Raw genomic sequence first — 104,577 nt, 5'->3', positions numbered from 1 at the left:
CATAGCGACATCCTAGCTTTTGTCGAGTCCTGCATGAACCTGCCTTCCCACCAGCTGTCGATGACGGTCCTGATGACCCCTGACACGGCCAATTTCTCCGGTAACGTCCACGGCGGCACCATCCTCAAGCTGCTCGACCAGGTGGCCTATGCCTGCGCCAGCCGCTATGCCGGGCGCTACGTGGTCACGATGAGCGTGGACCAGGTCACCTTCCGCCAGCCGATCCACGTCGGCGAACTGGTGACCTTCCTGGCCTCGGTGAACTATGCCGGCCGCAGCTCGATGGAGATCGGGATCAAGGTGATCGCCGAGGACATCCGCTCGCAGGCGGTGCGCCACGTGAACAGCTGCTTCTTCACGATGGTGGCCGTGGACGACGACCGCAAGCCGGTGGCGGTGCCGCAGCTGGAGCCGGCGACGGAAGACGAACACCGCCGCTTCGAGCAGGCCAAGGCCCGCAAGGCCGCCCGGCTGGAGCTCGAACGCCGCCACGCCGAGCGCACCGCCGCACGCACCTAGCGCACATTTCGTGCGCTGGCGTACGGCGGGGCCGCGCCTGCTTCGGCTACCATCGACGCTCGACCATTCACGGGAACGACGATGAAAACCTCCCTGCTTGCACCGATGCTGTCCCTGCTGATGCTGTCCGGGTCCCCGTCCCAGGCCGCGGACCCGGCCGAGGCCGGCGCCAAACCGCTGGCCACGATTCCCGCGCTCGACGTCAAGCGCTACATGGGCACCTGGTACGAGATCGCGAAGTTCCCGAACGACTTCCAGAAAAAGTGCGTCGGCTACACCACCGCCACGTACAGCCTGCGCGAGGATGGCAGGGTGGACGTGCTCAACCGCTGCCGGCGCGCCGACGGCAGTACCGACGACGCCAAGGCCCTGGCGCGCCAGGTAGGCGGCGCCACCTCGCCCAAGCTGGAAGTGCGCTTCGCCCCGGCCATCGTGTCCTGGCTGCCGATGGTATGGGGCGACTACTGGGTGATCGACCTCGACCCGGACTACCAGTTGGCCGCCGTCAGCGAACCGAAACGCGAATACCTGTGGATCCTGTCGCGCACGCCGAAGGTCGACCCGGCCATCTACGATGCCCTGCTGGGCCGGCTGCGGGCCCAGGGCCTGGACATGAACCGGCTGGTGCCCACCAGGCAGGGCGAATGAAGGCTTCAGCCCCATTTCAATCGAGCACTACCGCTGGGCCAAGCCTTGTGCTAGAATGCGAGCCCTTGGCCTGGTAGCTCAGTTGGTAGAGCAGAGGATTGAAAATCCTTGTGTCGGTGGTTCGATTCCGCCCCGGGCCACCAAGAACAGTGTCAAGAAAAGCGCCAACCCATGCAGGTTGGCGTTTTTTTTTGCATTTTTCATCCAGCATGTCCGCTCCATCCCTGAGCACGCGAACGATGCGACGCGGCGGAGCGCGCTTCCAGGACGCTGTCGAATGCGTATCGCGCATCGCCGAATATCCAGCACTGATAAACTTGAATTTTGTTTAACAAAGCGGGGGCATTCGGCCCTGCTCAATTTGCATGCAGCATTTGCCTATAGTTCATGGCCATCAAAAGTCCGCTGCTTAAGCCAGCGCCGGAAAGCACGCACAGTGCGTTTGCCATCGCCGGCCACCCGGTACACGCGATGCTGGTGTCGTTCCCGGTCGCCTTCACACTGGGCGGACTCGCCAGCGACCTGGCTTTCTGGTGGACCGGGGATCCTTTCTGGGCGCGCCTCTCTGTCTGGATCATCGGCGCCTCGTTCGTCATGGGCAGCCTCGCGGGCCTGGCCGGCACGATGGATTTCATGATGGTGCACAAGATACGCCGGCATGTGGCGGCCTGGAGCCACTTCATTGCCGCGGTCATGCTGCTCTCGCTGATCGCTGCGAACTGGTGGTATCGCGTCAGCGACTACGAAGCGGCGGTGCTGCCCTGGGGGCTGTTCATGTCGGCGGTCAGTGCAGTTTCATTGAGCGTGGTTGGCTGGTTTGGCGGCAAGCTCGTGTTCCACCACAGCATAGGTAGCGACAATGAATGACATGCGCCTGCTTCTCAGAACGGCTTTTGGACCACCAGGGCAAGGATGGCGGGAATGAGCAGCATCGGCGCCAGCAACAGCATGCGATAGAACCAGGTCGAGTGCACGCGACCTTGCTCCTTGAGTTGCTCCATCAGATTCCCGCAATAGACATGGAAGAACACCATTGCCAGAACCAGGCTCAGTTTGACGGGCAGCCAGCCGCCGGAAAACCCGCGCGCGAATAGCAACCAGCCCCCGAACAGGATGGTGAGCAATCCCGAGGGAGTCATGACGAAAGCGTAGAGCGTGTGCTGAATCTTGAGCGAGCGCTGCCTGCCCTCCTCGTCTTGCGCAGAAGCCTGCTGAGCCAGCAGTTGAGGAAAATAGAGCAGTGTGCCAGACCACAGCAACAGAAAGGCGATATGCAAGCTAAGCACGAGCAACATAAGCGTTGGTTCCTTAAAGCAGTACCGTGGAAAGCGGTCAGCGTAAGCCCGCCATGACGTGGTTCGTGCCATGGATATTATTCTTCTTAACATAGAATCGGCGCCATGCATGATGTCTCATTAATCAATCGTCAACATCGAACCTGCCTGGCAGCGGCGCTGACGCTGCTGACGGGATGCGGGGGCGTACAGTCTTCCCTTGCACCCAAGGGCCCGGCTGCAGCGGAAATCGCGCACCTCAGCTGGATCATGTTCATCGGCGCTGCGTTGATCCTCCTGCTCGTGATGGTGCTGGCCTGGTATGCAATGTACCGGGCCCCGGACAAACGCGTGCCGGTCACGCCAAATAAACTGATCATGGCTGGCGGCCTCGCGTTCCCGGCGATTACATTGACCGCCCTGCTGGTCTATGGCGTGTGGTCCATGGGGTCGATACGCGGCGCTCCCCAGCCTGAACTGACCATCGACGTGACGGGCAAGCAGTGGTGGTGGGAAGTGCAGTACCAGCGCGACGTGCCCGGCGCAGCCGTCAGCACGGCAAACGAAATCCGCATCCCGGTCGGCGTGCAGGTGCGGCTGAGGCTGCATTCGAACGACGTCATCCATAGCTTCTGGGTGCCCAACCTGGCAGGCAAGATGGATGCGATGCCGGGCCGTGTGAACTCGCTGGTGATCCAGGCGGACAGCGAAGGGGTATTCCGGGGCCAGTGCGCCGAGTTCTGCGGTGCACAGCATGCGCGCATGGCGTTTTTCGTCATTGCCCAGCCGCGTGGCGAATTCGAGGCCTGGATGGCACAGCAGCGCGCGCCAGCCGCGGCGCCAGCCAGCGAACTGGGACGGCGCGGCGCGCAAATCTTCCGCGACAATGCTTGCATGGAATGCCATACAGTACGCGGGAGCGACGGGATTGCCGTCGAAACGCGTCTCGGCCCCGATCTGACCCATATCGCCAACCGGACGCACCTGGCTGGCGGCACGCTGAAGAATAATCGCGACAACCTCAAACGCATCATCGCGGACAGCCAGGGCGTGAAGCCTGGCAGTCACATGCCCTCTTTCCCCGACCTGGGCGCCGACGAACTCGAGGCCCTGGCCGTTTACCTGGAGGGATCACCCTGATGACATCGCCAGCTTCGCCCTCCTCTCCCGCACCTGACCGTGCGTCCCACCTGGCACGCCTGCAGGCCGTCTGGGAGAACCGCCCTGGACTCGGCATGTTTACGGTGGTCAATCACTCGACCATCGGTTTGCGTTTCATCATCACCGGTTTCATTTTCTTCCTGATCGGCGGCGTCCTGGCGATGTGGATACGCAGCCAGCTGACCTTCCCTGGCAACGATCTGCTCGACCATAAGACGTATGCAGAAGCGTTCACCATGCATGGCACCACCATGATGTTCTTTTTCGCGGTGCCCATCATGGAAGGTATCGCGGTCTACCTGCTGCCCAAGATGATCGGCGCGCGCGACCTGATTTATCCGCGCCTGTCGGCATTTGGTTACTGGTGCTATCTCTTCGGCGGCATCCTGCTGTATTCGAGCTTTCTGTTCGACGCGGTGCCGGACGGCGGATGGTTCATGTATGTGCCGCTGAACAGTGCGCAGTTTTCACCAGGCAGCAATGTGGATTTCTGGTTGTTGGGCGTGACCTTTGCCGAGATTTCCGCAGTGGCGGCCGGCGTGGAACTGATCGTCGCAATATTGAAAACCCGCACCTCCGGCATGGCGATCCATCGCATGCCGCTCTACGCCTGGTACATCCTCGTGATGGCCTTCATGATCGTGTTCGGATTTCCTCCATTGATCCTGGCGTCCATTCTGCTGGAAATAGAGCGCGCATTCGGCCTGCCTTTCTACAACACCGCGCTGGGGGGCGACCCCTTGCTGTGGCAGCACTTGTTCTGGATATTCGGCCATCCGGAGGTCTACATCATTTTCCTGCCGGCCGCCGGCCTGGTCACGACAATGCTTCCCACCTTTGCGCGCCACCCCATCGTGGGCTACAACTGGGTCGTCATGGCGGTGATTGCCACTGGCTTCCTCAGTTTCGGTCTCTGGGTGCATCACATGTTTGCGGTCGGTATTCCCTTGCTGTCGCTCGCCTTTTTCTCGGCAGCCAGCATGGCGGTCGCCATCCCGACCGGCATACAGGTGTTTGTCTGGATTGCCACGCTGTGGTGCGGCAGGGCTGTGATGAGTACACCCATGCTGTATATCCTCGGCTTTTTGTTCATCTTCGTGCTGGGCGGCCTGACCGGCGTGATGGTGGCACTCGTGCCTTTCGACTGGCAGGTACATGACACGCATTTCGTTGTCGCCCATTTGCACTACGTTCTGTTTGGCGGCATGGTTTTCCCGCTGTTTGCAGCCTTCTATTACTGGTTGCCCTTGCTGTCCGGGCGTGAACCCTCCCTGCACCTGAGCCGCATTGCGTTCTGGACCATCTTCATTGGCTTCAACGTCACCTTCCTGCCCATGCATCTGACCGGGCTGTGGGGCATGCCGCGCCGCGTGTACACCTACTTGCCGGAACTGGGCTGGGATCTGCTGAATCTCATCTCCACCGTGGGCGGATTCATCTCCGCCATCGGGGTGGCCATCCTGATGGTCGACGTGATCACGCATTTTTTTGCAGGCAAGCCAGCCAAGCCGAATGCCTGGAATGCGGGAACCCTCGAATGGGCGATGCCGACGCCGGTTCCGCCCTACAACTTCGCATCGCAGCCGCATGTCGATAACCGTGAACCCTTATGGAAGGACCCCGATCTGCCGCGGCACATCGAGGAAGGACGCCATTTGCTGGGCCATGCCGACGTCAACCGCCGTGAAACCCTGATGACCAGTATTACGCACGCCAAGCCGCAAGCCGTGGTAATTCTTCCTGGCAATACTGTCGTGCCGCTCATCGCCGCCGGCTTGACCTCCCTGTTCTTTATCGGCTTCCTGGCAAAGCTCTACTGGCTTGCCGCCGTCGGCGCAGCGGCATCGCTGGGCTCCCTGCTGGTATGGGCCTGGCAGAACGGATCGCGGCATGAGCTGGATGACGTGGACGGGGGCAGCCATGGCCTGCTTCCAACACATAACAAGCTTTCCATGACGCCGGGATGGTGGGGTACCCTGTTCGCCCTGTTGGCCGACGGCACACTCTTCATCTCACTACTCTTTGCCTATTTTTACCTGTGGATCGTGTCGCCGCAGTGGCCGCCGGCAGAATATCGCCAGCTCAGCCTGGTCCTGCCGGTTGCCGCGTTCGCAGTACTGCTGCTGGCCGGACTGGCGGCGAGTCTGGCGGAAGTCTGCATCCGGAAGTTGCGCAGCGGGTGGGCGCAGGTGCTGTATGTCACCGCGGCCGTGTCCGGCGCGCTGTTCGTGGTATTACAGGTCTGGGCGCTGCAGGGTAGCGGAGTGTCCGCAAAAGAACATGCGTACGGCGCCTTGATCCATACCATCAGTGGATTCCAGATCGTGCATGTCGCCATTGCGATCATCATGGCCCTGTTTGCCTTGCTGCGGGTGCGGCATGGCTACCTGCATCGCACCAGGCCAGGCGAGGGCAAGGTGGTGTCGCTGTTCTGGCAATACACGATGCTGCAATGGCTGCTGGGTTTCGCGACCATCCATGTATTTCCCTTGGTCATGGGGAGCTAGTCGATGGATTCTTCGACCTTGAAGCGACTGCTCACGCTGGTAGGCGCGCCGCTCATCTGGATGGTGCACTTCGTCGTCTGTTACGTCATCGTGTCGCTCGTATGCGCATCGCAAGCCGATGCATCGCGCTTCATCGGCTTGAATGCCGCGGAGCTGGGTGTGGCCGCTTCCACCTTGCTTGCAGGGGCGCTCATCATCGCTCTCGCCGTCGCCAGCCAGCGCCGCTGGCGTCATCCTCCGGGCCCCGATCCGGACATCAGCCGCTTCTTCGCCATTGCGACCTTGTTGCTGTGTGCAATCTCGCTGCTGTCCATGCTATGGGTCGCGTTTCCAACCTCAATATTGCCAACATGCGTTTCCTGAATCCTCATTTCTGGCGGTATTCCGCTATCGCCCTGTTGCCGACGCAGGCATTCGCCCACCCGGGGGAAGATCACGGTAGCTGGTGGACACTGGACCCGCTCGTCGTCATGCCGATGGCCCTGTTCAGCGCCCTCTATCTCGGTGGACTGCTTTCGCTGCGCCGCAGGAAGCATGCAGGTGTTTCGATGCGGCCCCTGACGCTGTCGAGTGCCGCACTTGGCGCGATCGCGCTGTTCCTTGCGCTGATCTGGCCGTTCGACGCCTTCTCGGAATTCAGCTTTGCAGTCCATATGGCACAGCACATGCTGCTGATCGTGGTGGCCGGTCCGCTGCTGGCCCTGGGGAGAATCGGCATTCCCATCAATGCTGCCATTGCCGCCGCATCGCCTGCCGCAGCCGCCGCGCTTTCCCTTCCACGCAAATGGCTGCGCCTGTTGCTGATGCCTTCCGTCGCCTTCATCCTGCACGGCGCGGTCATCTGGATCTGGCATATACCCCAGCTGTTCGAACTCGCACTGCGTGTCCAGTGGATTCACATACTGGAACATCTGAGCTTCCTGGCTGCCGGCTATTGGTACTGGACAGTATTGATACGCCATAGCGAGAACGAAGGCTACGGATCGGCTGCGCTGTCGGTGCTGTCGACGCTGATGCATACCGGCCTGCTGGGCGCATTGTTCACCTTCGCATCGCGTCCCATGTATGCCACTTACATCGAGGCCCAGGGCAGCGTGGAAATGGCGCTGCAAGACCAGCAGCTGGCAGGGCTGCTGATGTGGATTCCCATGGGCGCCTGTTACCTCATCGGTGGATTGGCATTTGCGGCGGCATGGCTGCGTACCGCGGATGGGCCGAAGGAACGGCGATCGTAGATACACCGGTGTCCGTTGTCGGCGGAACCGGAAGTCCTGTCATTCCTTCCTTTCCTTGAATTCAGCATCGATCACCATGTCATCGGTGCTCCTGGAAGGATTGCGGCCGGCGAATGTGTAGAAGGACGATGCCATTCGATCGAACATGGCCTTTCTCAACCAGGGGAAGGTGAGAAGAAAAGCCAGCGTGAAACCCGTAAACATGGCGGACACGCTGTCGCCCAGCCACAGGAAATTCAGCAGGCACAGTGCGAGTATGCCGGCGATCAGCGGCCGGCGGACAGGTTTGGGCAAGAGGCCGACAATGCGCAGCTTGCCATTACTTATCCAGGGAAATCTTGCAAACAGAACGGCAAGGAGGAGTCCCGCCAGGAACCGGCCCGTGCCGAGATAAGCGGCCAGGACCCCGATCACCAGGAAACCGGTATAGGTCATCGTGGCGGCCAGGGCTGCCAGCAGCAGCAAGGCGACAGCGAGCGTCAACTTGGGCGCACGTGTCACCGCATTGATTAAAAGGCGTAGGATTTGTGTACTCCTGCAGAGGGACGTTAAAAAGGCCAAGGCGAATTTTAACAATACTCGCCTGGATCGAGCTGTTCAAGAACGCTCTTTCGGCGCCCGGGCTTGCCATTTCACCCATCGCCCCTCGCAGCCGCTTCTGCTACCATACTTCCCTGCCTGCGCGCGGAGCACCATCTTCACGCGCCGGCAACAACATCGAGACACCGGTCCATGAAATCGGTGTTTCTGTCTTCGGGTAGCCAACCCACCCCTCCATACGGCGAGGCGGACCCCACAAGGTGACGCCAGCCGCTACACGACGAGTCCCGGCAACATGCCGGAGCTTCGTGCGTGCTCGCCGTTCCCGTGCATGACCTCGACGACGTCCGTCGATGGAGTTGCCTGGACCCAGACATTCTCGATCTTGGAAGCCACATGAAATACGCATCTGTACACCAGTTTTTGCAGCACGTCGCCGACCGCAATCCCGGCCAGCCTGAATTCCTGCAGGCCGTCACCGAAGTCATGGAGAGCCTCTGGCCCTTCATCGAACAGCATCCCAGGTACGCCGAGCAAGGCTTGCTCGACCGCCTGGTCGAGCCGGATCGTGTGGTGATGTTCCGCGTGTCTTGGGTGGACGACCATGGTCAGGTCCAGGTGAATCGCGGCTACCGCATCCAGCACAGCATGGCGATCGGTCCGTACAAGGGTGGCTTGCGCTTCCACCCTTCCGTCAACCTGTCGGTGCTGAAGTTCCTCGCCTTCGAGCAGACCTTCAAGAATGCCTTGACCACCCTGCCCATGGGCGGCGGCAAGGGCGGCTCCGATTTCGATCCCAAGGGTAAGAGCCCTGGCGAAGTCATGCGTTTCTGCCAGGCCTTCGTGAGCGAGCTGTTCCGCCATGTCGGCGCCGACACCGACGTGCCGGCCGGCGACATCGGCGTCGGCGGCCGCGAAGTCGGCTACATGGCCGGCATGATGAAAAAGCTGAGCAATCGCGCCGACTGCGTCTTCACCGGCAAGGGCCTGAGCTTCGGCGGTTCGCTGATGCGGCCGGAAGCCACCGGCTACGGGACCGTGTATTTCGCCGAGGAGATGCTCAAGACGCGCGGCCGTTCCTTCGAGGGCCTGCGGGTGAGCGTCTCCGGCTCGGGCAATGTGGCGCAGTACGCCGTGGAAAAAGCCCTCTCGCTGGGCGCCACGGTCGTCACCGTGTCGGACTCGAGCGGCACGGTGATCGACATGGAAGGCTTCACCCGCGACAAGCTGGCCGTCCTGATGGAGGTGAAGAACCACCTGTATGGCCGCGTCAGCGATTACGCCGAACGCACCGGGACCCGCTTCGAAGCCGGCGTGCGCCCGTGGCACGTACCGGTCGACGTGGCGCTGCCGTGCGCGACCCAGAACGAACTGGATGCCGACGATGCCGCGGTCCTGATCCGCAACGGCGTCCTGTGCGTGGCCGAAGGGGCGAACATGCCCTCGACCATCGAGGCCGCCAAGGCATTCGAAGCGGCCGGCGTGCTGTACGCGCCGGGCAAGGCCAGCAATGCCGGCGGCGTCGCGACCTCGGGGCTGGAAATGAGCCAGAACGCGGCGCGCCTGTCCTGGCCGGCCGCCGAAGTCGATACCCGCCTGCTGCAGATCATGCAGGGCATCCATGCCTCGTGCCTGAAGTACGGCAAACGCGCCGACGGCAGCATCAGCTATGTGGACGGGGCGAACATTGCCGGGTTCGTCAAAGTGGCCGACGCCATGCTGGCCCAAGGGGTGATCTGAGCCGCTTGCCTCCTTAACTGCCTTTCTGGGCCTGCGCCATCTCCAGCGCAGGCAGGGTCACCGTCAGGAAGGACGACACCTGTCCCACCAGCTCGGCGGCTTGCTGGCGTACCTGCCCCATCTGCAGGATCGACAGCTCGGCCTGGCGCACCGCCTGCTGGATCAGCGTGCGGCGCTGCACGAGGGCATCCGACAGGGTCGCGTCCAGCGCGCCGCCGGCGAGGGTCGACACGACGGCGAGCGCAGCCGCATGCAGGGCCAGGTTGGCCGCCGACGCTTCGAGCTCGCGCATGGCGGTATCGCTGTCCGCGATGAGCTGCAGCAGCTGCGCCCGGCTCGCCGCCAGCGCCGGCTTGAACTGGGCCGGCGGCGCCGGGCGGCGGAACAGCTTGTCGAACACGCCGGCCGGCGCCCTGGTGCTCTCCAGCGCCGATTCGAGCAGCGCCGGCACCGCCATCCGGGTGAAGGCCAGCACCAGCTCGGTGATCGGCTGCAGCAGCGCGGCCTGCTCCATCAATGGCCGCTCGGCCCACTCCGTGACCACCGGAAGCTTCACCGGCAGCAGGCGGCGGAACAGCGCCGCCAGGCGCTGCCCATCCTGCTCGAACAATGCCGGGTAGTCCGTGCGCGCGATCGCCAGCGCATCGCGCACCGCCGGATGATCCTCGCTCTCGAACAACACCCTGGCCGCGGCTTTCGGAGGCACCGCTGCCGCCGGCGCCGCGGGCAGGTCGTCGAAGGACAGCGCCCGCGGCGGGCCGCCGGCGGCAGGCGGCGCGGCCGCGGCTTGCTCCTCGGCGCCGAAGTCGAAGGCCTGCGGCACAGGCGCGCGGCCGGCCGGCTCGGCGGAAGGGTCGGCGAGAGGCTCGGGCTCCTCGCCGAAGTCGAATGCCTTGGGCGTCTGCGCTGTCATCGGCTAGCCGGCATCGGGGCGGGAGCGCGTGCTCCTCAGACGGTGCCGCCGAGCTTGCGGATGAAGGTCGCCAGGTTCAGCTTGAAGCCGGCGCCCACGGCCTGGAAGCGCCATTCGCCATCCTTGCGGTACAGCGAGCCGAACTGCAGAGCGGTCTTGTCCGCGTAGTCCTCGTCCAGGTCGTACTCGGCGATCGTCTCGCCGGTCTCGTCGTTGTACACCTTGACGTAGGCGTCGGTGACCATGCCGAAGGTCTGCTTGCGCACCTCGGCATCGTGGATGGTCACGACGATCGGCATCTCCACCACCTCGGCCTCGACCCTGGCCAGGTCGACGGTGATGACTTCGTCGTCGCCATCCTTGTCGCCGGTCCGGTTGTCGCCGGAGTGCACCACCGCGCCGTCCGGGGAGGTGGCGTGGTTGTAATACACGAAGTGGGCGTTGCTGATCATGAGCGGATGGTCGTTCGCATCGCGCCGGCACAGGAATACCGACGCGTCGAGATCGAATGGCTGGCCCTCGACCGCGTTGACCTTCCATCCGAGGCCGATGCGAACGCGCGTCAAGCCCGGCGCGCTTTTTTCGAGGTTGATGCGATGGCCGGTGTGGAGCGTCGTCGACATGGCTTTCCTTTTTCCTTATACGATGAAAACGGTATTCAAGCGCCGCTGGGCGAAAAACGCGCGATCAGCTCGCGTTCCAGTTCCTGCAGCTTCGGCAGCTCGGCCTGGCGGCGCTGCTGGCCTTCTTTCGAAATCTGCTCGAGCTTGTCGAAGGCGGTCACCAGCTGGGTCTGGACGTGCTGGGCGGTTTCCAGGCTGACCAGCGAGCGCTGCTTGGCGCGCGCCACGGTCTCGGTATTTTCCAGCAGCATGTCGGCCTGGGCGCGGAAGGCCGCGTCGGTGGCGTCGTAGGCGGCGTTGGCGACCGCCGCGCTCTGCTTGGCCTCCAGTTGCAGCAGGTAGAGCGAGAACACGTTGCGCCAGGCCGGAATCGACACGTTGACGATGTCCGTGAAGGTGTCGGTCAGCGCCCGCGCATTGTCTTGCGACAGGCGGATCTGCGGCACCATCTGCGTGGCCATCAGCATGGCGCGCTTGAGGTCGTCGATGCGCTTTTCGAGGCGTTCCAGACGGCGCTTGAGCTCGGTAGCCTGCTGGGCCTCGAAGGCATTCGCCGGCGCGGCCTGCTGGGCGACCGCCTGGCGCAGCCGCGCCGCCCATTCCTCGCCCTTCTTCACGTCGGCATCCAGGCCCTGGTAGTAGGCTTCGAGGCCCTTGTACATCTCGTCGAAATCCTGGATGCGCGCCCGGTGCACGTTGGCATGCCGCGTCATTTCCTGGATCAGGGTGTCCATGCGCGATTCGACCACCTGGTACTGCGACAGCATCTTTTCCTTGACCGAGCCGAACATGTTCGACAGGCGCGACACCAGGCCACCCGAGCGCAGCTTGGCCGGGTCGAGGCCCTTGGACGTCGCGATCAGTTCATTCAATTGCGTGCCGAACACGTCCGCATCCGATGCGCGCACGGTGCCGAGCAGCTTGGCCGACACCTTCGCCACGCCCGCTCCCGTGGAACCGCCCAGGCCCTCGATCGCCTTGTCGTCGATACCGGAGAGATCGACGCGCACCAGCGGGGCCGCGCTCGCCTCGGGACGCGCCGCCGGCAGCGTGTTCGCCGTCGCGGAAGGATCCAGCAAGGGCGGAAACGCGGGCGTCGCGGGCGCGGCGGATGCGTTCGCTTCGTCGTCGGAGGAGAACAAGGGTTTCATAGGATTCCTTCAGGGTGGAAGTGACAACATGAATAGCTTACCACTGGACAATCCGGCTGGGCCAGCGCCGGCGCCAGGTCCTCGCTTGTCTACCCGTGTTGGGTCAGTATAACCACTCCACAGCAGGAGTCCCCTCGATGTCGCATGCGCGCGTCGTCGTCCCGAAGTCGTGCGCTTGACGGCCGCATCGATCCGGGAGACGCGATGAATACGCTGAGGAATGGGCAATTCAACGAACTGAAGGGTGCGATTCGAGGAGCCATCCTGCAAGCGGGCGATGCGGGCTACGACGCCGCCGCTATGCCTTCTTGAGCGCGTCCGCCTTGTGCGCCGCCTCGGCGCCGGTCTTGTCGCTGACGACCAGGTATTCGGGATGCTCGCGCGAGGCGGCCACGTGGTGTCCCTTGATCTCGGTGGGCGCCGTCAGCTTCTTCTTGACCGTACCGTATACCGTGCCTTGCGACGATTGCCATTGCACCTTGTCGCCGGCTTTGAACGCGTCTGCCATGCTGGGCTCCCTTGAACGGCAGGCTCAGGCCGACTTGCCCGGCAAGGGCAGCCCTTCCGCCAGCGCCAGCCTTTCCATGGCCGCTTCCAGCACCATGCGCGCACGGCCCGAGGCCAGTTCGAGCTCGCGGTGCAGGCGTGCGTCTTCCTGGTTGCGTGACGCGCATTGCGCGCTGTAGCGCTCGAAACTGCCGACCATCATCAGGATGTCCGACAGGTGGCGCGGGCATTCGCAGGACAGGCGGTTGCCGGCTGCCGTGATGGCCGCCAGCGCCTGGTCGTCGAAACGGCGCGGCGCCACCGCCTCGCCTTCGGACTCGGACGCGGGCAGCCCCTGCCCCACCAGCGCCGAACGGCACAGCAGCACCAGTTCGCCGATCTCGGCCGGCACGCGCGCCACCAGGCAGCCCTGGGCGCGCAGCGCGCGGATGGTGGCGCTGCCGCAGAAGCGGTACAGCACCACGGTCGCTTGCGGACGGGTGATGTCGCGTGCCGCCGCTACCTGCGCCACCGAGGCTTCGTCGAGTTCCGAGGCTTCGATCAGCAGCACGTCGAGCGCCATGCCGTCTCCCAGCGAGGGCACCTGGTCGAGCCGGGCGCAGTGGCGCTGCACCTGCAGCGCGCGTCCGTCGCGGCCGCTGGCGGCGATGCGGCGCACCAGGCTCTCGCCGACCACCAGCACGCGCATCGGACCGCTGACTTCGGCCGCACGCGCCGCGTTCGGGGCGACCATCTCTTCCAGTCGCTCGACCGGCAGGCCGGTCAGCACGCCGATCGGGTGTCCCAGGTCGACCAACTGCTTGAGCAGGCCCAGGCGCCGCACCTGCTCGGCCGTGTAGAGACGCTGGCCGTGCGCCGAGCGCTGGGTATCGGACAGCGCATAGCGCCGCTCCCAGACGCGCAGCGTCTCCACGGGCAAGCCCGCCAGGCGCGCCGCGACCCCGCTGCGGTAGGTGACTTCGCGGCCCTCGCCCCGCTCTTGATGCATTCTGTCGTTCATATGACCCGCCGTTAAACAGTGATCTGATGAGTATCCCGCTACAACTGCGAGACATTGCTAGTTTAACTCAAAATCGTCAAATATAGCTGTTCAATAGCGATTCATAGGCGCTTACCAGGTGAAATCGTCCGGGATCTTGAAGTCCGCGTAGGGATCGTCCTCCTCGGCCTGGGCGGCGGCCTGCTTGACCTGGATCACGCTGGCCGGGTCGCGCTCGGCAATCTTTTCGCCGATCACCTTCGGCACCAGTTCGTAGTTCCCTTTCAAGAACACGATCGCCAGCCGGCCCGCCACCAGGTGCTGCCGTACCTGTTCGGAGACGTAGATGCGCTCGATCTTGGTGCCGTGCGTGAAGTTGTAGGCGATGTCGCCCTTGCCGCTCTTCGCGCGCGGCTGGCGGTTCTGCTCCACCAACTGGGCGATCTGCGCCTTCACCGCCTTCTGCGCGGCCTCGGCATCGCGCTGGGCGTTCAGTTCGCGCGCCCGCTCGGCGTTCTTGCGCTGCATTTCCAGCGCGGCCTCGCGCGCTTCGTTGACCGATTCGGTGCCGGTACGGCGCTCGATCTTTTTCTGCTTGCTCTTGTCCTGGTTGACCTTCTGGACCTTCTTCTTGTCCACCAGGCCGGCTTTCAGCAACTGCTCCTGCAGCGAGACCATCGTTCCACTCCTTCATTGCATGGGGGCCGGCGGCACGGCGCCGCCCGGCGAAGCCGCTAGCATAGCAAACCGCATGATTTATGCATGTGATATGGACAGCGACTGTCAACTCATCCATATTGACCGCTTCACATTGCCTCTTCCGAGCCATGCGCCCATTTGCCCGCCCATCCTGCCCTCGCTGCTGGCCCAGTTCAGTGAAAGCAGCGAGAACCGCGCGGCGGTGGCCGAGCCGATCGCCAACGGAGTGAGCTGCCGGGCGTTTGGCAGCTGACAGGCGCTTGCCGGCCAGCGCCTGTACGTCGGACCAGGTCCCCGTTCGGCACAGCGCAATGCCGCATGCGCCCGGGGGTGCCAGAATCGCCCACTTACAAGCTATCCTGCTCATCCTTACTGGAGCCCCTTCATGTCCTTGCGCCTGCCTGGCCTGTTTTCCTGTGTTGCGCTGTCCTTGCTGTCCGCCTGCGGTGGCGGCGGTTCCTCGCCCCCGCCCGCGCCCCCGACGCCGCAGCCATCCGTGTCGCTGACGCTGTCCGGCGCCCCGCTCAGCCGCGATCTCGCCGCCGGCGACGAAGTCGGCGTGGCGGTGGAAGGCAGCTGGAGCGGCCAGCACCTCGACGGCCCGGTTTACCTGAGCGTGCGCGACAGCGCGGGCCGCTTCACCCAGCCGCAGGCCCAGGCCGCCAGCGGCAACAGCTTCAGCTTCGCCCTGAGCACGCTGCCGGAACTGGCTGCCGGCAACCACGCCGGCAGCATCGAGGTGCGTGCCTGCAAGGACCCGGCCTGCGCCGCCACCTGGCCGGGCACGGCCGCGCTGGCCTATACGCTCAAGGTGGCCGCCGTCGGCGACTGGGAAATGCACCAGCGCGACGCCGCCCACAGCGGCTATGTGCCGATCACGCTCAACCCGGCCCGCTTCGCCAGGGCCTGGGAATGGAAACGCGCCGCCGGCAGCGAACCGATCGGCGGCATCAATCCGGTCGTCGCGGCCGGCGGCAAAGTGTTCGTCACCACCGACGTCTACTTCGGCGAAGGCGTCGTGCAGGCCTTGAACGAGAAGGACGGCAGCGAAGCCTGGCGCCGCTCGCTCGGCCAGGTGCCCGCCTTCGGCCCGCCCTCGGTCAGCGGCGCACGCGTGTACGCCGCCGTCACCGGCCACGAACAGACCGCGCTCTGGTCCTTCGACGCGGCCGGAGGCGAGGTCCGCGCCAAATCGGGCTTCTCGGGCCAATGGCCGCACGTGATGGCCCCGACCGTGTTCCGCGACCAGGTGCTGACCGGCGCCGGCTACTACGGCGGCGAAACCTATGCGTTCTCGGCCACGACCGGCGCGCGCAACTGGGTGCACCAGGCGGGCGGCGCATGGGACATGTGGGCGCCGGCGGCCGACGAGACCTACGTCTACCACCACAACGGCGCCGCGCTCTACCTGATCGAGCGCGCCACCGGCGCCACGGCCGCGAAGATCGACGACCCGATGGGCAACAACAGCGGCTATGCCTACCATGGCGGGCCGCTGCTGGGCAGCAAGCGCAACGCCATCTCCTTCGCGGGCGGCGCCTTCAGCGGACGGGCATCGTCCAACGTGGAACAGTACGACCAGCGCGTGCTGTCGAGCTTCGACCTCGAAGCGCGGCGCTACAACTGGAGCAGCGCCAGCGCCTACCTCACGGTGCCGGCGCTGGCCGAGGGCGTGCTGTACGCCGGCCGCAACCAGCCTGCGGTGCTCGACGCCATGGACGAGGCCAGCGGCAAGGTGCTGTGGAGCTGGTTCCCGCCGGAGTCCAGCGAGACCCTGCACCGCAACATCATCGTGACGCGCAACCTGCTGTTCGCCAGCACCGACCGCGCCGTGTATGCGATCGACCTGGCAACGAAGAAGGTCGTCTGGCGCCATCCCGAGCCCGGCATGCTGGCGCTGTCGGCCGGGCGCACGCTGTACATCGCTACCGGCGCACGCGAAAGCGACGGCCGGCTGGTGGCGATCCGCCTGCAGTAGGGCAGCCGACACATGCTCCGGACGTAGCGGCCAGCATTCAGAAGTTTAGCTAATAAATCATGCGCCGATATTAGATTTTCTAATGATCCGAGGAAGATGGCGCGGGGCGCCGCATCGTGCTCCGGCCTTTTTCACCGCACAGTAGACTGTCCTCCTGGTTCCGATGACGCGTGCCGCTGTCCCGGCGGCGCCCCTGCGCAGAAAGGATGCGACATGACTGCTTCCACCAATGGCGTCTCAAGGTCGGCCTGGATGGACAGCGCCGCGCTGCCCACCTGCCCGCCCCTGTCCGGCGACCTCGATACCGAGGTCTGCGTGATCGGCGCCGGCATCGCCGGCCTCACCACCGCCTACCTGCTCGCCCGGGAAGGGCGCAGCGTCGCGGTGATCGACGCCCTCGGCATCGGCGCCGGCGAGACCGGGCGCACCACCGCCCACCTGTTTCCGCCGGACGAGTGGTACACCTTCATCGAAGACAAGTTCGGCGCCGCCAATGCGGGCCTGGTGGCGGACGGCTATGCGCGCGCCATCGGCCTGGTCGAATCGATCACGGCGCAAGAGAACATCGACTGCGAATTCGAGCGCCTCGACGGCTACCTGTACGCCCTGCCCGGCAACGGCTTCAAGGACCTCGAGAAGGAATACCAGAGCGCGCGGCGCGCCGGCGTGGCGGTGGAATTGCTGCCCGGCGTGCCCGGCCTGCCTTTCGATAGCGGCCCGACCGTGCGCTATGCGAACCAGGCCCAGTTCCACCCGCTCAAATACCTGGGCGGGCTGGCCCGGGCCATCGAGCGCCTGGGCGGCCAGATCTACGGTTCCACGCACGCGCACCGCGTGCGCGGCGACCAGGAGCAGCAGACCGTCTCCACCGACCACGGCGAGATCCGCGCCCGCCACGTGGTGCTGGCCACCCACACGCCCTTCAACGACCGCGTCGTGATGCACACCAAGCAGGCTGGCTACCGCACCTACGTGGTCGGCATGCGGGTTCCGCGCGGCGCGCTGCCGCGCATCCTGCTGTGGGACACCGGCGACCCCTACTACTACGTGCGCCTGGAAACGCCGGATGCGGCCGCGGACCACGACATCCTTGTGGTCGGCGGCGCCGACCACAAGACCGGCCAGGACGACCATCCCGAGCACCGCTACGACGAGATCGAACGCTGGACCCGCGAGCACTTCCCGATGGCGGGGGCGGTCGCCTACCGCTGGTCGGGCGAGGTGATGGAGCCGTCCGACGGCCTGGCCTACCTCGGCCGCAACCCGATGGACGACGACAACGTCTACCTGATCACCGGCGACTCGGGCAACGGCATGACCCACTGCACCATCGGCGCCATGCTCGTCACCGACCTGATCGGCGGCCGCGACAATCCCTGGGCCGCGCTCTACGATCCCTCGCGCAAGCCGGTCCACGGCCTGGCCGACTTCGCGCACGAGCAGGCCAATACCATGGCGCGCTACGGAGAATGGCTGACCGGCGGCGACGTCGACTCGGTCCAGGAAATCGCCGCCGGCGAAGGCGCGGTGGTGCGCGACGGCCTGCGCAAGATCGCGGTCTACCGCGACGCCCAGGGCGGCCTGCATGCGGTGTCGGCCAAGTGCACCCACCTCGGCTGCGCCGTGCACTGGAACTCGGCCGAGCGCTCCTGGGACTGCCCCTGCCACGCCTCGCGCTTCGACATCGAGGGCAATGTGCTGCATGGTCCCGCGCCCGAACCGCTGGAAAAGGTCGAACTGGCCGACCAGAACCCGCCGCCGCGCTCGCCGCGTGCCGGCACGCGCGGCCGCAGCGTGCGCTGAATGCCGGCAGCGGATGCGTAAACGAAGACACCAGCCCGGAGGCTGGTGTCGCATGCGGCCGCGTGGGCCGCATCGGTCTTGCGCGGGAGCGCGCGGATCAGTAGCCGCGGCCGGTGGTGCCGCCGCCGGTGCCGCCGCTGGTGCTGGAGCCGGTGGTGCCGCCAGTGGTGCCACCGGTTGTGCCACCGGTGCCGCCGGTGCTGCCCGAGCCCGTGGTGCCCGTGGTGCCGGTGGTGCCCGAAGTGCCCGACGTGCCCGACGTGCCCGAGGTTCCGGTGGTGCCGCTGCGGCCGGTGGCATCCATGGTGCCGGTAGAACCGCTGGTGCCCATGGTACCGGTCGCACCCGAGGTGCCGGTGGTGCCGGTGCCCATCGAGCCGCTGGTGATGCCGCTGGTGCCCATCGAGCCGCTACCGGTGGTGCCGGTGCTGCTCGAGGAACCGCTGGTACCCATCGAGCTGCCCTAGTCCGAGGAACCGCTGGTGCCCATCGAGCCGCTCGAACCCGAGGAACCACTGGTCCCCATCGAGCCGCTCGAACCCGACGAACCGCTGGTGCCCATCGAGCCGCTCGAACCCGACGAACCGCTGGTGCCCATCGAGCCGCTGGTGCCCGACGAACCGCTGGTCGAGCTGCGGGTTTCCGGTTCGCTCGAACGGCCGGTGCTGGTGCGGCCGGCCTCCACGCCCGAGCTGCCCGAACCGCTCCAGCCGGAGCCCGAGCTACCGCTCTGGTCCGCACCGCTCATGCTGCCCGACGTGCCGCTCTGGCTGTCGCTCATGCTGCCCGAGCTGCTGGTGCCCATCGTCCCGCTGCTGCCCGCGCCGCTGCTGCCCATCGCGCCGCTGCTGCCCGCGCTGCTGCTGCCGGAGCTGCCGTGGTGGGCGCCTTTCTTGCTGCGTTTGTGTTTCGACGTGTCGGTGGTGGCGCCTGCCGACGAGCTGCCGCTGCTCTGGTCGCTCATGCTGCTGCTGCCGCTGGTGCCCGCGCCGCGGGTATTCTGGGTGCCGTCCGACGATTGCGCATGGACGGTCGTGGCGCCGAACATGGCGGCGGCAACGGAAGCGCCCAGCAGGCCTTTCAGTAATTTGTTCAGTTTCATGGTCGATCTCCTCAATTTGTCTTCGGGGCTGAAATGCTCAACAATATCAATAAGATATTGAATTCAGGGCTCCGAGTGTAGAGAGGCCGATTTGCGGGAGGCGCACGGTAGCCTCCCGGAAAATACCGGATGTTACCTAACGCGGCGCGGCGACACCCGCCGCCTGTGCCGACAGCGTGCCGAGCTGGGTGTACAGCGCCAGCACGTTGCTCTTGTCGTCCGGGTAGACGCGGTTCGACAGGAACACATAGAAAGTCCGCGAGTGCGGATCGATCCACAGGATGCACCCGGTGAAGCCGGTATGTCCATACGAACCGACCGGGAACACGCTGCCGCGCGGCCGCTGCGCGTAAGGCGAGTCGATGTCCATGCCCATGCCGCGCAAGGCGAGGCCGGGCGGCGACTGCACGCTGGTCAGGAGGCGCACGCTTTCCCTGCTCAACACGCGTACCCCATCGAGTTCCCCTCCGCCCACCAGCATGCGGGCGAAGCGCGCCACGTCGCGCGCGGTGGAGAACACGCCCGCGGAACCGCCCACGCCGCCCATGCGGCGCACGGTCGGGTCGTGCACGACGCCGGCCAGCAACTGGCCCGGCGCCAGGTCTTCGTGCAGGGACGCGCTCAGCGCATCCGGACCGCGCTGGGTCGGTGCGATGCGCGCCGCCGGCGTGCGCGCCAGCGGCAGGTAGCCGGTGTCGGCCATGCCGAGCGGCGTGAAAATGCGTTGCTGCGCGAAGCGTTCCAGCGGCATGCCGGCGACCCGCTCGACCAGGTGTCCGAGCAGGACGTAATTGATGTCCGAGTAGCGAAACAGGCTCCCCGGCGCATGGGTCGGCGCCTGGGTGCAGGCGAGCGCCAGTGAGGCCTGCTTGCCCTGCCATGCCGGCTTGGCCGGCAGCCCGGCCGGGAGCCCGGACGAATGGGTCAGCAACTGGCGCACCGTGATCGCTTCCTTGCCGCCGTTGGCGCATTCGGGGAAGTAGCGCACCAGCGGCGCTTCGAGGTCGAGCCTGCCCTCCTCGGCCAGCAGCAGCACCGCGGGCGCCGTCGACAGCACCTTGCTCAGCGAGGCGGCATCGAACACCGTATCCCGGTCTACCGGCGCGGCGCCGTCCTCATAGGTATGGCGGCCGTAGGCTTGTTGGTAGAGCGCGCCCCCGCGCTCCAGGTGGAACACGGCGCCGGGCAGCTTGCGCGCGGCGATGCCGTCCAGGATGGCGCGGTCGATCTCGGCCAGCCGCGCGGCATCGAAGCGCGCCGCCGCGCCCATGCGGCTCCCCTGCCCCGGCAACTGGGCGCAGCCGGCGCCCAGCAGGGCGAGGCCGAGAGCGGCAAGGAGGGCGGTGCGGCGGCGTGGCAAGGTCGGGAATCGGGACATGGAGGGAAAGGATGAGTGGCTCGGTCTTTCCGTCCGATCATAAGGACCGGTCCGCCAAGGGTCAATATTTACAACGGGGCAATTTCTATTCAGTCGCGCACCTGAAATGTGACATCGGCGTATGATGAATGGATGATTCCATTCTCGATTCTCGACCTCTCGCCCATCGTCGAAGGCAGCGATGCGGCCACTTCTTTCCACCGTTCACTAGACCTCGCCCAGCACGGCGAGCGCTGGGGCTACCAGCGCTTCTGGCTGGCCGAACACCACGGCATGCCGGGTATCGCCAGCGCGGCCACCGCGGTGCTGATCGGCCACGTGGCGGCCGGCACCAGCACCATCCGCGTCGGCGCCGGCGGCATCATGCTGCCGAACCACTCGCCGCTGGTGATCGCCGAGCAGTTCGGCACGCTCGAGTCGCTGTATCCGGGCCGTATCGACCTCGGCCTGGGCCGCGCGCCGGGCTCGGACCACACCACCGCGCGCGCCCTGCGCCGCAACCTGGCTTCGGACGCCGACGAGTTCCCGCAGGATGTCGTCGAGCTGATGGATTATTTTGCCGGCTCGCCGCGCCGGTCGGTCACCGCGGTGCCGGGCGCGGGCCTGGACGTGCCCGTCTGGATCCTCGGCTCCAGCCTGTTCGGCGCCCAGTTGGCCGCGGCGCTCGGCCTGCCGTATGCGTTCGCCTCGCACTTCGCGCCGCAGATGATGATGCAGGCCATCGAGATCTACCGCTCGACCTTCCGGCCGTCGAAGCAGCTCGATAAGCCCTACGTCATGCTCGGCTTTAACGTGTTCGCCGCCGACACCGACGAAGAAGCGCAAGTGCTGGCGACCTCGATGCAGCAGGCCTTCGTGAACCTGCGCAGCGGCCGCCCGAGCAAGCTGCAGCCGCCGGTGCCGGGCTACCTGGAAAGCCTGGGAACGGCCGAGCGCATGATGCTCGACGGCGTCCTGTCCTGCACCGCGATCGGCTCGCCGGCCACGGTGGAGAGCCAGCTGCGCAGCTTCATCGCGCGCACCAGACCGGACGAGCTGATGATCACCTCGCAGGTCTTCGACCACGCGGCGCGCCTGCGCGCCTACGAGATCACGGCCGGGATCCAGCGCAAGGGCTGATGTCCCGTAGGGTGGGCGGCTCCACCCGGCGAGTGACGTAGCCGGCAGCGCCAGATGCCGCCCGCGCGTTCAAGCAGTCGTCGAACAGCCGCGCTGGCTGCTCGACAGGGAGCTGAACGCGCGGACGGCAAAGCCGTCCACCCTACGAACCGCGGCAACTCAGGCGTCGCCCGTCCCGATCTGCAGCATGTCGATCAGCGCCCGCGTCGAGCGTACCCGGCCCATGCGCGGGAAGATGTGTTTGCATGCGAAGTGGTGCGCCTCGGCCTCCATGCTGGTCATCGCATCCTCCGCGAACACCAGCTTGTAGTTGCGATCAAACGCCGCGCGCGCGGTCGATTCGACGCCGAAATTGGTGGCGATTCCGCCCAGCACCAGGGTATCGATGGCGCGCCGCCGCAGCAACTGGTCCAGCTCGGTGCCGTAGAAGGCGCCCCACTGGCGCTTGGTGACCACGATGTCGCTCGCCTCCACGCCGGCCATCGGCGCCAGTTCGGACGCGTCGTAGGGCGGCGCGGCGGCGCCGGGCGGGCGCATCGGGGCGTCGGCCAGCGGCGACGGCAATTCGCCCACCAGCACCCGCACGTACACGACCATCGCGCCGCGGTTGCGCATTTCCTGCGCCAGCAGCACGCAGTTGCCGACGGCCTGCTCGGCGGTATACGGGGCCAGCGCGCGCCCGACATTGCTGTTTTGCAAATCGATCAACACCAGGGCCGTGCGCGCCAGGTTCAGGGATTGTTCGGTCATGGCATCCTCCTGGGTCCAGAACCTATCCCGGTAGGGATGAGGAAGTTGATGGTGATGCATGGCAAGCGCGGGCAAGGCGCGAGGAGGCCGCATGGCTAGCCATGCAACGACGAGCAACGCAGCACCCGCTTGTCAGGCGCGCCAGCAACGACTCAATCCCTACTGGGACAGGCTCTCAGTATTCACGATTCGCGCCTGCCCCGGCGCACACGGCTACAATGCGCCGAACCCTTCTTTCTGGAGCAAGCATGCAACGTCGCCAGTTCATCCGCCTTTCATCGCTCGCCGCGGGCGCCGCTCTGCTGTCGGGCTGCGCCGCCATCGCGAACCTGAGCACCGGCCCGCTGATCGCGCGCCACGTTCCCAAGGATTACAGCGGCGTGGTCGCCGTGCGCAAGGATGCAAGCGCGCCCCTGGTGGTGCACGCCAGCGGCCTTGCCCTGCGCGAGGAAAAGCAGCCCGTTACCAAGGACACCCGCTTCCTGGTCGGCTCGATGACCAAATGGGTCACCGCCGTGACCGTGCTGCGCCTGGCCGACATGGGCACGCTCGACCTCGATGCGCCGATTTCCCGCCACCTGCCGGAACTGCCGGCGGCGAACGGCGCCGTCACCCTGCGCCAGCTGATGTCGAACCGGAGCGGCATTCCGAACGGCCTGCTTGACGCCCTGCGCAAGGACCGCGCGCTCGAGAAGCTGGAGATCGGGCCGGTCGAGGCCGCCCTGCGCTTCGGCGCCGGCGCCCCCAGCGCGGCCCCGGGGGAGAAATGGGATTACTCGTACACCAACTGGCTCCTGGTCGCGGCGGTGGTCGAACGCGCCCGCAAGGAGCCGTTTACGGAAACCGTGGAAGAACTGGTGCTGGCGCCGAGCGGCGTGAAGGACACCAGTTTCGCCGCCACCGGCTACGAGGACGAAGTCGGCATGGCCGTGGCCTACAATGCCGCGGGCCAGCGCAAGACCTCGCCCGTGCCGCCGATGATCGCGGCCAGCGGCACCCTGTACAGCACGGCGAGCGACCTGGTCGCGATCGCGGACACGGTCTACCGCGGCAAACTGCTGTCCGAAAAAGCGCGCAAGACGCTGTCCACGGTGACGGTGCCGGCGGAAGACTATGCGCTGGGAGGAAAGGTGAAGACGCTCGCCACGAAAGAAGGCGCCCGCTCCCTTGCATGGGAAACGGGCGCCATCGGAGCCTACAAGAGCCTGCTGGCCTACGACCCGGCGGACGGCCGGGCCGTGGTCCTGCTGAACAACACCGACATGCCGCAGTCGGAACAGGGGAAGATCGCTGTAGCTTTAATCGAAGATATGTAGGGTGGACGGCTATGCCGTCCGCGCGTTCAAACAGACTTTGAATAGTCGTCGCGTCTGTTCAAGCGTGATTTGAACGCGCGGGCGGGAAAACAGTCCACTGGACTGTTTTCCCGCGCCCACCCTACGACAGGCCGTGAACCTCCTTACAGCACCGGCTTGCCGTCCACGTCGATCTTGCGGACCTCGCCGATGTTCAGCGCGCGGATGCCCGGCTCGACCTTGCTCAGGTCGCCGACCACCACCCACACCAGGCGGTCCGGGGTGAAGCTGCGCGCGGCCAGCGCATTGGCCTGTTCCGGCGTGAGCGACACCGCCTTCTGGGTGTAGGTGTTGTAGTAGTCGTCCGGCAGGCCGTACTGCACGATGTTGGTGTAGGCGCTGGTGAGCTGGCCGGCCGTCTCGAACCCGCCCGGCAGGCCGAGCGTGTTGTTGTCGACCGCAGCCTTCAGCTCGTCCGCCGTGATCGGCTTGCCGCCGGCGATGTCGCGGTACTCGCGCACCAGTTCCTGCAGCGCTTCACGGGTCTTGTCGGTCTGCACCGGCGAGACGCTCATGAAGGCACGCTGGCCGAGCGACGGCTGCAGCGAGCTGCGCACGCCATAGGACCAGTTCTTCTCCTCGCGCAGGTTCATGTTGATGCGCGAATTGAAGGAGCCGCCGAACAGGTGGTTGACGATTTCCAGCGGCAACGCGTCCGCGTGCTTGCGCGGCACGGCCAGCTGGGCGCCGACGATCACGCTCTGCAGCGCGCCCGGGCGGTCGACCAGGTAGACCACGTTCTTCTCGGGCGCGGCAACCTCGCTCAGCAGCTTCTTCGGCACTTCGCCCGCCTTCCAACCGGCGAAGGCTTTCTCCAGCATCGGCTTGACCTCGGCCAGCGTGGTGTCGCCCACCACCAGCAGGGTGGCGTTGTTCGGCTTGAACCAGGTGGCGTGGTAGTTGGCCAGGTCCTCGCGGGTCATGCGCTTGACCGCCTCTTCGGTGCCGGTGCCGGTGAAGGGCTTGGCGTACGGGTGGCCCTGGCCGTACAGGATGCCCGGCAGGACGCGCATGGCCACCGACTGCGGCACGGTCTTCTCGCGCGCGATCGCGGCCAGCCGGTCCTTCTGCAGGCGCTCGAACTCGTTCTGCGGGAAGGATGGGTTCAGGATCAGATCCGAGTACAAGCTCAGCGCCTGCGGCATGGTGGCCTTGAGCGTGTTCATGTAGACGATGCCGCTGTCCAGGTTGGCGCCGGCGCCGAAGTCCGCACCCAGGCTCTCGAAGGCTTCACCGATCTCCAGCGACTTGCGGGTTTTGGTGCCCTCTTCCAGCATGCGCATGGCCAGGCTGGCCACGCCCGGCTTGTCCGCCGCGTCCGAGGCATAGCCGCTGTCCACCAGCAGCTGGAAGTTCACCACCGGCGCGTCATGGCGCTCCGCCAGCACGACCTTCAGGCCGTTCGACAGGGTGGTCTTCTGCATCTCCGGCAGCTTGAGCGCCATCGGCTTGCCGAGCGCCGGCTCCTTGCTGCGGTCCACGCCCGGCTTGGATGCGGCCAGGCCGGTCGGATACGGATCGATCTGCAGGACGAAGTCGCCGGTGCCGAGCCAGTCGTTCATGGCCTTCTTCACCGATGCCGGGGTGGCGTCCTTGATGCGCTGCAGGTAGACCTTGTAGCAGTCCGGATTGCCGGTGTAGGTCTGGCACGAGGCCAGCAGGTCGCTCTTGCCGCCGAAGCCGCCGACGCGCTCGATCATGCGGGTGTACTGGGCCAGGATGGCGGTCTTGGCCAGGCGCAGTTCGGCCTCGGTCGGGCCGTTCTTCATCAATGCCTGCAGTTCCTCGTCGGCGATGCGCTCCATCTTCGCCACGTCGGCGCCCGGACGCGCGGTCAGGATCATGCCGAACTGGCCGCCGATTTCCGAGCCGCTGTTGCTGCCGAACGCGCTGGTGGCCAGTTGGTCCTTGTACACCAGGCGCTTGTACAGGCGCGAGGTCTTGCCGCCACCGAGCACCAGGCTGGCCAGGTCCAGCTGCGCTTCTTCCGGCGTGTGCGCGCCCGGCACGTTCCAGCTGCGGTAAATGCGCGACTGCGTCACGCGGTCCTGCGCGACCGTGCGGTGGGTGCCGGTGCGCTTGGCGATCCAGGCCTGGTGCTTGGCCAGCGGCGGACCCGGAGGAATGTGGCCGTAGTACTGCTCGACCTTCTGGCGCGCCACTTCCGGGCTGATGTCGCCGGACAGCACCAGCACGGTGTTGTTGGGGCCGTAGTTGGTCTTGAACCAGTCCTGCACGTCGGTCATCGAGGCCGCGTCCAGGTCTTCCATCTTGCCGATCACGGTCCAGGAATACGGGTGGCCGACCGGATAGGTGTTGGTCACCAGCAGTTCGTAGGCCAGGCCGTAGGGCTGGTTCTCGCGCTGGCGCTTCTCGTTCTGCACCACGCCGCGCTGGATGTCGAGCTTCTTCTGGTCGACGGTGCCGAGCAGGTGGCCCATGCGGTCGCTCTCGGCGAACAGCGCATAGTCCAGCATCGAGGTCGGCACGTTCTGGAAGTAATTGGTGCGGTCCTGGTTGGTGGTGCCGTTCAAGTCGGTCGCCCCGATGCCCTGCAGGGCGCTCAGGTAGGTTTTCTTGAAGTTGTCGCTGCCGCTGAACATCAGGTGTTCGAACAGGTGCGCGAAGCCGGTCTTGCCCGGCTTTTCGTTCTTGGACCCGACGTGGTACCAGGTGTTGATCGCCACCACCGGCGTCTTGCGGTCTTCGTGGACCAGCACCGTCAGCCCGTTCTTCAGCGTGAACTTGGTGTACTTGACGTCCGGGATCGGGATGTCGGGCGTGCTGGCCGGGGACTTGGCCGAAGCCGGGGCCGCGCTTGCGGCGGAGACGCCAGTGGCCAGCGCGAGCGCGACGGCCATCTGGAGAGTGCGACGAACGGATGCTGCCATGCTGCTCCTCCAAAGGAAACGGCGGGTTGCCGATCCTGGCATTCTAGGCAGCTTTTGCTATTGCAACAAAGAACTAATTGCGCATGGAGGAGGAATCCATGCGCGGTGCATTGGGCTGTGGGATGTTTACTGCGGCACGATCCGCAGCAGGCTGCCCTTGGCCTCGTCGGTGATCGCATACAGGTGCCCGTCCGGCCCCTGGCGCACGTCGCGCACGCGCTTGCCGATGTCCAGGCGCTCCTGCTTGACCACCTTGCCCTGGGCATCGAAGGCCACGCGCCGGATGTCCTCGGTGGCCAGGCCGCCCGAGAACAGGCTGCCGCGCCAGGCCGGGAAGGCCTGGCCGGTGTACCAGGTGAGGCCCGAGGCCCCGGTGGAGGGCGTCCATACGACCAGCGGATCCACCATGCCCGCGACCACGCGCTTGCCGATCGGTTCACGGGTCTTGTAGTCCTGGCCATAGCTTTGCAGCGGCCAGCCGTAGTTCTTGCCGCCTTCGATCAGGTTGATCTCGTCGCCGCCGCGCGGCCCGTGCTCGCTGGCCCACACGCGGCCCTGCGGGTCGACCGTCATGCCCTGGATGTTACGGTGGCCGATGCTCCACAGTTCCGGCAGGGCGCCCTTCTGCGCCGCCAGCGGGTTGCCCGGCGCCGCCTGGCCCTCGGCGCTCAGGCGCAGGATCGAACCATTGTGGCTACCCACGTTCTGGGCCTGGTCGCGCGCCAGCATGTTGCCCACGCGCGCAGGCGGATTGCCGCCGTCGCCGATGCTCATCAGGATCGTGCCGTCCTTCAGGAACACGATGCGCGAGCCGAAGTGCTGGCCGCCGCTCTTGGTCGGCGAAGCCTTGAAGAGCGTCTTGATGCCGTGCACACGCTTGCCGTCGAAGACGCCCTGCACCAGCACCGTGTGGTTGGCGTCCCCGGTGCCGCTGGCCATGGTCATGTAGATGCGCGGGTTCGGACCTTTATCAAGCGGATGGACGGCGATGTCGAGCAAGCCGCCCTGCCCTTCGGTGAACAGCGCGGGCAGGCCTTCGACCGGGATGTTCTGGATGCGCTTGCCGTCCACCAGGTGCAGCGTGCCCTTCTTGCCGGTGACCAGCATGCGGCCGTCGGCCAGCCAGCTCATGCCCCAGGGCTGCGGCAGGCCGTCCACCACGGTTTCAAGCTTCCAGCCCTTGGCGGCGGGCGGTTCGGCCACCGGTTCGACTTCCTGCGCCACCGCGTTCGAGCACGCCAGCGTGATCAGGGTGGCAACGGACACGGCAATTCCTTGGTAACTCGTCATGAAAATATCTCCCGGGATTGGTCAAAGCATTAACAAAATCGACTTTTTACCGCATTTTCCTGCATTTTCTCTGCACGTTTAACAAAAAAGGCGCGTAGAATTCACGTTTGAGAGAAACTCACCATAAGGATCTCCCACGATGATGCAACGCCGCGCATTCCTGAAGTCCTCCCTCTTCCTCGCAGCACCCACCCTCAGCATCCCGGCACTTGCCAAAACAGCACAAACCGCTTCCGGCGAACGTGTCCTGCGCCTGTATAACACGCATACCGGCGAAAAGCTGAAGTCCGTCTTCTGGGCCGAGGGCGAGTTCATCCCCGATGCGATGAAGGACATCAACAAGGTGCTGCGCGACCATCGCAACAACAAGGTCGCGCAGATGGACCCGGAGCTCCTGCTGCTGCTCACCCAGCTGAACGACAAGCTGGACAACAACCGCGAACTGCATATCATTTCCGGCTACCGCTCGCCGGAGTCGAACGCCAAACTGCACGCCGCCAGCGGCGGCGTCGCCAGGCGCAGCCTGCACATGGATGCCAAGGCGATCGACATCCGCCTGCCGGGCAAGGACCTGAAGATGCTGCACAAGGCGGCCATGTCCCTCAAGGGCGGCGGCGTCGGCTACTACGCCAGCTCGCAGTTCGTCCACATGGACACCGGCCGCGTCCGTTACTGGTGACGCCATGACGCGGCTCCTGGTCCGCGTCGTCCTCGGCCTGGCCGTCCTGGCCGGGCACCAGGCTACCCACGCACAAGCCGCCGGGCAGTCCGCGACCGTCAAGGTGCAATCCACCCGCGACCCGGTCGACAAATCCTACAGAAAAATGATCAAGGGCATGGAACGCTTCGAACGCGAGCGTGCCCTGGCGCCCGCGGCGCCGCTGCGTTTCCAGCTGCTGCCGCGCCTGCCGACCGTCGACATGACGGGCATTACCCTGCGCATCGCGGGCGACACGCTCAGTGTGCCGGTCGACGTGGCGCCCGACAACAGCTTCGTCCTGCCGCGTAACGAGACGGCCTTGCGCGAAGACGCGGCCGTGCTCGCCAACCGCAAGACCACCAGCATGACCTGGCGCGCGCAGATCATCACGCCCGGCCTGCCCGCCGGCACCCGCCGCCTGGGCGACATGCGGCTGGAATGCCTGGTGGGGGTGGAGGCCGGGCTGGTCTCCAACAGCTCTCCGCTGTTCGGCTGGATTTCCAACGCCCTGACCACGCCCGAGCAGGTGTGCAACAGCCCGAACGGCAACTACCTGTTCTTCGCCGAGCGGCCGGTGTTTTCGGTGCGCCTGCGCGCCGCGATTGGGGCCAATGAGCGGGTCGAGACCCTGCCGTTTAACATGCTGTATGCGGGCGGCGAGCTGAGCAAGGCCGACTTGCAGTACTGCGACTGCCAGGTCATGCTCGACCGCACCTTCTATGCGCCGATCTGGGACAAGTCCTGGCCGGACGATACGCTGGTGGAGTTCGAGTACATGGAGGATGCGCCATGAAGCGGGCGCTGTTCGCGGCGCTGCTGCTGGCCGGTTGCGCCACCACGCCGGCGCCGCCCGGCACGCAGGTGCCGGCCGAGCGCCTGCAGCAGGGCGTCGTCCCGGGCACGACCACCAGGGCGCAACTGCTGGCCGCATTCGGCCCGACGAAAAGCGTGGTATTCGACAGCGGCTACGAAGCCTGGGTCTACCAGTCGCCGGCGGGGAATGGACGATTCAGCGAATTCGTCGTCCTCATCAAGCCGGACGGCATCGTCGCCAAGACCCGCACGCGCCCACCGGGCTGAGCATCCTACTCCTGCTCCGCGTTCTCGCCCTTGCCCCCCGGCTCGACGTGCTTGATGCCGCGCCTGGCCAGGCCTTCCCTCAGCAGGAATTCGATCTGCGCGTTCACGCTGCGCAGATCGCGGGCGGCGAGGCGCTGCAACTCCTCCCACAAGGCCGGGTCTATCCGTAGAGGAAACGCTTTTTTGCCAGGACTTGCCATGCTCTTCGGGTGCTAGTTATAGAGTGTGCCCGTGTTGACGATCGGCTGGGTTTCCTTGTCCGAACACAGCACCACGAGCAGGTTGCTGACCATGGCCGCCTTGCGTTCGTCGTCGAGCTCGACGATGCCCCGCTCGGACAATCCCCGCAGCGCCGCTTCCACCATGCTGACGGCGCCATGCACGATCTTGGCGCGGGCGCTGATGATCGCCTCGGCCTGCTGGCGACGCAGCATGACCTGCGCAATCTCGGCAGCATAGGCCAAATGGGTGAGCTTTGCATCGAGCACCTCGACACCCGCCGCTTCGAAACGCGCCTGCAGTTCGTGCTTGAGGGTATCGGCCACCACGTCCATGCCGGCGCGCAACGTGGTCTCGCCTTCCGGCAGGTCCTCGCCTTCGTCGTAGGCATATTGCGAGGCCAGGTGGCGCAGCGCGGCTTCCGCCTGGATCGAGACGTAGCGCTCGAAGTCGTCGACCTCGAACACGGCCTGGGCGGTGTCGCGCACGCGCCAGACGACCGCCGCGCTGATTTCGACCGGGTTGCCGCGCTTGTCGTTGACCTTCAGCGTCGGGGCGTTGAAATTGCGGGCGCGCAGCGACAGGCGCCGCTTCTTATAGAGCGGAAAGGCCCAGCGCAGGCCTTCGCTGCGGTCGGTGCCGATGTACTTGCCGAACAGGGTCAGGATGGCGCTTTCGTTCGGCTGGAGCATGAACAGGCCGCCCAGGCAGACAGCCGAGACCAGGCCTATCACGAAGCTCAGCAGGATGGAGGGGAACTCCCCTGTTCCAAACAGGAAGACGGCAGCCAGGAGCAGGACGACCCCGGCAGCGGCCGCCAGGTAACCATTTACGGATGAGAACGCCTTTTCGTGGCGCGTAGGTGCTGCGTGCATGCTCGACTCCTCCTGGCAAAGCAACATCAAAGTGATATCACTTTAGGATCACCAAAAATTCTTGTCAAGAAACTTTGGCAAGATATGCAAGCTGGATGAGTTCGCGCAAACCGATGCCAACGCGAAGGGCCGTGCCTACATCTGGCGGAAGTGGTGGAGATAGCTGCGGCTGACCGGCAATACCTCGTCGCCGCGTCGCAGGTGCAGGTCGGCCGTCTCGTTGATTCCCCTGACGACTTCGCGCACACAAGCGAGATTGACGATGACGGAACGATGGGTCTGGACGAAGCGTTCCGGGTCCAGTTGCTCGGTCAGTTCGCGGATCGTTTTCCGGATCAGCGCTTCTCCTTCGTCCCAGACGACGCGCGTGTACTTTTCCTCGGCCCGCAGGTAATGCACCTGGTCGACAGGAATCAGCCGCAAGCTGTTGCCGACCGACGCCTTGATCCACTGGAGCTGCCGGGACGGCGCGGCGCGTGGGCCCAGCCGGGCAGCCAGCTGGTCGAGCATGCTTTCCATGGCGGCATTGCCTTGAGCCGGCGCTGCGATCTGGCGCTTGAGGCGCTCCACCGTATCGGCGAGCCGGGCGCCGTCGATCGGCTTGACGAGGTAGTCGATCGCACCCTGCTCGAAGGCCTGGACCGCGTATTGCTCGTACGCGGTGACGAACACGAGGTGGGCCCGCCGGGCCAGCGCGCGCGCCGTGTCGATACCGCCCAGGCCGGGCATGTGGATGTCCAGGAAAACGATATCCGGGCGGTGCAAGCCATGCAGCTCGAGCGCTTCCGCGCCATTGCGGGCGTCGTCCGTCAGCGCCAGGTCGGGCCACAGCACCGCCAGGTGCGCCCGCAGGCGCTCGCGCAGCAGCGGCTCGTCGTCGGCAATGAGGGCCTTTACCTGTCTCATGGAGTGTCCTTTGCGTGAAAATGGCATTCGACCCGGACGCCGTGCGGCACGAGTTCGTGCAGGTCGACGCGCGCCGAGGGGCCGTAGAAGGCATGCAGCCGTCCGCGCAGGTTCGACAGGCCGGTACCCGGCGCCGCCGTTTCCGACATGCCGACGCCGGTGTCGCTGACCCACAGCACCGTGGCGCCGGTGTCCGGGTCGGTACGGCCGCCCACCTCGATCTCGCCGCCATCGACGCTGGGATCGATTCCGTGGCGGACCGCGTTCTCGACCAGGGTGAGCAGCGTCATCGAGGGGAAACGCAGGGTGGCCGCCCCGGGCAAGGCCGACACGGTGAAGCGCAGGCGATCCGGCATGCGCAGCCGCATCAGTTCAAGGTAGGAAGCTACCAGCTGGAGCTCGTTCTCCAGGGTGGCATCGGCGTCGTTCAGGCGCGGCATCGCGGCGCGCAGGTAGGCGATGAGGTGCCGCAGTACCGGCCCCGCATTGGCGGAGCCGGACGCGACCAGGGCTTCGATGTTGGCCAGGGTATTGAACAGGAAGTGGGGCTCGATCTGGGCATGCAGCATGCGCAGGCGCATATCGAGCAGTTCGCGCTCGAGCCTGTTCTTTTCGAGTTCGACCTGCAGCCGGTCTGCGCGCTCGCGCTGCCGGCGTTCTCCACGCATCGCCACCAGCGAGAACGGCACGCCGAAGAACACCGCCAGGATCACCATGGCAATGTAGGCCGTCTGGGCTTGCGGCTGCTGCAGGTGGTCCAGCACATTGCCGCGTTCCGCGACCAGGATGGTGGCGAGCGCGGCGAGCGGCGCCGCCAGCACGACCGCGGCCAGGCGCGCCAGGCGCGGCCCCATCCAGCGTGGCCGCAACCCGCCAGCCGCCGAATACACCACCAGCAGGACGGCGCCGATGAAGCCGATGCGGCCGAATACCTCGAGATACGGCGAACCGCTGATCCGCTGCAGCGGCACCGACAGCAACAGCGTGAACGCGGTCACCACGAGCACATGCCGCCGGGTCGGCAGGAATACGCTGAGCGGGTGTTGCTGTGAGGTCGTCCGGGGCATCGCTGCACGATACCTGCTACTCAACCGTAGTTCAAGCCCTCGAAACCGCCGTCCATCGCCTTGTCCTGGCCGATGCCTTGTGCCGGCGCAGGGCAACTGGCCAACTGGATGCTCGATCAAGCACAGGAGACAGGAATGACGACAGGGAAGGCGACGGCCACGCCGTGGGAACCGGCATGCACGCGCAAACGCGCTGGCGCGCTGCTGGCGCATGCGGCCAGATGCTGGTTCGGGGTGACGGTGGCGGGACAACTCATGTTCGCGGCCTATATCGTGTCCCTCTACGGCGGCGCAGCCGTGCGGGGCGACTTCGGCGCATGGAACAAGGTGATGACGCACGGCCATCTCGAGGGCGCAAGCAGCGGCAACATCGCCACCGGCATCCACCTGCTGGGCGCCGCCTTCATCATGCTCAGCGGTGCGCTGCAACTGCTGCCTCGCCTGCGCGCCGGCTTCCCCTCCCTGCACCGCTGGAACGGACGCCTGTACCTCGGTGCGGCGGTCGGGGCCGGCGTGACCGGCATCTACATGGTCTGGTGGCGCGGCGCCGTGGGCGACATCGTCCAGCACATCGGCACCACCCTGAACGGCGGGCTGATCCTCGTGTGTGCGGCGATGGCGCTGCAGCGCATACGCAGCGGCAAGATCGAGGCGCACCGGCGCTGGGCATTACGCCTGTTCCTGGCGGTAAGCGGCGTGTGGTTCTTCCGCATCGGCCTGATGTTCTGGCTCGCCCTGCATGGGGGTCCGGTCGGGTTCGATCCCCGGACCTTCACCGGCCCCTTCCTGAGTTTCCTCAGCTTTGCACAAGTGGCCGTTCCGCTTGCGATCCTTGAACTGTATCTTGTGTGCCAGGCACGCGGCGCGGCGGCGCAGCTTGGCGTGGCGTGCGTGCTGGCGGCGGCGACGCTCGTGACGGGAATCGGCAGCGCGGTCGCGGCGCTCGGCATGTGGCTGCCCAACATGTGAAGGAAGTGGCACGGCGCCGCGCCGGCATAGTAGAGTTGCGTATCCACATCAACAGAATGCCGACATGCTGCGCCAGCTTGCCCTCTCGCTCGTATTGACACTCCCGCTCGCCACGTCCGCCCAGGGCCTGTCGGCCACCGAACAGCGCATCCTCGAGGAGGTCAAGGCCTGGCAGCCCGAGGCGATTCAGTTGCTCGAGCGCAGCGCCCGCATCAACAGCGGCACCTTCAACCTGGACGGCGTGCGCGCCGTCGGCGCGGTCTATCGCAAGGAGCTCGAGGCGCTGGGCTTCAAGACCGTCTGGATCGACATGCCGCGCGCGATGGGGCGCGCCGGCCACCTGGTCGCCAACCGCAGCGGCAAGCAGGGCAAACGCCTGCTGCTGCTCGGCCACCTCGACACCGTGTACGAACCCGGCGCGCCCGTCCCGCTGTGGGAACGCGAGAGCGAGACCACGGCGCGCGGCCAGGGCGTGGCCGACATGAAGGGCGGGAACGTGGTCGCGATCGCCGCCCTGCGCGCCCTGCACCGCGCCGGGGCGCTCGAGGACACCACCATCACCGTGGTGTTCACCGGCGACGAGGAAGAAGCCGGCCATCCGCGCGCCGTCTCGCGCCGCGACATGATCGAACTGGCGAAACTGAGCGACGTGGCGCTCGGCTTCGAAGGGGCGGTCAGCGGCCCGGACGGCCAGCCGATGGCGACCGTCGGGCGCCGCGCCACCGCCTTCTTCGACCTCGACGTCAAGGGCCGGCAAGGCCATTCGCAGGGCGTGTTCGGCCCCGCCGGCTACGGCGCCGTGTACGAGGCCGCGCGCATCCTCGACGGTTTCCGCAGGCAGGTGGTCGAGCCGGGTCTGAGCTTCAATCCGGGCGTGATCCTGGGCGGCACCGAGGTCACGCTCGACGAGGCCAATGCACAAGGCACGGCGAGCGGCAAGACCAACGTGGTCGCCAACACGGTCACCGTGCGCGGCGACCTGCGCTACCTCGACTACGCCCAGCGCGACCGCGCCCACGCGCGCATGCGCGAGATCGTCGCGCAAAGCCTGCCGGGCGCCAGCGCCACGATCGCTTTCCGCGATTCCTATCCGCCGATGGCGGTCACGCCGGGCAACCTGAAGCTGCTCGACCTGTATTCGCAGGCCAGCCTGGATGCCGGCCTGGGCGCGGTCGGCGCGGTGCCGGCGACCATGCGCGGCGCCGGCGACATCCAGTTCGTGGCGCCCATCGTCGACAGCCTCGATGGCCTGGGCGCCAGCGGCGGCGCGGCCCACTCGCCCGACGAGCACGTCGACCTCACTTCGCTGGAGCGCTCGGCGATCCGCGCCGCACTGTTGATGTACCGCCTGACGCGCTAGCAGTGCTCCGGGTGGCGCGCACGGCTGGCGAAAATCCGTGGCAAAGCCAGCCGCTTCGCTGCAGAATAGCCTTGCCGGAGCATTCGCGACCATCCAGGAGGCTGTCATGCGTGCGTGGACATATCTGCTGATCCTTATTTCCTTCTGCATGAGCGCCTGCGGCGGAGGCGGCGGCAACCCCGGCACCACCGGCCCCTTGCCAACGCCGCCGACCGCCACCACCGGCTCGCTGGCGATCACCACCAGCGGGTTGCCCGCCGGCGTGAATGCGTCGGTACGCGTCAACGGCCCCGCCAATTACCAGCAAGACCTGACTGGCTCGCAAACCCTGTCGAATCTCGCGCCCGGCAGCTACAACCTGGCCGCGGCGCCCGTCACCGCCGGCGGGGTCACCTACACGCCCTCGCCCGCCTCGCAGAGCGCGGTGGTCACCGCGGGCGCCACCGCCAGCGTCACGGTGGCCTACGCCAACGCGCCGGTCAGCATCGCGCTGAGCCGGGTGGCGGCCAACTTCGACAACCCGACCTACCTCACCGCCCCGCCCGGAGACGCACGCCTGTTCATCGTCGAGCGCGCGGGACGCATCCGCATCGTCGACAGGGGCAACACGCTCACCACGCCCTTCCTCGACATCAGCGCCCGCGTCTTCACCGGCGGCGAAGGCGGCCTGCTGTCGATGGCCTTCGACCCGCAGTTTGCGGCCAATCGCCATTTCTACCTGTACTACACCGACCCGCAGCAGAACATCGTCATCGAGCGCTTCAGCCTCGGCACCAATCCCGACCTGGCCGATCCGACGTCAAGCCTGGTGATCCTGCGCATCCCGCACCCCGGCTTCACCAACCATTTCGGCGGCCAGGTCGCGTTCGGCCCGGACGGCAACCTGTACCTGGCCACCGGCGACGGCGGCGGTGCGGGCGACCCGAACCGCAACGGCCAGAACCTGAACTCCCTGCTGGGCAAGCTGCTGCGGATCGACGTGCGCAATGCCACCGCCGTCCAGCCCTACGCGATCCCGGCCGGCAACCCCTACGCCAACCAGGCGGGGCGGCGCGCCGAGATCTGGGCGTCGGGGCTGCGCAATCCGTGGCGCTTCGCATTCGACGGCAGCCAGCTCTACCTGAGCGACGTCGGCCAGGACCGGCGCGAAGAGCTCAACATCAGCGCCGCCGGCACGGCCGGCCTGAACTATGGCTGGAACACGATGGAAGGCTCGCTGTGCTACAACGCCGCCACCTGCGATCGCAGCGGCCTGACCATGCCGGTCTTCGAATACGAGCACGGCAGCAACAACGCCAACGGCTGCTCGATCACGGGCGGCTTCGTCTATCGCGGCAGCGCCATTCCCGGGCTGCAGGGACGCTACTTCTATTCCGATTACTGCCGCGGCTTCCTGAAGAGTTTCCTCGCGGGCGGCGGCAGTGTCAGCGAGCAGCGCGACTGGAACGTGGGCGACATCGGCAACGTGGTCTCCTTCGGGCAGGATGGCCAGGGCGAGCTGTACCTCATGACGTCGCGCGGCATCGTCTATAGAATAGGACCTTCCGCCAACCCATGAGCGATTCGTGCGCTTAAAATAGAGAGATGGCACGCTTACAACTTACCTTCCCCGAAGACCAGTTCTACTATTCCACCCCGATGTCGGTACGCGTTACCGACATCAACGCGGGCAACCACCTCGGCAACGATTCGATGATCTCGATGATCTCCGAGGCCCGGGCGCGCTTCCTGTTCGAGTTCGGCGTCGCCGAAACCGAGCGCGACGGCACCGGCATCATCGTCACCGACCTGGCCACGACCTACCGCGCCGAGGCGCATGCGCGCGACCAGCTGCTGTTCGAGGTGGGGGTCATGGACTTCAACAAGTATGGCGGCGACATCATCTTCCGCATCACGCGCCCGCGCGACCGCAAGCTGATCGCCATGGCCAAGCAGGGCTTCGTCTTCTTCAACTACAAGAGCAGCCAGGTCGTCATGATGCCGGAGGAGTTCCGCGGCAAGTTCGACCGGGTGAACTGGATCGACTGAAGACGGCCAGGCCCGGCAATCGGGCCCAGCTTGTCGGGCCGGCGCAGCCGCCGGCCCATCTCCTTTCCCGAACCCGCCCTCCCGGGTCGTCGTCATCTTCCAAAATAGTTGGAACTTTTCTGCTGCCTCGGCGGAATACAGGTAAGAGATGACGACCATGACCACGCTCACCCCCGACACCGCCGACCACGAACTGCTGCGCCTGACGCATGCGGGCCGCGCCGACGCCTTCACGGCGCTGTACCGGCGTCACCAGGGGCCGCTGTACCGCTACGCGCTGATGCGCTGCGGGTCGGCGGACAGCGCGGCCGACGTGGTGCAGGAAGCCTTCATGGGCCTGCTTACGCAGCGTTTCGGCTTCGATCCCCTGCGCGGCCAGCTGCAGCATTTCCTGTTCGGCGTGGCGCGCAATCTGATCCTGAAGCTGGAGGAAGCGCGCCACAGGCAGGTGGCGCTGCCGGAACCCGACGAGGACGGCGAGCTGGAGCTCGACCACGCCTGCGAAGGCGCCGAGCCGCTCGCCCGCCTGCTGGGCAACGAGGCCGCCGAAGAAGTGCGGCGCGCGCTCGGCCTGCTGCCGCCGCACTACCGCGACGTCGTCATCCTGTTTGAACTGCATGAACTGTCGTACCAGGAGGTCGCCGCGGTCTGCCAGGTGGATATCGGCACCGTGCGCTCGCGCTTGTCGCGCGGCCGGGCGGCCCTGGCCAAGCGCCTGCGGGCGCACGCGCCAAGCGCATGCCTCGCGAATTGATGGAGTCAATGATGGATACCAAGGACAAGCAAGACGACCTCGCCCCCTGCTTCGCCGCGCTGCGCGGCGAACTGGCCGGCATCGACACCCCGCGCTGCGTGGAAAAGGAACTGCTGCAGGCCTTCGCGCGCCAGTTCAAGCCGCGCCGCCGCTGGTACCAGGCCCTGAGCCTGCCCCAGTGGGGCACCGCCGGCGCCCTGTGCTCGCTGACGGCGGTCGTGCTGCTGCTGGCGCAATCGCCGCACCAGGCCGTGCGCGTGAGCAGCCCGCCCCTGCTCGGCTTCGACGGCGGCGGCGCCTTCGTCGCCCTCGATTCGCTCGAGCGGATCGAAGCCGAACCCGATGCGCGCTTGATCGAGACCGAGGTGCCGCGCACCGCGCTGGCGCCGCTCGGCGTGCCGGTTAGCCCGGAGAACGCGGCCGACACCGTGCGTGCCGAGATGCTGGTTGCCGCCGACGGCCATCCGCTGGCCGTGCGGCTCAGTTCCACCAACTAGGACGATACTCACCCACAAGAGGAAACGACATGAACAAGAAAATTCTGCTTGCAGCACTGCTGGCCTGCGCCTTTGCCCCGGCCCTGGCCTACGACATGGGCCTGGACGAAGAACAGGTCGTCGAGCGCCGCATCGTCACCCGCAGCGGCGGCGAGCCGCATGCCGGCCACCTCGACGGCATGAACTTCGTCGACGCCACGGGAGGCGCTACGATGGTGCACATGTCCCGTGCCCGCATGGTCAAGAATGCGCCCTACAGCGCCGAGATGGTGACGGAACGGACCCAGACCCTGGGCGACGGCAACCAGATCGTGCGCAAGACCAGCACGATGAGCTACCGCGACAGCGCCGGCCGCACCCGCACCGAGGTGCGCGGCGAAGACGGCGAAGTGCGCACCGTGACGATCCACGATCCGGTGGAAGGCGTGCGCTACGTGCTGCGGCCGCGCGACAAGACCGCGATCAAGGTCGCGGCGCCGAACGCCGCGGCGGCCGCCGTGCGCGAACAGGCTCGCGCCGCCGCCGCCGAAGCGCGCGCCGCGGCGGCCGAAGCGCGCGTGGCCGGCGCCCAGGCCCGCCTCGCCGCCGAACAGGCGCGCACCAGGATCGAGGAGCTGCGCCGCGAGGGCAAGCTGCCGGAAGGCGAGCGCTTCATCATCAAGCAGGTGGAGCGCGCCGGCGCCGCCGGCGAGCACAAGGACGTGCAGATTCGTATCGCCCAGGTGGCGGGACCGCAGGCGGCGGCGCGCGTGGCGCCGCTGCTCGCCGGCGCGCTCGGCGACCGCGAATGGGCCAGCAAGGCGGAAACCAAGGACCTCGGCACCCGCGAATTCAACGGCGTGAAAGCGACCGGCGTGCAGCGCAGCTACGAGATTCCCGCCGGCGAGATCGGCAACCGCAACCCGATCGTGGTCAGCACCGAAACCTGGACCTCGCCGGAACTGCAGGCCGTGGTGTACCAGAAGCGCAGCGACCCGCGCAGCGGCGAGTTCGTCTACCGGGCGGAAAACCTGAAGCGCGAGGAACCGGCCGCGGCCCTGTTCACCGTGCCTTCGGATTACACGGTCAAGGACGTGGCGGCGCTGGCCAGGGAAGCGGCGGCGCGGGTCAAGGTCGAGAAGAAGGGCTGATCGCCGCCTTGCCGCCACCCGGAAAACACACCGGCGCCCTCGGGCGCCGGTTGTCATTGACCAGCCAGCGACACGATCAGGATTTCTTGTGCAGGATGGTCTTGTCGAACCACTCCTGGATCATGCGCTTCTCGAAGCGCAGGGGTTCGCTGTCGTTGAAGCGGCTGCCGCGCTGCAGGTAGTTCATGTCCGACAGCTTGGCGTTGCCGCTCTGGACGACCTGGCCGTTGGCGCTCAGGGTGTAGCGCAGCTCCATGACCGGCCAGTCCGCCATGCCCTTGAGCACGCGCAGGTCGTTTCCGCCGCGGGTGTTCGGGTATTCGCGGCCGGCGAGGTCGATGTCGATCACGTCCACCGTCAGCTCCTGCCCGGCCGGCAGCGACTTGCCCAGTTCGGCAAAATAATCCGCCAGGCTCTCCAGCACTTCCTTGCGTTCCCACGGCGCGAACGGCAAGTCGGAGAACTTGTCGGACTCCACATAATTGACGGTCACGCCCGCCGAGGCGGCGCCGGCACCCAGCGCGAGCAGGGCCGCGAGGGCCGCTTTGCCAATCACCGTTTTCATTGCTTTCCCTTTCATTGTTCCGGACTGCTTCATGTTCCGAATATACGCCCTTTGCGCCGTCTTTCCAGTGTCCACTTGTCGGCGTTTTGTATCGAATTGTTAGGCAAGGCGGCTGGAACACCGACAAATGAAAACGGCGCCGCCCGGCGCCGTGCTCCTGTTTCGTCCGGCAGGCCGCTTCAGCCGGGCTTCTTGGTCAGGATGTTCTTCTTGAACCAGTCCTGCAGCATGCGCTTCTCGTAACGCAGGTTGTCCGTCTCCTGGGAGCGTTTCATCATACGTTGCATATAGTTCACGTCGGAGATGTGGGCGGTGCCGCTGTCGAACACCTGGCCGTTCGCGCTCAGGGCGTACTGCAGTTCGATCAGCGGCCAGTCGGACTTGCCCTCGAGGACGCGCATGTCGCCGCTGGCGCGCTGGCCCGGATATTCACGGCCGGCCAGGTCGACGTTGTAGATATTGACCGTCATGTCGGTGCCCGCCGGCAGGTCCTCGCCCAGCTTCTTGATGTAGTCTGCCAGCTTCTTGAGGATATCCTGGCGCTCCCAGTCGCCGCTCGGGAGGTCCGCGAACTGCTCCATGTTGACGTAGTTGACGGTCACTTCCGCCGAGGCGGCGCCGGCACCCAGTGCGAGTACGGCCGCGAGAGCCGCTTTGCCAACCATTGCTTTCATTTCCCTCTCCTCCCTAGAACTGTTCAATATTTTTACCCATCAATAAATATACGCCCTTTGAGCCCGCTTGCCACCGCTCTTTTGCCGAAGTTTTGCCATCGAGAGTTAGATTACGCACAGGGCATATTGCGGGCTCGGCCGACAATGGCGGGAAGGAGGTCGCACCGTGCCAGAAGGACCGTCGCTCTATATCTTGAAGGAACTGGTCAGGGATTTCACCGGCCAGGAGATCGTCCGCGCCGACGGCAACGTCCGCGCCATCGACCCTGCGCGCCTGGTGGGCCAACGCATCGAGGCGATCCACACCTGGGGCAAGCACCTCCTGATCGAGACTCCGGCGATGGTCGTGCGCGTCCACTTCTTGCTGTTCGGCACCTACCGCATCAACGAGCGGCGCGAGGAGAAAACCCCGCGCCTGTCCGTCGAGACCGCCAATGGCAACGAGCTCAACCTCTATGCCTGCCAGGTCCGCGAGATCGACCGCGCCACCTATGCGGCCTACGATTTCAGCGCCGACGTCATGTCGGACGCCTGGGACGCGAAGAAAGCGCGCAAGAAGCTGCGCGCCCAGCCCGACATGCTGGCCTGCGACGCCCTGCTCGACCAGGACATCTTTTCCGGCGTCGGCAACATCATCAAGAACGAAGTGCTGTTCCGTATCCGGGTGCACCCGCTGTCGACCGTGGGCGCCCTGCCCGCGCCCAAGCTGCGCCTGCTGGTCGACGAGGCGCGCCAATACTCCTTCGACTTCCTGGAATGGAAGCGCCAATACGTGCTCAAGCAGCATTGGCTGGCCCATGCAAAACGCATCTGTCCACGTTGTCAAATTCCCTTCCTGAAAGCCAACCTGGGCCGCAGCAACCGCCGCAGCTTCTACTGCGAGCGCTGCCAGAAGCGCTACGTTTGAACAAGCCAGTCCCCCGACCCGCTTGTCCCTCGCTTATCTGTTTCGCATGCCCGGCGGGGATGTGACATCGTTAACCAACACTTTTAATGTTGCCTGTTGTTAAGGATTGATAGCCGTACTACAATCGATTTGACTCGCGGCTATGTCTTATACGCTTTTTTGCCGCAGGACGTTGTGATTGATCAACCCGAAACGGTAAGCCTATGTCCTTTCTCTCCAACGCGGCGCCAAAGCTGGCTCCATGGAAAGTCCTGCTGGTCGACGACGAGCCAGACATCCATGACATCACCAAGCTCACCCTGTCGCGCTTCCGCCTCGACGGCCGCGCACTGCATTTCCTGCATGCCTACAGCGGCGAGGAGGCCAAGGAAGTCCTGGCACGCGAGAAGGACGTCGCGCTGGTGTTCCTGGACGTGGTGATGGAGCGCGAGGACAGCGGTCTGGAAGTGGCGCGCTGGATGCGCCAGGACCTGGACAACCAGTTCACCCGCATCGTGCTGCGCACCGGCCAGCCGGGCCAGGCCCCGGAAGAGCGCGTGATCGTCGATTACGACATCAACGATTACAAGGAAAAGACCGAGCTCGATCGCACCAAGCTGTTCACCACCACCTTCGCCGCCCTGCGCGCCTACCGCGACATCATGAAGGTCGAGGACGCGCGCCGCGCCCAGCAGACCTACCGCGAGGGCCTGGAGCGCGTGATCGCCGCCTCGACCCACATCTTCCAGCAACGCAGCCTGAAGGACTTCGCCAGCGGCCTGCTGCAGCAGGTGGTGGCGCTGCTGCGCCTGGATCAGAGCATGCTGCTGCGCCTGAAAGGCGCGAGCGTGATCACGGGCGAAAGCCAGTACGAGGTGCTGGCCCAGATCGGCGACATGGAAGGCCACGAGATCGGCCACGAGCTGGCGGCCCAGCTCGACGACGCGCGCCACAACCGCATTTCGCGCCTGCACGGCGACACCTACGTCGGCTACTTCCCGAACCGCACCGGCAAGGCCTCGCTGCTGGTGCTCAAGGGCGTGGAAGAGATCGCGGAGATCGACGCCCAGCTGCTCGAGGTGTTCTGCTCGGGCGTGGCGATCGCTTTCGACAACATCCTGCTGAACCAGGAGATCACCGACACGCAGGCGGAGCTGATCCTGCGCCTCGGCGACGTGGTCGAGTCGCGCTCGAACGAAGCCGGCAACCACGTGCGCCGCATGGCCCAGGTCTGCCACCTGCTGGCCCAGGCGTCCGGCATGCCGGAAGACGAAGTCGCGACCCTGATGCACGCCGCGCCGATGCACGACGTGGGCAAGATCGCCACGCCCGACGCGGTGCTGCTCAAGCCCGGCAAGCTGACCGAGGACGAGTGGGAAATCATGAAGCAGCACCCGACCGTGGGCCTGCAGATCCTCGACGGCTCGCAGCGCCCGATCCTGAAGGCCGCCGCCGTGATCGCGCACCAGCACCACGAGAAGTTCGACGGCAGCGGTTATCCGCAGGGCCTGCGCGGCGAAGCCATCCACCCGTACGCCCGCATCGTGGCGGTGGCCGACGTGTTCGACGCGCTCTCCCACAAGCGCTGCTACAAGGACGCCTGGCCGGCCGAGAAGGTCACCGAGCACCTGCGCGAGGTGGCGGGGCACCACCTGGATCCGTATTACGTGGATCTGCTCATCAAGAACATGGACAAGGCGCTGGAGATCAACGCCCAGTGGCCTGACTGATCCGGCTTTACTGTAGGGTGGACGGCTCTGCCGTCCGCGCGTTCAAACAGTGCATGGTCAGCAATATACTTCGCCACTCCGCGACATAAGTTTGTACGCGCAGTCAGCGAAGCCGACCTCCCTACTACTTCTTGAGCGAACGCGGGAAACGCAACTGATAGCGCAGCCCCTCCCCCGGCGCACTCTCCGCCTTCACCGTCCCGCCCAGCGCCCCGGTCACCAGGTTGTACAGGATGTGCGCCCCCAGCCCGCTGCCCCCTAGCCCGCGCTTGGTGGTGAAGAAGGGATCGAACAGCTTGCCCAGGGCTTCCTGGTCCATGCCGGCGCCGTCGTCGGCATACTCGAACACCACCTGCTCGCCCTCGAGCGCCGCACGGATCCGGATATTGCCCCGCTGGTCGCGCTCGAAGCCGTGCAGCAGCGAGTTCATGACCATGTTGGTGACGATCTGCGACAGCGCGCCCGGCGAACTGTCCAGCACCAGGTCCGGCGGGCAGTCCACCTCCACCGCCACCTTCCGCCCTTTCAGCTTGGGCTGCAGCGACAGCAGCACTTCCCGCACATAGGCGTCGAGCTTGAAGTTGCGGATGTCGCCCGACGCCTGGTCCACCGCCACCTGCTTGAAGCTGCGCACCAGGCTTGCGGCGCGCTGGGTGTTGGTGGTCATGATGCGCAGCGACTGGTCGACGATGTCGAGGAAGGAATTCAGGCTGTCCTCGGTCATCTCGCCCGCGGCCAGTTCTTCGCGCGTGAGCTTGAGTTCCTGCACCAGGTGGCTGGTGGCGGTCACGCAGATGCCCAGCGGCGTGTTGATCTCGTGGGCCACGCCGGCCACCAGGCTGCCCAGCGACGCCATCTTCTCCTGGCGCACCAGTTCGCCCTGGGCCACCTGCAGCTTGTGCAGCGCTTCGTTCAGCGCCGCGTTCTGCACTTCCAGCGTTTCCTTGGTCTTGCGGATCTTGCGGTCGGCCTGCATGCGCGCCAGCGCCACCGCGACGTGGCTGGCCATGAAGGCCAGCAGGTCCAGTTCCGCCTTGGTGTACACCACCGACGGATCGTAGCTCTGCACCACCAGCACGCCGTAGGGCTGGTTGTGCACCAGCATCGGCGCCCCCATCCAGCTGGCGATGTCGAGGTTCCCGAAGGGCTCCCTGACCAGGCCGTTGGCGACCAGGTGGCGGAAACTGGTCGCGTCGTGGAGCTGGGCCTGCTTGCTCGTCAGGACATACGAGCACATGCCCTGCCCCACCGGGAAGCGCGTCACCGGCGCGGCGCCGTCCTTCTCGTCCACGAAATAGGGAATGCTGATTTCCTGCGTATCCGGGTGGTGCAGCGCGATCAGGAAGTTCTTCGCCACCATCAGCTCGCCGATGATGCGGTGCAGGCTTGAAGTGAGCGTGGCGGTGTCCAGTGCCTGGGCCGACAGGCTGGCGATCTGGTACAGCGCGTGCTGCACCTGTTCCGCGCGGCGGCGCTCGGCCACTTCGACCGCCAGCGCCGCGGTGCGCTCCTGCACCGCGCGCTCCAGCCGGTCCATGCTCTGCAGGCCCTGCAGCGCATTCGACACGTGGTTGGCGATCTGCGAGAACAGCGCCTGGTCTTCCTCGCTGTAGGTGACGCCCGCGGTATAGCTCTGGATCACCATCGCGCCCAATGCCTGGTGGTGGCGGTCGAGCAGGGGCGCGCCGATCCAGTGCTCGGCGGCGCTGCCCTGCCCCCACTGCAGACCCTCGCTGGCACGCTGCTTGAAGTCCGCGGCGGTGATCGTCAGGCGCTGGCGGTTCAGCAATACCCAGGCAGTAGGCGACTGCTCGGGCGACGCAAGGCGGACGCGCTCGTCGGGATCCGGCGCCTCGTCTTCCTCATCGACGAAATAGGCGAAGCGCACGGTGCCGTCCGCCTGGTCGGACAAGGCAACATAGAAATTAGCCGCATACATGATGCGGCCGAGCGCGCGGTGCACCGCGCCGATGAAGTCCACGATGTCGCTGCAACTGGTCGACAGCTCCCCGATTTCGAGCAGCATCGACTGGACGGCTTCCAGCCGGGCGAGACGTTCCATTGCTTCCCCAAGGTAATTAATTCCAAGGGGAAATACTAGCAGTTCAGGCTCCGTAGTCGAAGCCTTATTCGAACAAGTGTCGTTTATCCACGCGGGGCGCGGAAATCGTTCTCGATCCACGCATACGCCGACGCCGGGGTCAGCTTGAAACTGGCCGGCACCCGCACCTTGGCCACCTGCTCGCCCATTTCATCGGTGGCGGCCAGGATGGCGTACGGGTCGTCGTCGTCCGGCACGATGTCCAGCGTCACCTTCAGTTCGCCGTTCTCGGTGGAGACCGTGGTGTTCTTGTGCAGGATGGCGTGCAGGTGCTGCTCGTGGCGGCGGATCACTTCCGAGGCGGTCTTGACCAGGGTATTGAAGGCGTTCACGTCGAGCGGCTTCGGGTTCTTCTTGTCGCGGCCCATGGTCCAGGGACCGACCAGCGCCGGTTCCGGCTCGCCGTCCTTGTACATGGCGACGGCCCAGCCTTCGTCGTCCTCGTTCTTGATCACGCGCGCGGTCCAGCCGTTGGCCTGCCACAGGCGGGCTTCCTGCACCAGGGCGTTCTCGTCGCCTTCGTGCTCGTGTTCGTGTTGCTCGTTCATGGTCGTGTTTCCTATGCCTCAAAGCAGAGATCATAGAGGAAACCGACCCCAGGAAGAAGCCCGATTAGCTTAAGGCGTAGCGCGGGCAGCGCCAGTCCGGCCCGCGCGGCGGCCGTATCGGCGGCCGTACCGGCGTCGGACGAGGATCGACCGCGGGAGAAGGCATTTCCCGATTGAACGGATTGATGATGATCGGCGGGATGGCGGGCGGCGCCGATGGTGGGCCCTTGGGACCGCTGTTGGCCAACGCGGGATGCAGAACGGCCAGGCGGTCCCCGATTTTCTGGATGACAGCGTGCATAGGATCCCCCTGTTTCAGAACAGGCTGTCAGTATAGGAAACGATACGTTCATTGCAAGGCCAAATCGACCACGTTCGTTGCCGCGCGGTTGCATCGCTTTACCCCACTTATCGCGTCTGCACGCGTCCCGGCGCGTCAATCTTGCAGCCTGTCGCAAATCCATGGCCGCACCTGGCACAGGGCTTTACAGTTCAACCATGCCGCATCGATACGCGCACCCGACAACCAGCCCAATGAAAAGGACTACCATGAAAAACTTTGCCAAGATCGCCATCCTGTTCGTGTTTGCCGTCCTGCTGCTGGACATCGCCTTCGATGCCGCTGACTTCATGCGCTTCAATATCGACGGCGACCCGGTCGACGGCCCGCTGGGCGCCCTGCTGGCGGTGATCTTCGCGGGCGGCGGCCTGGTGATCGCCGGCGTGGTCATGCTGGTGGTCGGCGCGGTGCTGGCGGTGGTGTTCGCCGGCGTGGGGGTGATCGTCGTCGGTGCGCTCGGCGTTGCCGCGGTGGCCGTGGCGCTGGCGCTGTCGCCGCTGCTGCTGCCGCTGCTGGTGCCGGTGGCGATCGTCTGGTACCTGGCCAGCCGCAACCGCAAGGTCCACATGGAACAGCCGCTGAAGCCGGCGCAGCCGGCGGCCTGAAGCCCGGCAGGTGACCGCAGCGGCCGGAACGTTCCGGCCGTTGTCGTTTGTGGTGCCGCGCGAGATGGCCTGCCGGCGCCTGCGTGCTCCAGCGTACATTCCGCCCGATGTTCCTGGACTACAGTAGAGCCAAGTCTCCCTGTCCGGCATCGATCGATCCTCCATGCAAACCTCCGCAGCAAACAGCCGCTTCCAGCAGTTGTGGGTCCAGGTCCATTCGAGCCTGTGGTTCGTTCCCACCTTCGTCATCCTGGGCCTGATGCTGCTGGCGCTCGGCCTGGTGGAATTCGACCGCCATGCCGGCGACGCTCTCCGGCAGCGCTGGCCGGAGCTGTTCACGGTGAAGGCCGAAGAGGCGCGCAGCCTGCTTTCCACCATCGCCGGGTCGATGGCCACCGTCGCCGGCGTCACGTTCTCGATCACCATGGTCGCCCTGACCCTGGCGTCGGCCCAGTACACCTCGCGTGTGATGCGCAACTTCATGCGCGACCGCGGGACCCAGGTGGTGCTCGGCATCTTCATGGGCATTTTCCTGTATTGCCTGCTGGTGCTCCGGGCGATCGGCGCCGAGTCGGAATCCTTCGTCCCGGCCTGCGCCGTGCTGGGTTCGATCGTGCTGTCGATGCTCGGGAGCGGCGCTTTCATCTTCTTCATCCACCACATTTCGTCGAACATCCAGGCCGCTGAAATGGCCCAGGCCATCACCCGCGAAACCCTGGACATGGTCGACAAATACTTCCCCGAGAAGGCCGCCGAAGGCAAGCTGCCCCCCGCCGCCCACCTCGATGCCTCGGCCTGGCATCCCGTGCCCGCCCGGCAGTGGGGCACCATCCAGACCGTCGACGAGATGTGGCTGCTGGCATGGGCATGCGAACATGACGCCATCGTGCGCATGGAATACAAGCCGGGCGAGTTCGTCGCGATGGACGAGACCCTGATGTCGGTGGCCATGCGCCGCGCGCCGGACGAGGACATGATTGCCGCGCTGAACGGCGCCTATGGCATCGACGCCTTCCGCACCCTCGACCAGGATCCCACCTTCGGCGTACGCCAGCTGGTCGACATGGCCCTGAAAGCCTTGTCGCCGGGAATCAACGACAGCACCACGGCGGAAACCTGCCTCGACCATATCGGCGTGATCCTGGCGTGCTGCGGGCAACGCAATCTGCGGCCGCGCGACCACTACGACAAGCAGGGCAAGCTGCGCGTGCTGTCCATCGGCATCGACTTCGCGCTGCTCACGCGGCTGGCCTTCCACCAGGTCGCGGAGAGCGCCGAGGGCAACTCGGCGGTGCTATTGCGGATCATGGATACGATCTGCAAGGCAGGCAAGGCCTGCGCAGGAAGCATGCAGCGAGCCGCGCTGCGCGACCAGGCCGAGGTGGTCGGCGAGATTGCACTGCGCAGTGCGAAGTCGGACGCCGCGCGCGTCGAGCTCGGCGACAGGTTGAATGCCTCAGGAAGCTCCTTGCTTCATCCGAGGACGCTTGACTTCGGGCAAACTCGCGCCCCGCCGCCCCCGATGTGCGGATCATGTGCTGGACAGTCCCAGCACCCGTGGAGGTTTGCCATGTCGCCAGAACTGACGATCGCCTACCAGCGCCTCGAATCGCTGGGCGCGTCTGCGATGCGCCTGCTGCCCAACCTGGTGATCGGCATCCTGGTCCTGCTGCTGTTCCTGTTCCTGGCGCGCCTGGTGCGCCGGCTGGTCCAGCGCATCAATACCGGCAGGTTCCAGGAAAACCTGGTGATCGTGCTTGGCCGGATGGCGCAATGGGCGATGATCCTGCTCGGGATCCTGCTGTCGGTCACGGTTGCCTTTCCATCTTTCACCCCCGGCAACCTGATCAGCGCCCTGGGCATCACCGGCATCGCGATCGGCTTCGCCTTCAAGGACATCTTCGAGAACTTCCTGGCCGGCATCCTGATCCTGATTACCGAGCCCTTCCGCATCGGCGACCAGATCGTGTTCGGTGGCTTCGAAGGCACGGTCGAGGAAATCGAAACCCGTGCCACCAAGATGCGCACCTATGACGGGCGCCTGGTGGTCATTCCCAATGCCGAGCTGTACAAAGGCTCCTTCATCGTCAACACCGCCTATCCGAGCCGCCGCCTTCAGTACGACGTGGTCATCGGCAACGGTGACGATGTCGCCGTCGCCAAGCGGCTCATGCTCGAAGCGCTAGCCGGGCTTCCCGACGTCGAGGCCGAACCGCCCCCGGACGCCTTGCTGGTCGAGTACGCCGATGCCGGCGTCAAGATCAGGGTGCGCTGGTGGATCAAGCCGCCCTACCGGGCCGATGCGCTGGCCATCCAGGATCATGTACTCGAGAGTATCAAGGCGGCCTTGACGGCGCAGGGCATCGACCTGCCCTACCCAACCCAGCAGGTCCTGTTCCATGACCAGACCGAGGAAACCGACGGCGACCGGCGCCGCCAGCGCGAAGGCTGGCCGGCGGGACAGGGCGCCGTGCCGCGCCCTGCGCGCGAGCTCGGCATTCGGCCGCAGGCGGACGACGCCGGCGCCGCGTAGGCGTTACCATCGACCTGTCCCGATCACACCCGGAGGAGGAGAAGCACATGTTTTTCGACAGCTGGAGCGACATCGCCCGGGTCATCCTGGTGGGCGTGCTGGCCTATGCGGGATTGGTATTCCTGTTACGCATCAGCGGCAACCGCACGCTCTCGAAGATGAATTCCTTCGACCTGGTTGTCACGGTGGCTTTCGGTTCCACCCTGTCCAGCATCCTGATCAGCAAGGACGTGAGCCTGCTGGAAGGATTGACGGCGCTGGCCCTGCTGGTGCTGCTGCAACTGGTCATCACCTGGACCTCGGTGCGCTCGCGCTTCGTCAGCAAGGCGGTCAAGACCGCGCCGACGGTGGTCCTGCGCGAAGGGAAACTGCTGCACGAAGCCCTCAAGCAGGTGCGGATCACCGAGGACGAAGTGCGGTCCGCGGTGCGCCAGCATGGACACGGTTCGCTGGCGGCCATCGACCTGGCGGTGCTCGAAACCGACGGCAGCCTGTCGGTGATCGCGACCGACAAGGCCGGCGACCGCTCGGCCTACGGCGAGCTGCGTTCGGGCCGCGCCTAGCCGTCCTTGCCGCCGCGGCCACGCAGCGAGCGCAGCACGAGGTACTGCGTCAGCCGCTGCAGCCCGAGCAGGACCACGGTGATCCCGAGCGCCAGGCCGAACAAAGCCAGGTTGCTGGCGTCACCGGCCCGCAAGCCGAAGCTGAGCGCGGTCGCCACGGCTGGCGGGTGCACGACATCGAGCACGATCATCAGGACGATCGCCGCGATCATTGCCGCGCCCGCAGAAAGGTAGCCCGGGCCGAGGACGAGGTAGGCCAGCATGCCGATCAGGGCAGCTCCCATCTGCGCCAGCACCAGCGTGCGCGCCTGGTTGACGCTGTGGCCGGGGTCGAGGTAGATCAGGAAGGCGCTCGATGCCAGCGACGCAAACAGCAGGCGCTGACTGCTCACGGCTTCGACCAGGGCCAGCACCAGCAGCACGGTCGCCGTCGGCGCAAGCGCCAGCAGCAGCTCCTTGCGCAGCCCCAGGCGGCGCCGGCGCGACGGCAGGGGGCTGTCCTCCACGGCTAGCCTCCTTGGCCGTCCGGCCGGCGCCCGCCGGATTCCTGGGCCGCGCTTTCGTGCTGCAGTTCCTTGTTGAGAAAATAGTTCAGCGCGGTACGGATCACGGCGATCGCCGCCAGCTTGCCGATCTGGTCCCAGCTCGGCGACACCGAGGTCGACAGGATGTCGGCGGCCAGCTGCAGTTCCAGCGCCAGCGTCAGGTAGCGCGCGAAGGCGAGACGGATCGGATTGAAGCTGCCGCCCTCGCCCGACAGCAGGCGGCGTACCAGGGCCAGCACCACCAGCACGATGCCGACCGCGATGACCAGCGCGCCCAGGGTCTCGACCAGCAGGCGCAGCCACTCGACGCCCGCCCGTACCTGCTCCTCCACAAGCTCGAACATGCCTTCTCCGTGCTGAAACACTCAGCGGTCCGGCATGTATAGCGCAATCCGGCGCGCCGCGACGCACCGCTCGCGGCGGCGCGCCGCGGCGTGAGCGCTTACACGCGCTCGATCATCAGGGCGATGCCCTGGCCGACCCCGACGCACATGGTGCACAGGGCGAAGCGGCCCCTGGTGCGCTGCAGCTGGTAGGTCGCGGTCGTCACCAGGCGCGCGCCCGACATGCCCAGCGGATGGCCGAGCGCGATCGCGCCGCCGTAGGGATTCACGCGCGGGTCGTCGTCGGCGAGGCCCAGTTCGCGCAGCACGGCCAGCCCCTGGGATGCGAACGCCTCGTTCAGTTCGATGAGGTCGACCTGGTCGAGCGTCATGCCGAGCTGGCGCAGCAGCTTCTGCACCGCCGGCGCCGGACCGATGCCCATCACGCGCGGCTCCACGCCGCTGGCGGCCATGCCGACGATGCGGGCGCGCGGCACCAGGCCGTAGGCCTGCGCGGCCTCCGCGTTCGCCAGCAGCAGCGCGCAGGCGCCGTCGTTGACGCCGGAAGCGTTGCCGGCGCTGACGCTGCCGTCCGCACGCACCACGCCCTTCAGTTTGGCCAGCGCCTCGAGACTGGTCTCGCGCGGATGCTCGTCGCGCTCGACACTGATGGGATCACCTTTCTTCTGCGGCACCAGCACCGGCACGATTTCCTCGGCAAACAGGCCGTCGCGCTGGGCCTGGGCCGCCTTCTGCTGGCTCCTGAGGGCAAACAGGTCCTGGTCGGCGCGCGAGATGCGGTAGTCGACGGCGACGTTCTCCGCCGTTTCCGGCATCGCATCCAGGCCGTGCAGTGCCTTCATGCGCGGGTTCGGGAAGCGCCAGCCGATGGTGGTGTCGTAGATCGCCGCATTGCGCGAGAAAGCGCTGTCGGCCTTGCCCATGACGAAAGGCGCGCGGGTCATCGATTCGACGCCCCCCGCGACCATCAGACGCGCTTCGCCGCTGCGGATGGCGCGCGCGGCGCTGCCGACCGCGTCCAGGCCGGAACCGCACAGGCGGTTGACGGTGGAACCCGGCACCGCCGAGGGCATGCCGGCCAGCAGCAGCGACATGCGCGCCACGTTGCGGTTGTCCTCGCCGGCCTGATTGGCGCAGCCCAGGATCACGTCGTCGACGGCGCTCCAGTCCACGCCCGGGTTGCGGCGCATCAGTTCGCGGATCGGCACGGCGCCGAGGTCGTCGGCCCGCATGTCCTTCAGGGCGCCGCCGTAGCGGCCGATCGGGGTGCGGACCGCATCGCAGATGAATGCTTCGCTCATGCTCGTGCTCCTTGTTCGTCGTTGGGGGGCAGCAGCCGCGCCTCGGTCACCGCCTGCAGGTCGTTGAAAGTCAGTCCCGGCGCCATCTCGCGCACGCGCAGCCCTTCCGGCGTGACGTCGAGCACCGCCAGGTCGGTGTAGATGCGGTCGACGCAGCCGATGCCGGTCAGCGGATAAGTGCAGCGTTCGACGATCTTGGGTTCCCCTAGCTTGGTCTGGTGCTCCATCATCACGAACACCTGCTTGGCGCCGATCGCCAGGTCCATGGCGCCGCCCACGGCGGGAATCGCGTCCGGGGCGCCGGTATGCCAGTTGGCCAGGTCGCCGCTGCCGGACACCTGGAAGGCGCCCAGCACGCAGATGTCGAGGTGGCCACCGCGCATCATCGCGAACGAATCGGCGTGGTGGAAATAGGAGCCGCCCGTCAGCAGGGTCACCGGCTGCTTGCCGGCGTTGATCAGGTCTTCGTCTTCCTCGCCGGGCGCCGGCGCCGGGCCCATGCCGAGCAGGCCGTTCTCGCTGTGCAGGAACACTTCGCGCTCGGGCGGCAGGAAGTTGGCGACCTTGGTCGGCAGGCCGATGCCGAGGTTGACGTAGGCGCCTTCCGGGATGTCCTGTGCTACGCGCGCGGCCATCTGGTCACGGCTGAATCGCTCCGATACCTGGCTCATGCTGCCTCCTTGACGACACGTTGAACAAAAATGCCTGGGGTGACGACCGTTTCCGGGTCGATCGCGCCGAGCTCGACGACCTCGGCCACCTGGGCGATGGTGACCTTGGCCGCCATCGCCATGATCGGGCCGAAGTTGCGCGCCGTCTTGCGGTACACGAGGTTGCCCCAGCGGTCGCCGCGCAGCGCCTTGATCAGGGCGAAGTCGGCATGGATCGGCGACTCCAGCACGTAGTGGCGGCCGTCGATGACGCGGGTTTCCTTGCCCTCGGCCAGCAGGGTGCCGTAGCCGGTCGGCGTGAAGAAGCCGCCGATGCCGGCGCCGGCGGCGCGGATGCGCTCGGCCAGGTTGCCCTGCGGCGTCAGCTCGAGCTCGATCCCGCCGGCGCGGTAGAGCGCGTCGAAATGGTGGGAGTCGTGCTGGCGCGGGAAGGAGCAGATCATCTTGCGCACGCGCTTTTCACGGATCAGGGCCGCCAGGCCGGTTTCGCCGTTGCCGGCGTTGTTGTTGACGATGGTGAGTTCGCGCGCGCCCTGGGCCAGCAGCGCGTCGATCAGCGCGGCCGGCATGCCGGCGTTGCCGAAGCCGCCGATCATGATGGTGGCGCCGTCGGGGATGCCGGCCACTGCCTGCTCCAGCGATGCGCATGTCTTGTCGATCATGGTGTCCTCTGTGTGGTTGTCCGGATGACGCTCAAGCCGCCAGGAAGCGGCGCAGGCAGGCGCTGAAGTCCTCGGGGCATTCGATGTTGGAAAGATGCGAGGCCGCCAGCTCCTCGACCTGCGCGTCCTGCGCCTGCGCGGCCAGCCAGCGGGCGTCCGCCGCCGTCGTGACCGGGTCGTAGCGGCCGGCGATCACGAGCAGCGGGTTGGCGATCGCGGAAACCTCGGCGCGCAGGTCGGCCTCGGCCAGCGCTTCGCAGCAGGCGGCGTAGCCTTCCGCCGAGGTCGCGCGCAAGCCCTGCACCAGGCGGTCGACCGCCGCCGGTTCCCGATCGATGAAGCCGGGGGTGAACCAGCGTCCGGCGGAACTGCCGGCCACGCCCTTCATGCCGTCGGCGCGCACCTGGGCGGCGCGTGCCAGCCAGCCTTCCTGCGTGCCGATGCGCGCGGCGGTATTGGCCACCACCAGCTTGCCGATCCGGCTGGGCGCGTGCACGCCCAGCCATTGCCCGGTCAGGCCGCCCATCGAAATGCCGCAGAAATGCGCGCGCTGGATGTCCAGGTGGTCCATCAGGCCCAGCACGTCGCGGCCGAGCCGGTCTATCGTCACCGGGCCGGCGCTGCCCGAGCGGCCATGGCCGCGGGTGTCGTAGCGCACGACGAAGAAGTGCGCCGCCAGCGCGGTAGCCTGCCGGTCCCACATGCTCAGGTCGGTGCCGAGCGAATTCGACAGCAACAGGCAGGGCTTGTCGCGCTTGCCGTCGAACTGGTAATACAGCTCGATGTCGTCGAGGTGTGCGAATGCCATGGTGGTCTCCTGTGATGCCGTCAGCCCTGGTCGCCGCCGGCGACCGGCAGCACGGTTCCGGTGATGTACGAAGCCTCGGTTGAAGCCAGGAACAGGATCGCGCCGACCTGTTCGTCGATGCTGCCGTAGCGTTTCATGTGGCTGCTGGAGCGGGTCTGCTCGACGATGCCGGCATACCAGACCTCTTCCTGCTCGCTCAGCGGCTGCGGGTTGCGCGGGACCTTGCGCGGCGGCGCATCGGTGCCGCCGGTGGCCACCGCGTTCACGCGGATGCCGCTGCCGGCGTGTTCGAAGGCCAGGCTGGCGGTCAGGGCATTGACGCCGCCCTTGGCCGCCGAATACGGAATGCGGTAGATGCCGCGCGTGGCCACCGAGGAGACGTTGACGATGGCGCCCGCCCCTTGTTGCAGCATGGCCGGCAGGACCGCCCGGCATCCCCACAGGGTCGGGAACAGCGAGCGCCGGATCTCGGCCTCGATCTGCGCCTCGTCGTATTCCTGGTAGGGCTTGGCCCAGATGGTGCCGCCCACGTTGTTGACCAGGATGTCGATGCGTCCGTAATCCTCGAGCGCCTGGGCGACCATGCGGCTGGCCCCCGCCCAGGTCTCGAGGTCGGCCTCGACCACCACCACCTGGGCGCCGAGCGCGCCGGCCTCCTGCGCCACTTCGTGCACCAATGGCGAACGGTCGGCCAGCAGCAGCTGGGCGCCTTCGCGCGCCGCCGCCAGGGCAACGCCGCGGCCGATGCCCTGGGCGGCGCCGGTCACGACCATCACCTGGTCCTTGAAACGGTCCGGATGGATCATGCGGCACCTCCGCTGCTTGCCGAGAATTTCTCGAAGTAGAAGTTGGCTGGCTTGACACCCAGGCCGTCCAGCCAGCCGCGCACCGCCTCCACCATCGGCACCGGGCCGCACAGGTAGACGTCGACGTCGCCATCGTTCACCCAGCTTGGTTCCACGTGCGCGGTGGCATAGCCCTTGCGCAGGTGGCAGCTGGCGTCGCTCGAAACGCAGGTGAGGTACTCGAACTGCGGATGGGCGGCGGCGATGCGGTCCAGGTGTTCCAGCTCGACCAGGTCGTGGTCGTTGGTGACGGCGTAGACCATTTTCACCGGCTGGGTGAAGCCCTGCTTGTCGAGCACGTCGAGCATCGACAGGAAAGGCGCGATGCCGGTGCCGCCGGCCAGCAGCAGCAATGGACGCTGGAGCGGACGCAGGTAGAAGCTGCCGAAGGGGCCGGCGAAGCTGATCGCGTCGCCCACCTTGGCCGCGCCGCCCAGGTAGCCGCTCATCAGGCCGCCGGGCACGTTGCGCACCACGAAGCTGGCGTGCGGCGCGCCCGGCGCCGAACTGAACGAATACGAGCGGGTTTCCTGGGTGCCGGGCACGGTGACGTTCACGTATTGGCCGGGAAGGAAGTCGAGCGCGTCCGGCGTGTCCAGCGCCACCGAGAAGCGGAAGCTCGAGGGCGACAGCGCCGTGACTTCGGCGATCTTGCCGCCAAAGCTGTGCACGCCGGTCTTGCAGGCGCTCGAGGTGGCCGGGATGCGCACCACGCAGTCCGAGGTGGGACGCATCTGGCAGGCCAGCACGTAGCCGGCTGCCGCATCCTGGGGCTCGAGCGCGTCCTCGATGTAGCTCTCGGGCGGCATCTCGTACTGGCCGGATTCGCACAGCCCGCGGCAGGTGCCGCAAGCGCCATCGCGGCAGTCGAGCGGAATGTTGACTTTCTGGCGGTAAGCGGCGTCCGCCAGTTTCTCGTTGGGGTTACAGCTGATGAAACGGGTCACGCCGTCCTCGAACTGCAGTGCGATGGTATGGCTCATCGGTGTCTCCTGCTATTGCGTTACTGCTGGCTGATTAATCAGATGTGGTACACGTCGATGACCTGGCTGATGTAGTCGTTCTTCAGGACCACGTACTTGTCCAGGATCTTCGGCGTCGCGCCGCCGAACTCGATCACGTAGCGCGACATGCCGAAATGGCTGTAGGTCGTCTTGTAGCGGTGGCTCAGGGTGTGCCAGTTGAAGCGCACCGTCAGGCGCGTTCCTTCCGTCTTCTCGACTTCCACGTTCGCGATGTTGTGGCTGGTGCGGGTGTCCGGCATGGTGGCGCTGGAGCGCTCGGTCTTGATGCGGAACACGCGGTCTTCCAGGCCCTGGCGGGTCGGGTAGTAGATCAGCGAGATCTCGCGCTGCGGGTCCGAGACCAGCTGGCCGTCGTCGTCCCAGGCCGGCATCCAGAACTGCGCATCCGGGTCGTAGCATTCCAGCCAGTCGTCCCACTGCTCGTCGTCGAGCAGCCGGGCCTCGCGGTACAGGAAGGCGCACAGCTTTTCCATGTTGACTTCGCTCATGTCGATTCCCCTTCCTTGGCCAGGGCGTCCTTCATCACTTCCAGCCAGTAGCGGTGCTGCACCGTGTACAGGCCCTCGTCCTCGGTGCGCAGACCGCTCATCACCGGCTGCAGGCCGATCTCCTTGGCCGCCTCGTCCGGACCCTTGATCCAGTGGGTGGCGCCGCGGCACATGTCGTTCCATTGCATGGCGCCGCCGGCATAACCTTCCTGGCAGGCGCGGAACTCTTCCAGGTCGTCGGGCGTGGCCATGCCGCTGACGTTGAAGAAGTCTTCGTACTGGCGGATGCGGCGTGCGCGGGCTTCATCCGATTCGCCTTTCGGGGCGATGCAGTAGATCGTGACCTCGGTCTTGTTCACGGCCAGCGGGCGCAGCACGCGGATCTGCGAGCCGAACTGGTCCATCAGGTAGACGTTCGGGTACAGGCACAGGTTGCGCGAGCGCTCCACCATCCAGTCGGCGGTGCTCTTGCCGTACTGCGCGGCGTACTCGGCATGGCGCGCAAAGTTCGGGCGATCTTCCGGGTTCGCCCACTTGGTCCACAGCAGCATGTGGCCGTGATTGAAGGCGTAGAAGCCGCCGCCCTGGCGTCCCCACTTGCCGGCATCCATGGCGCGGATCTTGTCTTCGCGCGCGGCCTGCTCTTCCTTGCGGCGGCTGGTGGTGGCGGCGTAGTTCCAGTGCACCGCGCTCACGTGGTAGCCGTCGGCGCCGTTCTCGGCCTGCAGCTTCCAGTTGCCCTCGTAGGTATAGGTCGAGGAGCCGCGCAGCACTTCCAGGCCGTCCGGCGACTGGTCGACGATCATGTCGATGATCTTGCCGGCGTCGCCCAGGAATTCTTCCAGCGAAGGCACGTCCGGATTCAGGCTGCCGAACAGGAAGCCCTTGTAGTTGCCGAAGCGCGCCACCTTCTTCAGGTCGTGCGAGCCTTCCTTGTTGAAGCACTCCGGATAGCCGGCGTCTTCCGGATCCTTCACTTTCAGCAGCTTGCCGCTGTTGTTGAAGGTCCAGCCGTGGAAGGGGCAGGTGTAGGTCGCCTTGTTGCCGCGCTTGTGGCGGCACAGCTGGGCGCCGCGGTGGCTGCAGGCGTTGATGAAGGCATTCAGCTCGCCCTGGCGGTTACGCGCGATGAACACCGGCTGGCGGCCGATGTGCGTCGTGTAGTAATCGTTGACGTTCGGGACCTGGCTTTCGTGGGCCAGGTAGATCCAGTTGCCCTCGAAGATGTGCTTCATCTCGAGTTCGAACAGGGTTTCGTCGGTGAAGGCGTTGCGGTGCAGGCGGTAGTCGCCGCTGGCTTCGTCTTCGATCAGGTAGTCGTCGATGCGCTTCGGGGCAAAAGCGCTGACCGGACGGATCGGGATCATGGCGTTCTCCTCAGGCGGTGGCGCGGGCACGCTCCACCAGCGGGCTCGGGGCGGCGGCGGTGTCGCGGTACAGGCGGAAATCGAAATCGATGGAGGCGAACGGCGCGTCCACGCGCTTCGCATCCAGCTGGGCCGGGTCATCGATGCGGGTCACTGCCGGCACCAGTCCTTCGCGGCTGGCGAAGGCGAAGTCGTCCCACAGGTACTCGTCGCCGTCGATGTTGATCTGGGTGGTCAGCTTGCGGTGGCCCGGCGCCGACACGAAGAAGTGGATGTGGGCCGGACGCTGGCCGTGGCGGCCCAGCTTGTCGAGCAGCTGCTGGGTGGTGCCATTCGGCGGGCAGCCGTAGCCCTTGGGCAGGATGCTGCGGAAGGCATAGCGGCCCTGCTCGTCGGTGACGATGGTGCGGCGCAGGTTGAAATCCGACTGGGTGCGGTCGAAGAACGAGTAGTTGCCGAGCAGGTTGGCGTGCCAGACCTCGACCTTGGCGCCGGCCAGCGGTTGGCCGTCCGCGTCGAACACGGTGCCCTGCATGAACAGGGTTTCGGCCTGCTCGCTTTCGGTGCCGTCGTCGAGGCGGGCGAAGCCCACGCTTTCCGGGGCGCCGGCCACGTACAGCGGGCCTTCGATGGTGCGCGGAGTGCCGCCTTGCAGGCCGGCCTTGGCTTCGGCCTCGTCGGCGCGGATGTCGAGGAAGCGCTCCAGGCCCAGGCCGGCGGCCAGCAGGCCCAGCTCGTTGGCGGCGCCGGCGGCCGACATGTAGGACACGCCACTCCAGAATTCGCTCGGGCTGATGTCGAGGTCCTCGATGGCCTTGCACAGGTCGCCCAGCAGGCGCACGACGACTTGCTGCACTCGCGGATCGGCCGGTTTCGATGCGGCGTCCACGACCCAGTTCTTCGCCAGGGTTTCGATATCTGCGTGGTTCATTTCAGTCTCCTTTGGGTTTGGATGGTGGGTTAGCGGTCGTCGTGACGGATCGATGACGGATGGCGGCACAGGGGCGTCACCTCGATCTGCATATAGGGGAACAGGGGCAGCGACATCAACAGCGCGTGCAGGGCTTCGTTGCTTTCGACGTCGAAGATGCTGACGTTGGCGTACTGGCCGGCGATGCGCCACAGGTGGCGCCAGGCGCCCTCTTCCTGCAGGCGCTGGGCCAGGGCCTTCTCGTCGGCCTTCAGGCGGGCGGCTTCGTCAAGCGGCATCGATGGCGGCAGTTGAACGTTCATGCGGACATGGAACAGCATGTCTGGTCTCCTTGGGACTCGGTTAAAACACGTTAGCGGCGCTGCATCGCGTGCAGCTTGTCCAGGTCGGGCTCGACCCCGAGTCCCGGGCCGGTCGGCACCTGCAGCATGAAGTCGCGGTAGACCAGCGGTTCGGCCAGGATTTCCTGGGTCAGCAGCAAGGGGCCGAACAGTTCGGTGCCCCAGGCCAGTTCGGCGAAGGTGGCGCAGACGTGGGCGGTGGCCGCGGTGCCGATGCCGCCTTCGAGCATGGTGCCGCCGTACAGGCCGATGCCGGCCAGGCGCGCGACGGTCGCCACTTCGAGCGCCGAAGTCAGGCCGCCGGACTGGTTGATCTTGACGGCATAGACGTCGGCGCCATCGGCGCGGGCGATCGCCATCGCGTCGTCCGGGCCGTGCAGGGCTTCGTCGGCCATGATCGCCACGTCGAAGCGCGTCTTGAGCCTTGCCAGCGCCGCGACGTTGCCGGCCTTGACCGGCTGTTCGATCAGGTCGACGCCGCCGGCTTCGAGGGCGGCGATGCCGCGCACGGCATCGAGCTCGCTCCAGGCCTGGTTGACGTCGACCCGCACGCTGGCGCGGTCGCCCAGCGCGCGCTTGATGGCCAGCACGTGCTGGACGTCCTGGTCGACCTCGCGCAGGCCGATCTTCAGCTTGAAGATGCGGTGGCGGCGCAGCTCGAGCATCTGCTCGGCTTCCTGGATGTCGCGGCTGGTGTCGCCGCTGGCCAGGGTCCAGGCCACCGGCAGCGCGTCGCGCACCCGGCCGCCCAGCAGTTCCGACAGCGGCACACCGAGGCGGCGCGCCTGGGCGTCCAGCAGCGCGGTCTCGATCGCGCATTTGGCGAAGCGGTTGCCCTGGGCTGCCTTGCGCACCTTCGCCATCGCCTTGGCCACGCCGCTCGCGTCCATGCCGACCAGCAGCGGGGCGAGGTACGTGTCGATGTTGGTCTTGATGCTTTCCGGGCTCTCTTCGCCGTAGGCCAGGCCGCCGATGGTGGTGGCCTCGCCCCAGCCCGTGATGCCGTCCTCGCAGCGCACCCGCACCAGCACCAGGGTCTGGGTGTTCATGGTGGCGACCGACAGCTTGTGGGGGCGGATCGTCGGCACGTCGACCAGGAAAGTTTCGATGTTGGCGATGTTGGTTTTCATATTCAATGCGTATAATTCTGTCGGTAGAAACACGATAAACCCGCTCAAGTTCGTCGTCCAAGACTGAGTTAGTATCGCTTCTATACCTGGGAGGTATGATGTTGGAACTGCGTCACCTGCGTTACTTCGTTGCCGTGGCGGAGGAACGCAACTTCACGCGGGCGGCCGAGCGCCTGCATATCGCGCAACCGCCGCTGAGCCGCCAGATCCAGCAGCTGGAGGAATACCTGGGCGTGGCCCTGATCGAAAAGGGCACGCGTCCGCTGCGCCTGACCGAGGCCGGCCAGTTCTTCCTGGCGCATGCCAAGCCGCTGCTCGACCAGGTGCGTGACCTCAAGAGCATGACCCAGCGGGTAGGCAAGCGCGAACGCACCATCAATGCCGGTTTCGTCGCCTCGACCCTGTACGGCCTGCTGCCGGACATCATCCGCCGCTACCGCGCCGCGCATCCCGAGGTCGAGGTGGTCATGCACGAGATGACCACCATCGAGCAGATGAAGGCCCTGAAGGAAGGCCGGATCGACGTCGGCTTCGGGCGCCTGAAGAGCGAAGACCCGAGCATCCGCCGCATCCTGCTGCGCGAGGAGCGCATGGTGCTGGCGCTGTATCCCGGCCACCGCCTGGCCGCCGGCGACGCGCCGCTACGCCTGGTGGACCTGGTGCACGAGCCGCTGCTGGTCTACCCGAGCACGCCGCGCCCGAGCTTCGCCGACCAGGTTCTGAGCCTGTTCAGCGAAGCCCACCTGACCCCCGGCCACGTGGTCGAAGTGCGCGAACTGCAGATTGCGATGGGCCTGGTGGCGGCCGAACAGGGCCTGGTCATCGTGCCGGCCAGCGTGCAGGGCATGCACCACCGGAACGTGGTGTACCGCCAGATCGAGGACAAGCACGCGTTCTCGCCGATCTTCTTCAGCGTGCGCCACATGGAGCGCACGCCCGAGCTGGAACAGATGCTGGTGGTGATCTACGACATCTACGACGATTACGGGCTGCCGCACACCAAGGAGACTTTGTAGGGTGGGCGGGGTAATTTCGGGCAATGCCCGGAATTACAAACGCCCACGCGGTGATAGTTGGCCGCAAGATCATCCGGCACGACAGCGGAGCCCTTGGTGATCACCGCGTGGGCAAGAGACTTGCCCACCCTACGACAATCAAAATGCGTGGCGCAGCCCCGCCATGACGCCGTTCTGCGCGCCTCCCGGCGCCACCGTGCCGCCGAGATCGAGGCCCACTGCGGCCAGGCCGTCGTTGTCCATCCGCCCCACCGCCCCGTACACCGCGGTGCGCTTCGAGAACGCATAGGTGAGCCGCGCCACGGCCATCTTCGTATCGTCCGCCGAGCGCTTGACGTCCCTGCGCGCCACCTGCGCGTCGAGGGTCAGGCCGGCTGCCAGCGGATGGCTGATGCCGAGGTAGACCAGGTCGGAGTCGCTCACGCCGGTGACGGCATCAAGCTTGCGGTCGACGATGCCGGCGCCGATCTTCGTCGCGCCCAGCATGGCGTAGCCGTTGACGGTGACGCGCCGGTCGAAGCGTTCGCTGCTGGTGAGTCCGCCGGCGGCGCCGGCGTTTCCGTACAGCTTGTCATAGCTCGCGTTCACCCCATACGCCGCGGTTTCATAGCCCAGCAGCGCCGTCACCTGGCGGCAGGCCTTGCTGTCGCCCGCCACCTCGCCGCCGCAATTGGTGGCCGAGGGACCGCCGGCGGCCGAGGCGTCGCGTCCCAGGCTGTAGGTGGCGCCCACGGTAAAGCCCCCGAAGCTGCCCAGGTAGCCGACCGCATTGTCGCTGCGCGCATTCGGCAGGTAGAGGTCGATGCTGCTGATCGAGAACAGGTTCGGCCCCAGCACGTCGCTCTTCGCGGTGGCGAGGAAGGTCATGTTGACGATGCGCCCGACCTGCAGCGTGCCCCAGTTGCCTTTCAGGCCGACCCAGGCCTGGCGCCCGAACAGGCGTCCGCCCTGCCCCGAGACGCCGCTGTCGGGGTTGAAGCCGCCCTCCAGCGCGAACACCGCGGACAGGCCGCCGCCCAGGTCTTCGCTGCCGCGAAAGCCGATGCGCGAAGGCACGCTGCCGGACAGCGCGGACACCTTGGTGACGGCATTGCCGGCGGCGTCGGCGTTGGTGGTGCGGGACACGGCGGCATCGACGATGCCGTACACGGTGACCTGGGCCTGGGCGGCGCCGCCACATAGCATGGCGGCAAGGGCGGTGGCGATGGGAAGGCGTGGTATTGCTTTCATGCATGTCTCCTGTAGTCGGTACGGATGGGCGTACTGAGGCCGCCCCGAATCAGGGGCGGCGCGCGTTCGTGATGGTATTCCCGGCCGCCCGCGCGGCCGGAGAGATGGATCAGGCTTCGGTCGCTTGCGCCAGCGGGTTGCCGCGCGGCGCCGGACGGGCCGAGGCCGAGCGCTCGTGGCGGATGCAGGCCACCGCGACGGCGGCGATCGCCGCGGGAATGGCGATGGCGAGGAAGTTCTGCTGCAGCGGCAGGGACATGCCGACCAGGGTGCCGATCACGATCGGGGCCAGGATCGCGCCGCTGCGGCCGACGCCCGAAGCCCAGCCGATGCCGGTGGAGCGCACCGCCATCGGGTAGAACTGGCCGGCATAGGCATAGGTGACGATCTGGGTGCCGATGGTCGAGGCGCCCGCCAGGCCGACCAGCAGGAACAGCACCGGCGTCGAGACCTTGTAGCCCAGCAAGGTGATCGACACGGCCGCCAGCAGGTACATTCCCACCAGCACGTACTTGATGTGGAAGCGGTCGGCCAGCCAGCCGCCGCCGACCGCGCCGATCACGGCGCCGAAGTTCAGCACCAGCACGAAGGTCAGGGCCGAGCCCAGGCTGTAGCCGGCGCCGGCCATCAGCTTGGCGAGCCAGGAGCTGAGCGCGTACACCATGAACAGGCACATGAAGAAGGCGATCCAGAACATGATGGTGGAAAAACCGCGGCCGTCCTGGAACAGGCGGCCGATCGGCGCTCCTTGCGCGCGGTCGGCGGCCGGCAGCGTGTAGCTGTCGTCCTTCTGCACCCGGTAGCTCGGCTCCATGCGCACCAGGATGTCCTGCAGCTCGGCCTGGCGGCCCTGGCGGATCAGGAAGGGCATCGACTCGGGCAAGCCTTTCAGGATGAAGGGAATCAGGATCACCGGCACGCCGGCGGCGATGAACACCGACTGCCAGCCGTAAGCTTCGATCATGCCCTTGCCCAGCAGGGCGGCGAGCATGCCGCCGACCGCATAGCCGCTGAACATGAGCGTGACCATGGTGGAGCGGATGCGCTTGGGCGAATATTCCGTCATCTGGGCGACCACGTTCGGCATCACGCCGCCGATGCCCAGGCCGGCGAGAAAACGCATCACGCTGAAGGTGTACGGGTCGCTGGTGAAGCCGGCGGCCGCCGTGAACACGCTGAACAGGACCAGGCAGATGACGATCGCCAGGCGCCGGCCGATTCTATCGGCGATGGTGCCCAGGAAGATGGCGCCGAACATCATGCCGAACAGGGCCGAGCTGACCATGAAGCCGGCGCTCTGGGCGGTGACGCCCATCTCCTGCATGATCGAGGGCAGCGCGATCCCGGCCACCGCCAGGTCGTAGCCGTCGCAGATGATGATGATCGCGCACCAGGCGAGGATGCCGAAGTGGAAGCGGTTGAAGCGGGCCTCGTCGGCCAGCTTGTGTACGTCGATGTGTCGCATGGTCTTGTCTCCTGTCGTTTGAATGTCCTACGTTTTCTTCCCTGCCCCGCCGCGGGGCCCGTGCAGCATCCGGCAGGCCGCCATCCCGATCGCGACGCCCCAGAAGGCCGAGCCCAGGCCCAGGAAGCTGGTGCCCGACGCGGTGGCCAGGAAGGCGATCAGCGCGGCTTCGCGGTGGTCCTGCGCGGCGACCATGGCGCCGAGGTTGGCCAGGATCGGCCCCAGCAGCGCCAGCCCGGCCAGGGTCATCACCAGCTCTTTCGGGAAGGCCGCGAACAGCATCACGATCGAGCCGCCGAACAGTCCCGCAACCAGGTAGAAGACGCCGTTGGCGATGCCGGCGATGTAGCGGCGGCTGGGATCCTCGTGGGCTTCGCGCCCGGTGCACATGGCGGCGGTGATGGAGGCGATGGCGATCGTGATGCCGCCGCTGAAGGCGACCAGCAGCGACATCAGGCTGCTGGTGGCGATGATCGGCCGCACCGGGCTGTCGTAGCCCGAGGTTCTCAGGACCGTCATGCCCGGCAGGTACTGGCCGGTGAGGGTCACCAGGACCAGCGGCAGCGCCAGGCTGAAGGTGCTCGACCAGGACCAGGCCGGCTGGATGAATTGCGGCAGGACGAGTTCGAATGTGAGCCCGCCGAAATCGGTGCTGCCGCCGGCCCAGGCGATGGCGGCGCCGGTGGCCAGCAGCAGCGCCACGCAGTAGCGGGGAGAGGTGCGCTTGAAGACCAGGTAAGCGGCGAGCATGCCCAGCACCAGCACCGGCATGCTCGTCAAGCCCATGAAGGCCTGCAGCCCGAAGGGCACCAGGATGCCCGCCATCATGCCGCTGGCCACGCCGGGCGGCACCCAGGCCGCGACCCGCTCGACCCAGCCGGACAGGCCGATCGCGAGGAGGATGGCGGCGGCCGTCAGGTAGGCGCCGACCGCTTCGTTCAGCGTCAGATGCGGGAACAGCGTGATCAGCAGCGCGGTGCCGGGCGCCGACCAGGCGGTGATGACCGGGATCTTCAGGCGCCAGCTCAGAAAAATGCCGGCGACGGCCGCGCCGATCGAGATGCCCCATACCCAGGAGGCGAACATCTCGTTCGAGATGCGCGCGGCCTGGGCGGCCTGGAAGAAGATCGCCAGCGGGCCGGAAAACGACACCAGCACGGCCAGGAAGCCGGCGACGATGGCCGGCAGCATGGAGGCAGGGGAAGCTGCCTTGCCTTGCGTTGCGGACAGCGCGGGTATGGCTTCGCCCGCGCCACGGCTGTGTTGGCCCTGACCCTGCATGCTGTCTCCGTAGGTGTTCTTTCGCTCGAGGCGCCGTCGTGGGCGCTTCCTGGATTGCAGAGTAGTCAGGCCCGGCAGGCCAGTCCAACACTGTTTTGGTATGCAATCGATACCTCAGGGGTATCGGCGTCGCGCCGAATCGCGCATCCCGGTTCGAAGCGCTGTGATAAGGTCGTTGCGCCCATCGGAACGCTGGAAGGAGAAAGAATGGACCGTTTCAAGGACAAGGTCGTGCTGGTCACGGGTGCGGCTTCCGGCATCGGCCTGGCGGCCGCGCGCCGCTTCCTCGACGAAGGCGCCCGGGTCGTGATGCTCGATATCGACGCAGCCTGCCTCGAGCAGTCCGCCGCCAAACTTGCGCAAGACCGCGTGCTGGTGCAGGTGGGCGACACCGCCGACAGCCGGACCGCGGCGGCCGCCGTCAAGGCGGCAGTCGAGAAATTCGGCGGCCTGCACGTGCTGGTCAACAACGCCGGCGTGGCCACCGAGGGCGACATCATGCAGACCAGCGAGGAAGACTTCACGCGCGTCATGGCAGTCAATGTGGCCGGCTACTTCCACATGGCCAAGGCGGCGATGCCCGAATTGGTGAAGACGCGCGGGTCGATCGTCATGACCTCGTCGGTCTCGGGGCTGGGCGGAGACTGGGAGCTGTTCGCCTACAACACCTCGAAGGGCGCCGTCAGCAACATGGTGCGCGCGATGGCGATGGATGCGGCCAAGGATGGCGTGCGGGTCAACGCCGTCAACCCGAGCTTCACGGTCTCCAGGATGACCGAGGACATGCTGAGCGATCCCGAGCTGGTGGCCGAATTCAACAAGCGCATGCCGCTCGGCGCGCCCGAGGACCCGGAAGGCGTGGCGGCGGCGATGGCCTTCCTGGCCAGCGAGGATGCGCGCCTGATCACGGGCGTGAACCTGCCGGTGGATAACGGTTTGATGGCGTCGAACGGGCAGCCGCACCAGTAGGCGCCGCGCTGGTGCCCGGACGCTTCCCCGCCACCGGCGCATGCTGCCCCATCAACTCCACGATCCAGTCGATGAACACGCGCAGCGCCTTGCCCAGGTAGCGGTTGGGCGGATACGCCACGTAGAGCGGCATCGGGTCGATCTCCCAGTCCGCGAACAGGCGCACCAGCGCGCCGCTGGCCGCGTGTTCGCGCGCCATGTAGTCGGGCAGCCAGAGCACGCCCAGTCCCGCCAGGCCGGCCGTCAGGTAGGCGTTGCCGTCGTCGATCGCGAGCACGTAACGTCCGCCGATCTTCACCGTCTCGCCGCCCCTGTGCATGGCGTAGGGCAGGCCGTTGGCCCAGCGGAAGCGCACGACGCGGTGGCGCGGATCCTGCAGCTCGTCCGGGTGCAGCGGCGTGCCGGCCTGCGCCAGGTAGGTAGGCGCCGCGTACACGCCCAGCTGCAAGTCGCCGACGTGGCGCGCCACCAGCGACAGGTCGGACACCTGGCCGCCGCGCACCACGCAGTCGACGTTATCGCCGATCAGGTCGACCTTGCGGTCGCTGGCGCCGAGGTCGAACTGGATCTCGGGGAAGCGCGCATGGAAGGCCGGCAGGGCCGGCACCAGGATCATGTTCGCAAACGGGCTGGGCACGTCGACCCGCAGCAGGCCGCGCGGCGCGGTGGAGGAACCGGGCAGGTTGTTCTCGATGTCGTGCAGCTCGGCCAGCAGGCGCACCACGCGTTCGTAGTAGGCGGCGCCGTCGGCGGTGACGTTCACCTTGCGGGTGGTGCGGTTGAGCAGCTTCAGGCGCAGGTGCGCTTCCAGCTGCTGCACCAGCTGGGTGACGCTGGTGCGGCTCATGCCGAGGGTCTCGGCCGCCCTGGTGAAACTGCCCGCCTCGACCACCCGGACGAATGCCCGCATGCCGTCAAACCTGTCCATGTCGCCTCCGCTATCGATTGTCCGGATTATACAAATAGTCTTGGCACGATTTGACGGTTTATCTGTGCAAATCGCAGCGCTAAAGTAGGTGCATCATCAACAGCAAGGAATGCACCCATGACTACCCGCGACGTCGTTTTCCCGGCCGGCCGCCAGGCCCTGTATGAAAAGAACCGTTACTCAGCTGCCGTGCGCGCGGGCGGCTTCCTGTTCGTGTCCGGCCAGGTCGGCAGCCGCGAGGACGGCTCGCCGGAGCCCGAACTGGACGCCCAGGTGCGGCGCGCCTTCCAGAACCTGGATGCCGTGCTGGATGCGGCCGGCTGCACTTTTGCGGACGTGGTCGACGTGACCGTCTTCATCGTCGATCCGGAATCGCGCTTCGAGCGCATCTGGGCCGTGGCCCAGGAATACTGGGGCGAGGCGCCCTACCCCAACGTCACCGCCGTGGGCGTGACCTGGCTGTACGGCTTCCAGTTCGAGATCAAGGTGGTGGCCAGGTTGCCGGACTGAGGGCTAAGCGCCGGACCGCATGCGTTGATTTTCTTCGCGGATGGCTGCCTTCACCCACTTTCGCTGGATCAGACCGAGGCTGTCCAGCATGCCGGCGACGAGCAGGCAGATGCCTGGCGGGATGATGACCCACACTACCCGTGCATCGAGCCCGAGTTCGAAACCGGCAAAACTGGTTCCCAGGACCATCGCCGCACCGGCAAACGCCATTGCTCTGGACCTGACAATCCATTTCATATAGTTGCTCATTGTGTCTGTCCGATCACTCGTCTGCCTGGGTTGGGGGCGCGATGTCCAGACGCGTTACGCCCAGGAATTGCGCACTACCACCATATCGAATCCCCGGCCGTAATTCGACACCAGATAGCCGGCGCCGAAGGGCTTGACCAGAATCCGCAGCGTGTACTGTTTGCCGTCCAGGTTGATAGCGTGGTCGACCCAGCCTTGGGAGTACGGCGCCATGATGCAGGCGCGCGCGCAATCGTTTCGGCTCTTACATGCGATCCAGACGCGTCTGGAGACATCGGTGTACAGCATCAGCTGCACGGCTTGTCCGTCGATGAGCAACTCCACGCGCTGCGCGGTCAAGCGCAGCCGCGAGCACAGCACTGCAAACAGCGCTCCGAACAAGAGGACGATGGCGGTGTCCTGCTCCGAACGAGCCAGCAGCCAGCCACCGACAAGGGCGACGCCGAGCAGCCTGAGCCACTTGACCCATGCTTGCCAACTGCGCTCCGGCTCCCCAGTGCTTGCATTCCTCATGCATGCCAGTGTAGGTTGAAACTATCCTTCCAGCAATAAAAATGGAATCGCAGGTGCAAGCGGCGAATCAGGCCGCCTTGCCCGCCACATACTGCTCATACCCGCGCGCCCGCAGCGCGCAGGCCGGGCAGGTCCCGCAGCCATGCCCCCACGGATGCGCATCCCCGCGCTCGCCCAGGTAGCAGGTGTGGGTGTCGAAGCGGATCAGGTCCACCAGCGCATCGCCGCCGCAGTCGTGGGCCAGTTGCCAGGTTTGCGCCTTGTCGATCCACATCAACGGCGTCTCGACCTTCAGGCGCGTGGCCATGCCCAGGTTCAGGGCCACCTGCAGCGCCTTCATGCTGTCGTCGCGGCAATCCGGGTAGCCCGAGAAATCGGTCTCGCACATGCCGCCCACCAGCACGTTCAGGCCGCGCCGGTAGGCCACCGTGGCCGCCACCATCATGAACATCAGGTTACGGCCCGGCACGAAGGTGTTCGGCAAGCCGTTTTCCTGCATCGCGATGGCCACGTTGCTGGTCAGGGCGGTATCCGAGATCTTGCCGATCAGGGACAGGTCGATCATGTGATCCTCGCCCAGGCGCGCGTCCCAGTCGGGACTGAACGCGCGCAGCTTCGCCAGCAGCGGCAGGCGCACGTCCAGCTCGATGGCGTGGCGCTGGCCGTAGTCGAAGCCGATGGTCTCCACGCGCGCATAGCGCTGCAGCGCCCACGCAAGGCAAGTGGTGGAGTCCTGGCCGCCGCTGAACAGGACGAGGGCGGTGTCGTTGGTTTGCATGATCGTGGTCCGTGAACGGAAGAAAGCGCGAATTCTGGCATAAAACAGGGGCTTGCGTGAGCCGCGGCGACCGCACTGCCGTGCCAAGAGTTTGTCACCATTTTTGCTAATCCGTTAAGATTGCCATGAATTTTATCCGTGGAGTCTTATGTTTCCTGCAAGATCGATCCCGCGCCGTTTGCGCCCCCTGCCCCGCCTCCTGGCCGGTCTGGGCGCATTGCTATTTGCCACGGCACTGCAGGCGCAGGGAATCGATTACCAGGTCCGCATCGACGCGCCGCGCCAGATCGAAAACATGCTCGAGGAAAATCTCGACCTGATGCGCTGGCGCGGCAATCCGCGCGTCGACATGGAACAGCTGCAACGCCTGGTCAAGGAAGCTCCGGCCCAGGCCAAGACCTTCATCGCCACCGAAGGCTATTACTCGCCCAAGATCTCGGCCGGCCTGGATACCAGCGGCGGCCAGCCGGTGGCGCGCATCATCGTCGATCCGGGTCCGGCCACCGTGGTCGGCGACGTCGACCTGGTGCTGCAGGGCTTCGCCCCGATCGACGAGGGCAGCGCGCCTTTCGATGCCGGCGCCCTGCGCCAGCGCTGGTCGCTGCCGGTCGGCGCGCGCTTCCGCCAGGAAGACTGGGAAGCCGCCAAGCGCGGCCTGCTGCGCGAAGTGGCGCAGACGCGCTTTCCACGCGCCCGCCTGGTGGAAACCAGCGCCACCGTCGACCCCGAAGAGCGCCGCGCCCTGCTGCGGGTGGTCATCGACAGCGGCCCGGAAATGCGCTTCGGCGAGTTGCGCATCCGCGGCCTGAAGCGCTATCCGCGCGAAGTCATCACCAACCTGAACAAGATCAATCCGGGCGACCAGTACAGCGAGGCGGCCCTCACCGCCCTGCAATCGCGCCTGCAGGACACCGGCTACTTCAGCAGCGTCGAAGTGAGCGCCGACATGCGCCAGGTACTCAACGCCGAGCTGCAGGAACTGAAGGAAGGCGACGACGACGCGGACGCAAACCCCGCCACCCCGCAGCCGCCCACCGGCCCGACCGTGCTGCCGGTGCTGGTGCGTGTGGTCGAGAACAAGCGCAAGAACGTCGAGGTCGGCCTCGGCTTCTCCACCGACACGGGCGCGCGCGCCCAGGCCAGCTACGACGACCTGAACGTGTTCGGCAAGCGCATGAAGAGCGACCTGATCTACGAACAAAAGCGCCAGACCGCGCGCGTCGACTTCTTCTGGCCGACCACGCCCAAGGGCTACAACGACAGCGTCGGCGCCGGCGTCGAGCGCAACGACGTGCGCGGCGAGATCACCACCCTGGCCACGGTGGCCGCACGCCGTTCGTGGGGGTCGCCCCTGCTCGAGCGCAGCCTGACGCTCGAGGCGCTCGTCGAAAAGCGCGAAGTGCCGCCGAGCGAACCCACCACCACGCGCAGCCTGCCGCTCACCTACGCCATCACCAAGCGCCGGCTCGACAGCCTGATCCAGCCGACCAACGGCTACGTGCTGCAGGGCCAGCTGGGCGGCGCGCTGCTGCCCATCCTCACCGACGAGAAATTCCTGCGCCTGTACCTGCGCGGCCAGATGTTCAAGCCGCTGGGAGAAGCCGGCACCCTGGTGCTGCGCAGCGAGTTCGGCGCGGTGGCGGCCAAGGAAAAGCTGGGCGTGCCGTCCACCTTCCTGTTCCGCGCCGGCGGCGACCAGTCGGTGCGCGGCTACGGCTACCGCGAGCTGGGCGTGCGCGAGAACGGCGCCATCGTCGGCGCCAAGTACCTGTTCACCGCCAGCGCCGAGTACCAGTATTACTTCCGCCCGCCCTGGGGCGTGGCCGTGTTCTACGACGTCGGCAACGCCGCCGACAAGGTCGGCGACCTGAAACCGAAATCCGGCTTCGGCGTGGGCGCGCGCTGGCGCAGCCCGGTCGGGCCGATCAACGTCGACCTGGCCTATGGCCATGCCGTGAAAAAGGCGCGCCTGCACTTCTCCCTGGGATTCACCTTCTGATGGACACGAACGACACCTCCACCGACCAGGCTGCCTCCCCGGCGCAGCCCAAGCCGCGGCGCTGGCCGCGCCGCGTCGCCATCGGCGTGGTCGTCACGGGCGTGATCGTCGGCGGCACGCTCTGGTATCTGGGACGCGAAACCACGCTGCAGATGATCGCGCAGAAAGTCGCCGCCTCCACCGGCGGCAAGCTCACCCTGACCGGCGTGCGCGGCTCCCTGTACGGCGCCATGTACATCGAGCGCGCGGTGTGGCGCACCGACGAGCAGCTGGTCATCGCCAACAAGATCAACCTGCATTGGTCGCCGGGGCAGATCGTCTCGCGCGGCATCCTGGTGGACAAGCTGCACGCGGCCAACCTGCGCGTCGAGACCCTCAAGGAGTCCGAGGAGCGCTCGCCGATGCCGGCGAAACTCGCGCCGCCCTTCACGGTCTCTATCGACGATGCGCGCCTGAACCGGGCCACCTTCGTCAACCAGGGCGCGGAAACCCATATCGACAACATCCGCCTGCGCGTCGAGGGCAACAAGCAGCGCTGGCAACTGCGCGACGCCGCCGCCGTGACGCCTTGGGGCAATGTCGCCGCCGCCGGAACGATTGGCGCCCAGCGCCCGTTCAAGCTCGACGCCACCGCCAGCCTGACCCAGTCGCAGGCGAAAGCCGGCGCCCGGGCCGCGCAGCTGCGCCTGAAGCTCGGCGGCGACCTGAACACCACCCTGGTCGACGCCACCGGCCAGGCCGGCCGCGCGGTGGGCGACGCCCGCTTCGTGCTCTCGCCCTATGCCGAGATCCCGCTGCGCGAGATGCGCATCAACGGCCGCAACGTCGACCCGGGCTTCTTCAACCCGGCGCTGCCGACCGCCGACCTGAGCTTCGCCATCAGCGGCAAGCTGGACGACCAGCGCAACATCAGCGGCCGGGTCGACATCAGCAACGACGGCCCGGAAGGCACGATCGACCAGCAACGCCTGCCGCTGCGCAGCATGCGCGGGCAACTGGGCGGCAACCTGGACGCCCTGCAGGTGTCCGACGTGCTGATGGATTTCGGCGCCGCCGGCCGCTTCACCGGCACCGGCGGGGTCCAGCGCGAAAAGGACGAGCCGGGGCAAAGCGCCGGCGGCCTCGGCACCGCGCGCTTCACGCTGCACACCGACCGCTTCGACCTGAAGGGCATCCATTCCGCCATGAAGCCCACCAGCATCCGCGGCGACATCCAGGTGACGAATGCCGGCGACACGCAAACCCTGCAGGCCAATCTGGCCGACAAGGCCCTGCGCCTGGCCGCGCTGGCCACGCTGCGGAACAACGTGGTCACGCTGCGCGAAGCGCGCCTGTCCAGCGGCGGCAGCCGGGTGGACCTCACCGGCAGCATGAACCTGCTGGAAGACAAAGCCTTCAAGGCCAGCGCCAGCGCCAGCCGCTTCAACCCGGCCGATTTCGGCGACTTCCCGCAAGCCGACATCAACGCCAGCGTCAACGCGGCCGGCGCGCTCGCCCCGGCATGGCGCGTGGATGCCGACTTCGCGGTGCGCCGCAGCCGCCTGCTGAACCAGGCGCTGTCCGGCCAGGGCAAGCTGCACGCCGACGCCAAGCGCATCAGCGGCATCGATGCCGAGCTGGCCTTGGGCCAGAACACGGTGGCGCTCAACGGCGCCTTCGGCGGCGCGGGCGACCGCCTGCAATGGCGCGTCGACGGACGCCAGCTGTCGGCGCTGCGCAGCGACCTGTACGGCGCCGTCACGGCCAATGGCGTCGCCACCGGCAGCATGGCCGCGCCGCGCACGAGCTTCGAAGTCAATGCAAACGGCCTGGGCTGGGTTGCCGCCCAGCGCAAGAATGCCAATGGCAGCCTGCGCGCCAGCGGCGAGGCCTGGCTGGCCGGGGGCGAAGGTGCGCGCTTCGTCGAAGCGAAGATGAGCGGCGCGATGCAGCGCTTCAATCCGGCCGCCTTCGGTTCGCCCCTGGCCGGCTCGATCAACGGCGCTTTCGACGCCAGCGGCCGCAGCGGCGCCGACTGGCGCGGGGCGCTCGACCTGCGGGTGCAGGACTCGACCTTGTCGAATTCGCCGCTGTGGGGCCACGCCAGGCTCACGGCCGACCGCCGCCACATCTCGAATGCCGACGTCGACCTGCACGTGGGCGCCAACGTGCTGGCCGCCAAGGGCAGCTTCGGCGCCGGCAAGGATCAACTGAACTGGCGCATCGACGCCCCGCAACTGGCCGCGCTCGGCCCCGACTTCGCCGGCGTGCTGCGCGGCCAGGGCATCCTGTCGGGCACCATGGACGCGCCGTCCTTCAGCGCCGCGCTGGAAGGCCAGAACCTGCGCCTGCTCGGCGCCCACAGCATCCGCGCGCTGCGCGCCAGCGCCAATCTCGGCTCCGGCCGCGGCGCCAACGACGCGCTGGCGACCGACATCCAGATCACCGAATATGCCAGCGGCGACACGCGGGTCGCCTCGGCCAGCCTGAAGACCGACGGCACGCGCGGCGCCCACACCCTGCGCGCGGCCGCGGTCGGCGAGTCTTTCGACGCCAACCTCGAGGTGCGCGGCGGCCTGGCGCGCGACACCTGGAGCGGCACCCTGGCCGCCCTGCAGAACCGCGGCCGTTACGCGATGACCCTGCAGGCGCCGGTCCCGCTGCGCATCGGCGGCGCGCCCGGCAGCGGCCTGATGGGCCTGGCCAGGCCGCAAAGCATCGCCTTCAACGGCGCCGTCATTCGCCTGCCGGCCGGCAGCATCACGATCGACTCGCTGGTCAAGAACGGCCCGCGCTGGGCCAGCAGCGGCCATGCCGACAACGTGCCGCTCACCTACCTGTCGCAGTTCTCGCCCACCATCCGCGACAATGCGCGCGGCGACCTGACCCTGGGCGCGAAGTGGGAGCTCGACCTGCGCACCGCGAGCGCCACCGGCGGCGTCCCGGCGCTGGACGGCACGGTGCACGTGTTCCGCGAAAAGGGCGACGTGATCGCCGGCGGCGACCGGCCGGTGCCGCTCGGCCTGCGCACCCTCGAGGCGCGTGCCGACGTCGTCGGCAGCTCGCTGAAGGTCGGCCTCGACCTCGACGGCGCCCGCACCGGCAGCGTCGAGGTCGACGCCACCGCCCAGCTGCTGCAGGGCCGCCTGGACGCCGACAGCCCGCTGCGCATGACGGCCAAGGCCGACATCGGCTCGATCGCCTGGCTGGCCTCGTTCGCCGGACAGTCCGGCCTCGAGCTGGACGGCGCGCTGCGCCTGGCCCTGACCGGCAGCGGCACCATCGGCGCGCCGCGCCTGGACGGCAGCGTGCAGGGCGACAAGCTGGCGGTGCGCTGGCCCGAACAGGGCGTGCGCCTGCAGAACGGCGAGCTGCGCGCCAGCCTGGCCGGCGACCAGCTGCAGCTGCAGCGCCTGACTTTCCAGGGCCGCCAGGGCAGCGCCTCGGCCGACGGCTTCCTGCGCTTTTCCAGCGGCCTGGCCGCGGCCGACCTGCGCCTGACCCTGGACAAACTCGAAGCGCTGTCGCGCCCGGACCGCACCGTGGTCCTCAGCGGCAAGGCCTCGCTGGTACGCGACGCCGAACGCTTCGCCATCGAAGGCAACGTCCGTGCCGACCGCGCCCTGATCGAATTCGCGCCGCAGGGCCGGCCGACCATGTCCGAGGACGTCATCGTGCTGGGCCAGGGCGGCACCCGGCCGCAGCCCTCGAACAAGAAAGAAGAACTGCCGCTCACCATCGACCTGCGCGCCGACCTGGGCGACGACTTCAAACTGCGCGGCCTGGGCATCGACGCCACCCTGGCCGGCAATGTGCGCATGCGCAAGGTCGGCGCCGGCGCGCCGCGCGTGAACGGCACCATCCGCGCGGTCGAAGGCGACTACGCCGCCTATGGCCAGCGGCTGGATATCCGGCGCGCCGTCATCACTTTCAGCGGTCCCTACGACAACCCGGCCCTGGACGTGCTTGCGGTGCGCGCACAGCCCGAGGGCGAGCAGCTGTCCGAAACCAACGTGGAAGCCGGCGTGCAGGTGCGCGGCACCGCCCAGGCGCCACAGGCGCGGCTGGTGTCGACCCCGAACGTGCCGGACAGCGAGAAGCTGTCCTGGCTGGTGCTCGGCCACGGCATGGAAGGCACCAGCGGCAACGAGAAGGACGTGCTGGCGGCAGCGGCCGGCGCCCTGCTCGGCGGCTCGGGCGGCACCGGCGGCATCACGCAGAAGCTGGCCACCTCGCTCGGCGTGGACGAACTCGGGCTGAAGCAGGCGAACGGCGGTAACGGCGGCCTGGCGGACACGGTAGTGACGGTGGGCAAGCGCATCTCTTCGCGCACCTACCTCAGCTTCGAGCAGGGCGCGACCACGGCCTCGAGCCTGGTGCGCCTGCGTTACAAGTGGACCCCACGCATCACGCTGCAGTTCCAGACCGGCACCAATACCGCGCTGGACGTGCTGTACGCCTGGGCCTTCGATTAACGGGACCAGTCACCCGGAGGCAGACCCGATGACAGAACAGTTCGTCCCCCTGCTGCTGATGCTCGTCAGCCTCGACGGCGCGGCCCAGCCCCAGCAGAAGATCCCGCGCGCCTACCAAGGCGAATGGAACATGCACGCGAAGGATTGCGGCACGGCGCGCAACGATTCGACGCTGCGCCTGCAAGGCAACCGGGTCACCTATTTCGAGAGCACCGGCCCGGTGCGCGCGGCGGTCGCGCGCGAGCGCGAGCTGGTCCTGATCGCCGAACTGAAGGGCGAAGGGGAAACGCGGCTGCACGCCGCGCACTTCCAGCTGGCGCGCGACGGCCAGACCCTGACCGACGTCAGGAGCACCCCGCCCCTGGTCCGCTACCGTTGCCCGGAGCGGCGCAGCCAGGGCCGCGCCGACTGACATTGCCATCGCCGGCCCCGCCGCGGCAGGACCGGCACTGCGCATGCATCAGGGCAGCATGCGCACCGAAGGCTCGCGCGTCCACAAGCGCTTGCCGGCCGAGGCCACGAAGTCCTGCGCCTTCGACGCGTCCATCACGCCGGCGTCGGGCTGGATGCCGGCCGTGCGCAGCAATCCGGCCGCGCCGGCGTCATGCGCGATCGCCTTGAGGTGGCCGTAGGCGTCGCGCACGAAGTCGATCGCCGCCGATTCGCCGGCCAGCTTCTTCGCCCCGTCCTCGCTCAGCACCAGCGCCACCGCATCGACCAGCACCGAGGGCGTGCCGGACAGCTGGCCATCGGCCTCCTGCCAGCTGCCGTCGTCCAGCTGGGCGCCGCCCACCTTGGGCGCCACCAGCTTGACCGTCACGCCGGCCGCCTCGGCGGCTGCGCGCAAGGCCTTGATGGCGGCGGCATCCGAGCCGTCCGCGAACAGGATGCCGATGCTGCGGCCTTCCGGCGAACCGGTCATCTTGCCGATCAGCTGCAAGGCCGGGGATGGCGGCAAGTCGCGCACCGGGGCGGCCGTGGGTGGGGCCGGCGGCAGCTGCCGCATGCCCAGATGGTCGGCCACCCGCTTGGCGAGCAGCTCGTCGATGTGGCGCAGGTGGCCGACCATCGCTTCACGGATATGGACGTGCTCCACCTTGGACAGTTCGAACACCAGGGCCGAGGCCAGGTGGGCCTGCTCGAGGTCGGTCTGGCTGATGTAGAACTGGCGCGCCTGGCTGTAATGGTCGGCGAAGCTTTCCGGACGCACCCTGCCCTTGCTGCCCGCGTCGGCCGGCGTGGCATGGCTGCGGAAACCCCGCACCGGATCCTCGCGCGCCGAGTTCGGATCGAGCGAACTCGGTTCGTAGCTGACCCTGCCCTTGGGCACCTGCATCTGCATGTGGCCGTCGCGCTGGTGGTTGGCGAAGGGGCACTTCGGCGCATTGATCGGCAGCTGGTGGAAGTTCGGCGAATTGTGGCGCAGGATCTGCGTGTCGAGGTAGGAGAACAGGCGGCCCTGCAGCAGCGGATCGTTGCTGAAGTCGATGCCCGGCACCACATTGGCGGGGCAATAGGCAACCTGTTCGTTCTCGGCAAAGAAATTGTCCGGATTCCGGTCGAGCACCATGCGGCCGACGACTTTCAGCGGCACCAGTTCTTCCGGAATCAGCTTGGTGGCATCCAGGTGGTCGAAGGGGAAGCCGGCCGCCTGTTCCTCGGTGAACAACTGGACCGCCAGCTCCCATTCGGGAAACTTGCCGGCCTCGATGGCTTCGTACAAGTCGCGCCGGTGGTAATCCTGGTCGGCGCCGGCGATCTTGACGGCTTCGTCCCAGATCGTCGACTGCATGCCCAGCTTGGGCCGCCAGTGGAACTTGACGAAGGTGGACTCGCCCTTGTCGTTGAGCAGCCGGAAGCTGTGCACGCCGAAGCCCTCCATCATGCGCAGCGAGCGCGGGATGGTGCGGTCGGACATGGCCCACATGATCATGTGCATCGACTCGGGCGTGAGCGAAATGAAGTCCCAGAAGGTGTCGTGGGCCGCGGTGGCCTGCGGATAGCCGCGGTCCGGCTCCATCTTGACGGAGTGCACCAGGTCGGGAAACTTCATGGCGTCCTGGATGAAGAACACCGGAATGTTGTTGCCGACCAGGTCCCAGTTGCCTTCCTTGGTATAGAACTTCACCGCGAAGCCGCGCACGTCGCGCGGGGTGTCGATGGACCCGCGGCCGCCCACCACCGTGGACAGACGGGTGAAGACCGGCGTACGCACGCCGACCTCGGTCAGTACGCGCGCCGTCGTGTAGTCGGCCAGCGAGTGGGTCAGTTCGAAATAGCCGTGCGCCGCGGCGCCGCGCGCATGCACGATGCGCTCCGGGATGCGTTCGTGATCGAAGTGCATCATCTTTTCGCGCAGCACGAAGTCTTCCAGCAGCGTCGGGCCGCGCGCGCCGGCCGGTCTCAGGGAGTTCTGGTTGTCGGCGATCGGCACGCCCTGGTTGGTGGTCAGGGGCGGATGCCCTCCTCCTGCGTGCTGGTGCAATTCGCCCCCTTGGCCGTTGGCTGGCGCTGCTGCGTTCTCCCGGGTGTCGCTCATGATTACCTCTCCTTGCTGATCAGGACGGAGGGGCCATGGTCCACGATTGCAAAAGCATGCTTCTGTTCGGTACGGCACATAGCGGGGCAATCCGTTCAATTACCCCTTGTCACCAACATGCCCGAGATGCGCCAGGAAGGCTGCGGCGACCGGCGTCAGCTTCTTCCCTTTCCGGTACAGCGTCCACCAGTTGGACTGCACCGGGAATCCCTCGACCTCGAGCACGGCGAGCCCTTCGTCGCCCGGCTGCGCGGCCAGCGCATGGCGCGAGACCACGCCGAGCCCCAGGCCGGCTGCCACCGCCTGCTTGATCGCTTCGTTGCCGCCCAGTTCCATGCGGATGTCCGGCCGAAAACCCAGGGAAGCGAAATGGCGGTCGCCGACGAGCCGGGTGCCGGAACCCTTCTCGCGCAGGATGAAACGCATCGGCGCCAGTTCGGCGAGGGGCAGCTGGCGCCGGCCGGCCAGCGCATGCCCGGCCGGCGCGATGATCTCGAGCGGGTTGGACAGGAAGGCATGGCGTTCCAGTTCCAGGTCCTCGGGAGGCATCGACATGATGTAGAGGTCGTCGAGGTTGTCGCGCAGGCGCCGCACCACGCCGTCGCGGTTGAGCACTTCGAGCGCGACGTCGATGTCGGGCAAGGCGGCGCAGAAGCTGCCGAGCAGGCGCGGCACGAAATACTTCGCGGTGCTGACCACCGACAGGCGCAGGCGCCCGCGGGTCATGCCCTTGATGCCGTCCATGTGCTGTTCGAAGGCAGCCCACTCGTCCATCATGGCGCGCGCGGTGCGCGTCAGCGCTTCGCCCGCGGGCGTCAGGTACAGGCGCTTGCCGACCTGCTCGTACAAGGGCATGCCGACGCCGTCGGCCAGCTCGCGCAGTTGCATGGAAGCGGTCGGCTGGGTGACATGACAGGCGCGCGCGGCGGCCGTGACGCTCAGGTGTTCACTGAAGGCAAGGAAGAGGCGCAGCTGACGGAAGGTGGCATTCATAGATAAATCCCTATGCTCACCATCATCATAATCGATTTTTCTTTATTGCCCTAAGCGCTTAGGATGCAGGACCTTCTGTTGAGTTCGAAACCATGACCAACTTCCTCGATCCTGCCATCCTGTTTTTTGCTTTCGGCATCCTGGCCGGCTGCGTGAAATCGAACCTCGAGATCCCGCAGCCGATCTCGCGCTTCCTGTCGCTCTACCTCCTGATGGCGCTCGGCCTGAAGGGCGGCTTCGCGCTCGCGCAATCCGGCCTCACCACGGAAATCGCGGCCAGCCTGGGCGCCGCCGTCCTGCTGGCCACCGTGATTCCCCTGGCCGCCTACCAGTTGCTCAAGCGCTTCGTGTCCCGCTTCGACGCGGCCGCGGTGGCGGCCACCTACGGCTCGGTCAGCGCGGTCACCTTCATCACCGCGACGCAGTACCTGGACGTCCAGCAGATCGCCTACGGCGGGCACATGGCGGCCGCGATGGCCCTGATGGAGTCGCCCGCGATCGTGATCGCGGTGGTGCTGGCCAATTCCCTGCGCCAGGCCGGCGCCCCTGCGGTGCTGCCGAATGGAAATGGCACGGCCACGCTGGCGGCGCCCGGCCCGCGTGTCGGCATGGGAAAAATCCTGCACGAATCCTTCACCGACGGCACCCAGTTGCTGCTGCTGGGCGCCATGCTGGTCGGCCTGCTGACGGGCGAGGCAGGCAAGGCGGCCATGGCGCCGTTCTCGGTCGACCTGTTCAAGGGCATGCTGGCCTTCTTCCTGCTCGACATGGGCCTGCTCACCGCCCGCAACCTCGGCAAGCTGCGCGGCCAGTCGCGCTGGCTGCTGGCCTATGCGGCGGGCGCGCCGGTCGTGCATGCCAGCCTGGCCCTGGGCCTGGCGGCGCTGCTCGGCCTGTCGGTGGGCAACGCTACCTTGCTGATGGTGCTGGCCGCCAGCGCCTCGTACATCGCGGTCCCGGCGGCGCTGCGCTACTCGATCCCGGAAGCGAATCCTTCGGTGTACTTCAGCATGTCGCTCGGGGTGACCTTCCCCTTGAACATCCTGCTGGGTATTCCCGCCTATGCCTGGGTGGCGGGGGCGGTGCTGGGCTAAGGCTCAGGCGCTCAAGAGAACAGGCTGGGCTTGGGATCGGGCACCGGTTCCTCCTCGCCCTGCGGCAGGTGCGGGTGGCCGGGCTGGTGGTGCGGATGGGGCGTGTCAAAAGGCTCGGGCGCCGGTTCCTCGATCGGGGCCGGGTCAGGTGCGCGGTGCGCCGTCAGTGGAACATGCGCGAACGGCTCTGCATTCATGGCGGGAATCTCCTCGTCGAAGCGGAACGGACACCTTACCACGGCGGCCCGCCGGCCGCCATTCGCCGCCTTCTTCCGTGCGGGGCGGCTACAATGGCAGGCTTGAACACACTCATTGCGCCATGGAAGAACTTTCGATCACCACCCTCGCCCTGCTCGTCCTGACCCCGCTGCTGGTCTGGCGCGTCTACAAGCGCATCCAGGCCCGCATGGTCCGCCAGCGCTCGATCGTCTCGCGCCACTACACCGGCGTGCTGGTGTTCGGCGCCATGATCCTGGTGCCGGCCGCGCAGCTGTTCGACCGGCCGACCCACCTGGCTGCGCTGCTGGCCGGTTCAGCCTTCGGCATCGGCTGGGGCCACTACGCCTTGACGCGCACCCGCTTCGAGGACACCGAACAGGGCTACTACTTCACGCCGCCGGCGCGGCTGGGCATCCTGTTCGCGATGATCCTGGTGGCGCGCATCCTCTACCTCGGCGTCGAGATCTACGCGAACCAGGGCAAGGGCATCCCGGCGCCGAAGCTGACGGACGACATGCTGACCATGCTGGCCGTGGGGCTGACGGCGGGCTACTTCGCGCGCTATTCGGCGGGCTTGGTGCTGTGGCGGCGCAAGCTGCGCAAGGCGATCGATTTCGCATGATGGCCCGGGCGCGGGCGCCGGTCCCCGGCGATACCCGCGCCGCATGACATGCGACTCCCCCGCCGGCATGTGTAGACACGGCTGTCTAGAAAGACTATTCTAGACCGAAGCCATCATCCTTGAGGAGTGTCCATGCAGCGCTGCGCCCTACTGATCTCCGCACTGTTCCTGGCATGGCCGGCCCAGGCGGATCCTGGAGCGCCGGCCGCGCGCACCGCGACGATCGAGGCGATCATCGAGATGTTGGACACTTCGTACATCGATGCCGGGAAGGCACGGCAACTGGCTCCCGTGCTACGTCAGGCGGATCTGGGCACGGGGACGAGCGGCGAGGCTTTCGCCAGGACCGTCACGCAGATCATGCAAGACCTGACGAAAGATCCCCACCTGCGCCTGATGTACAGCCCCGAACCGGTTCCGGAACAGCGCGGCGCCAAGCCTTCCGCGGCTGACGTCGCTCAACGGCAGGCCCGACTGCGGAAGGAAAATTTCGGGATCGAGCGCGTCGAACGCCTGCCCGGCAATATCGGCTACCTGAAGACCGGTTTCTTCGCGCCGGCCGGAGAGTCGGCACCCTTCATCGGCGCGGCCATGACGCTGCTGTCCAACACGGACGCCCTGATCATCGACCTGCGCGACAACGACGGCGGTTCCACCGATGGCGTACCGCTGCTGGCGAGTTACCTGTTCGACGAGCGGGTCCACATCGCCGACCTGTACCGCCGCGAAGGCAATGTCACCGAGCAGCAATGGACTTCCCTGGCGGTGCCGGGCACCCGCTTCGGTGCGGAAAAAGATGTCTATCTATTGACCAGCAAATCGACCTTCTCGGCCGCCGAAGGCCTGGCCTTCGCCTTGCAGAACAGGAAGCGCGTCACGATCGTCGGCGAGACGACCCGGGGCGGCGCCCACCCTGCGCGGATCAAGAGCATCGATGCGCACTTCCGGCTGATGGTGCCGACATCCACCGCCCGCGATCCCGTCACCCTGAAGGACTGGGAGGGCGTCGGGGTGGCGCCGGACATTCCGGTTCCGGCTGCGCAAGCCCTGACCCGGGCCCAGTTGCTCATCCTGGAAAAATCCCTGGCGGGCACGCAGGATGCGGCCGCCCGGGCCGCGCTACAAACGCGCATCGACGCGCTGGCCGCGCAGACACCTTGAACAAAAAAGGGAGCTCAGCCTTCGCCTCTTCTTCGCTGCGGCACGACCACCGGCTGCGCTTGCCGCGCGCCTAGGATGCGTTCGGCGCCAGCTTCTGCTGCTTGTTCTGCTTGTACAGGAACAGGCCCATCGTCGCGGTCGCAAGCAACAGGAAAACGCTTGCGGGGTCCACGGTCACATTGACGCGCACGTCTACTTTTACGTCTTTCATCTCTCCGCCCGGGTGCATGATGTCGTCTCGTCGAACGCCTCGGTACCGCGCCGCGATACCGGCTCGACTCAAGCATAGCATGGCCTTGCGCCAGCCCGCGCCCAGCAGCGCGCCGCCCCGGCCGGCCTTCCCATGAAAAAAGGGAGCCCACCGGCTCCCTTCGTCTTACGCGGCCTTCGCCTCGTCTTTCCTGCGCTGCAGCACAAAGATCGGCTGCGCCCACTGCACGTCCTTCTTCTTCTTGCTGGTGATGAGCGTCAGCTCGGACGGGTCGTACACGTCGGTGTTGTGCGTCAGCGGCGTCGTCATCAGGTACTGGGCGTCGGTGTTCTTCAGGAACTCGCCGACCAGCTGGATGTTGCGGATGTCCAGGTGCGCGAACGGTTCGTCGATGAACACGAAGCCGCCCGAGCCTTCTTCCGACTTCAGCAGGCCGATCAGGAGCACCAGCGACTTCATCACCTGCTGGCCGCCGGAGGCCTCGCCGTCGTTCATGCCGATCTGGTCCTTGCCGTCGAACTTGAAGCGCACGTGCAGGCCGGCCTGGGCCAGCTGCACGTCGTCGTTCTCCAGGCGTACCGGGTCGGCCTGCACGTCGATGCCCGCCAGCTCGCCCAGCTCCTTGATGTTCTTGGAGTAGGTCTTGATGGTGTAGCGCAGGCGCTCGATGTAGGCCCCGCGCGCATTCGCCGTGGCCTCGATCGCGCGGTTGTTCTGGTAGCGGCGCTCCTCGGTTTCGGATTGACGGCCACTGAGCTGGTCGTTCAGGCGCGCGTACTGGTCGATGACGGTCGCATCCTGTTCCCAGTCGTCACGCGCCAGGGCGTGCTCGAGCGAGGACAGGCGCAGGTTGACCTGGTGCGCGTTCTGGTGCTTGGCCACCAGGGCGCCGCGCCAACCGGCGTTCTTCCAGTTCGTCGGCACGTCGCGCCAGCCGCGGCGCAAGGCCAGCAGGGCCTTGGCGTGTTCGGTGCGCTGCTCGATGGTGCGGCGGTTGTTCAGGCGCATGCCCGCTTCCGCTTCGGACAGGGCCATGCGCGCGTTCTGCCACACGGTGTCGGCGCGGGTGCGCGCCACCGTCGCGTTCTTGGTCAGCATCGACAGCTCGCCCAGGCGCGCGCCGACTTCCAGGCGCTCGGCCTTGAGCGGAGCCAGCGCACGCGTGGCTTCCTCGAACTCGGCCTGGCGCGCCGCCAGTTCCTTGGCGGCGTCGACGCCGGCGATGCGGCCCTTCAGCGCGCCCACTTCGGCCGCCAGCTTGCTGATCGCCAGGGTCAGCGCGTCTTCCTGCGCTTCCAGCGCCGGGAGCGACTTCTGGATCGCTTCCAGGCGCTGGGTCTTGCCCGCCGAGCCGAAGCGGTAGCGCGAAGGCTCGACGTACAGCGAACGGCCGCCGCGGCGTTCGCGGTGGTAGGCGTCCGGCGTGATCCATTCGTCGCAATCCGACTTGAAGCCGGCGTCCACCGAATCGACGCGCTCGATGCGTTCCAGCTGGTCGATCAGCCAGCCCGGCGCCTTGCCGGAGAAGCGCACCACCGACAGCAGGCTGGCGTCCTTGACCACCGGCGCCTCGACGCAGTCGGGCACGATGAAGTGGCGGTAGCGTTCCTTCTCGGCCAGGCGGTAGGCCGCCGGCGCATCCTTGGCTTTCTCGAGCAGCACCACCGAGGCGTAGCCGCCCAGCACGCCCTCGACCGCACCCTGCCACTTCGGATCGGTCACTTCGACGATGTCGGACAGCATGGCGTGGGCGATGCCCTCGTCGCGCAGCGCGCGGCGCATCTGGCGCTGGGCTTCCGGCTCCGGCATCGCGCTCTTGCCCTGCAGCGCCGAGATGGTGGCCAGTTCGCCGGCGATTTTTGCGGCGATGTTGTCGCGCTGCTGCTTTTGCTTGGCGAGTTCCGCTTCTTTTTCGTTCAGCTGGTTCGCCACCTCGGCCAGGTCGGCGCCCGCATCAAGCGACAGCTTCTGCAGGCGCTCCTTCTGTTCCAGCAGGCTTTCCAGCGGCTTGAGCTTCTGGTTGACTTGCGTGAGGCGGCCGGCCAGCTCGGTGGCTTCCTGCTCCAGCTGGGCTTCCTGCTTCTGCGCTTCGGTGAGCGCGCGCTGCTGGGCTGCCAGCTGCTGGCGCTTCTCGGCCAGGATCGAGTCGGCCTGCAGGAGCGGCTTCCGGGCTTCGCGCATAGCGCGGCTGATGGTCGCGGCCTTTTCGCGCGCTTCGTGGTATTCGAGCGCCGGCAGCACGTCTTCCTGCAGCGCGCGCTTTTCCTTGTGCAGGTCTTCCCACTGATGGTAGTTGGCCACGCGCAGGCGCAGGCCTTCCAGGTTGATGCGCGAGGTTTCCAGCTCGGCCTCGAAGCGCTTCAGCTCCGTCTCGGTGTCGCGCTGGTGGCGCTTGGCTTCGTCGTAGGCGTCCAGCACTTCCTTGTCGCCGAAGACCTGGAACACCAGGTCCAGCAACTGGCGCGGCGCGTATTCGCACAGCTTGTCGGTCTCGCCCTGCTCCAGCGCCAGCACCTTCGACATGGCCGGCGACAGGCCGGCCGAGGCCAGGCGCTTCTTGTAGTTCTCCACGCCGAGCCAGTCGGTGGCGTCGGTGACTTCCTCGATCTCGACGTTCCCCGGGCGCATCAGGTACTGGCGCTTCCAGTCGCCGCCGTTCTTCTGCACCTGGCAGAACAGGGTCACTTCGTCGTCGGCGAAGAAGCCGGAATGGCGGAACGGACGGTTCGACAGCTGGCGGCCGGAGGGCTTGTTGTCGACCACGGCGCGCAGCCAGGCGCTCTGCTGGCCCGAGTGGCGCGCATAGTGTTTGTAGGTGCGGCCCATCGAGCAGTCCAGGCCGAACAAGGTGCGCAACGCATCGAGCAGCGTGGTCTTGCCGGAGCCGTTCTGGCCGGCGATCGTGATGATCTTGGCGTCCAGCGGGATGTTCTTGATCCGCTGCCAGTAATCCCAGTGGACCAGTTCGAGTGATTTGATGTGGAACATGGGCTTACCTTAGTTCGGACCCGCTTGGGTCGGTTCTTCGTCGGCGGCGGCTTCGACCACCGCATCGTTGGCGGCATCGATCTTGCGCGGCGCGGCAGCCAGCGGCGCGCGCTTGAACACGTCGGCCAGGGCGCCGTTGATGATGCGTTCCTTCAGCAGGTCGGTATCCATCATCAGGTCCAGCAGCGGGCCTTCCAGGATCACGTCGCCGCGGCGCTCGATGAAGCCGAGCTTGGACAGCACGCCCAGGTTCATGTCCATGCGGGTCTTCTTGCCCAGCTTGTCGCCGAAGTCGGACAGCAGCGCGGTGTAGGAGATGCCGATCGACGTATCCTCGGCGCGCGGAATCGGCGTGTCCTGTCCGAACATGTCGGTCTGGTCGTCCGCCACCGTGACGTGGGTTTCCTGGCGCTCGCGCTTCGGAAGAATGATCTGCGCCCACAGCACCACCAGGAGGGCCACGCCGTCGCGGGTCAGGCCGAAGTTGTTGTTCTGCCAGATGTCCTTGGCGCCGAAGATCTTCGGCTCGACATTGCGGTGCAGGGCGATCGTCACGTGGTCGGCGTAGACGTTGTCGAGCAGCTTCAGGCCGCATTCCAGCAGGCGCTTGTCGACTTCGATGCGGAACTGCTCGTCCGACAGCGCGCGCTTGACCATCTTGTCGTCGCGGCGCAGGGTCTGGTGCGTCAGCAGGCGCGCGATCAGGATTTGTGCGTCGTCATTCATCTAGAGTACCGCTTTCAAGATTCAAAGAGAGGGAAGCGATCGACATCGCCGCCACTTCCGGGTCGTCGAGCTGGATCATCTCGTCGGTCGGCTCGAATTTCACGGGCAGGCGCGCCAGCTCGGCGGTGGCGCCCTGCAGGCTGGCCTCGGATGCATCGCCCAGCAGGGGCAGCAGCGAAGCCCGGTAGGAAGCGACGGCGAAGCTGGCCGGCAAGAGCGACTCGTGCAGCGCCACCTTCTTCGGGCCGCTCTCCGAGAACTCGGGGAAGTTGCCGAGGTTGGCGAAGTCGGCCAGCTTGTTGATCCAGTCGTTCAGTTCGGCCTGCATCGCCGGGTTGTCGTTGACGGTCAAGGGAGCGTCGGTACCGGTCGGCAGGCCTTTCGGGCCGGTCGAGGTCACGCGCTCGAGCAGCAGCTCGGTCTCGGCCACGTCGATCATCTCGGCCGGGGTGCCGAACAGCGGCACCACCGGGCGGTCGATCGCGTCTTCGGCCAGGCTGGCCAGGTCCTCGTGCGCCAGCAGCCAGCGCTTGACGTCGGTGGTCGACAGGCCGGACTGGCCCAGGTGCACGCGCTGGCGCTCGATCTGGTTCAGGGCGCGCGAGAACATGCCCTGCATGTTCAGCAGCGCGCTCTGGGCGCGGCCGATGGCCTGCGCCGCCTTGTGCGTGGCGGCATCGGCGTTCGGGTCCTGCAGGATGGCGCGCAGGATGACCGAGCCCTTCTCGACCCAGTCGCAGGCCATGTGCCACTTCGCCTGCGAGGTGCGCAGGCGGAATTCGGAACCGGAAGCGATGGCGTCGCGGAATTCCTCGGTGAGTTCCACCAGGCGGCCCAGCAGGTGGCGCAACTGCTCCACGGTGACCCCGCCCACGGCCTGGGCGCCGGCCACCTGCGACAGCAGGAAGCCCATCTCGGCATCGTCTTCTTCCGGTTGGGCCAGCGCGATCAGGGTGTCGAGCGCGGACAGCACGTTGCGCGCCAGCGGCGTGATGCGGTAGACGGCGCTCGGGCCGTCCCAGGCCAGCAGGCCGTGGCCGCGCAGGCGGTTCAGGACCGTCTCCAGGCTTTCCGCAGTCAGGTAGGCCAGCTTGTTGTTGATGTCGGCGCGCGAAAAGCTCGACGCGCCGGTATCGCTGGCCAGCTCGCGCAGCACCAGCAGGCGCACCAGCACGCCGTCCTGGGTACCGTGGAACAGCGCCGTGAAGGCCGACAGCATGGGCTGGGCGCGCTTGAGGTGGTAAACCTGCTCGATCTCGTCGGGCGCGACGCCGTCCTGGAAGTGCGCCTGCAGCGGGTCGTCTTCCTGGGGTATCGAAAGGGATTCTGCGGCGAGCGCCGCGCCGCCAAGGTGGTCGATCATATAAGTACCGTTCTCTGGCGCGGACAGGCTCAACCGGTCCGCGGGGGCGCCAGTATAACAGTTTAGGATCGGCAACTAGCGCCTGCGGGCGCCAGCGATTGCAGGAAAGACACACCTATCCATTGCCTTAAAAACAAGACAATGTTGCGAAAATGTGCAGCGATGCTCAGCGTTTCGTCACCCTGGTCAGGGTCTGTTCGATCTGCTCCTTGTCGCCGTCGGCATAGCGCAGCTTGACCGGATACCACTCGTGCCGCGGCGCCAGCCAGATCTCCAGTTCCTGGTCCTTCTTATCAAGCACCGGCTGGCGCGCCACCCGAATGGCCTCGACCTCGCCCAGGCCGGTCTGCACCTTTTCGCGCTTGATCACCTTGAACACCCAGGTTTCCGCATCGCGCTGGCCGGCCACGAAGAAGGGCCACTCGGAACCCGGCTTGAAGCGCTCGCCGGCGCCGCGCGCCACGGCGGCCAGCTGCCAGGTGATCGAGACCCGGTCCTGTTCGCCGCCCTTGAGCGGATAGACCTGCTTGCTTTCGCTGAAGCGCAGCACCTTCGCCTCGCGGTCGAAGGTGGCCGTGGTCGGATCCTTGCGCATGCGCTTTTCGGTGAATTCGGCGGGCGCCAGGCCGAAGGCGTCGATGCTGCCGCTGCTGCGGTCCCGGGTGATGGTTCCCAGCACCGCGACCTTCGATTCGGCGGTGACGGCGTATTTGCCGTCGCCGGCGCGCCAGGTGACGATGCCCTCGCCCTTCAGGCCGAAGCCGCGCTGGCGCGCCTGCAAGGCATAGTGCAGGTCGGCCGAGGGCGGCAGTTCGAACTTGCGCTTGATGGCGGCCGGAGCCTCCTGTGCGCCGGCGGTGCCGAGCAGCAGCGCCAGCAGCAGGCCGCAGCCGCCATGTCGTACAGCAGAATAGTGCATATCTAGAATCCTGGTTGGGTCATGGCGATGTCGTTCGCCGTTTGCGTGGTCACCGCGCCATTGGCTTCGCTGCTGCGGATCTGCACCGGCAGCCAGCCGTGCGCGGGCGAGAGCCAGATGTCCAGCCGCGACTTGTACGAACCCGGCTTCGGCGGGCGCGCGATGCGCACGGTCTGCAGGCGGCCCAGCGGGGTGTCGATCTCCTCGGGGCCCAGCACCTTGAAGTTGTACATGGCGCCCGAGCGCTCTTCGCCGACGAAGATGTCGATGTCGCCGCTCAGCTGGGCCTGGTCGCCGCGCGCGATCGCCGCCAGCTGCAGCGGCACCGTGGCCTTGTCCTGCGCGCCGGGCTGCAAGTCGTGCTTGCCCTCCGAGGCCGAGAACGTCAGCTTGTTGCCGGGCCAGTCGAAATGGGTCGCCGTCAGCGCGCGGCCGCGGCGCTTTTCGGTCATTCTCACCGGCGCCAGGCCAGTGTTGCCGAGAAGGCCTTCGCTGGTGAGCACCGCCAGGTTCACGCGCGCGAACACGATCTTGATGCCGGCTTCGAAGCGCATCTGGTAGGCATGGTCGTTGCGCTTCCAGGACAGCAGGGCCTGGCCGCTCCAGTGGGTGCCGTCGGCGTCGGTGCGCGCCACCTTGTAGCTGAGTTCGGCCGGAGGCGGCACGTCCACCTTGTAGCGGCGCACCGTGTGCACGATGGGCGCCGGGCCGGGGTCGGGCTCGGCCGGGGCGGCTTCGGCGGCGGCCGCCGGCTGCGCTGCCGGAGCCGGCTCGGCGGGCAACGTGGTCGTCCGCGCCGGCGGACCGGGGGACACCGCTTCCCCTACCGCCTCCTCCGACACCGCGATCGTGGGCAGCGGCACGAAGTCCGGCAGCGGCGGCTGCACCAGCTTCGGCGCCGGCGGCGGCACGGGTTCGGTCGCCGGCGCTTCGAACGGCGCCGGCGGCAGCAGCGTCGCCAGGCTCACCGGGGCTTCACCCTCGCGCCCCGGCAGCGCGATGCCCTGCGTGCCCGCGGTGAGCCAGCCCAGCACCAGCCAGTGCAGCAGCACGATGAGCGTGCCCAGCACCAGGGCGCGCAGCCGCTGAGGGGGGAAAGCGGAACTCATGCCGCTAGTGTAGCCTGAGCGCAGCCGGGGTGCAGGGGGACGGCACATTGGCGCTTTGCCGTGCAGGCTTTGTCGCGTGTTATTTATCTGCTACGCTAGGCGCTTCCACCAAGGAGAAGACCGATGCTCAAGCCGCCCATGCCGAACGCTGCCGGAATGACCGATACGCTCGAATTCGTGAAAAACCTCTGGGGAGGCATGAACATCCCCGGCGTCGGCATGCCGGGCATGACCGGCTCCAGCCTGTCCGTCGACGAACTGGACAAGAAGATCGCCGACCTCAAGGCGGTCGAATCCTGGCTCAACCTGAACCTGGGCATGCTGCGCGGAAGCATCCAGGCGCTCGAAGTCCAGCGCGGCACCCTCGCTACCCTGAAGGCCATGGGCGATAGCATGGCGCAGGCCATGCAGCGCGCCGGCAGCGACCCGGCCATGGCGGCGCCTTTCGCGCAATTCTTTGCGCAGTCTGCCGGGGTCCCGACACCGCCCCCGCCGCCGGAACCGAAGGCCGAACAGGCCGGCGCCCCGTCCGGCCAGGCCGAGCCGTCCGGCCAGCAGGCCGCGAATAGCGCCATGCCGGCTGCGGTCGCGTGGTGGAATTTGCTGCAGGATCAATTCCGCCAGGCAGTCAGCAGCGCCATGCCGGCCGCCGGCGCGCCCGCGGAATCCCCCGCCGGCGGCAACGAGGGCGCGGCCAAGCCGCCCCCAGCCGCACCCAAGGCGCGCGGCGGCTCGCCGCTGGACGTGTCCGGCGGCGCGCAACCGGCGGCGCCCGCCGGCCAGGGAAGCTCGGGCCGGGTGGGCCGCAATCCGCGCGTCAAGGCCGACAAGGGCTGAGGGACAATCCAGCGTCGCCCCTCACGCCGCTTGCACAAGGATCAAGCCTTGCGGCGTTTGGCGCCCAGGCGCAGGCCGGCCAGGCCAAGGCCGATCAGTGCCAGGCTGGCTGGCTCCGGCACCTCGTTGCTGCCGCCTTCGTCGCGCGGCGCATTCAGGAGCGTAATCGTCGCGGTAAGATCCTTCGACTGCATTTTACTGAAGCTCAAGTCGAGCAGGTCCAAGCTGAATTTGCCGCCGTTACCGAAGCTGAATTCGGCCGGATTGAAGACGAGGGTGTAATCGACGTCGGGGTCGTCGACGAGGCCGGCGTAGGCGGTGCCGGTCATGATGAACGGTTGGGTACCGGTCAAGGGGCTTATAAAGCCGAAGCGAACGGTCACGTTCAGGTTATCGGTTTCGTCGCGCGGGTTGCGGTTGCAGACGGTGCCGAAATCAATGCACTCTTCCATCAAGGAGACGGTGCCAACGCTAAAGGTACGCGCGCCGTTCACGTCGAGCGAAAAACTGTTCGGCGCCGCAGCCGCCTCGAATCTGACGTCGAGGGTGTTCTCGTTGCCGACACCGGCGCCATAGCCGGAGCCGGGCGTGATATCGATGGTATTGATCCTGAACTCGATGGGTGCGGCAAACGCCGGCATTGCGAAGCAGGTGGCGCTTGCCAGGCCAAGGAGGAAGTGTTTGATTTTCATTTTCGTCTCTTTCAGATGATGACAGGGGGAACAGCATCTCTCCGAAAAGCAATGAATGTGCCAAGAATAAAGAGTCCTATAAATCAATGACTTAAGCACGGTTTTATGAAAGTTAAATAAAATTTGGAAAGAGCCTCGACTTTTCCTCTTGATGGAAGCGGCAAAGTGACGGATGCTGTTCCATTGAGATAACACTCCCGGCTCAAATGATGAATTTGACGAAGCCAATCCCAGAATTTGACGGCAATATCGGAAAGCAGCCCGTTTTCGTGTAAATATTATCGACAAATTCGATATTTCAATACGCCAACAAGGTAAATTCGTTGTCCTGATGCCTCCTCGCCTTTCACAATTTCACGAAGCCAGCTACATCGCTGCTTTTACCGCAAAGCAAGATTACTGACTCAACCGAGCACATACCCTTGATCCATTCGGTAGCGCCCGCTTTCCTGGCGTGCTGAACTGGCTTCAGCGGGACCGGTTTCCGTCCCCGTCCGTCATCAAGAGGAGTGCCCGTGTCCTCGTTCGACCCAGCCAGCCTGGTCCCGGCGCAAATCGCCGACCTGCGCCGCAAACTCGAAGCGGCCGGCTGCCGCCCGCCGGCCCATGCCTGCACGCTGGACGAGCTGGCCGAAGCCATCGTCGAATTCCGCCGGCGCGAGGGCATCGCCGGACGCGGCGTGCTCGACGACGCGACCGTGCAGCGCCTCGACGAGGTCAGCGGCGCGACCTTCCAGGACGTCTTCCGCGACGAACTCGAGCTGCTGCATCCCGATCCTTCCGCCGCGCCAGGCGCCGACCTGGCGGCGCGCGCCCACAAGGCCGGCATGATCGGGCTGGCGCTGTCCGGCGGCGGCGTGCGCAGCGCCACCTTCGGCCTCGGCGTGCTGCAGGCGCTGGCCAAGCAGCGGCTGCTGCGCCACCTCGACTACCTGTCGACCGTTTCCGGCGGCGGCTTCATCGGCGGCTGGCTCTCCAAGTGCATCCACGAACAGGGCGGCGACGTGCGCCTGGTCGAAGACATGCTGGCGCCGGCGGGGACACATGCAGCCGGCCGCGCCGAAGCGCCGGCGATCCGCTTCCTGCGCCAGTACTGCAACTACCTGTCGCCGCGCGGCGGCATGTTCAGCGCCGACACCTGGACCCTGATCGGCACCTACGTCCGCAACACCGGCCTGAACCTGACGATGCTGGTGGCCTGGCTGTGCGCCCTGCTCCTGCTGCCGCGCGCCGCCGTGTGGGCCGTGCACCGCATCGTCGATTCCGGCGGACCGTGGGCCGTGTATGCCGACCTGGCCTGGATGGCGGGAGTGCTGCTGTTCCTCCTCGCCGTGTTCTGCATTGCGCTGAGCATCTCCAGCAAGCCGTCCTCCTCGCGTGGGCAGCGCCGCTTCGCGTTGTCGCAAGGCGCAGTGCTCTGGTGGATCAACCTGCCGCTGCTGCTGGCGGGCTTCCTGGGCAGCGTCGGCCTGTGGCAGCATGGCGGCGCGGCGCCGTTCTGGGCCGGAGGCGCGTTCCCGGCCGGGGAGCGCTTGTACTGGCTGCTGGCGCCCGGAGTCGCCTACTTCCTCGTGTGGGCCTGCGGCTGGTACCTGGCGCACGACCGCACCAGTGTGTACCGGCGCGCCGGCTACACCTTTTGCGGCGCCGCCCTGGTGGCGGTGGCGGCGCTGCTGTGCGCGGCTGCGCGCGCCTTTGCGCCGGACACCATGGCCCGGATCATGACCGAGCAAACCTGCGCCTGGCTGCTGATCGGCCTGGTGGCGCTGTGCGTGCTGCTGGTCCTGGCCGGCACCGCATTGGCCGTGGTTCAGCGCCTGTTGCACCCGCATCCCCCGCCGGCCGACCTGAGCGGACCCGAACTCATGGAGGGCTTCGTGCACCTGCTGTGCGCCGTCGGCGCGCTCGCGACCGGCACGGGGCTGCTGCTGGCCGGGCTGTCCCTGTTGCCCGATCCGAACCGGCACCCGGTGCTGAACAACGCGATCGCCCTGACCACTTTCGGCATGCCCCTGATGATGGGACTGTTCGCCGGCACCATGACCCTGATGATCGGCCTGATCGGCCGCATGTACAGCGATGCCAGCCGCGAATGGTGGAGCCGCCAGGGCGCCTGGGCCTGGATCTTCGCGCTGGCCTGGGTCACCATGTTCGGCGTGGCCTTCTTCCTGGCGCCGCTGCTGCACTGGGCCTGGCTCACCAGCACGCCGTGGTCGCACATCGGCACCGCGCTCGGCTGGCTGCTCATGACCTGGTTCGGCCTGAAGGCAGGCAGCGGAAGCAAGACGGGAATCCACGGCGCCGGCCTTCGCGCCACCGATGCGCGTCTCGACCTGGCGGCGCGGCTCGCGCCCTACGTCTTTACGGTCGGCGTATTCGCCCTCCTGAGCGCGCTGGTGCAGGCGGTGGTGGCGCCGCCGCAGCTTGCCTGCCCCTCGCCGATCAAGCTCAGCTGCATCTATGGCGCCCATGCCAGCGCCACCCTGGCGACCGACGGCAGCCGGCTGGCGTGGACCTTCGCGATCCTGCTGGGCGCCGCGCTGCTGCTCGGCTGGCGCGTCGACATCAACAAGTTCTCGCTCTACATGCTGTACCGGAACCGCCTGGTGCGCGCCTACTTCGGCGCCAGCAGCCGCGCGCGCAAGCCCCATCCCTTCACCGGCTTCGACCCCGGCGACGACCCGCTGCTGGCGGACCTGAAGCAGCAGCGCCCCTGCCACATCATCAACACCTCGCTCAACCTGGTCGGCGGCGAGGAACTGGCCTGGCGCACCCGCAAGGCGGCCTCGTTCACCTTCACGCCGCGCTACTGCGGCTTCGAGCTGCCGGCCGGATCGGTGGGAAGCGCCGCCGTGCCCGGCGCCACCGGCGGCGATGCCGCGCGCGGCTGCTACCGCCCCACCGGCGCCTATGGCTCGCGCTCGGGCGCCGGCGCCGACGACGACGCCGGCGTGCGGCTGGGGATGGCGATCGCGGTGTCCGGCGCGGCGGCCAGCCCGAACATGGGCGCGCACTCCTCGCCGCCGCTGAACTTCCTGATGACGATGTTCAACGTGCGCCTGGGCCGCTGGTGCCCGAATCCGCGCAAGGCGGCCTGGCAGCAGTCCTCGCCGCGTCTCGGCCTGTTCAGCCTCCTGGCCGAGCTGTTCGGCCTGACCAATGCCGACGCCACCTACGTCTACCTGTCCGACGGCGGTCATTTCGACAACCTCGGCATCTACGAGCTGGTGCGGCGGCGCTGCCGCCTGATCATCGCGGTGGACGTGGCCAGCGATGGCGCCCTGGCCTTCGCCGACCTCGGCAATGCGATCCGCAAGGTCGGCACCGACCTGCACGTGCGCATCGACCTCGACGTCTCCAGGCTGGCGCAGCTGGACGGCGGCCTGTGCGGCGCCAGCTGCGCGGTCGGCACGGTGCGCTACAGCCAGGTGGACCAGGGCGGCGTGGACGGCACGCTGCTGTACATCAAGCCCGCCATCGTCGGCCGCGAGAACGCCGACCTGCTCAACTACCGCAAGGTGCACCCGGCCTATCCGCACGAGAGCTCGGTCGACCAGTGGTTCGACGAGACCCAGTTCGAGAGCTACCGGGCGCTGGGGCAGTACATCGGCGCGTGCGCGCTGGACGGCGCGATGGAGGCGGCGCGCACCCGCGACGGCGGGCTCGACGTCGCGGTCTTGTGCGCCGAGCTGGCGCGGCGGCACGGCAATGCAGCGCAGGGACAGCGCTGCGAGGATGTGCGGGGGAACTGGCGCTGAGAGAGTCGGGTTTGCGCAGGAAATTGGGTTCCGGCCTACGCCGGAACGACGGTTTCGGGGGTGCGGGTTACGAACACAATTCGTACCACCGCCCTATGACCCGTCATCCCGGCGAAGGCCGGGATCCAAGTTCGCAAAGCAGCCATTAGCTCAAGCCGCGGAAGCCTCCGTAACCGCAGGCTCCTCCACCTTCGGCACCAGCGCCAACAACTGCTCCATCAGCTGCGCGAAACGCTGCTGTCCCGGCTGCACCCGGTCCACGTGGGCCAGCACCCCGTGCGCCTCTTCCATCAGCTCGGCGCTGTAGCCGCGCTGGCGCATGTGCGAGATCAGGATCTGCGCCGAGTTGAACAGGATGCGCACATTGTGCGGCAGCGCTGCCCTGGCATTGCGCATCCACTCCACGGCCTCGGCCAGCTTGTTGGTCTTCCACAGCAGCACGCCCTGGTTCATCAGGTCGATCGCTTCCTTGCGCGCGCCGCGGATCAGCTTTTCGCCTTCTTCCCCCATGCGCGCCTTCTCGAAGATCCGCTGCACCTCGTCCTGCAGGAAGCTGTTGTCGTGGTTGTTGCGGATCACGTAGCACAGCAGGTCGACCGGCGCCTCCCTGACGCCCACCGCGAACAGCAGGGTCGCCATCTCGAGGCAGGTCGGCACGTCGGGACGCTCCGCGGTCGCCTGCAGCAGCGCTTCCAGCTCGTCGCCGGCCTTGCGCGCGCGCCGGTAGTCGCCGCTCTCGTGGTACACCAGGCCTTCGGTGATCTTGGCGCGCAGCTCCATGTCCGGATGGTCGGCGCCGAATTCGCGCTGCGCCGCGCTCAAGAGTTGCAGCGCTTCCTTCGGATCGTTCTTCAGGCCGCACACGCGCGCCAGCCCGAGGTAGGCGTCGGGCGTCTTGCGGATCGAGTACTCGCCGATCGAGATGCACTTGCGGAAAGCCTTCTCGGCCATGCCGACGTTCCCCAGCTTCAGGCTGGCCTGGCCGAGGTTGCGCTGGCGCGGCACGGAATTGGGCGAGAGCTTGGCCGCGCGTTCCAGCACGTTCAGCGCTTCCTCGTGCTTGCCCATTTTTTGCCAGGCCAGCGCCAGCTGGTCGTAGGCATCGATGTAATAGCGGTTCTCGGCGATCACGGTCTGGAACATCTGGCGCGCCTGCTCGTACTCGCCGTCGGCCATGCGGATCTTGGCCAGGCCGGAGCGCGCCCATTGGTACTCGCGCTGCGCCAGCACGCGCTCGTAGGTCTCGCGCGCCTTGGCCGGCTCGCCGCTTTTCTCCATCAGGCGCGCCTTCATGCGCAGCAGGTCGATCTCGTGCGCCTTGTTGACCGCGATCTGCTCGTCGCACAGGCGGGCGGCGCGCAGGTAGTCCTTCTCGGCATAGGCCTGGTCGATCAGGCTGAACACCTGCTTCTTGCGCCACACCCGGTTCAGGCGGCTGAGCAGCACGCCTTCGGTGATCGGCTTGACCAGGTAGGCGTCCGGCTGGTGCTCGGCCGCCCCCATCACCGACTCGACGCTCTTCTCGGCCGACACCATCAGGAACACGCTCGAGGGCAGCAGCAGGTTGCGCATGCGCGTCTCTTCCAGCACCTGCTGGCCGTTCTTGCCTTCGCCCAGGTTGAAGTCGCACAGCACCACGTCGTAGCGCGTCTTGTTGAGCAGGCCCATGGCCTCGCCGCCGCTGGAGGCCTGGTCGATGTTGCGCGCGCCCAGGCTGCGCAGCGCTTCGCGCAGCAGCTGGCGCACGCCGATGAAGTCGTCGACCACGAGATAGGTCTTGGACGCCCAGTCCACCTGCTCGGCGCCCGGCGCCGCCACGGCGTTGATCACGGCATTCATGGCAGCGTCAGGATGAAGCAGCCGCCGCCCAGGCGGCCGCCGTTCTCGAGGCGCACGGCGCCGCTGCGCTCGCGGTGCCGGTGCATGCGCGCGACCTCGCGCGAGAAGTGCAGGCCCAGGCCGGCGCTGTTGGTCAGGAAGTTGACGCCGGAGGCCATGCCGTTCATGGCCGCGCTCCCGGCCTCGAGCAGCATGGCCGGAAATCCCGTGCCATTGTCTTCGACGCGGATCTCGAGCCAGCCATCGCGCTCGCGCGCGCTCAGGAAGATGCGGTCGCGCGTGTAGTGCACCGCATTGTTGACGGCATGCGAGACCACGCCGACGATCAGGTCCTCGTCGAAGTGCCATACCAGCTCGGGATCGACGTCGAGCTCGAGCGCGATGCCGCGCGACTCCAGCAGCACCCGTTCGAGGGCGACCACCTGCTCGGCCAGCTGGCCGACCTCGAGCGGCTGCACGTCGAAGGGGTATTCCGGCGTGCCCACGTGCTTGTACAGCGCCAGCAGCTGCATCAGGTTGTCGTTCAGGCGGCGCGTCTGGTACAGCATCTGCGCCATCTGCGGATAGGCCTTCTCGGTCTCGGGCGAGGCGTCGTCAAGCAGGCGCTCGAGCGTGCCGGACAGGACGCTGATCGAATTCTTCATGTCGTGCGCGGTCGACGCGAGGAACATGGACAGGGGTGAGTGTGGGTCTTCCATCGATTGGCCGGCTTCCAGCCTAAAAAATTACCGTAAGTCAATTATACCGCCGGCGATTTGACACTTTCTGCCGGAATGTAACTTATTGCGCCAACGCAACAGCATGCGTATGGATAACGTAGGGTGTTCGGCTTCGCCGAACGCGCGTTCAACTCCGGCATAAACAGACGCATCGTCATTTCATCTGCTGGCTGAACGCGCGGAGTGAATTGGTCCAGTGGACCAATTCACGAGCCGTCCACCCTACTCAACCCGGTCCGCGCGGGGCGCGGCGCGCACGCAGCACGAAGCGCGCCGGATCGAGCGCATCGACCAGGCCCGTTTCCAGCGGCAGCGGCTCGCCCTCGAGCTGGGCCGCCAGCAGTTCGGCCGCCAACGGCGCCCAGATCAGGCCGCGCGAGGCATAGCCGAGCAGCGCGTGCAGGCCGGGGTGGCGCGGCACCTCGCGCAGGCGTTCGGTCCTGCCCGCGGCGGCGAAGTCCGGCAGGCGGCCCACCAGCGGCAGGCGGTCCGGGGCTACGCAGCGGAAACCCACGCGGCCGGCGAGCGGCGCCCCTTCGCCGGCATGCGGGTCGGACACGAGGCCGCGCAGGCGTTCGAGGTTCTCCTGGTGGCTCGACACGCGCAGCTGCGGGTCGGCGTCGAGGTCGTAGGTGGCGCCGGCGCAGGCGATGCCGCCGGCCGCCGGGGTCAGGTAGGCTTCGCGGCACAGCACCAGCGGCAAGGCGGGCAGCTTGCTGCTGTCCAGGTGGCTGACCTGCCCGCGCAGGCTTGAGAGCGGCAGCTCCCGCGACTGCGCCAGGCTGCGCGCGCCGGCGCCGCTGGCCAGCACCACGGTCGGCGCCTGCGCGAGCACGGTGCCGTCCGCGGCGCGCGCCCGCCATTCGTCGCCGCTGCGCTCCAGGCTGACCGTGCCGGCGCCGAAGCGACTCACGAGCCGCTCGCCGCAGGATTGCAGCATCGCCGCGCACACGCTGCCCGGGCGCGCCCAGCCGCCTTCCGGGAACAGCCAGCCGCCATCCGGCGCGGGCAGCCCGAGCAGGGCCTCGGCTTCGGGGGCTTCCAGCCAGCGCGCGTATTCCGGCGGGTAATGCGCTTCGCCCGCGATGGCGCGCGAGACCCGGGCGTGGCCGGCGTCGCGGGCCAGCTGCAGCACGCCGCAGGCCTGCCCTTCGATGGCCGCGCCGATGCCGCCCAGCCGGCGCCAGGCGCGCAGTGCGTACAGGTAGGCGGCGCGGGTCAGGCGGGTCGGGACATTGTCGTCGCGCGACAGCAGCGGCATGAAGATGCCGGCCAGGTTGCCCGAGGCTTCCATCGCCGGCGCCGCATGACGCTCGACCAGCGTGACCTGCCAGCCGCGCGCGCACAGGCTGGCGCAGGCGGCGGAGCCCGCCAGTCCGGCGCCGATGACCAGGGCGCGCTTGTGCTCTGGCGGCAGCACCGGCGGCAATGGCAGGCGCGGCTTGCGGCTGGCGAAGACCGCGCCGCGCCCGTCGCCGTCGAAGACGAAACCCTGCGCCTGCAGCGCCGCGCGCTGCTCCTCGTCCAGGTTCGCGGCATGCAGGCGCGCCCCGCTCGCTGCGATGCGCGCCAGCGGCCAAGCGAAACCGGCGCCGGCGACGTCCTCCAGATAAACATGATCGGGCTGCGCGCCCAGCTGCGCCAGCGCCGTGTCGAGCGGCGCCGCGAGCAGCGTCAGCGTCAGGCGCGGGTCGTCCTGGGGGATGCGGTGAAAGCCCGGCAGCAGGCCATCGGCGAGCGCCACGATGTGCAGCCGCGCGGGACGCTCCGGGTCGGCGCGCCAGGCCTCCTGCAAGGCGCGCACATGGCCGCCGTCGCCGTAGCGCGTGTCGAACACGGTATAGCGTTCGCGCCCGCGCCAGTGCGCGCGCAGGTCCACGTCAAGCCCCTGCGAAACGAAAGCACGCCTTGTCGTGGTCGTTCACCACGCCGACGCCCTGCAGGTAGGCGTAGACGATGGTCGAGCCGACGAACTTGAAACCCCGTTTCGACAAGTCTTTCGAGATGCGGTCCGACAGCGCGGTCCTGGCGGGACGGGAGCCGTCCGGCCAGTCGTTGACGACCGGCTTGCCGTCGACCCAGCCCCACAGGTAGGCGTCCAGCGTGAGCTCCTGTTCGCGCATGGCCAGGTAGGCTTTCGCATTGCCGATCGCCGCCGCCACCTTCAGGCGGTTGCGCACGATGCCCGGGTTGGCCAGCAGCTCGGCCACCTTGGCCTCGTCGTAGGCGGCGATCCGGTGCGCATCCCAGTTGTCGAAGGCCGCGCGGTAGCTGTCGCGCTTGTTCAGGATGGTCTCCCACGACAGGCCCGCCTGCGCGCCTTCGAGATTGAGCATCTCGAACAGCGTGGTTTCATTGTGGCAGGGCACGCCCCACTCGTGGTCGTGGTAGGCGACGTAGCGCGGATTGGCCATGTTGGCCCAGGAGCAGCGGGTCTGGTTCATGGCCGCAGTATAAACCCGGCCGGCTTACGCAAGAAGCTGGCGGTACAGGTCCAGGTAGGCCGCCCCCGCCTTCTCCCAGCTGAACCGGCTCGCATGTTCGCGGGCACGCCGGGGGCCGTCCTCGCGGGCGAAGCGCGCCAGCCCGTTTTCCAGCACCTCGCTCATGTGCTCCGGCTCGAAGTTGTCGAAATAAAAGGCCGCGTCCCCGCCGACTTCCGGCAGGCTGGTGAAGCGCGACAGGAACACCGGGCGGCCGTGATGCATCGCCTCCAGCACCGGCAGGCCGAAACCTTCGGCGAGCGAGGGGAACAGGAAGGCCTCGCAATGCGCGTAGTACCAGTCCTTGTCGAACCCGCTGACCGGGCCGGTCACCACCACCCGCTCGCCCACGCCATGGCGCGCCGCTTCCTGCATGATCCGGTCCCGGTAGGGCTCCTTGACCACGCCCGCGATCACCAGGGTGGCGTCGTTCCCGCGCAGCAGGGGCACCAGCACATGGAAGTTCTTCTTCGGGCAGACCATCCCGACCGTGAACAGGAAGCGGCCCGGCGGCACGAAGCGCGGCTGGTGGCCCTCCGGCGCATGGCCCGGGCTGGTGCCGTTGTAGATGACCGAGATCTTGTTCTCCGCTTCCGGGAAGAAGCGCAGGATGTCCGCCTTGACGAACTCCGAGATCGCCACGATGCGGTCCACGCCCCTGATCTTGCGGCCCATGCGCCGCAGGTAGCGCGCGTATTTCGCGCTGCCCGGCGTGCGTTCGTGCACCTGGTTGAGGTCGTGGACCGTCATCACGGTCCTGGCGCGCACGCGCTCCGGGCCGAAGCGGCAGTACTGGTCGGCAAAATGGACCACGTCGAACTCGCGCTTGCGCGGAAACAGCCAGCGGTGGTACCTGCGGTGGCGCACGTAGGATGCGCCCTCGCCCAGGAAACCGTCTTGCGGGGGATAGGTGTAGGCGCTCAGCGCGACGCTGCCGCGTCCCTGCCGGGCCAGCTCGCTCGTCAGGCTGTGACCGAAGGTGTGCAGCCCGGTGTTCTCGAAACGCATGGAATCGAGCGTGATGAGGAGCTTCGGCATCACGCTGCCGCTTCCTCCAGGGGCTCATGCGGCTGCGCCGCCGCGGCGCGCCACCCGGCGACCACCTGCGCCACCTGGTGCGCGCCGATCGCCTCCATGCAGCGGCAGTGCCGGGCGTCGGCGCAGTCGCCGCAGGCCTGCTCGCCGCAGAGCGACTGGGCACGTTGGCCGAGCGCGCCCCAGCGGGCGATGTCGATCGGCTTGATCGGCGGGAACAGGCCGAGCGTCGGCCGCCCCAGCGCCGCCGCGATGTGCAGCGGACCGGTGCCGCTGGCGACCAGGCCGTCGGCCATGCCGATCAGCGCCACCAGGCCGTCCAGGCCGACCTGGCCACACAGGCTGCGCACGTTCGGGCTGCCCAGGAGCGCCGGCGCCTCGCGCGCCAGCAGTTCGCCCTCGGCGCGGCTGCCCGTGATCCAGAGCGCGATGCCGGGATCGTTGCCCAGCAGCGCGGCCAGTTCGGTATAGCGCGCCAGCGGCCATTCGCGGCCGTTGCCGTTCGACTTGGGATGCAGGATCAGGTTGAAGCGCGAACGATCGAAGACATGGCCGACGCCGGCCTCGCCCGGCGCCTGCAGGCCGTACAGGGGCCAGAGCGCGTCCAGGGGCGGCTGGTGATCGATGCCGAGGGGCTTGAGCAGGGCGAAGTTCAGCTGGGCTTCGTGCAGGTGCGAGCGCGCCCGGCTGAAGTGCGCCAGCCGGTTGCAGCTGATCCAGTGGTGCAGGCGGTGGCTGCTGCCCACGCGGTTCGGCACGTGGGCGCGGCGCGCCGCGCGGCCGATGGCCCGGTGCGGGAAGGCGAAGACGACGGTGTCGTAGGCCTCGTCCGCGAACAGGCGGTCGATGTCCAGTTCTTCCAGCGCCAGCACCCGGTCGACATGACGGCAGCAGCGCACCACGGGCGCGGCATAGGCGCGGCATACCATGTCCACCCTCACGCCCGGGATGGCCTGTTTCAGAAAGCCTGCCAGCGGCAGCGTGAGGACGACGTCGCCGATGTTATCCGTGCGGCAAATGAGAATGCGTGACAGAAGAGGATGCATAGGGCGGAATTCTGAAATATCTGCCGGAGTCATCAAGCCGGGCAGGCTGATATCGTTATCTGGTCCATCTTTACACGATCTGACCAGCAATACAACCGCTGAGGTATAAAGACCACAGCCGCCCGTGCCTGCCCGGCCTTATTTGCGCAGCACCACGATGCCCGCCTGGTGCTTCGAGAACAGCACGGTGGCCATGCCCGCCAGGGCGCGCATGCCGGGAATGCGCAGCAGCTTGCCCACCAGGTTGCCGGCGTGCTTGCGATACAGGGCGATGTAGAGGTAGGAAGCGTGCGGATGCACGCTGAACGCGCGGAAGCCCACCTTCTTGCCGGCGCGGATGATCTTCGCCGGGTGCATGTCGCGCTCGGTCGTGCCGAACTCCGCCATGACGGCGGCCGAACGGCGCGCATGGCCCAGGCCCGGCTCCGAGGTGATGCAGATGCCGCCCGGTTTCAGGGCGCGCCAGGCGCTCTGCAGGGCGCTGACCTCGTCCACCGCGTGATGCAGGCAATCGAAGAACACCACGACGTCGAACTCTTCGCGGAAGGAGAGCGACTCGTAGTCGCCGACCACGAAGTCGAGCTTCGCCAATCCTTCCCTGTCCCTGAGCCCGCGCGCGGCCTCGATGGCTTCCGGCACCAGGTCGGTGCCGACCACGTCATAGCCGCGCTTGGCGAACAGCACGCTGGTCCACCCGGTGCCGCACCCCATGTCGAGCAGGCGTCCGCCTTCCGGCATCAGGCCGAGCATGGCGCCCAGCTCCATCATGTAGAGACCGCAATGGGCGTCGGACCAGGGCTTGTGCGTCGAGTGCTGCATGCCCGCTTCGCCGATCCTCTTGAAATACTCGTACTCGCCCTGCGTCGCCATGTGCCTCTCGTGCTCGGTCAAAACGCCATTTTAGCTGATCAATGATTAATGTTTGCTGAAATGCCACGACGCTCACCGCGCCAGGGCCTGCTCGAGGACGGCCATGCCGGCCCGGATCTGCGCCGGCGTGAAAGCCGAAAAGCCCAGCAGCATCCCGGGCGGCGCCGCGCAGGCCGGGCCGGCCTGCGGGTGGACGTAGTAGGACAGCGGCCGCAGGTCGACGCCGGCAGCCAGGGCGCGCGCCACGGCGTCGGCTTCGTCGATCGGGCCGGCGATGCGCGTGCAGACGTCCAGCCCGGTGTCCGCCGGCCCGCAGGCCAGCATGCCGCCCAAGCGGCTCTGCAGCGCCTCGAGCATCGCGCCGCGGCGCTCGGCATAAGCCTCGCGGGTGCGCCGGATGTGGCGCGCAAAATGGCCGTGCCGGATGAAGTCGGCCAGCACCGCCTGCGGCACCACCGGGCTGTGGCGGTCGACCACCGCTTTTGCCTGCGTCAAGGGTTCGACCAGCGCCGGCGGCGCCACCACATACCCTAAGCGCAGGCCCGGGAACAGCACCTTGGACAGGGTGCCGACATAGATCACGCAGCCGGCGCGGTCGAGGCTTTGCAGCGAAGCGAGCGGCGGGCCGGTGTAGCGGTATTCGCTGTCGTAGTCGTCCTCGACGATCCAGGCGCGCTTCGCCTCGGCCCAGCGCAGCAGCTCGAGGCGCCGGCCCAGGCTCATGCTCACGCCGAGGGGCAACTGGTGCGACGGGGTGGCGAAGACCATCGCCGCATCCGGGTAGTGCGCCGCGGCATACGCCACGTCCATCCCTTCAGCGTCGACCGGCACCAGGCACATGCGCGCACCGGCCACTTCGAAGGGCGCGGCGGCGCCCTGGTAGCCGGGCGACTCCAGCCACACGCCCTCGCCCGGCGCCAGCAGCAGCTGCGCCAGCAGGTAGAGGGCCTGCTGCGATCCGGTGGTGACGATGATCTGCTCGGGCGTGCAGCGCACCCCGCGCGACGCACTCAGGTAGGCGCACAGCAGCTCGCGCAGCGGCGGGTGGCCGGCGGCGGCGCCGTAACCGAGCGGCAGTTCCTGGCGGCGCCAGTGGTGCGCTTCCAGCTTGCGCCAGACGTCGAAGGGAAACAGGTCCAGGCCCGGCATGCTCGGCCTGAAGGCCCGCAACTGGCCCTGGTGATGCCGTACCCGCGCCATGCTCGAGGCCAG

General features: G+C 66.8%; 100 protein-coding genes and 1 tRNA gene. 40 read left to right on the top strand and 61 right to left on the bottom strand.

Annotated features, from left to right (window positions below; genetic code table 11):
- Window positions 1–33 precede the first annotated feature (33 nt).
- The 4 genes from ACK4S9_RS08255 to ACK4S9_RS08240 all read left to right on the top strand — a co-directional run bounded on the left by ACK4S9_RS08255 (window position 34) and on the right by ACK4S9_RS08240 (window position 2,034).
- A complete protein-coding gene (locus ACK4S9_RS08255; protein ID WP_409724116.1) occupies window positions 34–519 on the top strand; it encodes an acyl-CoA thioesterase in 486 nt (161 codons plus the stop codon).
- 81 nt (window positions 520–600) lie between these two features.
- A complete protein-coding gene (locus tag ACK4S9_RS08250; protein ID WP_409724002.1) occupies window positions 601–1,167 on the top strand; it encodes a lipocalin family protein in 567 nt (188 codons plus the stop codon).
- A gap of 67 nt (window positions 1,168–1,234) precedes the next feature.
- A tRNA-Phe gene (locus ACK4S9_RS08245) sits at window positions 1,235–1,310 on the top strand.
- 244 nt (window positions 1,311–1,554) lie between these two features.
- Window positions 1,555–2,034, top strand: coding sequence for a DUF2231 domain-containing protein (locus ACK4S9_RS08240; RefSeq protein ID WP_409724000.1), 480 nt, complete (start codon window positions 1,555–1,557; stop codon window positions 2,032–2,034).
- 14 nt (window positions 2,035–2,048) lie between these two features.
- On the opposite strand, the gene ACK4S9_RS08235 is transcribed toward ACK4S9_RS08240, so the two are convergent.
- A complete protein-coding gene (locus ACK4S9_RS08235) occupies window positions 2,049–2,462 on the bottom strand; it encodes a CopD family protein (RefSeq protein ID WP_409723998.1) in 414 nt (137 codons plus the stop codon).
- A 105-nt stretch (window positions 2,463–2,567) separates the two neighbouring features.
- On the opposite strand from ACK4S9_RS08235, the gene coxB reads away from it, so the two are divergent.
- The 4 genes from coxB to ACK4S9_RS08215 all read left to right on the top strand — a co-directional run bounded on the left by coxB (window position 2,568) and on the right by ACK4S9_RS08215 (window position 7,344).
- Entirely contained in the window at window positions 2,568–3,581 is a 1,014-nt protein-coding gene (gene coxB / locus ACK4S9_RS08230) for a cytochrome c oxidase subunit II (protein ID WP_409723996.1), read from the top strand.
- 95 nt (window positions 3,582–3,676) lie between these two features.
- The gene (gene ctaD / locus ACK4S9_RS08225; RefSeq protein ID WP_409723994.1) at window positions 3,677–6,109 is read left to right on the top strand and encodes a cytochrome c oxidase subunit I; all 2,433 of its coding nucleotides are present in this window, start codon (window positions 3,677–3,679) and stop codon (window positions 6,107–6,109) included.
- Between the two features lie 3 nt (window positions 6,110–6,112).
- A complete protein-coding gene (locus ACK4S9_RS08220) occupies window positions 6,113–6,472 on the top strand; it encodes a hypothetical protein (protein WP_409723992.1) in 360 nt (119 codons plus the stop codon).
- Entirely contained in the window at window positions 6,460–7,344 is an 885-nt protein-coding gene (locus ACK4S9_RS08215) for a cytochrome c oxidase assembly protein (RefSeq protein ID WP_409723990.1), read from the top strand. Before ACK4S9_RS08220 ends, ACK4S9_RS08215 begins: the two co-directional genes overlap by 13 nt.
- Window positions 7,345–7,383: 39 nt before the next feature.
- Here ACK4S9_RS08215 and ACK4S9_RS08210 read toward each other — a convergent pair whose 3' ends face one another.
- On the bottom strand, window positions 7,384–7,827 hold the full coding sequence (locus ACK4S9_RS08210; protein WP_409723988.1) for a hypothetical protein: 444 nt from the start codon (window positions 7,825–7,827) through the stop codon (window positions 7,384–7,386).
- A 453-nt stretch (window positions 7,828–8,280) separates the two neighbouring features.
- On the opposite strand from ACK4S9_RS08210, the gene gdhA reads away from it, so the two are divergent.
- Window positions 8,281–9,624 carry an NADP-specific glutamate dehydrogenase gene (gene gdhA / locus ACK4S9_RS08205; RefSeq protein ID WP_409723986.1) on the top strand — a complete coding sequence of 448 codons (1,344 nt, stop codon included), beginning with the start codon at window positions 8,281–8,283 and terminating at the stop codon, window positions 9,622–9,624.
- 13 nt (window positions 9,625–9,637) lie between these two features.
- Here the strand turns inward: gdhA and ACK4S9_RS08200 are convergent, their stop codons facing one another.
- The 6 genes from ACK4S9_RS08200 to ACK4S9_RS08175 all read right to left on the bottom strand — a co-directional run bounded on the left by ACK4S9_RS08200 (window position 9,638) and on the right by ACK4S9_RS08175 (window position 14,475).
- Window positions 9,638–10,537, bottom strand: a complete 900-nt coding sequence (locus ACK4S9_RS08200) for a hypothetical protein (RefSeq protein WP_409723984.1) — start codon at window positions 10,535–10,537, stop codon at window positions 9,638–9,640.
- A gap of 35 nt (window positions 10,538–10,572) precedes the next feature.
- The gene (locus ACK4S9_RS08195) at window positions 10,573–11,160 is read right to left on the bottom strand and encodes a TerD family protein (protein WP_409723982.1); all 588 of its coding nucleotides are present in this window, start codon (window positions 11,158–11,160) and stop codon (window positions 10,573–10,575) included.
- Window positions 11,161–11,195: 35 nt separating this feature from the next.
- Window positions 11,196–12,311 carry a toxic anion resistance protein gene (locus ACK4S9_RS08190; RefSeq protein WP_409723980.1) on the bottom strand — a complete coding sequence of 372 codons (1,116 nt, stop codon included), beginning with the start codon at window positions 12,309–12,311 and terminating at the stop codon, window positions 11,196–11,198.
- A 298-nt stretch (window positions 12,312–12,609) separates the two neighbouring features.
- Entirely contained in the window at window positions 12,610–12,819 is a 210-nt protein-coding gene (locus ACK4S9_RS08185; protein WP_409723978.1) for a DUF2945 domain-containing protein, read from the bottom strand.
- Window positions 12,820–12,843: 24 nt separating this feature from the next.
- Entirely contained in the window at window positions 12,844–13,806 is a 963-nt protein-coding gene (locus tag ACK4S9_RS08180; RefSeq protein ID WP_409723976.1) for a MerR family transcriptional regulator, read from the bottom strand.
- A 123-nt stretch (window positions 13,807–13,929) separates the two neighbouring features.
- The gene (locus ACK4S9_RS08175) at window positions 13,930–14,475 is read right to left on the bottom strand and encodes a DUF2058 domain-containing protein (RefSeq protein ID WP_409723974.1); all 546 of its coding nucleotides are present in this window, start codon (window positions 14,473–14,475) and stop codon (window positions 13,930–13,932) included.
- Window positions 14,476–14,548: 73 nt separating this feature from the next.
- Between ACK4S9_RS08175 and ACK4S9_RS08170 the strand changes: the two genes are divergently transcribed.
- The 3 genes from ACK4S9_RS08170 to ACK4S9_RS08160 all read left to right on the top strand — a co-directional run bounded on the left by ACK4S9_RS08170 (window position 14,549) and on the right by ACK4S9_RS08160 (window position 18,277).
- Window positions 14,549–14,749 carry a hypothetical protein gene (locus ACK4S9_RS08170; protein ID WP_409723972.1) on the top strand — a complete coding sequence of 67 codons (201 nt, stop codon included), beginning with the start codon at window positions 14,549–14,551 and terminating at the stop codon, window positions 14,747–14,749.
- A gap of 132 nt (window positions 14,750–14,881) precedes the next feature.
- Complete coding sequence (locus tag ACK4S9_RS08165) at window positions 14,882–16,474, top strand: PQQ-binding-like beta-propeller repeat protein (RefSeq protein WP_409723970.1); 1,593 nt, start codon at window positions 14,882–14,884, stop codon at window positions 16,472–16,474.
- Window positions 16,475–16,687: 213 nt separating this feature from the next.
- Window positions 16,688–18,277, top strand: coding sequence for an FAD-dependent oxidoreductase (locus ACK4S9_RS08160; protein WP_409723968.1), 1,590 nt, complete (start codon window positions 16,688–16,690; stop codon window positions 18,275–18,277).
- Window positions 18,278–18,374: 97 nt separating this feature from the next.
- Here the strand turns inward: ACK4S9_RS08160 and ACK4S9_RS08155 are convergent, their stop codons facing one another.
- The 3 genes from ACK4S9_RS08155 to ACK4S9_RS08145 all read right to left on the bottom strand — a co-directional run bounded on the left by ACK4S9_RS08155 (window position 18,375) and on the right by ACK4S9_RS08145 (window position 20,757).
- A complete protein-coding gene (locus ACK4S9_RS08155; protein WP_409723966.1) occupies window positions 18,375–18,731 on the bottom strand; it encodes a hypothetical protein in 357 nt (118 codons plus the stop codon).
- A gap of 9 nt (window positions 18,732–18,740) precedes the next feature.
- Complete coding sequence (locus ACK4S9_RS08150; RefSeq protein WP_409723964.1) at window positions 18,741–19,379, bottom strand: hypothetical protein; 639 nt, start codon at window positions 19,377–19,379, stop codon at window positions 18,741–18,743.
- Between the two features lie 136 nt (window positions 19,380–19,515).
- Window positions 19,516–20,757, bottom strand: a complete 1,242-nt coding sequence (locus ACK4S9_RS08145; protein ID WP_409723961.1) for a serine hydrolase domain-containing protein — start codon at window positions 20,755–20,757, stop codon at window positions 19,516–19,518.
- Between the two features lie 132 nt (window positions 20,758–20,889).
- Here ACK4S9_RS08145 and ACK4S9_RS08140 point away from each other — a divergent pair, with 132 nt between their 5' ends.
- Window positions 20,890–21,876: an LLM class flavin-dependent oxidoreductase gene (locus ACK4S9_RS08140; RefSeq protein ID WP_409723959.1), complete on the top strand. Its 987-nt coding sequence runs from the start codon at window positions 20,890–20,892 to the stop codon at window positions 21,874–21,876.
- Between the two features lie 159 nt (window positions 21,877–22,035).
- On the opposite strand, the gene ACK4S9_RS08135 is transcribed toward ACK4S9_RS08140, so the two are convergent.
- Window positions 22,036–22,626: an isochorismatase family protein gene (locus ACK4S9_RS08135; protein ID WP_409723957.1), complete on the bottom strand. Its 591-nt coding sequence runs from the start codon at window positions 22,624–22,626 to the stop codon at window positions 22,036–22,038.
- Window positions 22,627–22,874: 248 nt separating this feature from the next.
- Between ACK4S9_RS08135 and ACK4S9_RS08130 the strand changes: the two genes are divergently transcribed.
- Window positions 22,875–23,942 (top strand): serine hydrolase domain-containing protein, encoded by a 1,068-nt coding sequence (locus ACK4S9_RS08130; RefSeq protein WP_409723954.1) that lies wholly within the window; start codon window positions 22,875–22,877, stop codon window positions 23,940–23,942.
- Window positions 23,943–24,085: 143 nt separating this feature from the next.
- On the opposite strand, the gene ACK4S9_RS08125 is transcribed toward ACK4S9_RS08130, so the two are convergent.
- On the bottom strand, window positions 24,086–26,872 hold the full coding sequence (locus ACK4S9_RS08125) for a M16 family metallopeptidase (protein WP_409723951.1): 2,787 nt from the start codon (window positions 26,870–26,872) through the stop codon (window positions 24,086–24,088).
- 126 nt (window positions 26,873–26,998) lie between these two features.
- Entirely contained in the window at window positions 26,999–28,162 is a 1,164-nt protein-coding gene (locus ACK4S9_RS08120) for a PQQ-dependent sugar dehydrogenase (RefSeq protein WP_409723948.1), read from the bottom strand.
- Window positions 28,163–28,301: 139 nt separating this feature from the next.
- Here ACK4S9_RS08120 and ACK4S9_RS08115 point away from each other — a divergent pair, with 139 nt between their 5' ends.
- From ACK4S9_RS08115 to ACK4S9_RS08105, 3 genes are read left to right on the top strand one after another with little or no spacing between them, the layout of a single operon-like run.
- On the top strand, window positions 28,302–28,841 hold the full coding sequence (locus tag ACK4S9_RS08115; protein WP_409723945.1) for a DUF882 domain-containing protein: 540 nt from the start codon (window positions 28,302–28,304) through the stop codon (window positions 28,839–28,841).
- A 4-nt stretch (window positions 28,842–28,845) separates the two neighbouring features.
- Complete coding sequence (locus ACK4S9_RS08110) at window positions 28,846–29,655, top strand: hypothetical protein (RefSeq protein ID WP_409723942.1); 810 nt, start codon at window positions 28,846–28,848, stop codon at window positions 29,653–29,655.
- On the top strand, window positions 29,652–29,942 hold the full coding sequence (locus tag ACK4S9_RS08105; protein WP_409723939.1) for a hypothetical protein: 291 nt from the start codon (window positions 29,652–29,654) through the stop codon (window positions 29,940–29,942). Before ACK4S9_RS08110 ends, ACK4S9_RS08105 begins: the two co-directional genes overlap by 4 nt.
- A 5-nt stretch (window positions 29,943–29,947) precedes the next feature.
- Here ACK4S9_RS08105 and ACK4S9_RS08100 read toward each other — a convergent pair whose 3' ends face one another.
- The 4 genes from ACK4S9_RS08100 to ACK4S9_RS08085 all read right to left on the bottom strand — a co-directional run bounded on the left by ACK4S9_RS08100 (window position 29,948) and on the right by ACK4S9_RS08085 (window position 32,943).
- Window positions 29,948–30,094 (bottom strand): hypothetical protein, encoded by a 147-nt coding sequence (locus ACK4S9_RS08100; RefSeq protein WP_409723936.1) that lies wholly within the window; start codon window positions 30,092–30,094, stop codon window positions 29,948–29,950.
- A gap of 60 nt (window positions 30,095–30,154) precedes the next feature.
- A complete protein-coding gene (locus ACK4S9_RS08095; RefSeq protein WP_409723933.1) occupies window positions 30,155–31,036 on the bottom strand; it encodes an SPFH domain-containing protein in 882 nt (293 codons plus the stop codon).
- Window positions 31,037–31,171: 135 nt separating this feature from the next.
- Window positions 31,172–31,942, bottom strand: coding sequence for a LytR/AlgR family response regulator transcription factor (locus ACK4S9_RS08090; RefSeq protein WP_409723930.1), 771 nt, complete (start codon window positions 31,940–31,942; stop codon window positions 31,172–31,174).
- Entirely contained in the window at window positions 31,939–32,943 is a 1,005-nt protein-coding gene (locus tag ACK4S9_RS08085) for a sensor histidine kinase (RefSeq protein ID WP_409723927.1), read from the bottom strand. The genes ACK4S9_RS08090 and ACK4S9_RS08085 overlap by 4 nt, the downstream gene beginning before the upstream one ends.
- A 201-nt stretch (window positions 32,944–33,144) precedes the next feature.
- On the opposite strand from ACK4S9_RS08085, the gene ACK4S9_RS08080 reads away from it, so the two are divergent.
- From ACK4S9_RS08080 to ACK4S9_RS08050, 7 genes are all read left to right on the top strand, one after another.
- Window positions 33,145–33,978, top strand: coding sequence for a DUF2306 domain-containing protein (locus ACK4S9_RS08080; RefSeq protein WP_409723924.1), 834 nt, complete (start codon window positions 33,145–33,147; stop codon window positions 33,976–33,978).
- A 64-nt stretch (window positions 33,979–34,042) separates the two neighbouring features.
- Complete coding sequence (locus ACK4S9_RS08075) at window positions 34,043–35,338, top strand: M20/M25/M40 family metallo-hydrolase (protein ID WP_409723921.1); 1,296 nt, start codon at window positions 34,043–34,045, stop codon at window positions 35,336–35,338.
- Between the two features lie 106 nt (window positions 35,339–35,444).
- Window positions 35,445–36,896: a PQQ-dependent sugar dehydrogenase gene (locus tag ACK4S9_RS08070; protein ID WP_409723918.1), complete on the top strand. Its 1,452-nt coding sequence runs from the start codon at window positions 35,445–35,447 to the stop codon at window positions 36,894–36,896.
- Window positions 36,897–36,922: 26 nt separating this feature from the next.
- Complete coding sequence (locus tag ACK4S9_RS08065) at window positions 36,923–37,366, top strand: thioesterase family protein (RefSeq protein ID WP_027865620.1); 444 nt, start codon at window positions 36,923–36,925, stop codon at window positions 37,364–37,366.
- A gap of 157 nt (window positions 37,367–37,523) precedes the next feature.
- Window positions 37,524–38,120, top strand: coding sequence for an RNA polymerase sigma factor (locus ACK4S9_RS08060; RefSeq protein WP_409723914.1), 597 nt, complete (start codon window positions 37,524–37,526; stop codon window positions 38,118–38,120).
- A gap of 8 nt (window positions 38,121–38,128) precedes the next feature.
- Window positions 38,129–38,617: a hypothetical protein gene (locus tag ACK4S9_RS08055; protein ID WP_409723912.1), complete on the top strand. Its 489-nt coding sequence runs from the start codon at window positions 38,129–38,131 to the stop codon at window positions 38,615–38,617.
- 29 nt (window positions 38,618–38,646) lie between these two features.
- Window positions 38,647–39,747, top strand: a complete 1,101-nt coding sequence (locus ACK4S9_RS08050; RefSeq protein WP_409723909.1) for a hypothetical protein — start codon at window positions 38,647–38,649, stop codon at window positions 39,745–39,747.
- Window positions 39,748–39,823: 76 nt separating this feature from the next.
- Here ACK4S9_RS08050 and ACK4S9_RS08045 read toward each other — a convergent pair whose 3' ends face one another.
- On the bottom strand, window positions 39,824–40,312 hold the full coding sequence (locus ACK4S9_RS08045; protein WP_409723906.1) for a DUF3016 domain-containing protein: 489 nt from the start codon (window positions 40,310–40,312) through the stop codon (window positions 39,824–39,826).
- Window positions 40,313–40,491: 179 nt separating this feature from the next.
- Window positions 40,492–40,986 (bottom strand): DUF3016 domain-containing protein, encoded by a 495-nt coding sequence (locus ACK4S9_RS08040; RefSeq protein WP_409723903.1) that lies wholly within the window; start codon window positions 40,984–40,986, stop codon window positions 40,492–40,494.
- Between the two features lie 166 nt (window positions 40,987–41,152).
- Here ACK4S9_RS08040 and ACK4S9_RS08035 point away from each other — a divergent pair, with 166 nt between their 5' ends.
- Window positions 41,153–41,893, top strand: a complete 741-nt coding sequence (locus ACK4S9_RS08035) for a DNA-formamidopyrimidine glycosylase family protein (RefSeq protein WP_409723900.1) — start codon at window positions 41,153–41,155, stop codon at window positions 41,891–41,893.
- 203 nt (window positions 41,894–42,096) lie between these two features.
- Window positions 42,097–43,602: an HD domain-containing phosphohydrolase gene (locus ACK4S9_RS08030; RefSeq protein WP_409723897.1), complete on the top strand. Its 1,506-nt coding sequence runs from the start codon at window positions 42,097–42,099 to the stop codon at window positions 43,600–43,602.
- Window positions 43,603–43,726: 124 nt separating this feature from the next.
- Here ACK4S9_RS08030 and ACK4S9_RS08025 read toward each other — a convergent pair whose 3' ends face one another.
- The 3 genes from ACK4S9_RS08025 to ACK4S9_RS08015 all read right to left on the bottom strand — a co-directional run bounded on the left by ACK4S9_RS08025 (window position 43,727) and on the right by ACK4S9_RS08015 (window position 46,552).
- Entirely contained in the window at window positions 43,727–45,664 is a 1,938-nt protein-coding gene (locus tag ACK4S9_RS08025; protein WP_409723895.1) for a GAF domain-containing protein, read from the bottom strand.
- Window positions 45,665–45,747: 83 nt separating this feature from the next.
- Window positions 45,748–46,251 carry a hypothetical protein gene (locus tag ACK4S9_RS08020; protein WP_409723893.1) on the bottom strand — a complete coding sequence of 168 codons (504 nt, stop codon included), beginning with the start codon at window positions 46,249–46,251 and terminating at the stop codon, window positions 45,748–45,750.
- 64 nt (window positions 46,252–46,315) lie between these two features.
- Complete coding sequence (locus ACK4S9_RS08015; RefSeq protein WP_409723890.1) at window positions 46,316–46,552, bottom strand: hypothetical protein; 237 nt, start codon at window positions 46,550–46,552, stop codon at window positions 46,316–46,318.
- Window positions 46,553–46,800: 248 nt separating this feature from the next.
- Here ACK4S9_RS08015 and ACK4S9_RS08010 point away from each other — a divergent pair, with 248 nt between their 5' ends.
- The 3 genes from ACK4S9_RS08010 to ACK4S9_RS08000 all read left to right on the top strand — a co-directional run bounded on the left by ACK4S9_RS08010 (window position 46,801) and on the right by ACK4S9_RS08000 (window position 50,292).
- Complete coding sequence (locus ACK4S9_RS08010; RefSeq protein WP_409723887.1) at window positions 46,801–47,196, top strand: hypothetical protein; 396 nt, start codon at window positions 46,801–46,803, stop codon at window positions 47,194–47,196.
- Window positions 47,197–47,359: 163 nt separating this feature from the next.
- Window positions 47,360–49,729 carry a DUF2254 family protein gene (locus ACK4S9_RS08005; protein ID WP_409723884.1) on the top strand — a complete coding sequence of 790 codons (2,370 nt, stop codon included), beginning with the start codon at window positions 47,360–47,362 and terminating at the stop codon, window positions 49,727–49,729.
- 47 nt (window positions 49,730–49,776) lie between these two features.
- Window positions 49,777–50,292, top strand: coding sequence for a DUF421 domain-containing protein (locus tag ACK4S9_RS08000; protein ID WP_409723881.1), 516 nt, complete (start codon window positions 49,777–49,779; stop codon window positions 50,290–50,292).
- Here the strand turns inward: ACK4S9_RS08000 and ACK4S9_RS07995 are convergent.
- The 13 genes from ACK4S9_RS07995 to ACK4S9_RS07935 form a co-directional block, all read right to left on the bottom strand.
- Window positions 50,289–50,798 (bottom strand): HPP family protein, encoded by a 510-nt coding sequence (locus ACK4S9_RS07995; RefSeq protein ID WP_409723878.1) that lies wholly within the window; start codon window positions 50,796–50,798, stop codon window positions 50,289–50,291. The genes ACK4S9_RS08000 and ACK4S9_RS07995 overlap by 4 nt on opposite strands.
- Before the next feature lie 2 nt (window positions 50,799–50,800).
- Window positions 50,801–51,181: a DUF1622 domain-containing protein gene (locus ACK4S9_RS07990; protein WP_409723875.1), complete on the bottom strand. Its 381-nt coding sequence runs from the start codon at window positions 51,179–51,181 to the stop codon at window positions 50,801–50,803.
- Window positions 51,182–51,279: 98 nt separating this feature from the next.
- On the bottom strand, window positions 51,280–52,482 hold the full coding sequence (gene pcaF, locus ACK4S9_RS07985; RefSeq protein ID WP_409723873.1) for a 3-oxoadipyl-CoA thiolase: 1,203 nt from the start codon (window positions 52,480–52,482) through the stop codon (window positions 51,280–51,282).
- Window positions 52,479–53,153, bottom strand: coding sequence for a CoA transferase subunit B (locus ACK4S9_RS07980; protein ID WP_409723870.1), 675 nt, complete (start codon window positions 53,151–53,153; stop codon window positions 52,479–52,481). Before ACK4S9_RS07980 ends, pcaF begins: the two co-directional genes overlap by 4 nt.
- Complete coding sequence (locus ACK4S9_RS07975) at window positions 53,150–53,815, bottom strand: 3-oxoacid CoA-transferase subunit A (protein WP_409723867.1); 666 nt, start codon at window positions 53,813–53,815, stop codon at window positions 53,150–53,152. Before ACK4S9_RS07975 ends, ACK4S9_RS07980 begins: the two co-directional genes overlap by 4 nt.
- A 31-nt stretch (window positions 53,816–53,846) precedes the next feature.
- Window positions 53,847–54,623, bottom strand: coding sequence for a 3-oxoadipate enol-lactonase (pcaD, locus tag ACK4S9_RS07970; RefSeq protein WP_409723864.1), 777 nt, complete (start codon window positions 54,621–54,623; stop codon window positions 53,847–53,849).
- 20 nt (window positions 54,624–54,643) lie between these two features.
- Window positions 54,644–55,429: a 1,6-dihydroxycyclohexa-2,4-diene-1-carboxylate dehydrogenase gene (locus ACK4S9_RS07965; protein ID WP_409723861.1), complete on the bottom strand. Its 786-nt coding sequence runs from the start codon at window positions 55,427–55,429 to the stop codon at window positions 54,644–54,646.
- Window positions 55,426–56,451, bottom strand: a complete 1,026-nt coding sequence (gene benC, locus ACK4S9_RS07960; RefSeq protein WP_409723858.1) for a benzoate 1,2-dioxygenase electron transfer component BenC — start codon at window positions 56,449–56,451, stop codon at window positions 55,426–55,428. The genes ACK4S9_RS07965 and benC overlap by 4 nt, the downstream gene beginning before the upstream one ends.
- Before the next feature lie 38 nt (window positions 56,452–56,489).
- Complete coding sequence (gene benB / locus ACK4S9_RS07955) at window positions 56,490–56,981, bottom strand: benzoate 1,2-dioxygenase small subunit (protein ID WP_409723855.1); 492 nt, start codon at window positions 56,979–56,981, stop codon at window positions 56,490–56,492.
- Complete coding sequence (gene benA, locus ACK4S9_RS07950; protein ID WP_409723852.1) at window positions 56,978–58,348, bottom strand: benzoate 1,2-dioxygenase large subunit; 1,371 nt, start codon at window positions 58,346–58,348, stop codon at window positions 56,978–56,980. The genes benB and benA overlap by 4 nt, the downstream gene beginning before the upstream one ends.
- A 10-nt stretch (window positions 58,349–58,358) precedes the next feature.
- Complete coding sequence (gene catA, locus ACK4S9_RS07945) at window positions 58,359–59,279, bottom strand: catechol 1,2-dioxygenase (protein ID WP_409723849.1); 921 nt, start codon at window positions 59,277–59,279, stop codon at window positions 58,359–58,361.
- Window positions 59,280–59,308: 29 nt separating this feature from the next.
- The gene (catC, locus tag ACK4S9_RS07940) at window positions 59,309–59,599 is read right to left on the bottom strand and encodes a muconolactone Delta-isomerase (RefSeq protein WP_409723846.1); all 291 of its coding nucleotides are present in this window, start codon (window positions 59,597–59,599) and stop codon (window positions 59,309–59,311) included.
- A gap of 32 nt (window positions 59,600–59,631) precedes the next feature.
- Window positions 59,632–60,750, bottom strand: coding sequence for a muconate/chloromuconate family cycloisomerase (locus ACK4S9_RS07935; RefSeq protein WP_409723843.1), 1,119 nt, complete (start codon window positions 60,748–60,750; stop codon window positions 59,632–59,634).
- Between the two features lie 101 nt (window positions 60,751–60,851).
- On the opposite strand from ACK4S9_RS07935, the gene ACK4S9_RS07930 reads away from it, so the two are divergent.
- Window positions 60,852–61,766: a LysR substrate-binding domain-containing protein gene (locus tag ACK4S9_RS07930; protein WP_409724114.1), complete on the top strand. Its 915-nt coding sequence runs from the start codon at window positions 60,852–60,854 to the stop codon at window positions 61,764–61,766.
- Window positions 61,767–61,904: 138 nt separating this feature from the next.
- Here ACK4S9_RS07930 and ACK4S9_RS07925 read toward each other — a convergent pair whose 3' ends face one another.
- The 3 genes from ACK4S9_RS07925 to ACK4S9_RS07915 all read right to left on the bottom strand — a co-directional run bounded on the left by ACK4S9_RS07925 (window position 61,905) and on the right by ACK4S9_RS07915 (window position 65,652).
- The gene (locus ACK4S9_RS07925) at window positions 61,905–62,996 is read right to left on the bottom strand and encodes a porin (RefSeq protein WP_409723841.1); all 1,092 of its coding nucleotides are present in this window, start codon (window positions 62,994–62,996) and stop codon (window positions 61,905–61,907) included.
- A gap of 109 nt (window positions 62,997–63,105) precedes the next feature.
- Window positions 63,106–64,461, bottom strand: a complete 1,356-nt coding sequence (locus ACK4S9_RS07920; protein WP_409723838.1) for an MFS transporter — start codon at window positions 64,459–64,461, stop codon at window positions 63,106–63,108.
- Between the two features lie 27 nt (window positions 64,462–64,488).
- Entirely contained in the window at window positions 64,489–65,652 is a 1,164-nt protein-coding gene (locus ACK4S9_RS07915) for a benzoate/H(+) symporter BenE family transporter (protein WP_409724111.1), read from the bottom strand.
- 297 nt (window positions 65,653–65,949) lie between these two features.
- Here ACK4S9_RS07915 and ACK4S9_RS07910 point away from each other — a divergent pair, with 297 nt between their 5' ends.
- Window positions 65,950–66,711 (top strand): SDR family NAD(P)-dependent oxidoreductase, encoded by a 762-nt coding sequence (locus ACK4S9_RS07910; RefSeq protein ID WP_409723836.1) that lies wholly within the window; start codon window positions 65,950–65,952, stop codon window positions 66,709–66,711.
- On the opposite strand, the gene ACK4S9_RS07905 is transcribed toward ACK4S9_RS07910, so the two are convergent.
- The gene (locus tag ACK4S9_RS07905; RefSeq protein WP_409723833.1) at window positions 66,647–67,639 is read right to left on the bottom strand and encodes a LysR substrate-binding domain-containing protein; all 993 of its coding nucleotides are present in this window, start codon (window positions 67,637–67,639) and stop codon (window positions 66,647–66,649) included. The two genes, ACK4S9_RS07910 and ACK4S9_RS07905, sit on opposite strands and share 65 nt — an antisense overlap.
- A 117-nt stretch (window positions 67,640–67,756) precedes the next feature.
- On the opposite strand from ACK4S9_RS07905, the gene ACK4S9_RS07900 reads away from it, so the two are divergent.
- Window positions 67,757–68,149 carry a RidA family protein gene (locus ACK4S9_RS07900; protein ID WP_409723830.1) on the top strand — a complete coding sequence of 131 codons (393 nt, stop codon included), beginning with the start codon at window positions 67,757–67,759 and terminating at the stop codon, window positions 68,147–68,149.
- A gap of 3 nt (window positions 68,150–68,152) precedes the next feature.
- Here the strand turns inward: ACK4S9_RS07900 and ACK4S9_RS07895 are convergent, their stop codons facing one another.
- The 3 genes from ACK4S9_RS07895 to queC form a co-directional block, all read right to left on the bottom strand.
- Window positions 68,153–68,398: a hypothetical protein gene (locus ACK4S9_RS07895; RefSeq protein WP_409723828.1), complete on the bottom strand. Its 246-nt coding sequence runs from the start codon at window positions 68,396–68,398 to the stop codon at window positions 68,153–68,155.
- Between the two features lie 54 nt (window positions 68,399–68,452).
- On the bottom strand, window positions 68,453–68,911 hold the full coding sequence (locus ACK4S9_RS07890) for a hypothetical protein (protein ID WP_409723825.1): 459 nt from the start codon (window positions 68,909–68,911) through the stop codon (window positions 68,453–68,455).
- Window positions 68,912–68,978: 67 nt separating this feature from the next.
- Entirely contained in the window at window positions 68,979–69,689 is a 711-nt protein-coding gene (gene queC / locus ACK4S9_RS07885; RefSeq protein ID WP_409723822.1) for a 7-cyano-7-deazaguanine synthase QueC, read from the bottom strand.
- Window positions 69,690–69,837: 148 nt separating this feature from the next.
- On the opposite strand from queC, the gene ACK4S9_RS07880 reads away from it, so the two are divergent.
- From ACK4S9_RS07880 to ACK4S9_RS07870, 3 genes are read left to right on the top strand one after another with little or no spacing between them, the layout of a single operon-like run.
- On the top strand, window positions 69,838–71,688 hold the full coding sequence (locus ACK4S9_RS07880; protein WP_409723819.1) for an autotransporter assembly complex protein TamA: 1,851 nt from the start codon (window positions 69,838–69,840) through the stop codon (window positions 71,686–71,688).
- Complete coding sequence (locus tag ACK4S9_RS07875) at window positions 71,688–76,142, top strand: translocation/assembly module TamB domain-containing protein (RefSeq protein ID WP_409723816.1); 4,455 nt, start codon at window positions 71,688–71,690, stop codon at window positions 76,140–76,142. The genes ACK4S9_RS07880 and ACK4S9_RS07875 overlap by 1 nt, the downstream gene beginning before the upstream one ends.
- Before the next feature lie 28 nt (window positions 76,143–76,170).
- On the top strand, window positions 76,171–76,554 hold the full coding sequence (locus ACK4S9_RS07870) for a hypothetical protein (protein WP_409723814.1): 384 nt from the start codon (window positions 76,171–76,173) through the stop codon (window positions 76,552–76,554).
- Between the two features lie 48 nt (window positions 76,555–76,602).
- Here ACK4S9_RS07870 and ACK4S9_RS07865 read toward each other — a convergent pair whose 3' ends face one another.
- Entirely contained in the window at window positions 76,603–78,681 is a 2,079-nt protein-coding gene (locus ACK4S9_RS07865) for a catalase (RefSeq protein WP_409723811.1), read from the bottom strand.
- 99 nt (window positions 78,682–78,780) lie between these two features.
- Window positions 78,781–79,674: a LysR family transcriptional regulator gene (locus ACK4S9_RS07860; RefSeq protein ID WP_409723808.1), complete on the bottom strand. Its 894-nt coding sequence runs from the start codon at window positions 79,672–79,674 to the stop codon at window positions 78,781–78,783.
- Window positions 79,675–79,766: 92 nt separating this feature from the next.
- On the opposite strand from ACK4S9_RS07860, the gene ACK4S9_RS07855 reads away from it, so the two are divergent.
- On the top strand, window positions 79,767–80,768 hold the full coding sequence (locus ACK4S9_RS07855) for a sodium-dependent bicarbonate transport family permease (protein ID WP_409723805.1): 1,002 nt from the start codon (window positions 79,767–79,769) through the stop codon (window positions 80,766–80,768).
- Between the two features lie 11 nt (window positions 80,769–80,779).
- Here ACK4S9_RS07855 and ACK4S9_RS07850 read toward each other — a convergent pair whose 3' ends face one another.
- Window positions 80,780–80,965 (bottom strand): hypothetical protein, encoded by a 186-nt coding sequence (locus ACK4S9_RS07850; RefSeq protein WP_409723802.1) that lies wholly within the window; start codon window positions 80,963–80,965, stop codon window positions 80,780–80,782.
- Between the two features lie 122 nt (window positions 80,966–81,087).
- Here ACK4S9_RS07850 and ACK4S9_RS07845 point away from each other — a divergent pair, with 122 nt between their 5' ends.
- On the top strand, window positions 81,088–81,609 hold the full coding sequence (locus ACK4S9_RS07845) for a hypothetical protein (RefSeq protein WP_409723799.1): 522 nt from the start codon (window positions 81,088–81,090) through the stop codon (window positions 81,607–81,609).
- 132 nt (window positions 81,610–81,741) lie between these two features.
- Window positions 81,742–82,770, top strand: coding sequence for a S41 family peptidase (locus tag ACK4S9_RS07840; protein WP_409723796.1), 1,029 nt, complete (start codon window positions 81,742–81,744; stop codon window positions 82,768–82,770).
- 70 nt (window positions 82,771–82,840) lie between these two features.
- On the opposite strand, the gene ACK4S9_RS07835 is transcribed toward ACK4S9_RS07840, so the two are convergent.
- From ACK4S9_RS07835 to ACK4S9_RS07810, 6 genes are all read right to left on the bottom strand, one after another.
- A complete protein-coding gene (locus ACK4S9_RS07835) occupies window positions 82,841–82,981 on the bottom strand; it encodes a hypothetical protein (protein WP_409723793.1) in 141 nt (46 codons plus the stop codon).
- 165 nt (window positions 82,982–83,146) lie between these two features.
- On the bottom strand, window positions 83,147–85,969 hold the full coding sequence (locus ACK4S9_RS07830; protein WP_409723791.1) for an ATP-binding protein: 2,823 nt from the start codon (window positions 85,967–85,969) through the stop codon (window positions 83,147–83,149).
- A gap of 9 nt (window positions 85,970–85,978) precedes the next feature.
- Window positions 85,979–86,695 (bottom strand): hypothetical protein, encoded by a 717-nt coding sequence (locus ACK4S9_RS07825; protein WP_409723788.1) that lies wholly within the window; start codon window positions 86,693–86,695, stop codon window positions 85,979–85,981.
- The gene (locus tag ACK4S9_RS07820) at window positions 86,688–88,058 is read right to left on the bottom strand and encodes a hypothetical protein (RefSeq protein WP_409723785.1); all 1,371 of its coding nucleotides are present in this window, start codon (window positions 88,056–88,058) and stop codon (window positions 86,688–86,690) included. Before ACK4S9_RS07820 ends, ACK4S9_RS07825 begins: the two co-directional genes overlap by 8 nt.
- A 166-nt stretch (window positions 88,059–88,224) precedes the next feature.
- The gene (locus tag ACK4S9_RS07815; RefSeq protein ID WP_409723783.1) at window positions 88,225–88,977 is read right to left on the bottom strand and encodes a DUF3108 domain-containing protein; all 753 of its coding nucleotides are present in this window, start codon (window positions 88,975–88,977) and stop codon (window positions 88,225–88,227) included.
- A 2-nt stretch (window positions 88,978–88,979) separates the two neighbouring features.
- A complete protein-coding gene (locus tag ACK4S9_RS07810) occupies window positions 88,980–90,086 on the bottom strand; it encodes a DUF3108 domain-containing protein (protein ID WP_409723780.1) in 1,107 nt (368 codons plus the stop codon).
- A 123-nt stretch (window positions 90,087–90,209) separates the two neighbouring features.
- On the opposite strand from ACK4S9_RS07810, the gene ACK4S9_RS07805 reads away from it, so the two are divergent.
- A complete protein-coding gene (locus ACK4S9_RS07805; RefSeq protein ID WP_409723777.1) occupies window positions 90,210–90,923 on the top strand; it encodes a PhaM family polyhydroxyalkanoate granule multifunctional regulatory protein in 714 nt (237 codons plus the stop codon).
- 41 nt (window positions 90,924–90,964) lie between these two features.
- Here ACK4S9_RS07805 and ACK4S9_RS07800 read toward each other — a convergent pair whose 3' ends face one another.
- On the bottom strand, window positions 90,965–91,615 hold the full coding sequence (locus tag ACK4S9_RS07800) for a PEP-CTERM sorting domain-containing protein (protein WP_409723775.1): 651 nt from the start codon (window positions 91,613–91,615) through the stop codon (window positions 90,965–90,967).
- Between the two features lie 515 nt (window positions 91,616–92,130).
- Here ACK4S9_RS07800 and ACK4S9_RS07795 point away from each other — a divergent pair.
- Window positions 92,131–95,373: a patatin-like phospholipase family protein gene (locus ACK4S9_RS07795; RefSeq protein ID WP_409723772.1), complete on the top strand. Its 3,243-nt coding sequence runs from the start codon at window positions 92,131–92,133 to the stop codon at window positions 95,371–95,373.
- Window positions 95,374–95,523: 150 nt separating this feature from the next.
- On the opposite strand, the gene ACK4S9_RS07790 is transcribed toward ACK4S9_RS07795, so the two are convergent.
- From ACK4S9_RS07790 to ACK4S9_RS07755, 8 genes are all read right to left on the bottom strand, one after another.
- Window positions 95,524–97,212: a tetratricopeptide repeat protein gene (locus ACK4S9_RS07790; protein WP_409723769.1), complete on the bottom strand. Its 1,689-nt coding sequence runs from the start codon at window positions 97,210–97,212 to the stop codon at window positions 95,524–95,526.
- Complete coding sequence (locus ACK4S9_RS07785; protein ID WP_409723766.1) at window positions 97,209–97,910, bottom strand: sensor histidine kinase; 702 nt, start codon at window positions 97,908–97,910, stop codon at window positions 97,209–97,211. Before ACK4S9_RS07785 ends, ACK4S9_RS07790 begins: the two co-directional genes overlap by 4 nt.
- Before the next feature lie 247 nt (window positions 97,911–98,157).
- Complete coding sequence (gene mnmC, locus ACK4S9_RS07780) at window positions 98,158–99,810, bottom strand: FAD-dependent 5-carboxymethylaminomethyl-2-thiouridine(34) oxidoreductase MnmC (protein WP_409723764.1); 1,653 nt, start codon at window positions 99,808–99,810, stop codon at window positions 98,158–98,160.
- Between the two features lies 1 nt (window position 99,811).
- Window positions 99,812–100,375 carry a DNA-3-methyladenine glycosylase I gene (locus ACK4S9_RS07775; protein ID WP_409723761.1) on the bottom strand — a complete coding sequence of 188 codons (564 nt, stop codon included), beginning with the start codon at window positions 100,373–100,375 and terminating at the stop codon, window positions 99,812–99,814.
- 24 nt (window positions 100,376–100,399) lie between these two features.
- Window positions 100,400–101,452 (bottom strand): glycosyltransferase family 4 protein, encoded by a 1,053-nt coding sequence (locus tag ACK4S9_RS07770; protein WP_409723758.1) that lies wholly within the window; start codon window positions 101,450–101,452, stop codon window positions 100,400–100,402.
- Window positions 101,452–102,495, bottom strand: a complete 1,044-nt coding sequence (locus tag ACK4S9_RS07765; RefSeq protein ID WP_409723755.1) for a glycosyltransferase family 9 protein — start codon at window positions 102,493–102,495, stop codon at window positions 101,452–101,454. Before ACK4S9_RS07765 ends, ACK4S9_RS07770 begins: the two co-directional genes overlap by 1 nt.
- Window positions 102,496–102,633: 138 nt before the next feature.
- The gene (locus ACK4S9_RS07760; protein WP_409723753.1) at window positions 102,634–103,365 is read right to left on the bottom strand and encodes a class I SAM-dependent methyltransferase; all 732 of its coding nucleotides are present in this window, start codon (window positions 103,363–103,365) and stop codon (window positions 102,634–102,636) included.
- A gap of 72 nt (window positions 103,366–103,437) precedes the next feature.
- On the bottom strand, window positions 103,438–104,577 hold a 1,140-nt coding region (locus ACK4S9_RS07755), incomplete at its 5' end, for a PLP-dependent aminotransferase family protein (protein WP_409723751.1).

Origin of the sequence: Massilia sp. (assembly GCF_046293535.1) — a bacterium.
GTDB lineage: Bacteria > Pseudomonadota > Gammaproteobacteria > Burkholderiales > Burkholderiaceae_D > Telluria.
Note: the sequence above shows the minus strand (reverse complement) of the source record. Positions and strands in the feature narration are given on the sequence as shown.

Bases quoted from the DNA above. Each gene is read 5' to 3' on its own strand.
- ACK4S9_RS08255 (WP_409724116.1), top strand. From the start codon at position 34: ATGAACCTGCCTTCCCACCAGCTGTCGATGACGGTCCTGATGACCCCT.
- ACK4S9_RS08250 (WP_409724002.1), top strand. From the start codon at position 601: ATGAAAACCTCCCTGCTTGCACCGATGCTGTCCCTGCTGATGCTGTCC.
- ACK4S9_RS08240 (WP_409724000.1), top strand. From the start codon at position 1,555: ATGGCCATCAAAAGTCCGCTGCTTAAGCCAGCGCCGGAAAGCACGCAC.
- ACK4S9_RS08235 (WP_409723998.1), bottom strand. From the start codon at position 2,462: ATGTTGCTCGTGCTTAGCTTGCATATCGCCTTTCTGTTGCTGTGGTCT.
- coxB (WP_409723996.1), top strand. From the start codon at position 2,568: ATGCATGATGTCTCATTAATCAATCGTCAACATCGAACCTGCCTGGCA.
- ctaD (WP_409723994.1), top strand. From the start codon at position 3,677: ATGTTTACGGTGGTCAATCACTCGACCATCGGTTTGCGTTTCATCATC.
- ACK4S9_RS08220 (WP_409723992.1), top strand. From the start codon at position 6,113: ATGGATTCTTCGACCTTGAAGCGACTGCTCACGCTGGTAGGCGCGCCG.
- ACK4S9_RS08215 (WP_409723990.1), top strand. From the start codon at position 6,460: ATGCGTTTCCTGAATCCTCATTTCTGGCGGTATTCCGCTATCGCCCTG.
- gdhA (WP_409723986.1), top strand. From the start codon at position 8,281: ATGAAATACGCATCTGTACACCAGTTTTTGCAGCACGTCGCCGACCGC.
- ACK4S9_RS08200 (WP_409723984.1), bottom strand. From the start codon at position 10,537: ATGACAGCGCAGACGCCCAAGGCATTCGACTTCGGCGAGGAGCCCGAG.
- ACK4S9_RS08195 (WP_409723982.1), bottom strand. From the start codon at position 11,160: ATGTCGACGACGCTCCACACCGGCCATCGCATCAACCTCGAAAAAAGC.
- ACK4S9_RS08190 (WP_409723980.1), bottom strand. From the start codon at position 12,311: ATGAAACCCTTGTTCTCCTCCGACGACGAAGCGAACGCATCCGCCGCG.
- ACK4S9_RS08185 (WP_409723978.1), bottom strand. From the start codon at position 12,819: ATGGCAGACGCGTTCAAAGCCGGCGACAAGGTGCAATGGCAATCGTCG.
- ACK4S9_RS08180 (WP_409723976.1), bottom strand. From the start codon at position 13,806: ATGCATCAAGAGCGGGGCGAGGGCCGCGAAGTCACCTACCGCAGCGGG.
- ACK4S9_RS08175 (WP_409723974.1), bottom strand. From the start codon at position 14,475: ATGGTCTCGCTGCAGGAGCAGTTGCTGAAAGCCGGCCTGGTGGACAAG.
- ACK4S9_RS08170 (WP_409723972.1), top strand. From the start codon at position 14,549: ATGATTTATGCATGTGATATGGACAGCGACTGTCAACTCATCCATATT.
- ACK4S9_RS08165 (WP_409723970.1), top strand. From the start codon at position 14,882: ATGTCCTTGCGCCTGCCTGGCCTGTTTTCCTGTGTTGCGCTGTCCTTG.
- ACK4S9_RS08160 (WP_409723968.1), top strand. From the start codon at position 16,688: ATGACTGCTTCCACCAATGGCGTCTCAAGGTCGGCCTGGATGGACAGC.
- ACK4S9_RS08155 (WP_409723966.1), bottom strand. From the start codon at position 18,731: ATGGGTACCAGCGGTTCCTCGAGCAGCACCGGCACCACCGGTAGCGGC.
- ACK4S9_RS08150 (WP_409723964.1), bottom strand. From the start codon at position 19,379: ATGAAACTGAACAAATTACTGAAAGGCCTGCTGGGCGCTTCCGTTGCC.
- ACK4S9_RS08145 (WP_409723961.1), bottom strand. From the start codon at position 20,757: ATGTCCCGATTCCCGACCTTGCCACGCCGCCGCACCGCCCTCCTTGCC.
- ACK4S9_RS08140 (WP_409723959.1), top strand. From the start codon at position 20,890: ATGATTCCATTCTCGATTCTCGACCTCTCGCCCATCGTCGAAGGCAGC.
- ACK4S9_RS08135 (WP_409723957.1), bottom strand. From the start codon at position 22,626: ATGACCGAACAATCCCTGAACCTGGCGCGCACGGCCCTGGTGTTGATC.
- ACK4S9_RS08130 (WP_409723954.1), top strand. From the start codon at position 22,875: ATGCAACGTCGCCAGTTCATCCGCCTTTCATCGCTCGCCGCGGGCGCC.
- ACK4S9_RS08125 (WP_409723951.1), bottom strand. From the start codon at position 26,872: ATGGCAGCATCCGTTCGTCGCACTCTCCAGATGGCCGTCGCGCTCGCG.
- ACK4S9_RS08120 (WP_409723948.1), bottom strand. From the start codon at position 28,162: ATGACGAGTTACCAAGGAATTGCCGTGTCCGTTGCCACCCTGATCACG.
- ACK4S9_RS08115 (WP_409723945.1), top strand. From the start codon at position 28,302: ATGATGCAACGCCGCGCATTCCTGAAGTCCTCCCTCTTCCTCGCAGCA.
- ACK4S9_RS08110 (WP_409723942.1), top strand. From the start codon at position 28,846: ATGACGCGGCTCCTGGTCCGCGTCGTCCTCGGCCTGGCCGTCCTGGCC.
- ACK4S9_RS08105 (WP_409723939.1), top strand. From the start codon at position 29,652: ATGAAGCGGGCGCTGTTCGCGGCGCTGCTGCTGGCCGGTTGCGCCACC.
- ACK4S9_RS08095 (WP_409723933.1), bottom strand. From the start codon at position 31,036: ATGCACGCAGCACCTACGCGCCACGAAAAGGCGTTCTCATCCGTAAAT.
- ACK4S9_RS08090 (WP_409723930.1), bottom strand. From the start codon at position 31,942: ATGAGACAGGTAAAGGCCCTCATTGCCGACGACGAGCCGCTGCTGCGC.
- ACK4S9_RS08080 (WP_409723924.1), top strand. From the start codon at position 33,145: ATGACGACAGGGAAGGCGACGGCCACGCCGTGGGAACCGGCATGCACG.
- ACK4S9_RS08075 (WP_409723921.1), top strand. From the start codon at position 34,043: ATGCTGCGCCAGCTTGCCCTCTCGCTCGTATTGACACTCCCGCTCGCC.
- ACK4S9_RS08070 (WP_409723918.1), top strand. From the start codon at position 35,445: ATGCGTGCGTGGACATATCTGCTGATCCTTATTTCCTTCTGCATGAGC.
- ACK4S9_RS08065 (WP_027865620.1), top strand. From the start codon at position 36,923: ATGGCACGCTTACAACTTACCTTCCCCGAAGACCAGTTCTACTATTCC.
- ACK4S9_RS08060 (WP_409723914.1), top strand. From the start codon at position 37,524: ATGACCACGCTCACCCCCGACACCGCCGACCACGAACTGCTGCGCCTG.
- ACK4S9_RS08055 (WP_409723912.1), top strand. From the start codon at position 38,129: ATGATGGATACCAAGGACAAGCAAGACGACCTCGCCCCCTGCTTCGCC.
- ACK4S9_RS08050 (WP_409723909.1), top strand. From the start codon at position 38,647: ATGAACAAGAAAATTCTGCTTGCAGCACTGCTGGCCTGCGCCTTTGCC.
- ACK4S9_RS08045 (WP_409723906.1), bottom strand. From the start codon at position 40,312: ATGAAAACGGTGATTGGCAAAGCGGCCCTCGCGGCCCTGCTCGCGCTG.
- ACK4S9_RS08040 (WP_409723903.1), bottom strand. From the start codon at position 40,986: ATGAAAGCAATGGTTGGCAAAGCGGCTCTCGCGGCCGTACTCGCACTG.
- ACK4S9_RS08030 (WP_409723897.1), top strand. From the start codon at position 42,097: ATGTCCTTTCTCTCCAACGCGGCGCCAAAGCTGGCTCCATGGAAAGTC.
- ACK4S9_RS08025 (WP_409723895.1), bottom strand. From the start codon at position 45,664: ATGGAACGTCTCGCCCGGCTGGAAGCCGTCCAGTCGATGCTGCTCGAA.
- ACK4S9_RS08020 (WP_409723893.1), bottom strand. From the start codon at position 46,251: ATGAACGAGCAACACGAACACGAGCACGAAGGCGACGAGAACGCCCTG.
- ACK4S9_RS08015 (WP_409723890.1), bottom strand. From the start codon at position 46,552: ATGCACGCTGTCATCCAGAAAATCGGGGACCGCCTGGCCGTTCTGCAT.
- ACK4S9_RS08010 (WP_409723887.1), top strand. From the start codon at position 46,801: ATGAAAAACTTTGCCAAGATCGCCATCCTGTTCGTGTTTGCCGTCCTG.
- ACK4S9_RS08005 (WP_409723884.1), top strand. From the start codon at position 47,360: ATGCAAACCTCCGCAGCAAACAGCCGCTTCCAGCAGTTGTGGGTCCAG.
- ACK4S9_RS08000 (WP_409723881.1), top strand. From the start codon at position 49,777: ATGTTTTTCGACAGCTGGAGCGACATCGCCCGGGTCATCCTGGTGGGC.
- ACK4S9_RS07990 (WP_409723875.1), bottom strand. From the start codon at position 51,181: ATGTTCGAGCTTGTGGAGGAGCAGGTACGGGCGGGCGTCGAGTGGCTG.
- pcaF (WP_409723873.1), bottom strand. From the start codon at position 52,482: ATGAGCGAAGCATTCATCTGCGATGCGGTCCGCACCCCGATCGGCCGC.
- ACK4S9_RS07980 (WP_409723870.1), bottom strand. From the start codon at position 53,153: ATGAGCCAGGTATCGGAGCGATTCAGCCGTGACCAGATGGCCGCGCGC.
- ACK4S9_RS07975 (WP_409723867.1), bottom strand. From the start codon at position 53,815: ATGATCGACAAGACATGCGCATCGCTGGAGCAGGCAGTGGCCGGCATC.
- pcaD (WP_409723864.1), bottom strand. From the start codon at position 54,623: ATGGCATTCGCACACCTCGACGACATCGAGCTGTATTACCAGTTCGAC.
- ACK4S9_RS07965 (WP_409723861.1), bottom strand. From the start codon at position 55,429: ATGATCCATCCGGACCGTTTCAAGGACCAGGTGATGGTCGTGACCGGC.
- benC (WP_409723858.1), bottom strand. From the start codon at position 56,451: ATGAGCCATACCATCGCACTGCAGTTCGAGGACGGCGTGACCCGTTTC.
- benB (WP_409723855.1), bottom strand. From the start codon at position 56,981: ATGAGCGAAGTCAACATGGAAAAGCTGTGCGCCTTCCTGTACCGCGAG.
- benA (WP_409723852.1), bottom strand. From the start codon at position 58,348: ATGATCCCGATCCGTCCGGTCAGCGCTTTTGCCCCGAAGCGCATCGAC.
- catA (WP_409723849.1), bottom strand. From the start codon at position 59,279: ATGAACCACGCAGATATCGAAACCCTGGCGAAGAACTGGGTCGTGGAC.
- catC (WP_409723846.1), bottom strand. From the start codon at position 59,599: ATGCTGTTCCATGTCCGCATGAACGTTCAACTGCCGCCATCGATGCCG.
- ACK4S9_RS07935 (WP_409723843.1), bottom strand. From the start codon at position 60,750: ATGAAAACCAACATCGCCAACATCGAAACTTTCCTGGTCGACGTGCCG.
- ACK4S9_RS07925 (WP_409723841.1), bottom strand. From the start codon at position 62,996: ATGAAAGCAATACCACGCCTTCCCATCGCCACCGCCCTTGCCGCCATG.
- ACK4S9_RS07920 (WP_409723838.1), bottom strand. From the start codon at position 64,461: ATGCGACACATCGACGTACACAAGCTGGCCGACGAGGCCCGCTTCAAC.
- ACK4S9_RS07915 (WP_409724111.1), bottom strand. From the start codon at position 65,652: ATGCTGCCGGCCATCGTCGCCGGCTTCCTGGCCGTGCTGGTGTCGTTT.
- ACK4S9_RS07910 (WP_409723836.1), top strand. From the start codon at position 65,950: ATGGACCGTTTCAAGGACAAGGTCGTGCTGGTCACGGGTGCGGCTTCC.
- ACK4S9_RS07905 (WP_409723833.1), bottom strand. From the start codon at position 67,639: ATGGACAGGTTTGACGGCATGCGGGCATTCGTCCGGGTGGTCGAGGCG.
- ACK4S9_RS07900 (WP_409723830.1), top strand. From the start codon at position 67,757: ATGACTACCCGCGACGTCGTTTTCCCGGCCGGCCGCCAGGCCCTGTAT.
- ACK4S9_RS07895 (WP_409723828.1), bottom strand. From the start codon at position 68,398: ATGAGCAACTATATGAAATGGATTGTCAGGTCCAGAGCAATGGCGTTT.
- ACK4S9_RS07890 (WP_409723825.1), bottom strand. From the start codon at position 68,911: ATGAGGAATGCAAGCACTGGGGAGCCGGAGCGCAGTTGGCAAGCATGG.
- queC (WP_409723822.1), bottom strand. From the start codon at position 69,689: ATGCAAACCAACGACACCGCCCTCGTCCTGTTCAGCGGCGGCCAGGAC.
- ACK4S9_RS07880 (WP_409723819.1), top strand. From the start codon at position 69,838: ATGTTTCCTGCAAGATCGATCCCGCGCCGTTTGCGCCCCCTGCCCCGC.
- ACK4S9_RS07875 (WP_409723816.1), top strand. From the start codon at position 71,688: ATGGACACGAACGACACCTCCACCGACCAGGCTGCCTCCCCGGCGCAG.
- ACK4S9_RS07870 (WP_409723814.1), top strand. From the start codon at position 76,171: ATGACAGAACAGTTCGTCCCCCTGCTGCTGATGCTCGTCAGCCTCGAC.
- ACK4S9_RS07865 (WP_409723811.1), bottom strand. From the start codon at position 78,681: ATGAGCGACACCCGGGAGAACGCAGCAGCGCCAGCCAACGGCCAAGGG.
- ACK4S9_RS07860 (WP_409723808.1), bottom strand. From the start codon at position 79,674: ATGAATGCCACCTTCCGTCAGCTGCGCCTCTTCCTTGCCTTCAGTGAA.
- ACK4S9_RS07855 (WP_409723805.1), top strand. From the start codon at position 79,767: ATGACCAACTTCCTCGATCCTGCCATCCTGTTTTTTGCTTTCGGCATC.
- ACK4S9_RS07850 (WP_409723802.1), bottom strand. From the start codon at position 80,965: ATGAATGCAGAGCCGTTCGCGCATGTTCCACTGACGGCGCACCGCGCA.
- ACK4S9_RS07845 (WP_409723799.1), top strand. From the start codon at position 81,088: ATGGAAGAACTTTCGATCACCACCCTCGCCCTGCTCGTCCTGACCCCG.
- ACK4S9_RS07840 (WP_409723796.1), top strand. From the start codon at position 81,742: ATGCAGCGCTGCGCCCTACTGATCTCCGCACTGTTCCTGGCATGGCCG.
- ACK4S9_RS07835 (WP_409723793.1), bottom strand. From the start codon at position 82,981: ATGAAAGACGTAAAAGTAGACGTGCGCGTCAATGTGACCGTGGACCCC.
- ACK4S9_RS07830 (WP_409723791.1), bottom strand. From the start codon at position 85,969: ATGTTCCACATCAAATCACTCGAACTGGTCCACTGGGATTACTGGCAG.
- ACK4S9_RS07825 (WP_409723788.1), bottom strand. From the start codon at position 86,695: ATGAATGACGACGCACAAATCCTGATCGCGCGCCTGCTGACGCACCAG.
- ACK4S9_RS07820 (WP_409723785.1), bottom strand. From the start codon at position 88,058: ATGATCGACCACCTTGGCGGCGCGGCGCTCGCCGCAGAATCCCTTTCG.
- ACK4S9_RS07815 (WP_409723783.1), bottom strand. From the start codon at position 88,977: ATGCACTATTCTGCTGTACGACATGGCGGCTGCGGCCTGCTGCTGGCG.
- ACK4S9_RS07810 (WP_409723780.1), bottom strand. From the start codon at position 90,086: ATGAGTTCCGCTTTCCCCCCTCAGCGGCTGCGCGCCCTGGTGCTGGGC.
- ACK4S9_RS07805 (WP_409723777.1), top strand. From the start codon at position 90,210: ATGCTCAAGCCGCCCATGCCGAACGCTGCCGGAATGACCGATACGCTC.
- ACK4S9_RS07800 (WP_409723775.1), bottom strand. From the start codon at position 91,615: ATGAAAATCAAACACTTCCTCCTTGGCCTGGCAAGCGCCACCTGCTTC.
- ACK4S9_RS07790 (WP_409723769.1), bottom strand. From the start codon at position 97,212: ATGAATGCCGTGATCAACGCCGTGGCGGCGCCGGGCGCCGAGCAGGTG.
- ACK4S9_RS07785 (WP_409723766.1), bottom strand. From the start codon at position 97,910: ATGGAAGACCCACACTCACCCCTGTCCATGTTCCTCGCGTCGACCGCG.
- ACK4S9_RS07775 (WP_409723761.1), bottom strand. From the start codon at position 100,375: ATGAACCAGACCCGCTGCTCCTGGGCCAACATGGCCAATCCGCGCTAC.
- ACK4S9_RS07770 (WP_409723758.1), bottom strand. From the start codon at position 101,452: ATGCCGAAGCTCCTCATCACGCTCGATTCCATGCGTTTCGAGAACACC.
- ACK4S9_RS07765 (WP_409723755.1), bottom strand. From the start codon at position 102,495: ATGCATCCTCTTCTGTCACGCATTCTCATTTGCCGCACGGATAACATC.
- ACK4S9_RS07760 (WP_409723753.1), bottom strand. From the start codon at position 103,365: ATGGCGACGCAGGGCGAGTACGAGTATTTCAAGAGGATCGGCGAAGCG.